This window comes from Corynebacterium epidermidicanis (assembly GCF_001021025.1).
In the GTDB taxonomy this organism is placed as follows: Bacteria; Actinomycetota; Actinomycetes; order Mycobacteriales; family Mycobacteriaceae; genus Corynebacterium; species Corynebacterium epidermidicanis.
In genome coordinates, this window is sequence record NZ_CP011541.1 from 288,093 (window position 1) to 402,209 (window position 114,117).

General features: G+C 58.0%; 115 protein-coding genes and 5 tRNA genes (2 of these 120 running past the window's edge). 84 read left to right on the forward strand and 36 right to left on the reverse strand.

Going from position 1 to position 114,117, the window contains the following annotated elements; genetic code table 11:
* Positions 1-223, reverse strand: partial view of an alpha/beta fold hydrolase gene (locus CEPID_RS12355; protein WP_052843274.1) — the start only. The gene continues 497 nt to the left of window position 1, outside the view; only the first 223 of its 720 coding nucleotides appear in the window; the start codon lies at positions 221-223; the stop codon falls past the left edge of the window.
* A 74-nt stretch (positions 224-297) separates the two neighbouring features.
* Entirely contained in the window at positions 298-807 is a 510-nt protein-coding gene (locus CEPID_RS01340) for a phage holin family protein (RefSeq protein ID WP_047239434.1), read from the reverse strand.
* A 109-nt stretch (positions 808-916) separates the two neighbouring features.
* Between CEPID_RS01340 and CEPID_RS01345 the strand changes: the two genes are divergently transcribed.
* Complete coding sequence (locus CEPID_RS01345) at positions 917-1,537, forward strand: hypothetical protein (RefSeq protein ID WP_144413409.1); 621 nt, start codon at positions 917-919, stop codon at positions 1,535-1,537.
* On the opposite strand, the gene CEPID_RS01350 is transcribed toward CEPID_RS01345, so the two are convergent.
* Positions 1,518-2,345: an HAD family hydrolase gene (locus CEPID_RS01350; protein WP_047239436.1), complete on the reverse strand. Its 828-nt coding sequence runs from the start codon at positions 2,343-2,345 to the stop codon at positions 1,518-1,520. The two genes, CEPID_RS01345 and CEPID_RS01350, sit on opposite strands and share 20 nt — an antisense overlap.
* Before the next feature lie 391 nt (positions 2,346-2,736).
* Between CEPID_RS01350 and ssd the strand changes: the two genes are divergently transcribed.
* From ssd to CEPID_RS01385, 7 genes are all read left to right on the forward strand, one after another.
* A complete protein-coding gene (gene ssd, locus CEPID_RS01355; protein ID WP_047239437.1) occupies positions 2,737-3,777 on the forward strand; it encodes a septum site-determining protein Ssd in 1,041 nt (346 codons plus the stop codon).
* Complete coding sequence (locus CEPID_RS01360) at positions 3,771-4,907, forward strand: TadA family conjugal transfer-associated ATPase (protein WP_083984481.1); 1,137 nt, start codon at positions 3,771-3,773, stop codon at positions 4,905-4,907. Before ssd ends, CEPID_RS01360 begins: the two co-directional genes overlap by 7 nt.
* Before the next feature lie 4 nt (positions 4,908-4,911).
* Positions 4,912-5,682, forward strand: a complete 771-nt coding sequence (locus CEPID_RS01365) for a type II secretion system F family protein (protein WP_158408006.1) — start codon at positions 4,912-4,914, stop codon at positions 5,680-5,682.
* 191 nt (positions 5,683-5,873) lie between these two features.
* Positions 5,874-6,239, forward strand: a complete 366-nt coding sequence (locus CEPID_RS13540) for a type II secretion system F family protein (protein WP_236684270.1) — start codon at positions 5,874-5,876, stop codon at positions 6,237-6,239.
* Positions 6,240-6,249: 10 nt separating this feature from the next.
* On the forward strand, positions 6,250-6,441 hold the full coding sequence (locus tag CEPID_RS01375) for a DUF4244 domain-containing protein (RefSeq protein WP_047239440.1): 192 nt from the start codon (positions 6,250-6,252) through the stop codon (positions 6,439-6,441).
* Positions 6,442-6,456: 15 nt separating this feature from the next.
* Entirely contained in the window at positions 6,457-6,762 is a 306-nt protein-coding gene (locus tag CEPID_RS01380; protein ID WP_047239441.1) for a hypothetical protein, read from the forward strand.
* Positions 6,759-7,085 (forward strand): Rv3654c family TadE-like protein, encoded by a 327-nt coding sequence (locus CEPID_RS01385; protein WP_047239442.1) that lies wholly within the window; start codon positions 6,759-6,761, stop codon positions 7,083-7,085. Before CEPID_RS01380 ends, CEPID_RS01385 begins: the two co-directional genes overlap by 4 nt.
* On the opposite strand, the gene CEPID_RS01390 is transcribed toward CEPID_RS01385, so the two are convergent.
* Positions 7,066-9,441, reverse strand: a complete 2,376-nt coding sequence (locus CEPID_RS01390) for a DEAD/DEAH box helicase (RefSeq protein ID WP_047239443.1) — start codon at positions 9,439-9,441, stop codon at positions 7,066-7,068. The two genes, CEPID_RS01385 and CEPID_RS01390, sit on opposite strands and share 20 nt — an antisense overlap.
* A gap of 302 nt (positions 9,442-9,743) precedes the next feature.
* Here CEPID_RS01390 and cspE point away from each other — a divergent pair, with 302 nt between their 5' ends.
* Entirely contained in the window at positions 9,744-9,947 is a 204-nt protein-coding gene (gene cspE, locus CEPID_RS01395) for a transcription antiterminator/RNA stability regulator CspE (protein ID WP_047239444.1), read from the forward strand.
* Positions 9,948-10,621: 674 nt separating this feature from the next.
* The gene (gene topA / locus CEPID_RS01400; RefSeq protein WP_047239445.1) at positions 10,622-13,582 is read left to right on the forward strand and encodes a type I DNA topoisomerase; all 2,961 of its coding nucleotides are present in this window, start codon (positions 10,622-10,624) and stop codon (positions 13,580-13,582) included.
* A gap of 86 nt (positions 13,583-13,668) precedes the next feature.
* Here topA and CEPID_RS01405 read toward each other — a convergent pair whose 3' ends face one another.
* Positions 13,669-14,577: a DUF5692 family protein gene (locus tag CEPID_RS01405; protein ID WP_047239446.1), complete on the reverse strand. Its 909-nt coding sequence runs from the start codon at positions 14,575-14,577 to the stop codon at positions 13,669-13,671.
* A gap of 71 nt (positions 14,578-14,648) precedes the next feature.
* Here CEPID_RS01405 and CEPID_RS01410 point away from each other — a divergent pair, with 71 nt between their 5' ends.
* Positions 14,649-15,107 (forward strand): TetR-like C-terminal domain-containing protein, encoded by a 459-nt coding sequence (locus tag CEPID_RS01410; protein WP_144413411.1) that lies wholly within the window; start codon positions 14,649-14,651, stop codon positions 15,105-15,107.
* On the opposite strand, the gene CEPID_RS01415 is transcribed toward CEPID_RS01410, so the two are convergent.
* Positions 15,104-16,630: an adenylate/guanylate cyclase domain-containing protein gene (locus tag CEPID_RS01415; RefSeq protein ID WP_047239447.1), complete on the reverse strand. Its 1,527-nt coding sequence runs from the start codon at positions 16,628-16,630 to the stop codon at positions 15,104-15,106. The two genes, CEPID_RS01410 and CEPID_RS01415, sit on opposite strands and share 4 nt — an antisense overlap.
* A 40-nt stretch (positions 16,631-16,670) precedes the next feature.
* On the opposite strand from CEPID_RS01415, the gene CEPID_RS01420 reads away from it, so the two are divergent.
* The 6 genes from CEPID_RS01420 (at position 16,671) to exaC (ending at position 22,569) form a co-directional block, all read left to right on the forward strand.
* The gene (locus CEPID_RS01420) at positions 16,671-17,885 is read left to right on the forward strand and encodes a DNA polymerase III subunit delta' (RefSeq protein ID WP_047239448.1); all 1,215 of its coding nucleotides are present in this window, start codon (positions 16,671-16,673) and stop codon (positions 17,883-17,885) included.
* 48 nt (positions 17,886-17,933) lie between these two features.
* Positions 17,934-18,009 (forward strand) — tRNA-Thr (locus CEPID_RS01425).
* Positions 18,010-18,690: 681 nt separating this feature from the next.
* Positions 18,691-19,683 (forward strand): IS30 family transposase, encoded by a 993-nt coding sequence (locus CEPID_RS01430; protein ID WP_169747268.1) that lies wholly within the window; start codon positions 18,691-18,693, stop codon positions 19,681-19,683.
* Between the two features lie 215 nt (positions 19,684-19,898).
* Positions 19,899-20,582 (forward strand): AzlC family ABC transporter permease, encoded by a 684-nt coding sequence (locus tag CEPID_RS01435; RefSeq protein WP_047239449.1) that lies wholly within the window; start codon positions 19,899-19,901, stop codon positions 20,580-20,582.
* On the forward strand, positions 20,575-20,895 hold the full coding sequence (locus tag CEPID_RS01440; RefSeq protein WP_047239450.1) for a branched-chain amino acid transporter permease: 321 nt from the start codon (positions 20,575-20,577) through the stop codon (positions 20,893-20,895). Before CEPID_RS01435 ends, CEPID_RS01440 begins: the two co-directional genes overlap by 8 nt.
* Positions 20,896-21,048: 153 nt before the next feature.
* On the forward strand, positions 21,049-22,569 hold the full coding sequence (exaC, locus tag CEPID_RS01445) for an acetaldehyde dehydrogenase ExaC (protein WP_047239451.1): 1,521 nt from the start codon (positions 21,049-21,051) through the stop codon (positions 22,567-22,569).
* Positions 22,570-22,648: 79 nt separating this feature from the next.
* On the opposite strand, the gene CEPID_RS01450 is transcribed toward exaC, so the two are convergent.
* Entirely contained in the window at positions 22,649-23,788 is a 1,140-nt protein-coding gene (locus CEPID_RS01450; protein WP_052843277.1) for an alpha/beta hydrolase, read from the reverse strand.
* A complete protein-coding gene (locus CEPID_RS01455; protein ID WP_047239452.1) occupies positions 23,785-24,006 on the reverse strand; it encodes a hypothetical protein in 222 nt (73 codons plus the stop codon). The genes CEPID_RS01450 and CEPID_RS01455 overlap by 4 nt, the downstream gene beginning before the upstream one ends.
* Positions 24,007-24,098: 92 nt before the next feature.
* Here CEPID_RS01455 and CEPID_RS01460 point away from each other — a divergent pair, with 92 nt between their 5' ends.
* The gene (locus tag CEPID_RS01460; protein WP_047239453.1) at positions 24,099-24,878 is read left to right on the forward strand and encodes a carbon-nitrogen hydrolase family protein; all 780 of its coding nucleotides are present in this window, start codon (positions 24,099-24,101) and stop codon (positions 24,876-24,878) included.
* A 12-nt stretch (positions 24,879-24,890) separates the two neighbouring features.
* On the opposite strand, the gene CEPID_RS01465 is transcribed toward CEPID_RS01460, so the two are convergent.
* Positions 24,891-25,955, reverse strand: a complete 1,065-nt coding sequence (locus CEPID_RS01465) for a hypothetical protein (protein ID WP_047239454.1) — start codon at positions 25,953-25,955, stop codon at positions 24,891-24,893.
* A 52-nt stretch (positions 25,956-26,007) separates the two neighbouring features.
* Between CEPID_RS01465 and CEPID_RS01470 the strand changes: the two genes are divergently transcribed.
* Positions 26,008-27,306 (forward strand): MFS transporter, encoded by a 1,299-nt coding sequence (locus CEPID_RS01470; protein ID WP_236684271.1) that lies wholly within the window; start codon positions 26,008-26,010, stop codon positions 27,304-27,306.
* 105 nt (positions 27,307-27,411) lie between these two features.
* On the opposite strand, the gene CEPID_RS01475 is transcribed toward CEPID_RS01470, so the two are convergent.
* Positions 27,412-28,482, reverse strand: coding sequence for an LLM class flavin-dependent oxidoreductase (locus CEPID_RS01475; protein ID WP_047239456.1), 1,071 nt, complete (start codon positions 28,480-28,482; stop codon positions 27,412-27,414).
* A gap of 160 nt (positions 28,483-28,642) precedes the next feature.
* Between CEPID_RS01475 and clpB the strand changes: the two genes are divergently transcribed.
* The 6 genes from clpB (at position 28,643) to CEPID_RS01505 (ending at position 35,290) form a co-directional block, all read left to right on the forward strand.
* A complete protein-coding gene (clpB, locus tag CEPID_RS01480; RefSeq protein WP_047239457.1) occupies positions 28,643-31,186 on the forward strand; it encodes an ATP-dependent chaperone ClpB in 2,544 nt (847 codons plus the stop codon).
* 120 nt (positions 31,187-31,306) lie between these two features.
* A complete protein-coding gene (locus CEPID_RS01485; protein WP_047239458.1) occupies positions 31,307-32,146 on the forward strand; it encodes a sulfurtransferase in 840 nt (279 codons plus the stop codon).
* Positions 32,147-32,156: 10 nt separating this feature from the next.
* Positions 32,157-32,957: a type III secretion system chaperone family protein gene (locus CEPID_RS01490; protein WP_052843280.1), complete on the forward strand. Its 801-nt coding sequence runs from the start codon at positions 32,157-32,159 to the stop codon at positions 32,955-32,957.
* Positions 32,958-32,975: 18 nt separating this feature from the next.
* A complete protein-coding gene (pyrE, locus tag CEPID_RS01495; protein WP_047239459.1) occupies positions 32,976-33,506 on the forward strand; it encodes an orotate phosphoribosyltransferase in 531 nt (176 codons plus the stop codon).
* Complete coding sequence (locus tag CEPID_RS01500; protein WP_407921603.1) at positions 33,496-34,149, forward strand: TrmH family RNA methyltransferase; 654 nt, start codon at positions 33,496-33,498, stop codon at positions 34,147-34,149. Before pyrE ends, CEPID_RS01500 begins: the two co-directional genes overlap by 11 nt.
* Before the next feature lie 10 nt (positions 34,150-34,159).
* Positions 34,160-35,290: a glycoside hydrolase family 76 protein gene (locus tag CEPID_RS01505; protein WP_047239460.1), complete on the forward strand. Its 1,131-nt coding sequence runs from the start codon at positions 34,160-34,162 to the stop codon at positions 35,288-35,290.
* An 81-nt stretch (positions 35,291-35,371) separates the two neighbouring features.
* Here the strand turns inward: CEPID_RS01505 and CEPID_RS01510 are convergent, their stop codons facing one another.
* Complete coding sequence (locus CEPID_RS01510; protein WP_144413413.1) at positions 35,372-36,019, reverse strand: VTT domain-containing protein; 648 nt, start codon at positions 36,017-36,019, stop codon at positions 35,372-35,374.
* Between the two features lie 89 nt (positions 36,020-36,108).
* On the opposite strand from CEPID_RS01510, the gene fbaA reads away from it, so the two are divergent.
* Together fbaA and CEPID_RS01520 are read left to right on the forward strand one after the other, a co-directional pair.
* Entirely contained in the window at positions 36,109-37,143 is a 1,035-nt protein-coding gene (fbaA, locus tag CEPID_RS01515) for a class II fructose-bisphosphate aldolase (RefSeq protein WP_047239462.1), read from the forward strand.
* A 109-nt stretch (positions 37,144-37,252) separates the two neighbouring features.
* Positions 37,253-38,041 carry a hypothetical protein gene (locus tag CEPID_RS01520; protein WP_047239463.1) on the forward strand — a complete coding sequence of 263 codons (789 nt, stop codon included), beginning with the start codon at positions 37,253-37,255 and terminating at the stop codon, positions 38,039-38,041.
* Here CEPID_RS01520 and CEPID_RS01525 read toward each other — a convergent pair.
* Positions 38,034-39,137 (reverse strand): DUF418 domain-containing protein, encoded by a 1,104-nt coding sequence (locus CEPID_RS01525; protein ID WP_047239464.1) that lies wholly within the window; start codon positions 39,135-39,137, stop codon positions 38,034-38,036. The two genes, CEPID_RS01520 and CEPID_RS01525, sit on opposite strands and share 8 nt — an antisense overlap.
* Positions 39,138-39,250: 113 nt before the next feature.
* Positions 39,251-40,024 (reverse strand): hypothetical protein, encoded by a 774-nt coding sequence (locus CEPID_RS01530; protein ID WP_047239465.1) that lies wholly within the window; start codon positions 40,022-40,024, stop codon positions 39,251-39,253.
* A gap of 126 nt (positions 40,025-40,150) precedes the next feature.
* Here CEPID_RS01530 and CEPID_RS01535 point away from each other — a divergent pair, with 126 nt between their 5' ends.
* On the forward strand, positions 40,151-41,416 hold the full coding sequence (locus CEPID_RS01535; protein ID WP_047239466.1) for a VaFE repeat-containing surface-anchored protein: 1,266 nt from the start codon (positions 40,151-40,153) through the stop codon (positions 41,414-41,416).
* 407 nt (positions 41,417-41,823) lie between these two features.
* Positions 41,824-42,957, forward strand: a complete 1,134-nt coding sequence (locus CEPID_RS01540; protein ID WP_047241261.1) for an FUSC family protein — start codon at positions 41,824-41,826, stop codon at positions 42,955-42,957.
* Here CEPID_RS01540 and CEPID_RS01545 read toward each other — a convergent pair.
* Positions 42,954-43,658: a CAP domain-containing protein gene (locus CEPID_RS01545; RefSeq protein ID WP_047239467.1), complete on the reverse strand. Its 705-nt coding sequence runs from the start codon at positions 43,656-43,658 to the stop codon at positions 42,954-42,956. The genes CEPID_RS01540 and CEPID_RS01545 overlap by 4 nt on opposite strands.
* A 220-nt stretch (positions 43,659-43,878) precedes the next feature.
* Here CEPID_RS01545 and CEPID_RS01550 point away from each other — a divergent pair, with 220 nt between their 5' ends.
* From CEPID_RS01550 to purT, 10 genes are all read left to right on the forward strand, one after another.
* On the forward strand, positions 43,879-45,168 hold the full coding sequence (locus CEPID_RS01550; RefSeq protein ID WP_047239468.1) for an adenylosuccinate synthase: 1,290 nt from the start codon (positions 43,879-43,881) through the stop codon (positions 45,166-45,168).
* Positions 45,169-45,384: 216 nt separating this feature from the next.
* Positions 45,385-45,525 carry a hypothetical protein gene (locus tag CEPID_RS13270; RefSeq protein ID WP_158408007.1) on the forward strand — a complete coding sequence of 47 codons (141 nt, stop codon included), beginning with the start codon at positions 45,385-45,387 and terminating at the stop codon, positions 45,523-45,525.
* A 188-nt stretch (positions 45,526-45,713) separates the two neighbouring features.
* The gene (locus CEPID_RS01555; protein ID WP_144413414.1) at positions 45,714-46,136 is read left to right on the forward strand and encodes a hypothetical protein; all 423 of its coding nucleotides are present in this window, start codon (positions 45,714-45,716) and stop codon (positions 46,134-46,136) included.
* A 109-nt stretch (positions 46,137-46,245) separates the two neighbouring features.
* Positions 46,246-47,010, forward strand: coding sequence for a hypothetical protein (locus CEPID_RS01560; RefSeq protein ID WP_047239470.1), 765 nt, complete (start codon positions 46,246-46,248; stop codon positions 47,008-47,010).
* A 30-nt stretch (positions 47,011-47,040) separates the two neighbouring features.
* Positions 47,041-47,949, forward strand: coding sequence for a nucleoside hydrolase (locus tag CEPID_RS01565; RefSeq protein ID WP_047239471.1), 909 nt, complete (start codon positions 47,041-47,043; stop codon positions 47,947-47,949).
* A gap of 177 nt (positions 47,950-48,126) precedes the next feature.
* Positions 48,127-48,846 carry a hypothetical protein gene (locus tag CEPID_RS01570; protein ID WP_047239472.1) on the forward strand — a complete coding sequence of 240 codons (720 nt, stop codon included), beginning with the start codon at positions 48,127-48,129 and terminating at the stop codon, positions 48,844-48,846.
* A complete protein-coding gene (locus CEPID_RS01575) occupies positions 48,843-49,463 on the forward strand; it encodes an energy-coupling factor transporter transmembrane component T family protein (protein WP_047239473.1) in 621 nt (206 codons plus the stop codon). Before CEPID_RS01570 ends, CEPID_RS01575 begins: the two co-directional genes overlap by 4 nt.
* Positions 49,454-50,491: an ATP-binding cassette domain-containing protein gene (locus tag CEPID_RS01580; protein ID WP_052843283.1), complete on the forward strand. Its 1,038-nt coding sequence runs from the start codon at positions 49,454-49,456 to the stop codon at positions 50,489-50,491. Before CEPID_RS01575 ends, CEPID_RS01580 begins: the two co-directional genes overlap by 10 nt.
* A 281-nt stretch (positions 50,492-50,772) precedes the next feature.
* Positions 50,773-51,513: a hypothetical protein gene (locus tag CEPID_RS01585; RefSeq protein WP_144413415.1), complete on the forward strand. Its 741-nt coding sequence runs from the start codon at positions 50,773-50,775 to the stop codon at positions 51,511-51,513.
* Between the two features lie 93 nt (positions 51,514-51,606).
* Positions 51,607-52,809 (forward strand): formate-dependent phosphoribosylglycinamide formyltransferase, encoded by a 1,203-nt coding sequence (gene purT, locus CEPID_RS01590; RefSeq protein WP_047239475.1) that lies wholly within the window; start codon positions 51,607-51,609, stop codon positions 52,807-52,809.
* Here the strand turns inward: purT and CEPID_RS01595 are convergent.
* The 5 genes from CEPID_RS01595 to CEPID_RS01615 form a co-directional block, all read right to left on the reverse strand.
* Positions 52,796-53,464, reverse strand: coding sequence for an anaerobic ribonucleoside-triphosphate reductase activating protein (locus CEPID_RS01595; RefSeq protein ID WP_047239476.1), 669 nt, complete (start codon positions 53,462-53,464; stop codon positions 52,796-52,798). The genes purT and CEPID_RS01595 overlap by 14 nt on opposite strands.
* Complete coding sequence (locus tag CEPID_RS01600; protein WP_047239477.1) at positions 53,439-55,205, reverse strand: ribonucleoside triphosphate reductase; 1,767 nt, start codon at positions 55,203-55,205, stop codon at positions 53,439-53,441. Before CEPID_RS01600 ends, CEPID_RS01595 begins: the two co-directional genes overlap by 26 nt.
* A gap of 120 nt (positions 55,206-55,325) precedes the next feature.
* On the reverse strand, positions 55,326-55,751 hold the full coding sequence (locus CEPID_RS01605; protein WP_047239478.1) for a GNAT family N-acetyltransferase: 426 nt from the start codon (positions 55,749-55,751) through the stop codon (positions 55,326-55,328).
* A complete protein-coding gene (locus CEPID_RS01610; RefSeq protein WP_047239479.1) occupies positions 55,751-56,221 on the reverse strand; it encodes a GNAT family N-acetyltransferase in 471 nt (156 codons plus the stop codon). Before CEPID_RS01610 ends, CEPID_RS01605 begins: the two co-directional genes overlap by 1 nt.
* A gap of 212 nt (positions 56,222-56,433) precedes the next feature.
* Positions 56,434-57,792 (reverse strand): FAD-dependent oxidoreductase, encoded by a 1,359-nt coding sequence (locus CEPID_RS01615; protein WP_047239480.1) that lies wholly within the window; start codon positions 57,790-57,792, stop codon positions 56,434-56,436.
* Positions 57,793-58,185: 393 nt separating this feature from the next.
* On the opposite strand from CEPID_RS01615, the gene pta reads away from it, so the two are divergent.
* The 3 genes from pta to rfbC all read left to right on the forward strand — a co-directional run bounded on the left by pta (position 58,186) and on the right by rfbC (position 61,472).
* Entirely contained in the window at positions 58,186-59,550 is a 1,365-nt protein-coding gene (gene pta, locus CEPID_RS01620; RefSeq protein ID WP_047239481.1) for a phosphate acetyltransferase, read from the forward strand.
* Complete coding sequence (locus tag CEPID_RS01625) at positions 59,551-60,750, forward strand: acetate kinase (RefSeq protein WP_047239482.1); 1,200 nt, start codon at positions 59,551-59,553, stop codon at positions 60,748-60,750.
* A 113-nt stretch (positions 60,751-60,863) separates the two neighbouring features.
* Positions 60,864-61,472, forward strand: coding sequence for a dTDP-4-dehydrorhamnose 3,5-epimerase (gene rfbC, locus CEPID_RS01630; RefSeq protein WP_047239483.1), 609 nt, complete (start codon positions 60,864-60,866; stop codon positions 61,470-61,472).
* 18 nt (positions 61,473-61,490) lie between these two features.
* On the opposite strand, the gene CEPID_RS01635 is transcribed toward rfbC, so the two are convergent.
* Positions 61,491-61,850, reverse strand: a complete 360-nt coding sequence (locus CEPID_RS01635) for an ArsR/SmtB family transcription factor (RefSeq protein WP_236684272.1) — start codon at positions 61,848-61,850, stop codon at positions 61,491-61,493.
* Positions 61,851-62,005: 155 nt separating this feature from the next.
* Between CEPID_RS01635 and arsB the strand changes: the two genes are divergently transcribed.
* On the forward strand, positions 62,006-62,989 hold the full coding sequence (gene arsB, locus CEPID_RS01640; RefSeq protein WP_083984329.1) for an ACR3 family arsenite efflux transporter: 984 nt from the start codon (positions 62,006-62,008) through the stop codon (positions 62,987-62,989).
* 1 nt (position 62,990) lies between these two features.
* A complete protein-coding gene (locus tag CEPID_RS01645) occupies positions 62,991-63,365 on the forward strand; it encodes an arsenate-mycothiol transferase ArsC (RefSeq protein WP_047239485.1) in 375 nt (124 codons plus the stop codon).
* On the opposite strand, the gene CEPID_RS01650 is transcribed toward CEPID_RS01645, so the two are convergent.
* Complete coding sequence (locus CEPID_RS01650; RefSeq protein ID WP_047239486.1) at positions 63,362-63,577, reverse strand: hypothetical protein; 216 nt, start codon at positions 63,575-63,577, stop codon at positions 63,362-63,364. The genes CEPID_RS01645 and CEPID_RS01650 overlap by 4 nt on opposite strands.
* A 30-nt stretch (positions 63,578-63,607) precedes the next feature.
* On the opposite strand from CEPID_RS01650, the gene CEPID_RS01655 reads away from it, so the two are divergent.
* On the forward strand, positions 63,608-63,925 hold the full coding sequence (locus CEPID_RS01655; protein ID WP_061363650.1) for a DUF4229 domain-containing protein: 318 nt from the start codon (positions 63,608-63,610) through the stop codon (positions 63,923-63,925).
* Here CEPID_RS01655 and CEPID_RS01660 read toward each other — a convergent pair.
* Positions 63,911-64,792 carry a 1,4-dihydroxy-2-naphthoate polyprenyltransferase gene (locus CEPID_RS01660; protein WP_047239487.1) on the reverse strand — a complete coding sequence of 294 codons (882 nt, stop codon included), beginning with the start codon at positions 64,790-64,792 and terminating at the stop codon, positions 63,911-63,913. The genes CEPID_RS01655 and CEPID_RS01660 overlap by 15 nt on opposite strands.
* Before the next feature lie 108 nt (positions 64,793-64,900).
* On the opposite strand from CEPID_RS01660, the gene CEPID_RS01665 reads away from it, so the two are divergent.
* Entirely contained in the window at positions 64,901-65,767 is an 867-nt protein-coding gene (locus CEPID_RS01665; protein WP_047241265.1) for a hypothetical protein, read from the forward strand.
* Here CEPID_RS01665 and menE read toward each other — a convergent pair.
* Entirely contained in the window at positions 65,764-66,888 is a 1,125-nt protein-coding gene (gene menE, locus CEPID_RS01670) for an o-succinylbenzoate--CoA ligase (RefSeq protein WP_047239488.1), read from the reverse strand. The genes CEPID_RS01665 and menE overlap by 4 nt on opposite strands.
* A gap of 291 nt (positions 66,889-67,179) precedes the next feature.
* Between menE and CEPID_RS01675 the strand changes: the two genes are divergently transcribed.
* Entirely contained in the window at positions 67,180-68,493 is a 1,314-nt protein-coding gene (locus CEPID_RS01675) for a YkvI family membrane protein (protein WP_201775206.1), read from the forward strand.
* Here the strand turns inward: CEPID_RS01675 and CEPID_RS01680 are convergent.
* Positions 68,490-69,413, reverse strand: a complete 924-nt coding sequence (locus tag CEPID_RS01680; protein ID WP_047239489.1) for a 1,4-dihydroxy-2-naphthoyl-CoA synthase — start codon at positions 69,411-69,413, stop codon at positions 68,490-68,492. The two genes, CEPID_RS01675 and CEPID_RS01680, sit on opposite strands and share 4 nt — an antisense overlap.
* 296 nt (positions 69,414-69,709) lie before the next feature.
* Here CEPID_RS01680 and CEPID_RS01685 point away from each other — a divergent pair, with 296 nt between their 5' ends.
* From CEPID_RS01685 to CEPID_RS01710, 6 genes are all read left to right on the forward strand, one after another.
* Complete coding sequence (locus CEPID_RS01685; RefSeq protein WP_047239490.1) at positions 69,710-71,962, forward strand: ATP-binding cassette domain-containing protein; 2,253 nt, start codon at positions 69,710-69,712, stop codon at positions 71,960-71,962.
* Positions 71,963-72,027: 65 nt separating this feature from the next.
* Positions 72,028-72,978 (forward strand): o-succinylbenzoate synthase, encoded by a 951-nt coding sequence (locus CEPID_RS01690; protein WP_236684309.1) that lies wholly within the window; start codon positions 72,028-72,030, stop codon positions 72,976-72,978.
* Between the two features lie 56 nt (positions 72,979-73,034).
* Positions 73,035-74,651, forward strand: coding sequence for a 2-succinyl-5-enolpyruvyl-6-hydroxy-3-cyclohexene-1-carboxylic-acid synthase (menD, locus tag CEPID_RS01695; protein ID WP_047239492.1), 1,617 nt, complete (start codon positions 73,035-73,037; stop codon positions 74,649-74,651).
* On the forward strand, positions 74,651-75,088 hold the full coding sequence (locus CEPID_RS01700; protein ID WP_236684273.1) for a DUF3592 domain-containing protein: 438 nt from the start codon (positions 74,651-74,653) through the stop codon (positions 75,086-75,088). Before menD ends, CEPID_RS01700 begins: the two co-directional genes overlap by 1 nt.
* An 83-nt stretch (positions 75,089-75,171) precedes the next feature.
* Complete coding sequence (locus CEPID_RS01705) at positions 75,172-76,383, forward strand: glycosyltransferase family 4 protein (RefSeq protein WP_047239494.1); 1,212 nt, start codon at positions 75,172-75,174, stop codon at positions 76,381-76,383.
* A gap of 75 nt (positions 76,384-76,458) precedes the next feature.
* Positions 76,459-77,103 (forward strand): demethylmenaquinone methyltransferase, encoded by a 645-nt coding sequence (locus CEPID_RS01710; protein WP_047241267.1) that lies wholly within the window; start codon positions 76,459-76,461, stop codon positions 77,101-77,103.
* A gap of 13 nt (positions 77,104-77,116) precedes the next feature.
* On the opposite strand, the gene CEPID_RS01715 is transcribed toward CEPID_RS01710, so the two are convergent.
* Positions 77,117-78,364: a geranylgeranyl reductase family protein gene (locus CEPID_RS01715; RefSeq protein WP_047239495.1), complete on the reverse strand. Its 1,248-nt coding sequence runs from the start codon at positions 78,362-78,364 to the stop codon at positions 77,117-77,119.
* A 148-nt stretch (positions 78,365-78,512) separates the two neighbouring features.
* Between CEPID_RS01715 and CEPID_RS01720 the strand changes: the two genes are divergently transcribed.
* The 16 genes from CEPID_RS01720 (at position 78,513) to CEPID_RS01795 (ending at position 95,242) form a co-directional block, all read left to right on the forward strand.
* Positions 78,513-79,556 carry a polyprenyl synthetase family protein gene (locus CEPID_RS01720; protein ID WP_047239496.1) on the forward strand — a complete coding sequence of 348 codons (1,044 nt, stop codon included), beginning with the start codon at positions 78,513-78,515 and terminating at the stop codon, positions 79,554-79,556.
* An 86-nt stretch (positions 79,557-79,642) separates the two neighbouring features.
* Positions 79,643-79,724, forward strand: a tRNA-Tyr gene (locus CEPID_RS01725).
* An 804-nt stretch (positions 79,725-80,528) separates the two neighbouring features.
* A tRNA-Thr gene (locus CEPID_RS01730) sits at positions 80,529-80,601 on the forward strand.
* Positions 80,602-80,647: 46 nt separating this feature from the next.
* A tRNA-Met gene (locus tag CEPID_RS01735) sits at positions 80,648-80,719 on the forward strand.
* A 166-nt stretch (positions 80,720-80,885) separates the two neighbouring features.
* Positions 80,886-80,958 (forward strand) — tRNA-Trp (locus tag CEPID_RS01740).
* Positions 80,959-80,994: 36 nt separating this feature from the next.
* Positions 80,995-81,324 carry a preprotein translocase subunit SecE gene (secE, locus tag CEPID_RS01745; protein WP_047239497.1) on the forward strand — a complete coding sequence of 110 codons (330 nt, stop codon included), beginning with the start codon at positions 80,995-80,997 and terminating at the stop codon, positions 81,322-81,324.
* Between the two features lie 212 nt (positions 81,325-81,536).
* Positions 81,537-82,355, forward strand: a complete 819-nt coding sequence (gene nusG, locus CEPID_RS01750; protein ID WP_047239498.1) for a transcription termination/antitermination protein NusG — start codon at positions 81,537-81,539, stop codon at positions 82,353-82,355.
* 215 nt (positions 82,356-82,570) lie between these two features.
* The gene (gene rplK / locus CEPID_RS01755) at positions 82,571-83,005 is read left to right on the forward strand and encodes a 50S ribosomal protein L11 (protein ID WP_047239499.1); all 435 of its coding nucleotides are present in this window, start codon (positions 82,571-82,573) and stop codon (positions 83,003-83,005) included.
* A gap of 97 nt (positions 83,006-83,102) precedes the next feature.
* On the forward strand, positions 83,103-83,807 hold the full coding sequence (gene rplA, locus CEPID_RS01760; RefSeq protein ID WP_047239500.1) for a 50S ribosomal protein L1: 705 nt from the start codon (positions 83,103-83,105) through the stop codon (positions 83,805-83,807).
* Positions 83,808-84,057: 250 nt separating this feature from the next.
* Positions 84,058-84,483, forward strand: coding sequence for a CD225/dispanin family protein (locus CEPID_RS13545; protein ID WP_236684274.1), 426 nt, complete (start codon positions 84,058-84,060; stop codon positions 84,481-84,483).
* A 65-nt stretch (positions 84,484-84,548) separates the two neighbouring features.
* Positions 84,549-84,893: a DUF2752 domain-containing protein gene (locus tag CEPID_RS01770; protein ID WP_236684275.1), complete on the forward strand. Its 345-nt coding sequence runs from the start codon at positions 84,549-84,551 to the stop codon at positions 84,891-84,893.
* A 309-nt stretch (positions 84,894-85,202) separates the two neighbouring features.
* Positions 85,203-85,721 (forward strand): 50S ribosomal protein L10, encoded by a 519-nt coding sequence (gene rplJ / locus CEPID_RS01775; protein ID WP_047239502.1) that lies wholly within the window; start codon positions 85,203-85,205, stop codon positions 85,719-85,721.
* A 79-nt stretch (positions 85,722-85,800) separates the two neighbouring features.
* Positions 85,801-86,187 (forward strand): 50S ribosomal protein L7/L12, encoded by a 387-nt coding sequence (gene rplL, locus CEPID_RS01780; RefSeq protein WP_047239503.1) that lies wholly within the window; start codon positions 85,801-85,803, stop codon positions 86,185-86,187.
* 229 nt (positions 86,188-86,416) lie between these two features.
* Positions 86,417-87,364 (forward strand): DUF3068 domain-containing protein, encoded by a 948-nt coding sequence (locus CEPID_RS01785; protein WP_047239504.1) that lies wholly within the window; start codon positions 86,417-86,419, stop codon positions 87,362-87,364.
* 273 nt (positions 87,365-87,637) lie between these two features.
* Complete coding sequence (gene rpoB, locus CEPID_RS01790; RefSeq protein WP_158408008.1) at positions 87,638-91,138, forward strand: DNA-directed RNA polymerase subunit beta; 3,501 nt, start codon at positions 87,638-87,640, stop codon at positions 91,136-91,138.
* Positions 91,139-91,255: 117 nt separating this feature from the next.
* Entirely contained in the window at positions 91,256-95,242 is a 3,987-nt protein-coding gene (locus CEPID_RS01795) for a DNA-directed RNA polymerase subunit beta' (protein WP_047239505.1), read from the forward strand.
* Between the two features lie 133 nt (positions 95,243-95,375).
* On the opposite strand, the gene CEPID_RS01800 is transcribed toward CEPID_RS01795, so the two are convergent.
* Positions 95,376-96,734, reverse strand: a complete 1,359-nt coding sequence (locus tag CEPID_RS01800; protein WP_456236251.1) for an IS30 family transposase — start codon at positions 96,732-96,734, stop codon at positions 95,376-95,378.
* Positions 96,735-97,249: 515 nt separating this feature from the next.
* Here CEPID_RS01800 and rpsL point away from each other — a divergent pair.
* The 4 genes from rpsL to tuf all read left to right on the forward strand — a co-directional run bounded on the left by rpsL (position 97,250) and on the right by tuf (position 102,062).
* Positions 97,250-97,618, forward strand: a complete 369-nt coding sequence (gene rpsL, locus CEPID_RS01805; RefSeq protein ID WP_047239507.1) for a 30S ribosomal protein S12 — start codon at positions 97,250-97,252, stop codon at positions 97,616-97,618.
* A gap of 4 nt (positions 97,619-97,622) precedes the next feature.
* Entirely contained in the window at positions 97,623-98,090 is a 468-nt protein-coding gene (gene rpsG, locus CEPID_RS01810) for a 30S ribosomal protein S7 (RefSeq protein ID WP_047239508.1), read from the forward strand.
* A 282-nt stretch (positions 98,091-98,372) separates the two neighbouring features.
* Positions 98,373-100,499: an elongation factor G gene (gene fusA, locus CEPID_RS01815; protein ID WP_047239509.1), complete on the forward strand. Its 2,127-nt coding sequence runs from the start codon at positions 98,373-98,375 to the stop codon at positions 100,497-100,499.
* 372 nt (positions 100,500-100,871) lie between these two features.
* Complete coding sequence (tuf, locus tag CEPID_RS01820; protein WP_047239510.1) at positions 100,872-102,062, forward strand: elongation factor Tu; 1,191 nt, start codon at positions 100,872-100,874, stop codon at positions 102,060-102,062.
* A gap of 166 nt (positions 102,063-102,228) precedes the next feature.
* On the opposite strand, the gene CEPID_RS01825 is transcribed toward tuf, so the two are convergent.
* Genes CEPID_RS01825 through CEPID_RS01845 form a run of 6 tightly spaced genes read right to left on the reverse strand, consistent with a single transcriptional unit; the run spans position 102,229 to position 104,730 of the window.
* A complete protein-coding gene (locus tag CEPID_RS01825; RefSeq protein WP_047239511.1) occupies positions 102,229-102,795 on the reverse strand; it encodes an Asp23/Gls24 family envelope stress response protein in 567 nt (188 codons plus the stop codon).
* A complete protein-coding gene (locus CEPID_RS01830; protein ID WP_047239512.1) occupies positions 102,792-103,334 on the reverse strand; it encodes a DUF6286 domain-containing protein in 543 nt (180 codons plus the stop codon). Before CEPID_RS01830 ends, CEPID_RS01825 begins: the two co-directional genes overlap by 4 nt.
* Positions 103,331-103,792, reverse strand: coding sequence for an Asp23/Gls24 family envelope stress response protein (locus CEPID_RS12780; protein WP_083984330.1), 462 nt, complete (start codon positions 103,790-103,792; stop codon positions 103,331-103,333). The genes CEPID_RS01830 and CEPID_RS12780 overlap by 4 nt, the downstream gene beginning before the upstream one ends.
* A 3-nt stretch (positions 103,793-103,795) precedes the next feature.
* Positions 103,796-103,987, reverse strand: a complete 192-nt coding sequence (locus tag CEPID_RS01835; RefSeq protein ID WP_047239513.1) for a hypothetical protein — start codon at positions 103,985-103,987, stop codon at positions 103,796-103,798.
* A gap of 14 nt (positions 103,988-104,001) precedes the next feature.
* On the reverse strand, positions 104,002-104,301 hold the full coding sequence (locus tag CEPID_RS01840) for a hypothetical protein (protein WP_047239514.1): 300 nt from the start codon (positions 104,299-104,301) through the stop codon (positions 104,002-104,004).
* 6 nt (positions 104,302-104,307) lie between these two features.
* Entirely contained in the window at positions 104,308-104,730 is a 423-nt protein-coding gene (locus tag CEPID_RS01845; RefSeq protein WP_047239515.1) for an Asp23/Gls24 family envelope stress response protein, read from the reverse strand.
* Positions 104,731-105,324: 594 nt separating this feature from the next.
* Here CEPID_RS01845 and rpsJ point away from each other — a divergent pair.
* Genes rpsJ through rpsQ form a run of 11 tightly spaced genes read left to right on the forward strand, consistent with a single transcriptional unit; the run spans position 105,325 to position 110,489 of the window.
* Positions 105,325-105,630, forward strand: a complete 306-nt coding sequence (gene rpsJ, locus CEPID_RS01850; RefSeq protein ID WP_003848085.1) for a 30S ribosomal protein S10 — start codon at positions 105,325-105,327, stop codon at positions 105,628-105,630.
* A gap of 29 nt (positions 105,631-105,659) precedes the next feature.
* Complete coding sequence (gene rplC / locus CEPID_RS01855) at positions 105,660-106,316, forward strand: 50S ribosomal protein L3 (RefSeq protein ID WP_047239516.1); 657 nt, start codon at positions 105,660-105,662, stop codon at positions 106,314-106,316.
* Positions 106,313-106,969: a 50S ribosomal protein L4 gene (gene rplD, locus CEPID_RS01860; protein WP_047239517.1), complete on the forward strand. Its 657-nt coding sequence runs from the start codon at positions 106,313-106,315 to the stop codon at positions 106,967-106,969. The genes rplC and rplD overlap by 4 nt, the downstream gene beginning before the upstream one ends.
* Positions 106,969-107,274 carry a 50S ribosomal protein L23 gene (gene rplW / locus CEPID_RS01865; protein ID WP_047239518.1) on the forward strand — a complete coding sequence of 102 codons (306 nt, stop codon included), beginning with the start codon at positions 106,969-106,971 and terminating at the stop codon, positions 107,272-107,274. Before rplD ends, rplW begins: the two co-directional genes overlap by 1 nt.
* Positions 107,275-107,303: 29 nt before the next feature.
* Positions 107,304-108,146: a 50S ribosomal protein L2 gene (gene rplB, locus CEPID_RS01870; protein WP_047239519.1), complete on the forward strand. Its 843-nt coding sequence runs from the start codon at positions 107,304-107,306 to the stop codon at positions 108,144-108,146.
* A 13-nt stretch (positions 108,147-108,159) separates the two neighbouring features.
* Entirely contained in the window at positions 108,160-108,438 is a 279-nt protein-coding gene (gene rpsS / locus CEPID_RS01875) for a 30S ribosomal protein S19 (RefSeq protein ID WP_018023292.1), read from the forward strand.
* A 3-nt stretch (positions 108,439-108,441) separates the two neighbouring features.
* A complete protein-coding gene (gene rplV, locus CEPID_RS01880) occupies positions 108,442-108,804 on the forward strand; it encodes a 50S ribosomal protein L22 (protein ID WP_047239520.1) in 363 nt (120 codons plus the stop codon).
* Complete coding sequence (rpsC, locus tag CEPID_RS01885; RefSeq protein ID WP_047239521.1) at positions 108,804-109,550, forward strand: 30S ribosomal protein S3; 747 nt, start codon at positions 108,804-108,806, stop codon at positions 109,548-109,550. Before rplV ends, rpsC begins: the two co-directional genes overlap by 1 nt.
* A 2-nt stretch (positions 109,551-109,552) precedes the next feature.
* Entirely contained in the window at positions 109,553-109,969 is a 417-nt protein-coding gene (gene rplP, locus CEPID_RS01890; protein ID WP_047239522.1) for a 50S ribosomal protein L16, read from the forward strand.
* Complete coding sequence (rpmC, locus tag CEPID_RS01895; protein ID WP_047239523.1) at positions 109,969-110,199, forward strand: 50S ribosomal protein L29; 231 nt, start codon at positions 109,969-109,971, stop codon at positions 110,197-110,199. The genes rplP and rpmC overlap by 1 nt, the downstream gene beginning before the upstream one ends.
* A 2-nt stretch (positions 110,200-110,201) precedes the next feature.
* Complete coding sequence (rpsQ, locus tag CEPID_RS01900; RefSeq protein ID WP_047239524.1) at positions 110,202-110,489, forward strand: 30S ribosomal protein S17; 288 nt, start codon at positions 110,202-110,204, stop codon at positions 110,487-110,489.
* A gap of 355 nt (positions 110,490-110,844) precedes the next feature.
* On the opposite strand, the gene CEPID_RS01905 is transcribed toward rpsQ, so the two are convergent.
* The 4 genes from CEPID_RS01905 to CEPID_RS01920 form a co-directional block, all read right to left on the reverse strand.
* A complete protein-coding gene (locus CEPID_RS01905; protein WP_047239525.1) occupies positions 110,845-111,288 on the reverse strand; it encodes an LppP/LprE family lipoprotein in 444 nt (147 codons plus the stop codon).
* Between the two features lie 119 nt (positions 111,289-111,407).
* The gene (locus tag CEPID_RS01910; RefSeq protein ID WP_236684276.1) at positions 111,408-112,100 is read right to left on the reverse strand and encodes a GntR family transcriptional regulator; all 693 of its coding nucleotides are present in this window, start codon (positions 112,098-112,100) and stop codon (positions 111,408-111,410) included.
* A 63-nt stretch (positions 112,101-112,163) separates the two neighbouring features.
* Positions 112,164-113,759 carry a GTPase family protein gene (locus CEPID_RS01915; RefSeq protein WP_047239527.1) on the reverse strand — a complete coding sequence of 532 codons (1,596 nt, stop codon included), beginning with the start codon at positions 113,757-113,759 and terminating at the stop codon, positions 112,164-112,166.
* A 5-nt stretch (positions 113,760-113,764) separates the two neighbouring features.
* Positions 113,765-114,117, reverse strand: partial view of an ABC transporter gene (locus CEPID_RS01920; protein ID WP_407921604.1) — the 3' portion only. It continues 1,333 nt past the right edge of the window; only the last 353 of its 1,686 coding nucleotides appear in the window; its start codon lies beyond the right edge, outside the window; its stop codon occupies positions 113,765-113,767.

The window sequence follows — 114,117 nt, forward strand, 5'->3', positions numbered from 1 at the left end:
AACCCCTGGCCGTAGCGGCGGCGACGTGAAAATCGGCGCTCAGTAGCGGGATGAGTCGAAGAAAGTCGAACCAACCGCCGAGGGCGTCGTGAAGCAAGAGTACGAACGGTGCGCGCGGGTTTCCGGCGGTGGCAGCGTGGAGGCGCGTGCCACGGGTGTGCACTAACTCATGCTGAAACGGGCCAGGAATGGCCAGCGCACCAGGGGAAACGGGGTGTTGCATGGGAGTTATCTTCGCGCGCGGGAAAAGTGGCGTGCTGGCTCGGAAAACGGGAGGAATTCGGCAGAGTGTGGCTGTTAGGAGTACAGGCCACGGTCCTTAGCTTCGATCTTTGCCGTGGCCTTGCCAGGGACAAGGTTCTTCATGTCCTGAACCGATTGGATCGTCTTCTTAGGTGCCTTTACCTTCTTGATCTGCTTCAAACCAACGAAAGCGAAGATGCCAGCCAAAGCGATCATGATGAGGAAGACCACGAGGAACGCTGCCCAGCGTGGCATCCAGAGGTCGGCGAACAGCTCGGCGAGGAAGAAGAAAAAGAAGAACGAGCTGTAAAGCGCTACGGTGCCTGCCACGCCGAAGAAACCGCCGCCAATTGCGCCCTTCTTTGCAGACTGGGCGATTTCCGTCTTTGCTAGCTCCACTTCGGCGCGGAAGAGGCTGGACATCTGGGCGGTTGCGTCGGAGACGAGGTCACCGATGGAGCCCTGGCCTGCTGCGCGGGTGTCCACGTCAGAAAGTGGAATAGCGTTTACCCGAGGGGCAAACGATTCGTCGCCGGCGGTGTATAGGCCTTTGCCATTGCTCACAGTGATCCTCCAAAAATCCTTTTGTTAAAAGCGTCTAGTTCATAATCGTGCCACGAAACTCCGCGTCGTGCTAATGACCGGTCTCATCGGGCTCACTAATCTAGGTGTCATGACTGAGCCGGAAATCTCACTTGCAGAGCAAACCGCACGGGCCATCGCCCAAGTCCACCGGCGTCCGGTGTCCCTGCGGAAATGGGAAGTGACCAGCGCAGAAGGGGTGCTGCGCGGGGCAAAGCTGTCGGCGCTTATCGACGCCGTCCCGGCCGAGACAGCAATCTCGGTGTACTCGCTTCTGGCACCAGACCTGGTCGAATCTTCTGCGCGGATTTTTTTGCGCAGCCCACTGCAAATCTTGGCGAAAATGGACGTACTAGCAGGTGGGGACGGTAAACCAGTCACCAACGTCTCAGCATTGCAACAATTAGCTCACATCGTGGTCCAGAGACCGGAGAACCTGGCGGGGATAGCCCATGGGGTGATCGCTCACTACGGTTGTTTTGGTTCTCGATCTGGGGTGATTGCCCGAGGGTGCGCTCGTCTAGCAGCCGTCGCAGTAGGCAATGACCCACGAGGGCTGACGGTACCTGAGGTCTATCTGCATCGACACAGTTCTGAATATGCGGCCGCCGTTGCGGGGTTCGCGAGCGACCCGAAGGATTTCTTGGACCTGCAGCTGCGCGCGTTCTTGGCAGGTGCGGCGGAAGCCGAAGCTATTGCTCGGTTGGCTTGAACCGGTAGTTCTTAAACAGCCAGAATCCTCCTGCTGCTAGTGCGGCGGCACCTGCGACAGCGCTAGCACCAATGCCCACTTCTCGGCTGGTCGGGATGTTGAAAAGTGGCTGTGGATTCTTGAATGTGGTGATTTCCCAACCGTGGATGGTGGCGTGGCGTCGCAGCGCCCGGTCGGGGTTTACCGCGACGGCATTTCCTACTTGCTCCAACATCGGGATATCGGTGGCAGAGTCCGAGTAGGCGAAACTGCGGTCTAGGTCGTAGCCGAATTCCTCGGCCAGCCTGCGGATTTCCGCGGCTTTGGCGGGGCCTTTGGCGTAGAAAAGGACCTCTCCGGTGTATACGCCGTCTTTGGTGGCAAGCTCGCTGGCAACGACGTGGTGGACGCCGAGTTCTCGGGCAATGGGGGCGACGAGCTCCGTGACAGAAGCGGAAATTATGATCACGTCGTGACCGAGGTTTTGATGGAAGCGGATGAGCTCCTGCGCTTCGGTATAAATGCTGGGGCTGATCACCGTCTTGAGTGTCTGTTCGGCGATCTCACGAACGGTGGCTACTTCCCAGCCAGTGACCATTTTGGTCAGTTGATCTCGGGTCGAGTCCATTTGCTCGTTAGTGTGCCCAGCGATCATGTAGGTGGCTTGCGCGAGGGTGAGCTGGAGGGCTGCTACCGGGGAGATGAGGCCGTTATTGATGAACTCCCGGCCCACTGCGAAGGCGGAGTTCTTTGCGACCACCGTCTTATCCAGGTCAAAAAAAGCCGCAACCTTGGGCAACTGGGGCAGTTGGGCTGGGGTTTGGTGCATGACGACGATCTTACTTTGCGCAGGAAAACCTGGCAGCGAAAAAATTTTCCGGAAAATTCGCTTTGCTGTTGCACCATGGTATAGGCGATGTATAATAAAAACTGCACGGCCCCGATATACTGTGTGGCCAGCCCCGGCACGTCCCCCCCCTGTTGCCGGGTTAAAAAATGACGACCCGCGCACCACCCCCCCCCGAGGCGCGGGTCGTCGCTTTTTATTTTGGCGCTGGTGGATTTCTACTGTCCTCGTTTGGTTGCATCTCGGTGCAACAACAGATCCCAAGTGAAGCTATCCACAGGTTTTGTGTAACCGTCAACAAAAAGCGGGGTTATCCACACGATGCCGAAAGCCCTCTTGTTCAGAACTGTCGGCATGCACGATATTTGCAGGCATGAACGCCATTCTTGTTGCCATCGCAGACCCGACTCTCCATCCCGAAGTCATGCATATTGCTGCCGCTACCGGGCACAAAATTGTCGACACCGTAGAACCCGTCGAGATTGCCCGGCTAGCGCGGTCAGCGTCGGCGGTCGTCGTCGACAAAGATGCCGCCTTAACTTTGAAAGATTTACCGCCGCGCCCGGGAATTTATTTCGTGGCAGCGGATCCGGGGCCGATCGATTGGCGATCAGCGCTACGTTGCGGAGCCGAAGATGGCTACGTTATTCCTGCGCAGTCCCCGGAACTACTGAGAGCCCTTGGCAGTAGTCAGGAGCCGGAGCCACCGGCACTTGGGCGTCGCAATTGCCTTGGCGTGATGCCAGCAGTAGGTGGCGCGGGGGCCAGTACCCTCGCTGCCGCTGTGGCGCTAGCCAGCGGCAGCGGTGTGCTAATCGACGCTGATCCGTATTCCGGGGGAGTCGATTTGCTGTTAGGTATCGAATCGGAACTCGGCGCCCGTTGGGGTGATATTAGTTTTGATTCTGGACAAGTTTCTTCGCATGACTTGCGCCAAGCCTTGCCCAAAGCTCAGCAGGTCAGCGTCTTGACATCGCACCGGGGCGCTTCCGTCGGGCCCACTTTTTCTCCTGCCGATGTTGTGCGGGCGGTGGATAGTTTACGCACGGAAGACGTCATCATTGATCTGCCGCGGTGGGGTGATCAGATGATCGAAATTGCTGCGGGGTGCGCAGCGCTCGTCGTGGTGATACCTGCGGAGATTCGAGCTTTGTCAGCTGCCGCGGATATTGCCGCCAGATCTCGACGACAGCTCTCCGCGACAGAAATGGTGGCAGTGTTGCGCCATCGGGGTTGGTGTGGGGTTGATCTAGCGGAGGCGGAACGACTGGCTGGCATGCCGATCATCGCAGAGCTGCCTCATGTCTCAACACTTTCGAAGTCCGTGGAAACCCAAGGATTGGTGAAACTGCCACGGGCGCTTAAGAAATGTGCCGAGGAAATCCTCGCTGAACGGCGGGTATGGGCATGCTGAGCCAACGAGAAATCATCGAAAGAATCCAGCAACAGCTCGCTAGCCGAACAGCGAGTGAAGTCACCCCGACATTCGTAGCTCAGCTCGTGCGTCAAGAAGCAGGCGTGATCAGCGATGAAGCGGTTTTGCAAGTGTTAAGACGCATCCGCAACGACTCTCAAGGTGTGGGCGAACTTGAGCAGATTCTGGCTGTTCCCGGTGTGACGGATGTGCTGGTCAACGGGCCAGACTCGGTCTGGTTCGATCGCGGGCAGGGAGTAGAACGAGCCCGATTGACCTTTGATAGTGAGGCCTCGGTTCGGCAGTTAGCAACTCGGCTGGCAGTGTCTTGTGGACGCCGACTGGATGATGCTCAGCCTTTCGCCGACGGCCGGTTACTTCGCGACGATGGCTCCAGTATCCGTGTGCACGCCATGCTCTCTCCTCCAGCGGAGGGCGGTACTTGCATCTCGCTGCGGGTGCTCCGGCAGGCGTCGACAAGCTTGGCTGATTTGGAGAAGCGCGCAAGTGTGCCCGCGGAGGCAGCGCAGTTGCTGCGGGCGGCGGTGCGCGATCGACAGTCTTTTCTGGTCGTGGGCGGAACGGGCTCTGGGAAAACGACGTTGCTATCCGCCCTGCTCGGGGAGGTATCGCCTGAGGAACGAATCATTTGCATTGAGGACACCGCAGAACTCAAGCCGCAGCATCCTCATGTGTTGAGTTTGGTGGCCCGGACGCACAATGTGGAAGGGGCAGGTGCTATCTCAATGGGCGATCTGCTCAAACAAGCATTGCGGATGCGTCCCGACCGGATTGTGCTGGGTGAGATCCGTGGGGCGGAAGTCGTTGATCTACTGGCCGCTCTAAACACCGGCCATGACGGTGGAGCTGGGACTATCCACGCCAATTCCATTCACGAAGTCCCCGCCCGGATGGAAGCACTCGCACGGCTGGGCGGGCTCGACCGGGATGCTTTGCACGCGCAGCTCATCGCGGCGGTGCAGCTAGTAGTGGCGATGAAGCGAACCCCGCAGGGGCGGTTTCTGGCGCATATTGGGAGGCTCGTCAACACGAGGGCGAGGGAACTGGCCATCGAGTCGATCTGGTCCCACCCTGATCCCGCGCTTTCTGCCGGAGGTCACGATGATTAGCTGCTTGCTCCTGGCGACTGCACTGCTGGTCTTGCCGACTGGACGGGCCAGCCACCGAATAGCCGGTCAAAAGAATCACCAAGTTCGGTGGAGCGTGCTCACAGTCCCCGTTGTGGTGATCGGAGCGTGGTGGGCGGGCGTTGGGCTGCTGCTAGCTGGGACCGTGGTCGCTGCGACGCTGTGGTGGACGGTACAGCGCGGACGTCGACGCCGAACAGCTACGCGCAATGCCCAAGCGACGGCAGCAGTCGTCGGTCAGCTACTCAGCGATGTCGCGGCCGGGGCGTCCATCGGCCACAGCATTCGCGGGATCAGCGCCAACCTCCCACCTGCAACGACACCGGAGATCGCCGGGGTCCTCCACACAACGGCCCGGCACACTGCGATGGGGGCCAGCGGGGCACACCTGCTCATCGACGCCCCTAGCACCTGCCCTGATCTGCGCTATCTAGGAAAGCTCTGGGCGGTGTCGGAATCGCGCGGTATCGCGTTGGGAGTGCTCCTGGAACAATGCCAACGACGTATCGATACTCGGCTGCGGCATTCCGCTAGTACTCAGGCATCCTTGCAGGGCCCGCAGGCAACAGCTGTGGTGCTTGCTCTGTTGCCGCTAGCTGGGATTGGAATGGGAGCCGCGATGGGCGCGCATCCCCTTGAATTTCTCTGCCAAACTTCGTTGGGCAATGTACTGCTCATCGGTGGGGTGAGCCTCGCCTGTGGGGGATTCGCGTGGGTACAGGTGATGACCCACCGGGCTGCGGGGCACCAATGTTGACCTTGATACTGCTAGCAATCGCTTTGTGGGTTTGGCCGACACGACGTTCAAGCCAACGAATCGTCGCCCAACCACGACCCCACGCTCGTCAGCGGGACGGCCCGACCGACGCGTTGACGATCTCTGCAGACATCGACTTGTTTGCCTCATGTGTGCGCGCCGGGCGCTCTACTGCCCAAGCAGCAGACATCGTGGCAGAACTTGCACATGGCCCGACCCGTGAGGTGTGGGGTTCGATTGCTGCCTTATTGAGAATCGGGGTGGATGCTCGCGCTGCGTGGGCGCCCGCCGAAGGCACACCTGGGATTGCGGATGTCGCCCGGATCGCGGAGGTGTCTGAGCACACCGGTGCCGCCCTGGCAAATAGTTGCCAGCGCGTAGCCGAAACCTTACGACAAGAAGCCAACGATACCGCTGTAGCAAGCGCAGAACGGACGGGTGTTCTGATCGCACTTCCGCTGTCATTGTGCTTCCTACCAGCGTTCTTCATCTTGGGGCTCGCCCCAATAGTCATCAACCTTGCCAGCACAATGCTGTACCAATCACCACAACCTTAGGAGAAAACTCATGTCTGAAAACTTTGCCCGCGTCTTGCGATCCCTGCGTGACGACGAGGGAATGAGCACGATCGAGTATGCAATGGGCTCGCTAGCAGCTGCCGCCCTGGCCGCGGTGCTATTTACCGTGGTCAATGGGGATCAAGTGGTCAATGCGATCCAAGGTATTCTCACCTCGGCGCTGGCGGATGTTCCGTCGTAGCTTCGCGAACGCCCCATGAACGACGATGAAGGATCGGTCACCATCGAGGCGGCCTTCGGGATCGCGGTGCTGGTCATGGTGGCAGCGATGATTGTTGCTGCTCTTGCGACTCTCGCCGCGCAGATCCAAGCCGTGGATACTGCTGGAGCTGCCGCACGTGCGCATGCGATAGGTGAGGGGTTTGAACCAGCGCGAGGCACCGTGTCGGTGAGTGAAAACGATGCGTGGGTCGAAGTACAAGCGAAGGTTCCTGCGCCATTGGGAACCATGGTTGCCACCGCTCGATTCCCCGCAGAAAATACGGCCGGGGCCAGCCGATGATGCGCCATTGGCTTCTCGACGACCGTGGGAATCTCACGATCGTCTCCGCTGCGATTTCGGCAGCTGTGCTGTCCATTTTCGGCATAGCTGCGTTCGCCGCGGGGATGGTGGTGGCGACGCACCGAGCTCAGGTAGCCGCAGATCTATCAGCTGTGGCAGGAGCCTGGGCCGTGTATGCGGACCAAGCCGGCTGTGAGGTCGCCCGAACTGTCGCAGGAGAGAACAAAGCAAGACAAGTTTCGTGTGTAGTAAAAGGAGGTGATGTTCACACAACGGTGGAAGTCCGCGGGCGCCACGCAACGGCTAAGGCTGGTCCGTTGTAGTGGATTTCATCATGGTATCCAGGGCGCTGAGCAGCTTTATTGCGCCCGACTTGTCGAGTGGATTATTGCCATTGCCACACTTGGGTGATTGCACACAGGAGGGGCAACCAGACTCGCACGGGCAGGAAGTGACGGCGAGGAAGGTGGCTTCAATCCATTCGGCGAAGCGATGGAATCCGTGGTCGGCGAACCCAGCCCCACCGGGGTGACCGTCGTACACAAAGACAGTGGGCAAGCCAGTGTCTGGATGCTCGGCGGTAGACACCCCACCAATGTCCCAGCGATCGCATGTCGCCAGCAACGGCAGCATGCCGATGGCGGCATGCTCGGCTGCGTGTAGTGACCCTGGGATATCACCAGCGGCGATACCCATGGCGGACAGTGCCAATGGGTCAATGGTGTAGGCCACCGCCCGGGTCGTGAGCTGCTGAGCAGGCATGTTGAGGGCAACCGAATCTAGGATCGTGCCGTCGGCAAGCTTGGCTACGTAGCCCACGACCTGCGTGGTGACCTCTACGTCAACATTGGCCACCCACAGGCCAGGACTCGGATTGATGAGTTCGCTGTCACCGGGATTGCTGATGATGCGGATGTCAGTGGTACTGCGAGCATAGGTGGAGTACTCCGGAGCTTTGGGTTCAGCGAGAGCGAGGTATTCATCGAGGTCCAAAGATTCAATGACATAAGTTTCGCCTTGGTGCACGTACACCGCGCCGGGATGGACCTGGGCTGGGGCTCGCTCGGTGTCAATGGTGCCGAGTAGACGTCCGGTGGTGGACTCGACGATCATCACTTCGTGGCCCGATCCGCCTCGCAAATTCACCTGGTCATGGGCGGTATCTGGCGTGATTGGCGCATCGGGTAGGTCGGCGGCGAACCACCCGCGAGGGCGACGTCGTAGCAGGCCTAGCGAAGTGAGTTCCTCGACAACTTGCTCGGCTCCCCACGCGGACACATCCGCTGGTGAAAGCGGCTTTTCTACAGCAGCGCAGTAGATGTGCCCGCGGAGAATGTAAGGGTTGGTGGGATCGAAAACGATTTGCTCGATGGGGCGTCGCAGGAGGGCATCTGGGTGATGAACTAGGTAAGTGTCCATGGGTTCGTCCCGTGCGACGAACACTACCAATGAGCCCTGACCGCGTCGGCCAGCGCGCCCTGCCTGCTGCCAAAAGGAGGCGACAGTTCCGGGAAAGCCGGCAGTGACCACTGCGTCCAATCCACCGACGTCAATGCCCAATTCGAGGGCGTTTGTGGTGGCGACTCCTAGGAGGGTGCCGTCGTCAAGCATGCGCTCAAGCCGGCGGCGGTCCTCGGCGAGGTAGCCTGCGCGGTAGCTCGCCACGCGACGGGAGAAGTCGGGCCGGCCGAGCAGTGCGAGTTCTTCCGCTGCACGCAGCGCGACACTTTCGGCGCCACGCCGTGACCTCACGAAAGTGAGTGTGCGAGCGCCTTCAGCGATGGCCGTAGCCATGATGCCGGCGGCTTCCGAGGTGGCGGACCTACGCACCGGGGCTCCGTTTTCGCCGGACAGTCCTTCGATGAATCCAGGTTCCCACAGCATGACGGTGCGCGCCCCGGTAGGAGCGCCGTCTTCAGTGACCTCCGCGACTTCAGACCCGATGAGGTTGCTTGCGTGCGCTCCAGGCGCAGTGGCGGTTGCGGAGGCCAAAATGAAGGTCGGATCGCTGCCATAGTGGGCGGCGAGGCGTCGTAACCTGCGGATAACGAGGGCGACGTGAGCGCCGAACATCCCTCGATAGGCATGGCATTCATCAATGATGACGAACTTCAAATGTCGAAAGAACCGACCCCACCTGGAATGATTGGCGAGCATGGACGCATGGATCATGTCCGGATTGGAGAAAATGAAGCGCGCATTGTCGCGGATCCCAGCCCGCGCCTCGGTCGGCGTGTCGCCGTCATAGGGCGCCGCGGCTATCCCGTTCAAGCTGGGGACTTGCCGAGTGAGCTCCAAAATGTTGCGGAGCTGATCCGAGCCCAGGGCCTTTGTGGGCGTGAGATAAAGAGCACAAGCCTGCGGATCAGCTGCCAACTCGGCGAGGGGCGGCAGGAGATAACCCAGCGACTTTCCCGAGCTCGTGCCCGTGGCCACCACCACATGCGTGCCCTGCCTCGCCAGCTTTGCGACGCGTTCCTGATGGACATAAAGCTGCTGCACTCCCGAATCTTGCAGGTAGGCAACCAAATCGGCGGGAACCCACGCTGGCCACGGGGCGAACTGGGCAGGGGTGGGAGCCATCGTTTCGAGATGAGTGCAGTGCGACTCGGGGTAGCGGCGCTGCAGTAGATCTGCAATCTCGGTTCCGATTGTGGGATATTGATGTTTTTCGGGCAAAAGCGTGCTTTCAAAGTGCCGTTCAGGAAAAATTTATTGTGGTGTTGACCTGCGGATAAACAAGTGTTAGGTAAAAACTTTCTATAAGAGACTATCGCTAAAGCCTTTTTCATGACACACTGGTCCTTGGTCGCAGTTTCCACGCGCAGAGTCATATGGCGCTCGCAGAGGATAGTTGTTAGATTGCGAGCGCTCGTTGCTACACACCTTCACTGGTGCGAAGTGATCGGGGGTTCACAACGGCCCGTTGTTCCTTCAACATCTTGGAACAATGTATTCGCACTGAAGAAAAAGGTTTTAACATGGCACAAGGCACCGTTAAGTGGTTCAACGCTGAAAAGGGCTTCGGCTTCATCGCTCCTGCAGATGGCTCTGCAGACGTGTTCGTTCACTACTCTGAGATCCAGGGCAACGGCTTCCGTACCCTTGAAGAGAACCAGCAGGTTGAGTTCGAGATCGGCGAAGGCGCAAAGGGCCCACAGGCTCAGAACGTCACCGCTATCTAATTTCAATAGCTAGCTTCAAGCTCCACCAAACCGGAAACGGTCGGGTGGAGCTTTTGCGTTTTTCGGGTGAACATGGTGCGCGATTGCCTTTCACATGGTTCAAAAACGCCGGCGGGTTCGAAGGCATTCAACGCGGGCTATGTAGAGAATCGTGTGTCTGGTCGGTGTGTCGCCGGCCATGCGGGTTTGCTGCACAAGTGCTATGTCGTCGCTTCGGCGTAGTCCGACTACGTAGAGCAGCGATTTTTGATGAATAAAAGCCCGCAGCGGTAGTCCGACTACTCCGAAGGGACGACATCGAGCGGTCTAAAGCTCCCTGACAACAACAAATGCTGGTTTGAGGGTCACTACGTCGCGGAATTCACGAAGCTGAGAAGTACTTTTATTCACTTAGCCCAGCTTCAAAAAGTAAGCCATTTTCGCAGCCATTTTCGCAGCCATTCAACGCGCCGACCGTGACCGCTCAACGCGCAGATTCCGAGCGCTGGGTTTGCATAAAAGTGGCACCCATTCGCGGCACTCTAATTGACGTTGCCCCTAATTAGAGGCAATGATTAGAACAAATTACGGCTCCTTTCGTAGTAGAGCCATATATAACTGTGTACGGTAGTGAAGAAATGCACGTTGCAGCCCACCAGATGTGAAGTATCAAAGGAGGGCGATGAGGAAGGATTGTGTCCGCTGTGGCAGGTACTGAGCCGGGCGTAAAGCGCCTAGTGATTGTGGAGTCGGCGACCAAGGCGAAGAAAATTCAGCCCTACTTGGGGAAGGATTACATCGTTGAAGCGTCTGTCGGCCACATTCGTGACTTGCCGCGCGGTGCCGCGGACGTGCCCGCGAAGTACAAGAAAGAGCCGTGGGCTCGCTTGGGAGTGGACACTGACAATGGTTTTTCGCCTCTTTACGTGGTCAGCGCAGACAAAAAGAAGAAGGTCGCGGATCTGAAGGCCAAGCTCAAGGACGTCGATGAGCTTCTGCTGGCAACTGACCCCGACCGCGAGGGCGAGGCAATTGCTTGGCACTTGCTGGAGGTTTTGAAGCCAAAGGTGCCGGTTAAGCGCATGGTTTTCAATGAGATCACCAAGCCAGCCATCATTGCGGCTGCGGAAAACACCCGCGATTTGGACGAAAACCTCGTCGACGCGCAGGAAACCCGCCGCATTTTGGACCGCCTCTACGGCTACGAAGTTTCGCCGGTGCTGTGGAAGAAAGTGATGCCACGGCTATCCGCGGGACGCGTTCAATCTGTCGCTACTCGCGTGATTGTGGAGCGGGAACGCGAGCGCATGGCGTTCATTTCCGCACAGTACTGGGACCTTATCGCGGAATTTAACACGGGCAAGCCGGAAACCGCGGAGAATCCCAGCCAGTTCGCTGCTCGTTTGACGGCGCTGTCCGGCAAGCGCGTCGCCCTGGGACGCGATTTCAATGACCGCGGTGAGCTCAAAGGCAAAGATGTCGTCGTCATCACGGAAAGCCAAGCTAAGGCGCTTGCCGACGCGCTGACCGGCCAACCCATGCGGGTGGCCAATGTTGAGGAGAAGCCGTACACGCGTCGGCCATACCCACCGTTCATGACGTCGACGCTGCAGCAAGAGGCGGGCCGCAAGCTGCACTTTACCTCGGAACGCACGATGCGCATCGCGCAGCGCCTGTACGAAAATGGCCACATCACCTATATGCGTACGGACTCGACCACTCTGTCGCAGGCCGGCATTAATGCCGCTCGGCAGCAGGTCAAGGAGCTGTACGGTGCACAATTTGTGGCCGCTCAGCCTCGCCAGTACACCCGCAAGGTGAAGAACTCGCAGGAAGCCCACGAGGCTATTCGGCCCGCGGGTGAAACATTCACCACCCCAGGGCAGTTGCACGGCCAACTCGACGCCGAAGAATTTAAGCTCTACGAGCTTATTTGGCAGCGCACCGTCGCTTCGCAAATGGCGGACGCGCGTGGCACGTCCATGAAGGTGACCATCGCCGGTAGTGCCGCCAGTGGCGAGGATGTCGAGTTCGCCGCCACGGGTCGTACCATCACCTTCCCGGGCTTCTTGAAGGCCTATGTGGAAACTTCCCGTCTCGAGGATGGGCGCGATGTAGCGGACAATGCCGAAAAGCGACTGCCACGGCTTACAGAGGGCGATCCATTGGGCGTCGATAAGCTGGAGGCGGAAGGTCATTCCACGAATCCTCCTGCGCGCTACACCGAGGCGAGCCTCGTGAAGAAGATGGAGGACCTGGGGATTGGGCGTCCGTCGACGTATGCGAGCATCATCAAGACGATTCAAGATCGTGGCTACGTGCTGCCACGTGGCAATGCGCTCGTGCCGAGTTGGGTGGCGTTCGCGGTGGTTGGTCTTTTGGAGCAGAATTTTTCCTCGCTCGTTGACTACGACTTTACGTCCTCGATGGAAGATGAACTCGATGACATTGCAGCCGGCAACGAGGACCGCACCGAGTGGCTCACCGGTTTCTACTTCGGCAATGCCGAGGCCTCCGAAGCTACGGCCGACTCCATCGCGCGCCTCGGCGGGTTGAAGGCCCTGGTCGGCGATAACCTAGAGCATATCGACGCCCGTGAGGTCAACTCCCTCAAGCTGTTCGAAGACTCCGAAGGGCGCCCAATTTTTGTTCGAGTCGGACGCTATGGTGCGTACCTTGAGCGAGTCGTCGGCCGCACCGCGGAAGGCGAGCCTGAGTACCAGCGTGCCAACCTGCCGGAATCCACCACTCCGGATGAGCTTTCGCTTGAGGCAGCCGAGAAGCTCTTTGCCATTCCACAAGGCGGGCGTGAGCTGGGTGTGAATCCGGCGAACGGTCGCATGATCGTGGCTAAGGATGGTCGCTTTGGCCCGTACGTCATCGAGCAGGTTCGCGATGAAGAGCGCGCCACGGTGGAGGCCGAAGCCGAAAAGATCGTGGCCGCTGAGCGCGCAGAAGAAGACGCGCAACGCAAGGCGGAAGGCAAGCGGGCCAAGAACTGGGATACCAAGACGGCCGCTGCCCAGAAGGAAAAGCGGATCAACCAGATCATCGAGGAAACTCTCAAACCTGGAACGGCTTCGCTCTTTTCGACGATGGAGCCGGCCTCGGTCACCTTGGAAGAAGCCCTGCGCTTGCTGTCCCTACCGCGGGAAGTCGGTGTCGATCCTTCGGACAACGAGGTCATTACAGCCCAAAACGGCCGGTACGGCCCGTACCTGAAGAAGGGCAACGATTCGCGGTCGCTGGCCAACGAGGAACAGATCTTCAGTATCACCCTCGACGAAGCACGCGCTATCTACGCCGAGCCGAAACGACGCGGTCGTGGCGCCACCACCGCCACCCCGCCGTTGAAGGTGCTGGGGGATAACGATGTTTCGGGCAAGCCAATGGTCATCAAGGATGGTCGATTCGGCCCATACATCACCGATGGCACCACCAATGCGTCGCTGCGCAAGGGTGATTCGCCGGAGACGATGACGGACGCTCGAGCCAACGAGCTGTTGTCTGAACGTCGCGCCAAGGAGGCCGCGAACCCGGCTCCCGCGAAGAAGGCGGGGAAGAAGGCTGCCAAGAAGACCACTAAGAAAGCCGCGAAGAAAGCGGTGAAGCAGACCACGAAGCGCGTGGTGAAGGCGGGTGCGAAGAAGCGCTAACCCGTTGAATCCTCGAAAAGCTCCCCGGGCCGGAGGTTGTTACAACTCGGCTGGGGGAGCTTTTGGTTTGGATGCGACTGCGAGGATCAGCTCATCGCTAATGGGTGCTGATCGGTGACGTTCGAAGCGGTGTGAGGGATGTTGATGTTCGCACTAAGCACCTCCTGATAGCTGCCGTGGTCGGTGTAGATTTCATCTTGAAGGGGATGGAGCTTTTGCGCACGGATCCGATGAATCTGGTAGCCAAATACGGCGATGTTTGCAGCGAGAGCGACGGCGGAGACAAGGAATAGTGCGGTTGGACTGTGGGAAGCGGAAACCGCGAACTTAGAATCGGTAACAAAGCTTGGCACTGCCATAGTGAACATCGTCCAGAAAGCCAGGGTATTAGCACGGTGCTGTAGCCAAGCACCCTTCTTGATAAAGAAGGCTGGGATTGTGCAGGAAATAAGCAGTGCAGCGCCCGCGTAGAACGAGTGGTCACCAACGCAGTTGTAGACGTAGGCGATGATCCAGAACCACAGCATGTCCGGCCAAATCATATCCTTCGACGAGTCGCGGGAAATGATTATGCCCGTCCAGCCACAAATCGTGATGAGGTTCAGCAAGCCAGCGATGCCGTTCATGTAGTTCCAGGAGCCGGAAACCATGTGAACGTCATCGACCAAACCATCAGCGTTCATGGCGCCGACTTGGAAGTCGCGGATGCAAGCTTCCAAAATGTTAAGGCCGAGGATGAAGGGTGGGAAGCACAACGCCCAACGTTTGGCTGCAAGTTTGGGGTGATAACGCAGGGCCATAAAACCAAGGCAGCCGGCCAAAGCGGAATAGACCTTCACCCAGTGAAACCAGGTGCCGGTAGAAGACCCAGGCCCAGCAGTGGTGGGCCACACGAAGATCGTGAGGATGATCGGCAGCGCGATGAAGAATGCCCAACCGGCGCCACGCCAACGTCGTACGATTTCGTTTAACCCGATGAGGGCTCCGAGGACCACAAACCAGGCAAGCTTTCTACTATCACTTCAGCGATGTCTATGACGCAGCAGCGTTGCTCTTTCAAGAAGAAGTGGCGCGTCACATTCTTTCTCATGCGCACTATGATTCCTGGGCATCTGGTTTCCAGGAGCTTTTGGAGTATATGCACCAACATCGGCCGCAGGTCCACGCGATCCTAAAGTCTTTGCGGAAGGCTGAAATGGAGCGGTTCTTCTTCCGGGCGTTGCGACAAATGATGGCGGCGATCGTGGCGGAGCTGTCGATCGGACACACCCTTGATGACGCAGATCAGAAATTCATCATTGACCACTACACCTTGGCAGTGCTAGGACACCTCTCGCACTGGATAGCAACGGGAATGAAGGACGACCCAGCGGAACTTGTACGACGGCTACAGTTTGTCATGCAGGGACATGTGCTGGAATCGATCGAACGCTATGCCATCGGTTTTGTTCAGCCAAAAGATAGCCGGTTATTAGACCCCAGCAGCTGTGCCGATCAGATTGCGGGAGACAATCAGGCGAGCTAGGACCGATCCGCCAGCGTCGGCCGGATTGGGCGGGCGAGCTGGGTCATTTCGTTACGGCCACGAAGTTCGACAGATTTCATTACCGTCCAGCGGGCTTGTTCTGCTTCGTTGGCCGCCCGCAGGGTCGCCGCGTTGGAAAGGATACGACCGGGGGTGTCTTTCGCTAGTTCGGTGAGGCGCGCTGCGGTATTAACGGCGTCGCCGATGACGGTGTATTCGAAGCGGTCGTGGCCACCGATGTGGCCGGCGACGACATGGCCGGCGGCGACACCAATGCCGCAGGCGAGTTCCAGGTCTTTCAGCTCATTGCGCAGTTCTCGGGCCGCGGTGAGGGCGTGCCCGGCGGCGTCGGAAAGCGGCAGCGGTGCCCCGAAGATGGCCAGAGCGGCATCGCCTTGGAACTTGTTGATCACGCCCTTGTTGCGGTGAACGACCTCGACGACATGCTCAAAGAACTCGTTGAGAGCTGCCACGACCTCTTCTGGCGTGTGGTTGACAGCGAAGGTGGTGGAGCCGATGACGTCGACAAATAGCACTGCTACGCTGCGATCCTCACCGCCCAGGGTAGGACGTTCCTCCAGCGCACGGCGGGCGACTTCGGTACCGACGTAACGGCCGAACAGGTCACGGACTCGCTGTCGTTCCTTTAGGCCGCGCATCATTTCATTGAATCCGGCCTGGAGCACGCCGATTTCGGAACCGTCGTAAATATCGACGGTGACGTCGGTTTCTCCGCGCCGCACGGAATTGATGGCTTCTTGAAGCTCGTGGATCGGGTCGACCACGCTCATAATGACAAGTGTTTGCGCGACGAATCCGGTCAGCAGCGAAACCGCACCCAGCGCCAAGATCGCTGGTAGGAGCTCATTGGCGTCGGCGGTGAAATAGCCCGAACGCTGCCCGATTACCAACAAACAGATGCCCAGCAGCGGGACGGCGGACGTGACCGCCCAGGTGGCGCGAAGTCGCTGGGTCACCGGGGGTTCGAGGGTGGAATCTTCGAAGCGCTGCGCTAGGGCAGCTGCCGCCACCGGGCGGACTAGTCGTTCGGCTGCGAGATAGGTCAGCAGGACCGACATCGAACCGCCGAGAATACTGACCAGGCACACCACCAAGCCAAGGCGACCGCTCACGGAGGCAGCTTGCGCCGTCGCGATAAACACACCGAAGATCCACACCACGATGCACAGCAACGACTGGTAAATCGGAATCCGCATGACCAGGTTGCGAACCATATTTGGGTCGTGCGTTTCCGGCTCATGCTGCCAGACGAGGACGGGGCGGAACAGCCAGAATGTCACTATCGAGCTCAGTACTACCGCGATAATTAGGTAGGCAATTCCGATGAGGGGAAACTTCCCAGCCGTGCCACTGAGCAGCGACTTTTCGTCCATGGGGATGAGGAAATGGAAGAACAGCATCGTCGCCACGGCGCCAAGCACATTCGACACCGCGATGACGGCAGCGTAAAGCGGCCATGAGGTCTTCATGAGCCAAATTACAATCTCCCCAAAACGCGTCATGTTAATAACTTTATCGTCCCGAGACATTAGGGTGGGGTGGGTGAGCGAAAATTCTGTGTTTGCCCGGCTGGCAGGTGGCGCTGCTCTGAGCTCCTCGCTTATCGACGCCGCCCTGGCCGCCCGCCAGATCGCCGCAGGAACCGTGCCGGATTCCTCAGCGATGACGCACGCCTGGCTGTTTACCGGTCCTCCTGGTTCCGGCCGGTCCAATACCGCTGTGGCGTTCGCTGCAGCTCTCATGTGCACGGGCGAGATCCCTGGTTGTGGCGAGTGTCCGAACTGTCGCGATGTGCTCGCGGGCAAGCACCCTGATTTGGTCCATATCGTTCCCAAAGAGCTGTCGATTTCCGTGGATCTGATGCGCGAACGGGTCGTCGCGACGTACCTCGATTTCCCTTCCATTGCTGATTGGCGAGTCATCATCATTGAGGATGCCGATCGGCTGAGCGAAGGCGCTGCTAACGCGCTGTTGAAGACAGTGGAAGAACCCTCACCACGCACTGTCATCATGCTGTGCGCGCCCTCGCTGGACCCGCATGACATTTCCGTCACCCTGCGCTCGCGTTGCCGCCACGTGTATGTGCCGACGCCTTCCATTGCGGAAACCACCCGCATCCTGCTTGCCGACGGCGGTATCTCCGAAGAAACCGCCCAATTGGCAGCAGCGGCTACCTGGGGACACATCGGCCGAGCCCGCCACTTGGCGCTTTCAGAAGAAGCGCAATCCCGACGCGCACAGGTGCTGCACCTAGCGGAGTTGGTTTACCACCGGGAGGCAGCCTTCCAAGAAGTCGGATCGCTGGTCACACGGGTGGAAAAAGAGACCCTTGCCGAGCTTGCCCCACTCGAAGATGAAGAAGTGGAAAAGGTTCGTAATTCTTTTGGGGCTGGTGTCAGGGGCAAAGGCACCGCGAAGATGACCAAGGGGATGGAATCCGAGCTCAAAGAACTGGAATCTAAGCACAAGAAGCGGCGAACGCGCTCGCAGCGCGACGCTTTCGACCTCGCCCTGGTAGACCTCGCTGGATTGTACCGGGATGCGCTTTTGCTTAACGCAGGTGCTGATACCTCTCTCACGCACCCGGATTTCTCGGGACTCGCTCGTGATTTAGCGGATCGAAACTCCGCTGCAGCGCTTACTTCCTGCCTCGACGCCATCATGCAGTGTCGGCAATCCTTGGGCTACAACGTGCGTCCTGTGGTGGCGTTATCTGGGTTGGTTGGTCGCCTGCGCAAGGCCTGTCGAGTATCCTGACCAGCGATTTTATTCCTATCGCGTGCGTGTTGTAGAATAACTACTCGTGCCGCCTTAGCTCAGTCGGTAGAGCATTTCACTCGTAATGAAAAGGTCGCGAGTTCGATTCTCGCAGGCGGCTCCAAATCCCCAAGGTCATCCTTGGGGATTTTTGGTTTATGGGTTGTTGGCGGATTCTAGTGGTCGTGGAAACACCTGATTGTTGTGAGGTGTTTTCATGGGGTCGGTATGGGATCCTGATCCGGTTGTTGTTGACAGGTTTTCCAGCTTGGTACGAGCTGGTAGCTCGGTTCGCGCGGCAGCGCGTAGTACTGGGTTGCCTGATAGCGTGGCGTATGCGTTGGCGCACCGGTTGGCGCTACCTGTTCGTTCACGGGTTACTACGTCGTCTAAACAATACGAGCAGATTGCTTCGTTGTGGCTTCGAGGCTGGGCGCCGATGGATATAGTCCGTCACTGCCAGCTGGGCAGCTCGGTTGTCTACCGAGTGGGCATCGATCTGGGGTTATGGACGCGTAATCCTCATGGGCGGCGTGCTGCGGCAACCTCGCGCCGGTGTGCTTATTTGCAGCTTCGAATTGGTGCGTTAGGGCGAAAAGATGCCGCTGATGCGTGTGGAATTCATCTACGTGATGCGCGTGATATCGACAAAGGCGTCATCAAGGTGGGGCGGCAGCGTGTAGCGTTCATCCCGGATGGGCCGGATGCGGCCTTGTATAACAGGCTTATGCAGTTGCTTGACTATGTTGACGGCCGGCAGTCGTTGCCGATTGCTATCGTCCCCCAATCGCGTATTGATCAGCGGATTTCACCGCGTTATCTCTGTATTGAAGAACGTGAGCTTATTTTCGACTTGCATCGGCAAGGCTTCGGTGTGCGTGCCATCGCCCGGCGGTTAGGGCGCGCACCGTCAACGATCAGCAAAGAGCTACGCCGTAACCAGGATGATTTCGGCCTGTATTTACCCACCCATGCACAGCGCACATCAACGCTTCGCAGATTCCGGCCGAAAAAACGCAAGATCGACCTCGTCCCAGGTTTATGGGAGACCATCTTTGCCATGCTGCGTGACAAGCTCTCTCCGGAACAGATCGCAGGGAGGTTGCGCAAAGACTATCCAGACGATGACACTATGCACGTGTGTGCTGAAACTATCTACCAAGCATTGTTCTTCCAGGCTAAAGGCGAGTTAAAGAAAGAAATCGCAGCATGCCTGCGACAAGGGCGCACAGTGCGTAAACCTCGCGGGCAGCGTATCCCTCGGCGGCGATTTGTTGACCCTATGGTCATGATTTCCGATCGGCCAGCCGACGTAGAAGATCGAGCTGTCCCAGGGCATTGGGAAGGTGACCTCATCTTAGGTAAAGGAAACACATCAGCTATCGGCACCCTCGTGGAAAGATCCACCAGGTATGTCATGCTATTGCACCTACCCGATGGACATGACGCCGTAGCAGTAAGAAACGCACTGGTTACAGCGATCAATGGGCTACCTGAGCATCTCAAAGGCTCGTTAACCTGGGATCAAGGAAGTGAAATGGCAGGACATAAATCGTTTACCATCGCCACAGATTGCCCAGTGTATTTCTGTGACCCAGCCTCACCCTGGCAACGCGGCAGCAACGAAAACACCAACGGGCTCCTACGCCAGTACTTCCCTAAAGGCACAGACTTAAGCGTCCACACCGCCGAAGACCTGGAATTCGTTGCCATGCAGCTCAACAGACGACCACGAAAAACACTCAACTTCGATACCCCCGCAGAACGCATGGCACAATTGCTAGACAAAGAAACCTAGACCGTGTTTCCACGACCACTAGAATCCGCCGTTTTTCGCCCCAGTCGCCCTGGCGACGCTGCAGCTCCCAGGCACCCTAGCCGCTGCCTGGCTCAAACTTGACCACACCGTATGTCCGAAAATCCGTGCCCCGAGTGCGCTATGGTGTGGTGAAGTTTCAGGGCGCTCGCAAGTAAACCGGGGCGCGGACCGCTCGTGCCATAAGATGTCTGTTCATGGAGTCGTCGACAAGCCCGCTTGCTAGGGCAACTAAGCGCGCAGGCGTGGTGTGGGTCGGGGTTTTCGTGCTGGGTATTGGCCTGGGCGTTATGGTGCCCACCCAGGGTTTTCCCTGGTGGCTGGCCCCGATTATTTCCATGGTGATTTTTGCGGGCTCGAGTGAGTTTATGCTGCTTGGGCTGCTGGTGGCGTCAGCTTCCTTAGGGACGATCGCCCTGACCACATTCCTCATCAATTTTCGTCATCTTTTCTACGGCCTGACTTATCCGCTGGAGAAGTTTCGCCACCCCGGCACAAAGCTCTACATCATCTACGCGATGATCGACGAGGCGTTCGCGCTGGTCTCGACCACTCCGCCGGAGGAGCGGGAACCGCGGGAGATGTTTTGGATCCACCTGGGGATGCATATCGCGTGGGTGGCAGGGTCGGTGACCGGGGCGGTCGCCGGCGCGAATTTGCTGGCCGGGGTGCAGGGCCTCGATTTTGTACTAGTTGCGTTGTTTGTGGTGCTTGCTATTGATTCCTGGCGCATGTGTCGTGACGCCATGACCGTAGGGCTCGCCGTCGCTGCCGGACTCATTGGCTTATCGACGGGCCATGGCAACATGATGCTCGTCGGTATGAGTCTATTGTTGGTTGCTTTGGTAATCCGGCACAGGATGGAGGCTCGTCATGGCTAATTCAGCTTATGTTTTTGCGGCGATTGGCCTGGCCGGCTTGGTAACGTTCCTGCTGCGTCTGGCCCCTTTTGTGATTAAGCAACGGCTGTACGGCTCGGCATTCATGGAGGATCTGGGCCGTTGGATGCCGCTTGGCGGGATGGTGATCTTGGCGATGTATGTCACCACCGGGGTGGACTGGAAGAATGCGCATGACGCGCGGGCTTATGGGGCGGGGCTCACGGTGACCGTTGTTCTGCACCTGTGGCGGAAGAATATGATCCTGTCGATCGTGGCGGGGACCGCGGTGTGTGCGATTCTCGCGAGTTGGTGAGCGCCGACCAAGGTTGGCAAAATTTGCGGAAATGTGCCAGCCTGCGAAGTTAATCACCGTTAACTGTAAACTTTGCAAATGTGATTGCAGACACAAAATCGCCCCGCTAGGCTGCTGATAACTCGTAAGAAATTCAGCAAAGGAGCATCCACAATGACGGTTTATGCAAATCCTGGCACCGAAGGCGCCATCGTCGAATTTAAGAAGCGCTACGAAAACTTCATCGACGGCAAGTGGGTCCCGCCAGTAAACGGCAAGTACATGGAAAACCTCAGCCCAGTTAACGGCGAAGTCTTCACCGAGGTGCCACGCTCGGATGCAGCTGACATCGATAAGGCGCTGGACGCTGCGCACGCGGCAAAGGCGAAGTGGGGCAAGTCCAGCCCGACCAAGCGCGCCCGCATCCTGAATGCCATCGCGGACCGGATTGAGGAAAACCTCGAGAAACTCGCCGTTGCGGAAACCTGGGATAACGGTAAGGCTGTCCGCGAGACCCTTGCTGCAGACGTGCCCCTTGCGGCTGATCACTTCCGCTACTTCGCATCAGTCGTGCGCACCGACGAGGGCAGCATTTCGCCTATCGACGACAACACCGTCGCTTACCACTTTCAGGAGCCAATCGGCGTTGTGGGGCAGATTATTCCGTGGAACTTCCCGCTGCTCATGGCGGCCTGGAAGATCGCTCCGGCGCTGGCAGCGGGCAACTGCATCGTCTTGAAGCCGGCGGAGCAGACCCCTGCTTCGATCCTGGTGCTGCTCGAGCTGATCGAAGACTTGATTCCAGCGGGCGTCCTCAATGTTGTCAATGGCCTGGGTGCAGAAGCTGGTGCCGCTTTGACCGCAAGCCCGCGCATCAACAAGATCGCCTTCACCGGGTCTACCGAAGTCGGCAAGATTATTCACTCCGCGGTGTCTGACAAGATCATCCCGGTCACGCTCGAGCTCGGTGGCAAGTCGCCATCCATCTTCTTCCCAGACATCCTGGATGCGGACGACGACTTCCTCGACAAGTGCGTGGAAGGCCTGGCGATGTTCGCGCTCAATCAAGGCGAAGTGTGCACCTGCCCATCCCGTGCTCTCATTCACGAAGACATTGCCGACGAATTGCTCAAGCGTGCCGTGAAGAAGGTCGAATCGCTCAAGATCGGCAACCCGCTGGACACGGACGTACAGATGGGGGCACAGGCCTCGCAGGAGCAGCTCGACAAGATCAAGGGCTACCTCGAGCACGGCCCTGCCGAAGGAGCCGAGACCCTCACCGGTGGTTCCGTGAACACCATTGAGGGCCTTGAGGGCGGCTACTATGTCCAGCCGACGATTTTCAAGGGCAACAACGACATGAAGTGCTTCCGGGAGGAAATCTTCGGTCCAGTCCTGGCAGTGACCACCTTCAAGACGTTCGAGGAAGCCATCGAGATCGCTAACGACACCATCTACGGCCTCGGCGCCGGCGTGTGGAGCCGCAACGGCAACACCGCCTACCGCGCAGGACGCGCGATCGAAGCAGGTCGCGTCTGGGTGAACAACTACCACTCCTACCCAGCACACGCTGCCTTCGGTGGCTACAAGCAGTCTGGCATCGGCCGCGAGAACCACAAGATGATGCTTGCGCACTACCAGCAGACCAAGTGCATGCTCGTCTCCTACGATGAGAAGCCAACCGGCCTGTTCTAGACCCAAGCTCTCGCAGATCATGGTGCCGGCCAGCGCAGACGCGCTGACCGGCATTTCTGCGTTTTAGCACGACAATTCACTAGGAGCTACCCTGCCGGGCCCGAGCCAGCTGGCCGAGGTTTTCATAAAACTCAGGCGAATCCAGATAACTACTGTGCCCGCCTACGGCAGGCCAGACTTGAGCGCCAAACCCGTCACTTGCCGGATCAGGACCATGGACTCCACCCAATGCTCCGACCGTGAGCCCGATAGGGTCATGCGGAGAGGTGGTACTCACCACCCGTGGATGATCTGTCCGGAGATCCAATTCGCTCGAATGCGAAACCCCAACTCCCGGGCTACCAGCGAAAACGACCGCGTCCGCAACGAGACCTGACTTAGCGGCCAATCCGGTGACCAGCGAACCATAGGAATGGCCAAGCACAATGAGTTCCGGCTCGTTTCCCTTCCGAGCCGCCCGGTTCGCTAGTGCCGCCTGAAACGCCGCCAGCCGCTGTGCTCCCAGTTGTGCGGGCGCCTTGGACAGCGCTGCCGGAACTGAGGAAGGCGCTGGGTAATCGATCCACAGGACAGCTGCACCGGTGGCAGCTGCGGCGCGCCGGGCTCGCGCGGCATAGGTATCCCAACTGTCCGGGTCAGCCGAGCCCACCCCGGGAACAATGGTGGCTACTGCGGGAGCTGTTTCGATGTCGCCAAAAGCTAGTACGATGCCGTCCCGGGTCGGTAAAAGTGTGGCGTCGGGGAAGCGCTCGTCGAGAAGCGATGTAGCTGCCAGTTCTGCATGAATTTCAGCAAGCGGGGTCAGTGGAAAGTCTTCCAGCCCGTGTCCCTCGGCCACAGATAGACCACACAGCGCCCGGATTTCCTGGGCGCAAGCAGCATCGAGGTCCGCGCTGAACTGTTCCAACTCGAGGAAGAGCTTCCCCAGGAGCGATGAGTCTTGGGTGGCTTCGTCAAGACGACGCACAAGCCGGTCGAGGTCGGATTCAACGTACGCCATCGTGTGACCCGTGCGGTCCAACACAGATGCGACAGCGCGCATATGCACGACAACCTGCGTCTGTTCCCGCCTAAGCTGCGCTTCTCGACGTCGCGCTGCGTCGATTGCGTCACCGGAGTTCGCACCAAAGTCGGTTGAATGCAACACGTCCTGGTGCTGGGTCGCGGTCTGATTGAGGATGCGGGCGGCGTCGAAAAGCTCGGCGGAGCGTAGCTTCATTGCAGTCGCCCGAAGATGGATGCGTCGAGGTGGCGTGCGAATCTGATGAATTCGGCAAGTTCGTCGAAGAGGGTGCGGCGTTGGTGGTTGAAAGTGTCAGTGTTGTAGCGCCATAGAGAGCTTGCTTCGGCGAGCGCCTGCGAGGTGTGGGATGCGCTGAGTGTAGGGAATGTGTAATCAAGTGGTGTGGGGTGGGCTGGGGCAGAGGTAAGTTTCATGGCTCACATAGTGGTCGGCGTGGACTTGGCGAGCAACTAGCTCGATCGGGAAAGTGTGGATAAGTGGTAGTTATCCACATAAAGTGGGGCGCATGAAGATCGCACTCGTGCAAATGTTGTCCCAAGCGGATAAGTTGGAAAACTTGGCTGCGGTGGAAAAATGGACTCTCCAAGCAGCGGAACTAGGCGCTGAGCTGATTGTTTTCCCTGAAGCGACCATGAAGGCATTCCAATCCGGTCGTCTGGACACGGTGGCTGAGCCAATAGATGGACCATGGGCGAACAAAGTGCGGGAGCTCGCGCAGGAGCTGGGCGTGACCATCGTGGTGGGAATGTTTTGCCCGGCTGACCAGCGAGGCGACAAAAATCGCGTGACGAACACGCTGCTCGTGACCGGCGGCGCCGATGCCAAATACGACAAAATCCACACCTACGACGCGTTCGGCTACCGGGAGTCGGACACCGTTCGCGCTGGTGACGAGATCGTGGTGTTCCAACTTGATGGCCGAACCATTGGCGTTGCCACTTGCTATGACATCCGCTTCCCCGAACAGTTCAAGGAGCTAGCCCGACGCGGCGCAGAACTCATCGTAGTGCCCGCGAGCTGGGCGGATGGAGCGGACAAACTGCGTCAATGGCGTTTGCTCACCAATGCGCGCGGTTTAGATTCCACCTCTTTCATTGCGGCGGTCGGGCAGGCTCGCCCGCCAGCTTCCGAAGGCGGACCTACCGGAATCGGACACTCCGCGCTGATCTCGCCCACGGGTGAGCGGTTGGTCGAGGCCGGTTACGACGAAGAATTGTTGGTCGTCGATATTGACTTCGATCAGGTTGCTGAGGCCCGACGCGCGCTTCCGGTGATAGAGGGCTAGCTACCAGCCACACTAGAACTGGATATTTTCCTCTGGTGTGCCTGCGGCGATGAGGGCTGCCACCGTGTTAGGCACCATATCACCCGGGCCAGCGACGAGCACTTCTCGATCTGCCCATGCGCCCCATTTGGTCACGGCTTCCGCGATCGAGGACACTTCTTGCAGGTGGAGGCCACGCGGGGCTTGCGAATGTTCGCTGGCGCGCACCCACCAGGGATCGGATTCGAGGCCGGTGACTGGCGTGACGTTGAGCCATGGGGAGATCGCGGCGAGCTCCCATAGCCCACGCAGATCATAGAGCTCGCCTGGGAATTCCGCGCCGAAGAACAGATGCACGCGGGGTGGCTCGGGCCGCGTCATCATGTCCAAAATCAAGGCGCGCATAGGGGCGAGCCCGGTTGCGTGAGCAATCATCAGGACGTCGTTATGCCCGCTGACGTGCAGATTTCCGTGCGGAACGCCCAGGGTCCAGATGTCTCCTGGACGAGCCATGCTGAGGCTGTGGACGATCTCGTCATCGTCGAAAAGATGGAACTCAAGCATCCCGCCCGAACTCGGCATCGCAGGATAAAGATTGCGCCAATAGCCCTGCGTGAGCTCACACGATACCGCCATGAACTGGCCCGCGTGATAGACGATGTCCTGCTCCGACATCAGTCGCACCACCGTGATTCGGCGCGAACGGCGCAATACTTCCACGACTTGTGCAGTAGCTGGGGCACCTTCGACGACGAAGTGCCGGGCGATTTCCTGAAGCTTCAGGTCAGCCTGCCGGACTTCCTCATAAGGGAGATCCGCGCAGTAGCGATGAATCTGCCGATGCAGGATCGCGAAGAAATCAGCGACTACCTCCTGGCCCGGGCTGACCTTGATGTGATCCCGGGCTAGCGTCCGGATGAGTTCCGGATCTGTCGGGTTTTCCAGCAAATAAGTGAGGGCGAAGACAAGTTCGGTATGCGCATGGTCTTCGTTGGCGGCGAATTTTAGACGCATGTGGGGGTGCTGGGAGAAGAAGTCGCGCAGGACGTCGCGTCGAAAAGCTGGGCTTTTTGCGCGGAGCGTCGCTACGACTGACATGAGAAGTCACCCTTTCTGGGACCAAAGTGTTTGGGCACCCTATGCTTTACTCATGCTAACCCGAAATCAGCGGCTTGATGAGCTGCCCGTCACGAAGAAACACGCAAAAATCTTGGGTGCCTCTGGAATCGGCTGGGCCCTGGACGCCATGGATGTGGGGTTGATTTCCTTCATCATGGCCGCTTTGGCGACCCAATGGGGCCTGACTAAAACCGAAACCTCCTGGTTGGGCTCAGTGGGCTTCGTCGGCATGGCGGTCGGCGCCTCCCTGGGCGGCCTGCTAGCGGACAAAATCGGGCGCAGGCAGGTCTTTGCCGCCACGCTGCTGATTTACGGCATCGCGACGGGTGCATCTGCCCTCGCCGGATCCCTAGCAGTGCTGATGATCTTGCGTTTCTTCGTCGGCCTAGGTCTCGGCGCGGAGCTTCCGGTCGCCTCCACCTTGATTTCGGAGTTCTCGCCGCGTTCGGTGCGTGGCCGAATGGTCGTCATCCTTGAGGCTTTCTGGGCCGTGGGGTGGATTCTGGCTGCACTGATCGGCACTTTTATTGTCGCTGGCTCCCACAACGGGTGGCGTTGGGCGTTGGCGCTCGGCTGCGTTCCTGCCCTTTATGCGCTGGTCGTGCGTATGTCGGTGCCTGAGTCGGTGCGCTTTTTGGAATCCAAGGGCCGACATGACGCGGCCGAAAAGATCGTCAATGATTTCGAATCCTCACCGATGCTCTTTGATACCCGGTCACGCCCAGTTCCCCGGCCTGGGGTCGAAGCCGACTCGATCTGGGCCCCTACCGTCCGCCGGCGGACCGCTGCTCTGTGGGCAATCTGGTTCTTCGTGAATTTCTCCTACTACGGAGCCTTCATCTGGATCCCATCTTTGCTGGCAGCCCAGGGCTTTTCGCTGGTGCGCTCGTTTACGTTCACGCTGATCATCACGTTGGCGCAGCTTCCCGGCTACGCCGCCGCAGCCTACCTCATCGAACGTTGGGGACGTCGCGCCACCCTCGCATCCTTCCTGATCGGCTCAGCAATTTCTGCCGGCCTCTACGGCTTATCGACGGCCGAATGGCAAATCATCGCCGCCGGCTGCTTACTTTCCTTCTTCAACCTAGGCGCCTGGGGTGCCTTATACGCGATCGGCCCAGAGCTCTTCCCCACGAATATCCGAGGTCAGGGCACCGGATCTGCGGCCGGGTTCGGACGCATCGCGTCGATCATCGCGCCCCTCATCGTTCCGCCCGTGCTAGCATTCGCGGGAACTACGGGACTTTTTGCGATCTTCGCCACGGCATTCGGATGCGCTGCCATCGCAGCTTTTACCCTGCCGGAGCTCAAGGCGGAGGCGCTGAGCTAGCCGTTGTTTGGGTGCTAGATGGGTGCGCCGAATGCCTTCGAGGTTGCTCAGTTTCGCGGGCGGCTTCAAAGGCAATCGGCGGCCGATTGCGGAAGGAAGTCCCGGCTAATCGATTGGGTAGCCGGTGACAGGCCCTTCGGTGTTTGGTTGCCAACCGAGCGCTGGTGCGACATGCGTTGCGAAGTTTTCCAGGATGCGAGCGTTGATGTCTACGCCCATCCCGGTCGGCAGGGTGAGCAGTAAGGTGTCAGCCGCGGCGATTGCTGGGTCGGCTTTGAGCTGCTCGATGAGTTGGTCGGGCTCGGCGGCGTAGCTGCGCCCGAAGGTGGAGGCACCTACTCCCGGGAGGTGTCCCACCTGGTCAGAGCTACCGCTTTCCAAGCCAAAAAGCTCGTGGTCTTGGGCGCTGACCAGCGGGAAGATGGATCTGGAGATGGAGACACGTGGTGTCCAACCGTGTCCGGCTGCTTTCCAGGCTGCGCGGTAGCGTGCGATTTGTTCGGCTTGGATTTCGCCGAGACTTGGCCCGTCCACTTCGGAGACAAGCGTTGAGGACATCAGGTTGACTCCGTCGCGGGCGGTCTGCTCGGCACTGCTGTGCGTGCCAGAGCCCCAGTAAATGCGTTCGCGCAGGCCAGGGGAGTGTGGGAAGATTGGGAGGGGAGTCCCCGGCTGGAACATATTGGGATATTGCTTGCCGAGTGGGGCTGCTTTGGCGAAAGCGGAGCCGTCGATGGCGTCGAGAAATAGCTCCCACTTTGTGCGGGCAAGATCTGAGCCATCTTCGCGTTCTGCCTGGTAACCGAACGCTTCCCATCCTTTGTCGGCTGCTTCGGGGGCGCCGCGGGAGAGTCCGAGTGCGATGCGTCCCTGAGCTATCTGGTCGAGGGCCGCGACTTCTTCAGCGAGGTAGAGCGGGTTTTCGTAGCGCATGTCTATCACGCCGGTTCCCACCTCAATGCGCTTGGTACTGCCGGCCACTGCACCGAGCAAGGGCATGGGCGCAGATGCCTGGGGTACGAAGTGATGCACTCGGAAAGAGGCGGTATTGACGCCGATTTCGTCGGCGGCTTGTGCGAGTTCGATGTGGATCCGGGCCATTTCGGTGGCGTCGGGGCCAGGTTGGGCAGGGGAAAGTGAGTAGTGGCCGAAGCTGAGGAAACCAAATGCCTTCATGAGGCCATCCTACACCCGCATGGTTGACACATCAACAACTAAACTTGAGTACGGTGATATCAAGTAGTGGTGTGTGATAAATCACAGCGCAAATTGCAGTTGAGTGGAACAGACTCAACCTTTTGCTCGTTGAGCTAGATAGAAAGAGAGGACACACCGCATGAATTCATTTAACCCAACCACTAAAACCCAGGAGGCGCTGCAGGGTGCCCTGCAGAACGCGTCCAAGAACGGCAACCCGGACATTCGTCCAGCCCACCTACTTATCGCGATTCTCGAACAAGCCGATGGCATTGCCGCTCCCGTATTGCAGGCCACGGGAGCGGATCCTCGCGTCATCATTGGGGAAGCCGCTGCGATTGTGGCCAAGTACCCGTCGGCAAGCGGGGCAAATATGGCCAACCCACAGTTCAACCGCGATGCCCTCAACGCGCTCACCGCAGCTCAGGAATTAGCTGGCGAGCTTGGCGACGAGTTCGTCTCCACCGAAGTCTTGCTGGCCGCCATCGCGCGAGGCGAAGACGACGCCGCCAAGCTGCTGCATGCACGCGGGGCGACTTATGACACGATCAAGGCGGCATTTCAGTCGGTGCGCGGGTCGCAGAAGGTGACATCCCAAGACCCAGAGGGGCAGTTCCAAGCGCTGGAGAAGTACTCGACGGATCTGACCAAGCTCGCTCGAGAGGGCAAGATTGATCCAGTTATCGGACGTGATGAGGAGATTCGACGCGTCATTCAAGTGCTGAGCCGACGCACGAAGAATAACCCGGTGCTCATTGGTGAGCCAGGTGTCGGTAAGACCGCGATCGTGGAAGGACTAGCTCGACGCATCGTTGCCGGTGACGTGCCCGAATCGCTGCAGGGTAAGACTCTGATTAGCCTTGACCTCGGTTCGATGGTCGCCGGTGCCAAGTACCGTGGCGAGTTTGAAGAGCGCCTGAAGGCGGTTCTCGATGAAATCAAGGCGGCTGAAGGGCAGGTCATCACCTTTATCGACGAGCTGCACACCATCGTTGGTGCTGGCGCGAGCGGTGAATCCGCCATGGATGCCGGCAACATGATCAAGCCGCTGCTGGCACGAGGTGAGCTGCGCCTTGTCGGTGCCACCACGCTGGAGGAATACCGCAAGTACATCGAAAAGGATGCTGCCCTGGAGCGACGCTTCCAGCAGGTTTATGTCGGCGAGCCTTCAGTAGAAGACGCGATCGGCATTCTCCGTGGACTCAAGGAACGCTACGAGGTACACCACGGCGTACGGATCCAGGACTCGGCTCTGGTGGCTGCGGCCACGCTGTCCGATCGCTACATCACCTCGCGCTTCCTGCCCGACAAAGCTATTGACCTCGTTGACGAAGCCGCATCCCGGCTGCGCATGGAAATCGACTCCTCACCACAGGAAATCGACGCACTCGAGCGCGTTGTTCGTCGCCTCGAAGTCGAAGAAATGGCGCTGGAGAAAGAATCCGATGCCGCATCGAAGATGCGACTGGACAAGCTGCGCCAGGAGCTCGCCGATGAAAAGGAACGTCTTGGCGAACTCAAGGCGCGTTGGCAGAACGAAAAGGGATCCATCGACCGCGTGCGCACCGCCAAGGAGGAGCTGGAGCGCCTCCGTGGTGAATCCGAGCGCGCGGAACGCGACGGCGATCTCGGCCGCGTAGCGGAGCTGCGCTACGGCCGAATCCCAGAGCTCGAGAAGGAAGTGGCGGAAGCCGAATCGAAGGTCGAAACCTCGATGGTCACGGAGGAGGTCACCCCGGACACTATCGCGGATGTGGTTTCGGCGTGGACTGGAATTCCTGCCGGAAAGATGATGCAAGGCGAAACCGAGAAGCTGCTCAACATGGAAGCTGAGCTGGGCAAACGCGTGGTCGGCCAAAAGGAAGCCGTGGTTGCTGTTTCCGACGCCGTTCGACGCGCCCGCGCTGGTGTTGCCGATCCGAACCGACCCACCGGCTCCTTCCTCTTCCTTGGCCCAACAGGCGTCGGTAAGACGGAGCTAGCCAAGGCGCTGGCCGAGTTCCTGTTCGACGACGAACGCGCCATGGTCCGCATCGACATGTCCGAGTACGGCGAGAAGCACTCCGTGGCCCGACTCGTCGGTGCCCCTCCGGGATACGTCGGCTACGACCAGGGAGGACAGCTCACTGAGGCCGTGCGCCGCAGGCCGTACACCGTCGTGCTTTTCGACGAAGTGGAAAAAGCACACCCGGATGTCTTCGACGTCCTGCTGCAGGTTCTCGATGAAGGTCGCCTGACCGACGGACAGGGCCGGACCGTGGACTTCCGCAACACGATCCTGATCCTCACCTCGAACCTCGGGGCAGGTGGCACCCGCGAGCAGATGATGAATGCGGTGAAGGCCTCCTTCAAACCGGAATTCGTCAACCGCCTCGACGATGTCGTGATCTTTGACGCCCTGTCCGAGGAACAGCTGACCTCGATCGTGGACATCCAGGTCGCACAGCTGGCTGCGCGCTTGGCTGCCCGTCGTCTGACCCTCCGGGTGTCTGATTCGGCTCGGCTCTGGCTGGGGGAGCGTGGCTATGATCCTGCTTACGGTGCCCGTCCGCTACGCCGGCTGATTCAGCAGGCCATCGGCGATCAGCTAGCGAAGAAGCTGCTGGCTGGCTCAATTGTCGACGGTGATACTGTGCACGTCGATGTGGCAGATGGTGGGGAGACCCTCGACTTGTCGTCGTAAAGCGACAAGCATGTGCCCAGGCAACTCCACTTGCCTGGGCATTTCTCCTATCCAGGGTGAGGCGGAATTAATTCCCGGCCAGCCCGGCGATGCGCGCGCGGGGCACATAGACTGGCAGGCATGGGCATCACTATTACTCCTCGGGAATTACTCGACCGCGTCCGTACCTCGAAGAAAACCACGATCATCAACTCCGTTTGGGAACCCGGCGAAGGCGCAAGTTACCTGCGCTTCCGCGATGGGCATATCCCTGATTCCATGTTCTGTGACGCAGCTGCTGCGTTGGCGGGCGTGCCTTCATCACAACAGGGCCGCAACCCGTTACCGGATCATGAGCAAGTTGCCCGCCTCTTCCGGACCGTTGGCATGAATGTCGACTCCCAGGTGGTTGTCTACGACAACGATAAAGGCCTGATGGCAGCTCGCGCGTGGTGGATCCTCACCTGGGCTGGTGTCCCGAATGTGCGCATCCTTGACGGTGGGCTTCAGGCCTGGCAGCGTGAAGGGCTCCCAATCGTTGGTGGACCAGGAAACCTGTCGACTGCCGCAAACATGAACCCCCAGCTGGGACAATTGCCGACCGCAACGATCGAAGAGGTCAAAGCTCACGTCGACAATGGCGGAGTGCTGGTTGACTGCCGTGAACACAATCGCTTCGCTGGTAGGAAAGAAGCCCTCGACCTCAAAGCAGGACACATCCCGGGCGCGATCAACTTGCCGAGCCTGGATTTATTCGACGAGAACTACCAATTCCGCAGCCGGGACGAGATCCGGGAGATGTTTGCGCAGCACAACATCACCAGCGGTGAGAGCGTTATTGTCTATTCCGGTTCGGGCCTGCACTCCGCGCAGATGATCGCCGCCATGCACCATGCTGGGTTGGAAGGCGCAGCTCTGTTTGTTGGTGGTTGGTCGCTCTGGGCGGCGGATCGCTCAAATCCCGTGATGCGCGTCGACTAAGATCTAGCGTGTGATCGATCCACTGTGGCTTTTCCTAGCAGCCGTCGTGCTGCTAGTTTGTGCTGCCGTTTTGTGGTGGGCGGAAAAACCAGCTGTCCCTACTGGGGTTTTCCTTAAGTCCAGTGACGATCTCACCGACGAGTGGGTACGTGGGGCCGCCGCGGGAATGGCGCCGAAAGACGTGCGGAAAGCAATTATCGACGACCGCGAGTTTTACCTCGCCAACGTTGGAAACACTCCTGTGCTTGCGGTCCGGAAGGCCACCCAATCCGATGTTGTCCTGGATTTTCGGACCTTTGAGTCTGAGACTGATTTGTTGCCAGTTCAGCATGTTGCAGGTTTCGAGTTGTATTCCAATGACCCGGACGTCGCTAAGCGTGCGCTCGATGACCGGATGGAGATTGCTCTACAAGCACTCGACGTGGATGCCGTGTGGGCGGAATCAGAGTGGGTTCTGGCCCAATTTAAGGACAAAGACCCCGCAGAAATAACCGCAGCGTTAGGGCTTTTCGCCGACGCTGCAGCTGTGCTGCCACCACGTTCGCCGAAGCCACTCGTGCAGCTCGACCCCACGCGCCCCATGGTGGCGCCGCGAGAAACCGCCGTCGTGGAGCCGGAAGACCCCGCCAAACTGGTGCTACTGGAGCCGGTGCGTAAGCCGAAGCGATCTGTTCCTACCGCGCTAGGTGTGGTTGAGCCTCGGCCGGTTGGCGTTGATGATATCGACGCCATTGCAGAAGGCCCGGCGCAGCTGCCAGAAAGCGATGGTACGAGGATCATTAGGCCAGATGATCGACCAACCATTTTTTAACTTTAAGGAGAAATTGACATGGATAAGAAACGGCAGTTAGCGGAGCTTGTCAAGGAACTTGCCGTGGTGCACGGGAAGGTGACGTTGTCTTCTGGTAAAGAAGCTGATTATTACGTCGACCTGCGTCGAGCAACGCTGCACGCCCAGGCCAGTCGGCTGATTGGCGAATTGTTGCGCGAGCTCACGGCGGATTGGGACTACGCTGCGGTCGGTGGACTGACCTTGGGTGCGGACCCAGTGGCCACCGCAATCATGCATGCCGAAGGTCGGGAAATCCACGCCTTCGTGGTGCGTAAAGAAACCAAGAAGCACGGCATGCAACGCCGGATCGAGGGCTTTGATGTTGCTGGCCAGAACGTGTTGGTGGTGGAAGACACCACGACTACCGGCAATTCTCCGCTGACTGCAGTCAAGGCGCTGCGCGAAGCCGGAGCGAATGTAGTCGGTGTGGCCACCGTGGTTGATCGCAATACGGGCGCTGACGAGGTTATTGCTGCGGAAGGGCTGGAGTATCGCTCGTTGTTGGGGCTGGCTGACCTTGGACTCTGAGGTTCACAAAGGCCCCACCGAATGGTTTGAATCGCGGGTTGGTGTCGGGCCGTGGGAAGGTCCGTGGCCAAGCGATGCGCATTTCGATCCGGAGCTGCTGGAGCAGGGCGATAAGCGCAATGTGGTTGATGCCTATCGCTACTGGACTCGGGATGCGATCGTCGCGGACATCGACAAAAGGCGCCATAGCCTGCATATCGCGATCGAAAACTTTGAACACGACGCCAACATCGGCACCGTCGTGCGGACAGCCAATGCTTTCGCGGTCAACACCGTGCATATCGTGGGCAAGAAGCGGTGGAATCGCCGGGGAGCGATGGTCACTGACCGGTATCAACACCTGATGCACCATGACACCGTCGATGAACTCATCGGTTGGGCGCGTGAGCAGGGGCTGACGATCGTCGCGATCGACAACACCCCAGGCTCGGTGCCGTTGGAAACCGCGGACCTGCCGGTCAATTGCCTGTTGTTGTTCGGGCAAGAGGGTCCGGGTGTGACTCAGGCTGCGCGGGATGGCGCGCTCATGACGTGTTCGATCGCCCAATTCGGTTCTACCCGGTCAATTAATGCTGGTGTGGCGGCAGGCATAGCGATGCATGCCTGGATCCGCCAGCATGCTGACCTCAGTCAAGCTTGGTAGGTTCTTAAGAGTGCAAGAGATTTGGTCTCATCGGGCGGATTTAGCGGAATCCGCCATTTCGGAACGCCATGCGCGTCGTGTGTGGGGGATCCCCCGAACCAACTTGGCCGTGGTGAGTTGGCCTTCTTCCACTCGCGATGAGCTGTTCTTTCATTGGCATTATTGGTGGCAGGCGCATTATCTCGACTGCCAGATCGATGCCCTGAACCGACGGTCCACCAAGTTGCGGAAGAAGCGGATCGCGGACACGCTCCGTGGGATCCGCGTGCGCAATATCAACCCGTGGACAGTGAATCGCTATTACGACGACAAGAGCTGGCTGGCCCTTGCCGTGGGGCGGTTCACGAAGGCGTCGAAAAGCAAAGGCCTGCGGGCACTGGAGCGCAACATTGAGCAGGGCATTGATTCCCTCACCGGCGTGTTGCCGTGGCGCATCCACGAGACGTTTTACAACGTACCCACGAACGGCCCCGCAGCCATCATGATGGCCCGCACGGGCAGGGTTGAGCAGGCACAAACTCTCACCGACTGGATGTTTGACCACCTCCTCGACGACAACGGCCTACTCATGGACGGCATGCGTATGCGCATGCACGGGCCCGAGCTGGTCCGCGACATTCACCCTTATTGCCAGGGGGTTGCCCTCGGTGCCTGCCTCGAAATCGCGGAGCGCACCCTCCCTGAAGAAGTAGGACACCGCAATGTCACCCGCGCTCGGGAGCTTATCGACGCCATCTCCCACCACCTCGCCACGCCAACCGGAGTGCTTAACTCGAATACCGGCGGGGGAGACGGTGGCCTCTTCAAGGGGATTCTGGCTCGATACCTCGCTGATGTGGCCGAACGCTTGCCTGGCGATTCTTCTGAGTCAAAGCAAGCGCGCCGGACCGCTGCTCGATTGGTGTTGCGTTCTGCGCAGTCGGTATGGAATAACCGGTTGGAAGTCGATGGCCTGCCGGTGTTCGGGGCGGATTGGACCGCCGAAGCGCAACTGCCGAAGAATTCCGGGTCCCGAAGCTCGGCGTTGAAGGGCACGGTGCTGGGCTCGACTATTGCCGAGCGCGACCTCTCGGTGCAGCTTTCCGGCTGGATGCTGCTCGAAGCAGCTGCTCGTGTGGCAAAAGCTGGTTTTGACTCTTAACGCTGGCCGAGGGGCTGGGCGCGGGATCTTCAAACGCGAGTGGGGTGCCGGTTAGAACCGACACCCCACTAGTTTGTTTAACTAGGCGTTCTTGCGCTGCTGCAATTTGGCCTTAATCGCACCAAAGATTCCGGGGAGGATTGACACGAACACAATGAGCAGGAAGATTGGCTCAATGTTCTTCTGCACGAACTCGTACTTGCCAAGCCAAGCGCCGAGTAGTGTCACACCGCCGCCCCAGAGCACACCACCGATGATGTTATAGGTGATGAATACGCGGTAGCGCATGCCTGCCATCCCGGCGACGAGTGGGGCATAGGTGCGCACGATGGGCACGAAACGGCAGAGGATGATGGTGGCTGGCCCCCACTTTTCAAAGAAGTCGTGGGATTTCTGCAGGTACTCTTGCTTGAAAATTCGACCGTCGGGGCGGTCGTTGAGTGCGTCGCCGAATTTGTGGCCAATGAAATAGCCCACTTGGTCGCCGAGAACCGCAGCGATGGGGGTGAGGATGAGCAGCAGCCACAAAGGTGCGAAGGGATCGGGCTGTTGGCTGAGCATGCCGGAGGTGAATAGCAGAGAATCACCAGGCAGCAGTGGGAAAAGCAGTCCGGATTCGATAAAAACGATGAGGAGCAAGGCTCCCAAGATGAAGTTACCGAACGGGCCGGAGCCACTGAGAAGGTAGAGCGGATCCATCCACTGGGGGCCAAGAGCAAGAGTGGTCATTTTTCGTATTGTATATGCTCGGCAAACTTTTTCAGATGCAGGCATAATTGAGGGCAGGTAATTTTCTCAATCCTGTCTGGAGGACACTTATGCCTATTGCAACTCCTGAGGTCTACAACGAAATGCTGGATCGCGCTAAGAAGGGTGGCTACGCCTACCCTGCGATCAACTGCACCTCTTCCGAAACGATTAACGCGGCTCTGAAGGGTTTCGCTGAGGCTGAGTCTGACGGCATCATTCAGTTTTCTACCGGCGGTGCGGAATTCGGTTCCGGTCTTGCGGTAAAGAACAAGGTGGCAGGTGCTGTTGCCCTGGCAGCTTTCGCACACGAGGCAGCCAAGCACTATGGCATCAACGTTGCACTACACACTGACCACTGCCAGAAGGAAGTTCTCGACGAGTACGTTCGCCCACTCATGGCTATCTCCCAGAAGCGTGTTGACCGCGGCGAGCTGCCACTGTTCCAGTCCCACATGTGGGATGGCTCTGCCGTTCCAATCGACGAGAACCTGACGATCGCTCAGGAGCTGCTGGCCAAGGCGAAGGCCGCTCACATCATCCTGGAGGTTGAGATCGGCGTCGTTGGTGGCGAGGAAGACGGCGTCGAGGCTAAGGCCGGCGCCAACCTATACACCACGGCTGAAGACTTTGAAAAGACCATCGACGCAATCGGCACCGGTGAGCACGGCCGCTACCTGCTGGCGGCCACCTTCGGCAATGTCCACGGCGTGTACAAGCCAGGCAACGTGAAGCTTCGCCCAGAGGTACTTCTTGAGGGCCAGCAGGTTGCCCGTAAGAAGCTGGGGCTTGGCGACGACGCCCTCCCATTCGACTTCGTCTTCCACGGCGGCTCCGGCTCCGAGAAGGAAAAGATCGAGGAAGCCCTCCGCTACGGCGTTATCAAGATGAACGTTGATACCGACACGCAGTACGCATTCACTCGCCCAGTCGCAGCGCACATGTTCTCCAACTACGACGGTGTCCTGAAGATCGACGGAGAAGTTGGCAACAAGAAGGCCTACGACCCACGCTCCTACCTGAAGAAGGCCGAACAGTCCATGTCCGAGCGCGTCATTGAGGCTTGCCAGGACCTGCACTCGGTAGGGACTTCGGTTTCGAAGTAGCACGCAACAACTTCGAGAGTGTTCTCAAGAGCCTCTCGGAAACAGAAAGCACCTAAGGTTTATCCCCCTTAGGTGCTTTCTGTTATTGTTCGCAATGTAACCATCCGCCATGAAGGTTGAACAATTGACGGGAATTCGGAAAATGGACCAATACCCACGGTGGCTCCCGTTTGCTATGGTCGCTATTTTCGCCGTCAACTGGGCTTACCTTGTTGCAACTCGCCCGCCATGGGACGGGAACAGCTATCTGCCCGGCATATTGCAGCCAATCCAGGTGATCATCCTGATGCTGATCGCCGCAATGTCTGCACGCCTTGTGCTGCTCTCAGGAACCAAGAATTCTCTCGCCCTCATCGGACTAGGAGTGGTTCTTGACCTGGTCATCGGCGGAACATTGCTGCAATTGGAAGTGCCACTTTATCTAGACACAATCGGCTCTGTCCTTGTCGCCGTAATTTTAGGACCTTCTGCAGGCGGATTAACCGCCACGATATCGCAGGGCATCCTCTCGATCATGTATCCGCCAGCCACCATCTTTTACATGATTAATGTAGTTGTTGGGTGGGCAGCCGGACTATTCGCGAAAATGGGTGGGTTCACCACAGCCTTCTCGGTTGGGCTAAGTGGTCTAGTCACGGGCGTGTTAGCCGGAATGAGCGCGGCGCCCCTCATGGCATTAGGGCTGGGCGATGCCCCCATTGTGAACCAAACCAATCCCGAAGAGTTGCTCATGAAGTTCTATGGGATATTCTTCGGTGCACTTACAAGCCCCGGTGCCATCAGCGATGTTTTGGACAAAATTTTGGTATTTGGGGTCGTTTCATTGATTGCACGATGGATAGCTCAGAGATTCCACATCCACAAACCCGTCTTTGAATACCGCTCCCAGATCAGCTAGAAATTGATCGATCTATTTCCGGTGGCAGGATGTCTGGCGGATCTTGTATGAACATCCTGCTCAAGCGCAACATGGCATATTCGACAGGCCCGGTTCGGAAGATGCGAACCCACACTGGGCTGACAACGAGGAAGAACAGACATTCAATGGAGGTCAATACGGGGTGATTGGACAAAGCGGGCCTGGCGCTACCATCCGTTCTCTCAAGCGACATCGTGTTGAGGTCGGTCAACATCAGCGAAGCTACGCAAATATGAATCGTATATACGGTTGCCCCAGACACTCCTATGGCGACGATTGGCTGCAAAACTTTGCGGAGAATTTTAGACCTCCACAGCAAAAAGCTTCCCGTGACGAAATACAAGCCCATGGCGGTGTTACCCAACGTGTTGAGCAAGGCTCCGGTGTTGGGTGCGGGGGAAAGAAATCGAAGCAAGGGCGAAGGCAAGGTGTTCGCGCTGGTGTAAGCGAACAATGTTGACCACACGATAGTTAGCAGCCCGGCCATCGCGCTCGCCACGCCGACCATGAATAGCACCGGGAAGAGGCGGGGGCTTCGGAAACAGAGTCGCTCAGTGACAACGCCAGCGATGGCGTAGGCAAGAAATGCAAAGAATGGATATTCGCCACCAATCGGTGGATTGAATCGGACAAAAGTACAGGCCAGTGCGGATACAAGCGTGGCACCGATGTACAGCCAAACGAGGTTTGAGGTGGTTGCAGTGATTAGGTACGGTAAAAATAAAAACACCGCAGAGGTAACAAGCAGTACCGGCACGAATGATGCTTGAATGCTTTGTAAAGCGAGCGCGACAATCGCAATTAAGCCACCGTATACCAAGATCATGGCGCGAGCTGATTTGGTATGCATCTCGTCCCCGTCGAGGTAGGGGCGCACAAGGTGCATGATCAAGAAGCCGACTGCGAATACGGCAACTGCCGCCGGGCCGTCCGCGATCAACGCGCTGAAAAATCTTTGCGTCGGGGACTGTGACGGTGCCGGGTAAAGATCTGCCCAAAAGAGACAGAGGATTGCAAAACCAAGCGCAAAGAATACGGGAAGGTATTCTCGGTTGCCTTCTGATTGTGTGCGCATGGACCGATCTTCGTAATACGTAGTAGTAGAAAACCTAAGTCTAAGCTAGCACCTCGCATTGCGCTAGATTTTTAATCACATAAATTCTTATGAATTTTCTACGGTGAAAACGTCTACTTCCCAGGCCGTACCACCTGCAAATCCCGCAGGTGCCTATAAAAAGTTGCCTTATCGACGGCCCGTTTCCGGCTCACCCCATCAACTTCAATTCTTAACTGAATTCCGCCGACCTGCAGTGCCCTGCCGACCCGCAGTGATTCCTGAACAGTTCGAGTGCGAAACAGCTTTTTTTCAATACGCACCGCGGCAAGACCCGGAGCGTTAGTGGTGGGAATGAGCTGTGCTCCTACCGCCTGACCAGGGGAAAACAGGGTGGCGTCGTCGACAATAGCTTCGCCTGTTATTGGCCCGCCCTCCCATGCGGTGATGGCTGCGCTCCCAGCGACGGCGATTCCAGCGTCGTCGCGAATGAGCGGAACGGGGTGAACTGCCCCTTCGAAAGCTTCGGAGAGCGTGCCGTCGAGTTGCCAATTCTGTGCTGCAACCGAGTCGCCGTTTGGGCAGAAGGCGATTTCGATCCAGAGGGCGTCGATACGCATGAGCCTGGTGAGTACTGCCGAGAGGGCGGCGTCAGTGCCGAAGACGACGACACGAACGGGTTCAGAGGGGTGCTGCGGAGCCCGCTCGGGAGCACCTTGGGGCTTGACGTCGGGCTGGCGTTGGATTTCGTCGAGGGACGGTGTGGGGTCGTTTGGCAGAAATTGCTTGGCGACGTCGTCAAGAAACTTCAGTTCCCGCTGGCTAGGCACCTCAGGGAGTTCATGAGACTCGGCCGGGTAGGGGAGTGGAGCGGGGGCGACGCCGCAAAAAAGTGCCAAAAACTGCATATCGATAACTTACCTGGTTCGTGGGAGAGCTTCGAACCCGTAACAAGATTTCGAGATTTTCTGGCGGTTCAACGATATGTGCTTGAAAATTTTTAAAAGTTTCTAATCTTTTAGGCGGTTGGTTGGGTGTTTTGGCGGACCACGTCTGCTACGCCGACCACCACGCCGTCGACAAGCATCCCGGTTGTTCCTGGAGTACCAGGTGAACCGACTATCGGCACCACGGCAACCGACAAGGCGGATGGGGATCACGAAGTGGCAATGGGCGGCTCGACTGCGGTTGACCGAGTTGACTACCAGGGTCTTGAGGCTGGCAAGTGGTACACCGTCACTGGTGAATTGATGGACAAGGCGACGGGTGCTCCGACTGGGATCAAGGCTTGGAAGACTTTCCAGGCAACGTCTGCAAACGGCCATGTCGACGTAGAGTTTGAGGTCCCTGCAAGTTTCGGTGGCAAGTCTCTGGTTGCCTTCGAGAAGCTGTTTGAAGCTCAGCTCGATGTTGCCGGCCAGCCAGTCAAAGGCGACAACGGCAAGAACGAAGGTGACTCCACCGATGCTTCGCCTGTAACCCCTGGTAAAGAGCCGATCACTAAGCACGAAGACATCAACGACGAGAACCAGACAGTTCATGTTGTTGGCGTGATCCGTACGACGGCCGTCGACAAGCCAGTCATCGACGCGGTCACCGGCGAAGCAGTAACTGCTGTAACCCGCTTCACGCCAACTGAAGCTAACGGCCGCACGACCATCGAGTTCAAGGTGAACAAAGAAACCGCGCAGGCCCACAAGGGGCACGAGCTGGTCGTCTTTGAAGAGGTCTCCCAAGAAATCAAGCCAGGCGAAGAAAAGACCTTCCCGGGCCGCGAAATCAAGGAGATCGTCGACCACAACGGCAACACCGTGACGGTTGTAGTTGTTGGCACTCACGAAGACGTCAACGACCAAGCCCAAACCGTTGGCGTGGGCAACCCGAACGACTTCCCTTGGCTGGCACTGGTGTCACTGCTGCCGATCATCGGTGGCGGAATCGTTGGATCCTCTGAACTGGGATCTTCGAATGGTTCACCTGCTGGTTCTTCGAATGGTTCCGTAACGCCAGGCAATGCTCCTCGTCAAGACGAAGTGCGCGGAATTGCAAAACCTGCCCCCGCGCGGGGTGGCGCGCAGGGTGGCGCGCAGGGTGGCGCGCAGGGCCCCGCTAAGCAAGACAAGGTGCTTGGAATCTCAAAGGCGCCGAACATGGGCAGCAAGCTCGCAAATACTGGAGCTTCCGTCATCGGCATTACGATCCTCGCAGGCCTGATCCTCCTCCTCGGATTCGTCCTCGTCCGTCGTCGAAAAGGAGAGAACAAGTCAACACAGGCTGTACCTGTTAGAAGCCGCCACTAGCAAACTGACCAAAGTTTGCCGGTGGCGGTTTTTCGTCTGTCCCATTTCACAGTCCTGCTTCTCGACGCCATGTAGATCCCTAATCCGCCTTGCATGTAACAGGTCTAAAGCGTTCACTCATTCGGCTGCACAGGTGCTACCGCGTCCCCTCGGCGTAGTCAGACTACCGCAAGGGCTGCTTTTGACCCGGTTTTTAACCTCTCGGCGTAGTCCGACTACGCCGAGGGGACGCGCTAGCGGTATTGAAGCAAAACTTGAAGCCTAGCCCTGGGAGCAACGTCCCACTTGAGGTTGTGCACCACGCCACCCGCGCTCGCGCACTCGCCACCCGCACCACAGTTGGTTGTGCCAGCCAACTACACTAAGAAACCGTGCCCCGTACCAAACGCACTATCTCTGCTCTTACGATCGGTCGCGTCCGCGCTGGCTGGCTGCGACTGCGAAGCAACTGGTTTTACATCATGCAGCTAGGTATCGCTGCTGGAGCTTCGTATTACATCGGCCGGCACCTCATTGGCCACGAACAGCCCTTTTTCGCGCCGATGGCTACGGTGATCGTGCTGTCGGCAGCGGGTGGCGGGCGTATCCGTAGAGCGTTTGAGCTTGGCTTTGGTGTCAGCTTGGGTGTCGGCCTGGGCGACTTGCTGATTAACTACGTCGGTCCGGGAACGTGGCAAATTGCGGTCGGCGTGGTGATATCTGTCGCGCTGGCAATGTTCCTCGATAAGGGCGTACTAGCTGCCAATCAGGCGGCATTTTCCGCAGTTCTTATTGCCACGATCCTCCCACCCGGCTCCTCCGGCGGCACCGAGCGCATGGTCGACGCCTTCCTGGGGGCTGGGGTGGGTATCGCCGTCATGGCCTTGTTCCCGCAGTCTCCGCTGCGCAACGGTCGGAGGGAGATCGCGCGAATTCTGGGCATTACCTCTCGGGTGTTGGACGACGTAGCTGAGTCGCTTGAATCTCATGACACCAAGATGCTGAAAGCTGCGTTGAATCAGGCCCGCGGCTCCCAAGGTCACATCAACAACATGATTGCGACCGCCAAAGAGGGCGAGGAAGTGGTGTTGACATCGCCGCTGATGTGGCGTCAGCGCAGAGAACTTGGATCGATCATGCGCGTGCTAAACCCCGTCGATAATGCAATGCGCTCTACGCGCGTGCTGGCTCGACGGGCAGTCATCCTAACGGAAGACAACGATGTCGTCTCGGCGGCGCAGATTGAGCTCATTTACGAGCTGGCATCGGTGGCGGGTGATCTGTCGGAGGTTGTCTACAACAGCAGGGACTTTTCCTTCGCACCGGAACTTCCCGAGATTGTTCGTCGCTTGCGGGTACTCGGGGCGAAAGCGGGCATGGAGGTTGCGGAAGGTGGGGTGCTTTCCGCGACGATGATTTTGGGACAAACACGCTCCCTCATCGTCGACTTGCTGCAGGTCTGTGGGCTTTCGGAGGACTCCGCGTTGGCCACGTTGGTACCAACCTCGCAGACCCCGGCGGTGCCACCTGAGGTAGTCGACCCTGACGACTACGCCGACTAGCGCGTAGCCACGAAATCCGGGGTCCCGCGGTAGACCACCATCCAGTCGCCGTCGGCCAAGCGAGCTACGCCGATGCCGTAGTCATACAGGTTCTCGCGGAGGAGTTCTTCGCGATGCGGCGCGGAACCCAGCCACATAGCGACGACCTCCCGTGGGGTCGCCCCAGGCCCCAGCAACTCAACCGTTTTTCCGAAATTAGGATCGTGAGACTGCGTGCCCGTCGACGCCAAGTAGTTTGCCCACTTTTGAGCGCTAGCCTCGTGTGTCAGATTGCGGGTGGGGTAGGAACCATCGGCATCAAGCCCGTGAGCTCGGCGGGTCGCTTGGATTTCCTGGTACATGGCTGCCCGGAAACCTTCCTGAGTAGTGATGTCTCCGGCAGCGGGGAATTCTGCTCCAGCAGCTACGGGCACCTTCTCGCTAGGAGAGTCAGGTGCGGCTGGCGTAGCCGGGGTTGTTCCTCCAGCAGCTAAGATTCCTGCCAGGCCACCGGTCACCACGGCAGCCACGCCCAGCATGGACGCCAGCTGCTGTAGGTCCCGAACATCAGGAGCCCGCATCGCGCCCCAGGCAGGTGAAGCAACCGCAGGGTCCGAAGACCCGGCCGCTTGCTCCGCGCCTGCGACCGGAACGCCACCGATCCCCACAGAGACACTGAGCAACGTGGCTACGACGAGAGTGCGAGGGGAAGACAGGCGCATAGGGATCCTTAGAAAATTGGCTACGTTTTACGAAAGCTATGTGTGAAGCATAGAACACATTCGGCGTTCGTCCATCTGGAATGGTCGGGGAATAGGGCGTCGAGAAGCGGGAATGTGCACAAAATTACTCGTAGGCAATGGTTGGGCATGTAGAATTAAGCAACGTCTCATGCGCCCCGGGAACGCGGGCGCTCCTTTATGGAAATGGAAGTGACGTGAAATGGCTGCGATCGTAATTGTCGGCGCCCAGTGGGGCGATGAAGGCAAAGGTAAAGCCACAGATATTCTTGGCGGTTTGGTCGATTATGTGGTCAAGCCCAACGGTGGCAACAACGCAGGTCACACCGTTGTTGTCGGTGGGGAAAAGTACGAGCTGAAGTTGCTGCCCGCTGGTGTGCTGTCGGAAAACGCGACTCCGGTACTGGGCAATGGCGTGGTTATCAACCTTGAGGCGCTGTTCGAGGAAATGGACGGCCTGATCGCTCGGGGCTGTGACGCTTCCCGCTTGCGTATCTCCGCAAATGCGCACGTCGTTGCGCCATACCACCAGATCCTTGACCGTGTTCAGGAGCGTTTCCTGGGCAAGCGTGCCATCGGCACGACCGGCCGTGGCATCGGCCCTACCTATGCGGATAAAGTCGCGCGCGTCGGCATCCGCGTTCAGGACATCTTCGACGAGTCCATCTTGCGCCAGAAAATCGAGTCCGCGCTGGATGTCAAGAACCAAATGCTGGTCAAGATGTATAACCGCAAGGCTATTGTTGCCGACGAAATCGTCCAGTACTTCCTGAGCTACCAGGAGCGCCTGCGCCCGATGATGATCGAGGCGGAACTCGAGCTCAACCAAGCGCTCGATGCCGGCAAGCATGTGCTGATGGAGGGCGGCCAGGCCACCATGCTCGACGTCGACCACGGCACCTATCCATTCGTCACCTCGTCCAACCCCACCGCCGGCGGAGCCTGCGTTGGTTCAGGCATCGGTCCGACCCGGATCACCCACTCGCTGGGAATCATCAAGGCCTACACCACCCGTGTTGGCGCCGGTCCATTCCCTACGGAGCTGTTCGATAAGTGGGGCGAATACCTGCAGACCACCGGTGGGGAAGTAGGCGTCAATACCGGCCGGAAGCGCCGTTGCGGCTGGTACGACTCCGTTGTTGCCCGCTACGCCTCGCGCGTGAACGGGTTTACCGACATCTTCCTGACCAAACTGGATGTCCTCACCGGCATCGGCGAAATCCCGATCTGCGTCGCCTACGATGTCGACGGCAAGCGTTTCGACGAAATGCCGATGACCCAATCGGACTTCCACCACGCCACCCCAATCTACGAAACGATGCCAGCCTGGGACGAAGACATCACCGGCTGCACCACCTTCGAGGAATTGCCACAAAAGGCACAGGATTACGTGCTGCGGTTGGAAGAGCTTTCCGGAGCGCGGATTTCCTACATCGGCGTTGGTCCTGGCCGTGATCAAACCATCATCCGCCACGACATCATGGCTTCCTAAAGCACACAGGACCAAGAACTATTTGCGCGTTCTATCGGTCCATCTCCGTGCGTGAGGTGCTCCGATTGGGCCTCGCTGAGGGGCCCAATCGGTAGACATTATGGGAATTGTGTGAGTAAACTGGTGACTTTCTTGGCGAGTTTATGCAGTTTGGTGCATTTTCTACTGAAAATACAAGCGATTTCCCACCCCTCGCCGGTTTAGAATTTGATAAACATGGGTCAGCGCGTCCCCAATATCGTCGCTGGTCTCCTCATGCTCTTCGCTTGGTGCTATGTGGTCATCGTGCGCCCGCAAGTTGACTGGCTCAGCTATCCGATGCAGCGACCGCAAATACTGCTCTTGGCAACCTCATAGCTCGCATTGTTAGCCCTCGTTTGGGGTAACCGTGCGATATTTCGCGGGCGACATCTCGTCTTATTCGTGCTGCTCGCGGTTTTCGACGTCGCACTTGGCCATATTCTCTTGGAAACTCACATCTACCGCTCTACCTAGACTGCGTTGGAACGATCACCATCGCGTTGATTTACAGTGCTGAGATGGGGATGGCTGCATCGCTCGCCACCTCTTTGATTTGGGAAATCTGGGCACCCACCTGCTTGGTATTCGCTCCACTCGGCGTGATGATTGGCTGGGCAGCGGGACGTTTTCGGCAGCTCGGTGGTATGGGAAACTTGGTTACGAATATTGTCACTGGTTTCGTGGCGGGTATTGTCGTCGCAATGGTGGCAGCCCCACTGAATCTCCAGGTGTTCGGCGGGATTCTGGAAGAGGGTCAAAACTCAACGGCTGCAATCTTCAACGAGCTGAAGTACTGCTTGCTGGGTGTATTTGGCGGCGGTTTGTCGGTGTCCGATCCACTCGACAAGGCAGTGAGCTTTGGGCTGGCTTATCTCCTGGCGACGAAAATATTGCGGTCAAAGATCTTGCGGCGAGACCAACTTACTCTGGACGGACTAGCTCATTAAGGATTCCAGCTATTCGTGGTCGAATGTGCGTGGCCAATGGTAATCTCGTTAATGGGTAAACGTTTGGTAGCTGTTGAAGAGAAGGCGAAGTTAGGGGAGCGACTTAGCAATGAGTTTCCCCCGACACCTCCTCACTGGCTTGGCCGTCATCCTGTTGATTCTGCAGTGGTCAATACCAGTGGCGATGCCCATATCACCCTGGTTGATGGATTTCATGGGGCGAGACATTAATTGGTTTGTTGTAGTTACATTGGTGGTGGCTACGCTTTTGCTTCTCCTCGTGTTTTCTCGGCAAATTGATAGGCGACTGTGGCTGTTAGTTATCGCCGGGGTGGCCGCCGACCATATCCTTGGGGAAATCAATGCCCGTTTGAATCTGCCACTGTACCTCGACACCATCGGGTCAGTGTGCGTCGGGATGCTGCTGGGTCCGCTAGCTGGCGCGTCAACTGCGGCATTGTCGACTTGTATGTGGGTGTTAATAGCCCCAGTCTCGGTTCCCTTTGCAACGGTCAATATCGTCGCAGGATGGTTAGCCGGAGTCTTTAGGCAATTGGACGGTTTTGGTAACAGACTGACCGTGACAGTCAGCGGGTTGATCGCCGGCATTGCCTGCAGCATTGGAGCGGCGCCTTTGACCTACTCCTTGCGCAATAGCTCGGTGGCACGCTTCAACTTTGATATTTATTCGCCTTTAAGCGCAGTAGACACCTATTTCGCCAGCTCCTTAGGTTTCCGCGAGATCATTTCGGATCCTGTGGACATAACAGTGGTGTTCCTCGTCACGTTTATGATTTCGCCCTGGTTATACCGCACTTTCAAAGTCGAACCACCGTATCCGGAACTCATTGAGGCAGCTAAGCCCCGGCCTTAGCACATGTCTCGGTGCTAGCATTGACGAGTTATGGTACGGATTCTTCTGGATTGCGATACCGGCATTGATGACGCCCTTGCGTTGATGTATCTGGCCGGATTGCATCGCCTAGGTGAAATCGAATTGGTTGGAGTGACCACCACTGCTGGAAATACTTCCGCGACCCAGGCGGCCATCAACTCCCACTTCGTGCTCGCGGCATGCGGGGTAACAGTGCCGGTGGCAGTTGGAGAGAATATGCCAATGATGCTGGACCTAGTTACCACGCCTGAAACCCATGGAATCTATGGATTGGGATATCTGATACCTGAGCCCTGCGACGTTGATTTTCACTGGATGCGGTTGTGGGAAGAGGACGTCGACAAGCTCATTGTCACAGGTCCGGCCACAAATGCCGCTGCCTGGGGCAGGATCAATGCGGATGTCACGCTCATGGGCGGGGCATACAACTATCCGGGTAACACTACACCCACCGCGGAATGGAACAGCTGGGTCGATCCCCACGCGGCGAAAAGCTTCTTTCAGTTCAACTCCGCAACCGTGTGCTCGCTGGGGGTCACAGAACGATTCACCTTGGACCCTGGCTCGCTTGCTGAGGTGATCTCCGCTCTTGGGCCAGCGCCGATAGCTACGTTTTTGCCCGAAATGCTGCGGTTTTATTTCGAGTTTCACCAAGCGCACGGCGAGGGTTATCTGGCCCAGATTCATGACCTCATCACGTGCATGGTTGCACTTGGAAAAGTTCCGGTGATTACCAGGCCCGCAACGATTGATGTGGAAGCCAGCACCGGCTGGCTGCGCGGAACGACTGTTGCAGACCTCAAGAATCACTGGCATCGACCACCGAATGCTCAGCTCGTTACCGATGTAGATATCCCAGCCGCGCACCGGGAACTCCTTCGTGTCTGCGAACTGTTTGGCGCCACCTTCCGGTATTAGTTTTGCAATTCAGCAACGCGGACTAGTACGAGCGTGCGACCTGGAAGTGAGTTTGTTTCGCCCGGTCACACTGTTTTATACTCAGTGCGACTTAAAAGTAAGCGCACTATTGCGTTTTACATTTTCTTCCCCGAGGTGACATAGGGGCAGCTATCAAACTTATTCAAGGGGAGAAGTATGTCACCGGTCTTTTCGAAGGCGTTGACAATCGTTGGAGCAGTTGTCATCGCCGCGACGTGGATTTATCTCGTTTTGGTTCGCCCAACAGATTGGGAAAATGTTGGAGCCTCGAGTCCAGCGTTGTTGACATTGATCGGATACCTCGGCGGGACGGCATTGCTACTCGCCGGAATTTTCCCAACACTCTCTGCCCGTGTACTCACATTAATCCCGGTTGCATTGGTGCTGAATATGGTCATTGGCCAGGTGGTAGGTAGCTTCGCGATCCCGCTGTATCTGGATTCCATCGGCACGGTATTGGTTGCGGTCCTGGCCGGGCCTGCGGCTGGGGCTGCGACAGGTGCCTTGAGTTCGGTCGTGTGGGGGTTGCTAAATCCCGCAGCGTTGCCGTTCGCTGCGGTCAGTGCCACAGTGGGCTTTTTGGCTGGGGTGGTAAAGCAACGAGGTGGATTCCGTAACATCGTGTGGGTGGTGTTGTGGGGTGCCCTTGTCGGGCTCGTGTGCGGTGCGTTGGCGGCTCCGGTGGCAGCGTTTGTGTACGGTGGCACGGCGGGAGTGGGTACTGGCGCTGTGGTCGCCTTATTCCGAGAAATGGGCAATTCTTTGTTAGCTTCGGTGACGATGCAGGCGTTCACCTCGGACCCGCTGGATAAGGCCGCAGTTTTTGCCTTTGTTTTCCTGCTGGTCAAGGCGTTGCCCAAGCGTGTCACTCAATGAATCCATTGACGGTGCTCGCCGTATGTGCGAGCACATGGATCGTGGTGCTGGGAGTAAATTCCCCCTGGGTCTCCGCATCGGTGGTTGTCGGTGCGTGGTTGATGGCCCGCTCTCCACGCGTCCTGGCAGCGACGCTCGCGCTTAGCCTCCCGGTATGCGCATCTTTGCTGCTTGTGCATGGTTTGTTCGGATTCTGGGGCACCGCGGTGGTCTTGGGCTTACGGTCTGCAGCTTTGATCGCTTCGCTGCTGGCAGGGTTCGCTTGCTTCTCGACGTCCGACTTGGCCAAAGCTATCCAAGGAGCGCGACTTTCCCCCAAATTTGCTTACGTGTGTGGCACCGCGTTGCAGACCTTGCCACAAGGGCGTCGATATGCGGAAACCTACCTTGAGCAGTATCGGCATCTCGGACTCAAAGGGCGAATCAAGTATGTGGCATTCCCGCTGGTCACACGCATGCTCGTGCAAGGGGCTGACCGGTCAATGGCCGCTCAAACCCACGGAATTGAGTTGCCAGGCAGACGCACGGTGCTCCGTCCGGTTGCGGTTTCAAGGTGGGATTATCTTATCGGTGCAGGATCACTCCTGGTGGCTTTCGGGTTGTGTATATGGGCTTAACGCAGGTCATTGGCTATTCGGGCGCCGGGCTTAGCGCCGCTGCTCGAGGTATCCCGGACGCCGTTTACGTTTCGGCTACCCCGCTGCACCACGTCACTTATCTGCGGGCGACCGTCATTGAGGAACTGGCCTTCGGGCTTGAGCAACGCGGGGTGGACCGAGCTGAGATGCAGAGTAGGTGTGAATCGGCCGCTGCAGCCCTGGATATTAGCAACTTGTTGGAACGGGATCCCACCAGGCTGTCTGGAGGGCAAACTCGACGGATGGTGATCGCAGCTGCGCTCGCATTACAGCCGCAGCGACTGGTGTTGGATGATCCATTCTTTGGCTTGGACAAGCATGCCACCGCCGAGCTGAGCCGTGTGTTGCGCAGTCTGCAGGAGACAATGGAAATTTGGGTGTTTTCCCATCTCCCAGCGTTTGCGGAATTCCCAGTGGAGGTGATAGGGGACGACCCCCGGGGTTTTCAACCGCCACGCTGGGTCACACCGCAGCGTCGGCAAGGCACAGCTTTCCAGGCTGCAGTAACGGCCTTCCGAGGGGTTCCAGGCAGTTGGTGGCGCAAAGAACGTGTGGACTTCAAAGTCGGCCCTGTGGAGATCTCGGTACCGAATCAAGGGATTGTCTGGTTGTGCGGACCCAACGGGGCAGGCAAGTCGACGCTGCTTCACGAGCTGGCCAAGCAGCCTGCCTGTGGCCTCCTCACTCAAGATCCTTACGACCAGCTACTGTTCAGCACCGCCCGTGCGATGGCTTCCGACGCTCCGGATCAACACCCTTATGACTTATCTGCTCGGAACTTGCGTTTGACGCAGCTGCGAATGATTTGTGGTCTCGGCCGTCCCATCGTGCTTCTCGACGAGCCAGAGGTCGGCTTAGATGGTCCAGGCCGGGTAGAAGCCATCGAACTCATTGCCCGGCACTGCGAGACGCCAGGGAATGGGGTGGTATTGGTTACACATGACGAGGATTTTGCCGCGCAACTAGCGTTAGCGTGTGGTCCGATGGTTACTCGCTTGCTCGACTAGCGCAGGAGGTTCAAGCGAAAAATCCCCGCCATTTGGATTATATTCAAGGTGAAAACGAGGAATTGGTATCTTTGGCAACCTATAGGGTGGGAAAATTAATTCCTTGTGTATAGAATTCCCAGGGAGATGTTAGATGGATAGCATTTGCCTTGATATTTGCCAGTAAGATAAGCTTTTTAAGTATTGGTTAAGTATCAGATTGGGTAAATTTTAGGATTGAGTACGGGGTTGTGAATAAGCTCATGGTGGAGCCTCAACGGACCACCCACAAGGAGAACTCCTTGACTGCAATGAGGTGGGTACACAACAGTGCCTCAATGCTCGCTTTTGTCGCACTCTTTTTCACCTGGGCATACCTCACTGCTACCGCAAGCCCCGTCTGGCAATCTGTTTTCGGCACCCGCGAATCCCGGGTCACATTCCTACTTGCCAGCTTTTCAATCGTGGTTTTCGCCTTAAGCACTGCCGTTCGGGAAGGTGTCCGCGGAATCGGATTCATGCTGGTAGGCATAGGACTGAACTTTCTTGGAATCCTCGTCGCTTCACTTACAGATGTGCCGTTGTACTTAGATGCTGTGGGTACCGTAATAATCGCAAATATCTTCGGCGCTCGCGCCGGGGCTGCCACCGGCATGATTTCCCTACTGATCTGGAGTTTCATCGAGCCAACGAATTTGCCCTTCGTTGTATTGGCGGGAATCATTGGTCTGCTAGCGGGCGTGCTCGCGCAGCTGGGGGCATTTGGCAATGTAGTCGTGGCGACACTCTACGGGGCAGTGGTGGGGCTCATGTCGGGCGTCTTGTCCGCCCCGCTGATGATCATCTCCTACCTAGATGCGCCTAAACAAGGAATCTTCTCTTTCTACGCTGAAATGCTCATGGCTGATGGGTCCATTCCCAATGCCTTGCTGATGAAGGCGATCTACGTTGATACGCTGGACAAGATCATCGTATTTGTCTTGGCCTATGTCAGCTTGAATGTCCTGCGACCATACTTATTAAAGAAACCGCAGCTTTGGTAGTTGCCACTGTGGAGCTGTTGGCCTGGGGTTGGTCCCCACCCGTGTCCATGCGGAGATTTAGCCAACTGGCAGGCGGGGCAATAGTCTAAACATATGTTTACACCTACTCACCTTGGCACGCCCCTGACTGATACCGCCATCCGCGTCCTACTGCTCGGCTCGGGTGAGCTGGGCAAAGAAGTGACGATTGGTTTCCAACGGCTCGGGGTGGAAGTCCACGCTGCGGATCGCTACGAAAACGCGCCAGCTCACCAAGTGGCCCACCGCTCGTACGTGTTGGACATGACTGACGCGGCAGCCGTCCATCAGCTGGTAGCGCAGGTCAAACCTCATTTCGTGGTTCCGGAGATCGAGGCACTGGCCACCGACGCGCTCGCTGACATCGAGGCATCTGGCGAGATTACGGTCATTCCTACCGCCCGCGCTACCCAGTTGACGATGAATCGAGAGGGAATTCGTCGCCTCGCCGCCGAAGAACTCGGGCTACCCGCCTCAAACTATGAGTTTGCTTCCACGGAAGCTGAGTTTGCGGAAAAAGTAGCGCGGATTGGATTTCCTTGTGTGGTGAAACCCGTCATGAGTTCTTCCGGAAAAGGCCAGTCCGTGGTGCGATCTCCGGCGGATATCAGTGCAGCTTGGCAGTATGCCATGTCGGGTGGGCGGGTTTCTAGCGGCCGGGTCATCATCGAATCATTTGTCGAGTTTGACTATGAAATAACTTTGTTGACTGTGCGTTCCATCGACCCGGCGACAGGCAAAGACGCCACTTGGTTCTGCGAACCCATCGGGCACCGCCAGGTGGATGGCGACTATGTCGAATCTTGGCAGCCAATGGCAATGACTGCTGCTGCGTTAGAAAACGCGCGTTCGGTAGCAGCCCGCATCACTGGGGCTTTGGGTGGCCGTGGTGTGTTTGGCGTTGAGCTCTTTATCGCAGGCGACGACGTCTACTTCTCCGAAGTCTCTCCGCGCCCGCACGATACTGGCCTGGTGACCCTGGCTTCCCAGCGGTTCTCGGAATTTGAGCTGCATGCCCGTGCCGTCCTTGGCCTCCCGATCGACACCACCTTGGTCTCCCCGGGGGCCTCCGCCGTGATTTATGGGGCGTCTTCCGGCCCGGTCCGTTACGCGGGCGTCTCGCAAGCGCTCGCTATTCCAGAAGCTGACATCCGCCTCTTTGGCAAGCCCACCGCCGGCGCTAAACGACGCATGGGCGTTGCCGTGGCGACGGCAGAAACCACCGAAGAAGCTCGTTCCCGGGCAACGCAGGCAGCCGCTGCTATCACTGTGGAGTAGCCCCAAGATACCGACCAGCGGAATCCACATTCCGGGCTTGTTGCACCACGAGCTCTGCCCCAAAAGCAGCCACCTTGGCGGTCAAGAGGTCCACTTGTTCTGCCACTTCGGAACGTGGCCACACGGTGGTGCGTACTTGGGTGTCGACACCAGCGTCGGAAAGCAAGCGCAGGCAGTCCCATGGACCCCTAGCGGCGCGCGGTGCGCACCCCGTGATCGCCTGCATGGTCTCGGGGAGCCCTTTGATGTCCAGCCCAACCCAGTCGGGCGCAGAGTCCGGGGAGTTCAGCAGGGCCGCTAATCGGTTGGGCGCGTACCCAGAGGTGTGCAGGCCGACGGGGAAACCGATTCGATGAATCTCGGCGATCGCGGCACCGAGCGCAGCGTGCATGAGCGGTTCGCCACCGGAGATCACCGCGCCGTCGAGGAGCCCGTGTCTTTGGGCGAGCAGGTTGGTGAGCTCAGTGAATGCGACGGTGCCCGGGCAAGTCTCCTGCAAGCTCGGGTTATGGCAATAGCAACAGGCCAACGGACAGCCTTGGGTAAATGCCGTCGCGACGAGCTTTCCAGGCCAATCCGTCGGGGAGAACGCAATGATGCCAGCGAGTGGGAGTTGCTGCGCAGTGGTGTTACACCTGGAAGTAGGTGCGTTCATGAAACTCACCCTTCTTGCCGATGTTGAAGCTCTCCACTGGACGGAAGTAACCCATCACCCTGGTCCACATCTCTGTGTGAGCGCCACACTGCGGGCAAACGGGAACCTCGCCCCGCAGGTAGCCGTGGTTTTCGCAAATCGAGTATGTCGGGGTGACGGTGATGTACGGCAGCCGGAAGTGCGTGAGCGCCCGTCGTACGAGGCTCGCCGCTTCCACTCCGGTACCAGCCGCTGAGCCGAGGTAGAGATGCAGCACCGTGCCTCCGGTGTATTGCGACTGCAGGTCCTCCTGCATCGCCAAAGCGAGGAATGGATCTGGGGTGTGCGCCACTGGCAGCTGGGTGGAATTGGTGTAATAGGGCTGCTCGGCGGAGCCTGCCTGGATAATGCCGGGGAATTGCTGTCGATCTAGCTTCGCAAACCGGTAAGTTGTGCCCTCAGCAGGTGTTGCTTCCAGATTGAACAAGTGACCGGTCGTCTCCTGCGCATCGACCAGCAGCTCATTGATGTAGGCGAGCAAGCGCATCGCGAGGCCGTGGCCAAATGGCGAGGTAATGTCACAGGCATCCGAGGTGAAGTTACGCACCATCTCATTGACCCCGTTGACCCCGATGGTGGAAAAGTGATTATCGAGCGTGCCCAACCACCGCTGCGTGTACGGGTACAACCCGCGATCCAGCAGCTGCGCCACCGTGCGTCGCCTGCGCTCAAGCGTATCGACGCCCAATGCCACCAACCGTTTCACCTCGGCAAACAGCTCCGATTCTTCCTGGTACTTCTTGCCCAAACGGGCGCAGTTGAGCGTGACCACCCCAATCGAACCTGTTTGTTCTGCCGAGCCGAATAGGCCATTGCCACGCTTCAACAGCTCCCGAAGATCCAGCTGGAGTCGGCAACACATCGAGCGGATCATGCCGGGATCAAGATCGGAATTAATGAAGTTCTGGAAATAGGGCAGGCCATAGCGGGCAGTCATGTCGAACAGTGCCCGCGCGTTGTCCGAATCCCAATCGAAGTCCCGGGTGATGTTGTAGGTAGGGATGGGGAAGGTAAAGGGGCGGCCATCGGCGTCGCCGGCCGCGAGGACGTCGATAAGCGCGCGGTTGATAAGGGCCATTTCCTGCTCGAGGTCACCGTAGGTGAAGTCGAGGGGTTCTCCGCCGATGAAGGGGTGGTCTTGGGCGATGTCTGTGGGGCAGGTCCAGTCGAGGGTGATGTTTGTGAATGGAGTTTGCGTCCCCCAGCGGCTCGGTACGTTGAGGTTGAAGATGAACTCTTGTACTTGTTGATAGACCTGGTCGTAAGTGAGGCGGTCGAGCCGGACGAAGGGGGCTAGGTAGGTGTCGAATGATGAAAAGGCTTGCGCGCCAGCCCACTCATTCTGCAGGGTGCCGAGGAAATTGACCATTTGGCCCAGTGCGCTGGAAAGGTGACGCGGTGGGTTGGATGAGATTGTGCCACGCACCCCGCCGAAACCTTGTTCCAGAAGCTGCCGCAACGACCATCCGGCGCAGTAGCCTCCCAGCATGTCTAGGTCGTGAATGTGGAGGTCGCCACTACGGTGTGCGGCCGCAGCTTCGGGGCTAAAAACATTATCTAGCCAGTAGTTCGCGGTGATTTTCCCATTGGCGTTGAGCATCAGCCCGCCGAGGGAGTAGTCCTGGTTGGCGTTGGCGTTGACGCGCCAGTCGCTGCGGTCGAGGTATTCATTGACGGTGGAGGTGGGGTTGATCAGAGTCATAGTTTCTGACCATAAGCGCTAAATTACAAAATTGTAAGCCACCGCGGTGTGAGAATTCCGGCACAAGATATGGGAACTAATCGGCCAGAATTTGCGACATCTTGTGTTTTCCGAGGTTGTCTAGCCCCGTCGCATGGGCAGGTGAGGGATCCCGTCCCAGTCGAACTCTGGCCCGCAAACCTCGAAACCAAACTGTTCGTACCATTGCCTTAGCGGGGATTGTGCCGTCAGCTCCACCGGCCCGCTCGTGCGGGATAAGGCGTACTCGAAAAGTTTGGCCGCCATGCCTGTGCCTCGCCATGCAGGGGCGACGCACACACGACCTATATGCCACTCCATTTCGGACGGGTAGACCCGCGCCACCCCAATGAGCGTGCCGTCCTCGGCCCGCATCCGAATGTGCACTGTGTCTTTCGCCGCGTCGATGTCGTCAATCTCCGCATAGGCGCATTGTTGTTCGACAACGAAAATGTCCGTGCGGAGCTTGAAGAGTTCGTGGGCTTCGCTTCCGGATAGTTCGGAGAGCGACGTGGCGGACAGGTACATTAGTGGATCTTCTTCATCGGAGTGAGAGTGATGTCTGCGAAAGGGTAAGGTTCGGCGATAGTGCGGAAGCCGAACTTTTCATACCAACCAACAAGTGGGGTGCGGGCATCGAGCACCAGGCTCTTATCCGGGAAAGTCTGGTCCGCAAACTCGATAGTGCGGCGCATAAGTTCTTTGGCAAGCCCAGTCCCACGCTCAGATTCAGCCACACAGACGCGGCCTAAGCGCATGACGTGTTCATCGTTATCGATGATGTCCTCGTAAATCCTGATATTGCCCACCAGCTGTTTGTGTTCCTCGTCGGTCCAGGCAAGCATGTGATAGGTGGTAGGTAGGATGTCGGTGTCGTCAACCTCCTGGTAGGCAGTGTTTTGTTCATTGACGAACACGCTGACGCGTAGTTTGTACACCTCGTGCACTTCGGTTGGGGTGAGATCCGTCAACTGTTGAACAGCGAAGTAGTAGCTCATAGCCCACGAGTGTAAAAGGGAACTGGGCAGGACGCAGGACGATGTTTGTTTTCCCGGCCCAGCTGGCTGAGGGATTGCCCGAATGTTGCCCAGTAGATCGGGCCCGGGGGTAGTTTCGCGGTCTCCCTGTTTCATGCAGTAGGCGATGGATGGGGTGGAGTTCGGGGCACGTTCTCAGCTAAGGAGCGCGCCCTGCTTGCCGACGGGCGTCGCTAAGCTTGGTGCTTGGCGTGCTCCACCATTTCATCCCATTCCACGATCTTCTTGCGTTCGCGGCCCTCGGCCTCGCCGAGGGCCTTCTCGGCGGCATCGAGCTGGTACCAACCATCCCAGGTGGTGTAGGCAATTTCGCGCTCTTTGAGAAGTTCGATGATTGCCTCGGGCGATGGCGAAGAAGGCTGTTCCAAGCGTCCGGCTTCGAAGTCTGCCAGCAGCATATCTGTGGTTTCCTTCGCGTCAGACTTGGTGTTGCCGATCAACCCCACCGGACCACGCTTGATCCAACCAGTGGCATAGAGCCCTGGCACGATCTCCCCCGACTCATCAATGACGTGGCCACCGTCGTTGCGGATGACGGCGCGGGCGTCGTCGAATGGCACATCTGGCATGGCATCCGAGCGGTAGCCGACGGCGCGGTAGACCGATTGCACTGGCCATTCCGTGAATTTCCCAGTGCCGGTGACCCCGCCGTTGCCGTCAAGTTGCATGCGTTCGGTTTTGATGGCGCGGACTTTGCCGTCTTCGCCCAGGATTTCCACTGGGGATTCGAAGAAGTGGATGTAGAGCTTGTGTGGTGCGCCCTTTGGCTCGCGCATAGCGTAGCCTTCCAAGGTCTGGCAGACGAGGTCCACTGACTTGGAGTCGCGTCGTGCCTGCTCGGAGGCCGCATCGTAGTCGATGTCTTCCGGGTCGACGATAACTTCGATGGTTGGGGAGTGGTCCAATTCCTTCAGTTCGAGTGGGGTGAACTTGGCTTGCGCGGGGCCACGACGGCCAAAGACGTGCACCTCGGAGGCGGCATTCTTGCCCAGCCCAGAAAATACGTTGTCCGGAATCTCGGTGACGTGAAGCTCGTCGGCGGTCTTAGCCAGGATGCGAGCCACATCCAGCCCAACGTTGCCTACGCCAATGACGGCGACAGACTCCGCGCTGAGGTCCCAATCGCGCTGGAAATCCGGGTTGCCGTCGTAAAAGCCGACGAATTCGGCGGCACCGTGCGATCCCTTGAGCTCAATGCCGGGGATGCTGAGGTCGCGGTCGGCGGTAGCGCCGGTGGAGAAGATGATCGCATCGTAGAATTCCCGCAGCTCATCGACCTTGATGTCTTTGCCGATTTCGATGTTTCCCAGCAAGCGGAGGTTGTCCGAATCGAGCACGCGGTGCAGCGAGTTAACAATGCCCTTGATGCGTGGGTGGTCAGGTGCCACGCCGTAGCGGATGAGGCCGAACGGCGCCGGCATGCGTTCGAAAAGGTCGATTTCGACGTCCTTGCCGGATTTCATCAAAATATCAGAGGCATAAATGCCGGCTGGACCTGCACCTACGACAGCAACGCGCATTGGACGAGACATACGAGGAAAACTTCCTTAAAGTTATTCGATGGGGTATCAAGGCATTAGTGGTTTCTAGTCTAGTTGAGTTGAAAAATTACAAAGTTTTGGGTTGTAACTTAGCTGGTGAGAGCGAGTGGGTGACCGAATGTGGGTGCGCAGCTCCTTGCTCCGATAGGCAATGTTAAGAATTTTTCCTCACTTTGACGTGATAATTCGCACACTGAGAACGAGAAGTGCGACGTAGCTGCATTGAGCCGTTCTTATAAGATGTTTCGGGCATGCAAAGTTGCGGGTCAACTAGCTAAACTTCGAGATGAATCACACTCAACGTTCTGATGTGTGCTTGGACTCACTAACCGCTGTCCATGTGTTCCCACATTTTGTTGGAACCGTGCAGAAAGGGACTTAACCATGACTAACGAAACCAAGTCAGTCCTCCTCACCACCGTCGGCCGTACTCTCGACGGCTTCGACGCTGATGCCTTTGCCGCCCAGCACGGCCTGAAGGTGGCTCCATTGACGAAGGATCGTCCGGACCTCGCTGAAATCTTGGCAGCGCAACCGCTTGCCGACGGCCCGAAGCTGCTCATCGGGACCGGATCCATCGATTTCGACGCCAAGGCAGCCGCTGCTTTGGGTGTAGGCCTGCTGCTCTTGCACGAGGCGAACGCCACGCACGTTGATCTTTCCGTGGCTCACGCCGAGGAACTGGGTGCCCAGGTTTTGGCTACCTTCCACGCTGGCGAAGAAGTATCAGACGAGGTTTTCCAGACCGAAGTAGAAGTGGTTATGTGTGCGGAAGTTTTCCAGAACTGGCTGTTGGAAAGCGCCAAGAAGGCAAACGCCCACATCGTTTTGCCAGAGGGTGAAGATGATCGCATCCTTCAGGCTGCTCACTACCTTCTCGCTGACGACACCGTCCGCCTCACGATCCTTGGCGAACCAACCGCCATCAATAAGCGTGCCCAAGAACTGGGGCTTGACCTGTCAAAGGCCACCATCGTTGACCATCTCACCGATCCGCGCGCCGAGGAGTTCGCCGCGGACTTCGCCGAGCTGCGCAAGAAGAAGGGCGTCACCCTCGAAGAAGCTCAGGAGACGATGAAAGACATCTCCTACTACGCCACCATGATGATTCATAAGGGCCTTGCCGACGGCATGGTTTCCGGCGCAGCTCACACCACGGCGCACACCATCAAGCCTTCTTTCCAGATCATCAAGACGGTCCCGGGAGCATCCGTGGTGTCTTCTATCTTCCTGATGGTGATGCGTGGCCGACTATGGGCCTTCGGCGACTGTGCCGTGAATCCGAACCCGACCGCAGACCAGCTGGGCGAAATCGCTGTTGTTTCCGCAAAGACCGCTGCGCAGTTCGGCATCGATCCGCGCGTAGCAATGCTTTCTTACTCCACCGGCACCTCCGGTTCTGGCCCAGACGTGGATCGGTGCGCGGCGGCCGTCGCTAAGGCTCGCGAGCTGGACCCAGAGCTCAAGGTGGACGGTCCGCTGCAGTTCGACGCTTCTGTGGACATGGGCGTGGCTGCGAAGAAGATGCCAGGTTCCGAGGTTGCTGGTCAAGCAAATGTCTTCATCTTCCCCGACCTTGAGGCGGGCAATATTGGATACAAGACCGCACAGCGCACCGGCCACGCGTTGGCTGTTGGCCCGATCTTGCAGGGCCTGAACAAGCCGGTCAACGACCTTTCTCGGGGTGCTACGGTGTCGGACATCATCAACACCGTTGCTATTACGGCAATTCAGGCAGGAACGAAGTAAATGGCACTGGCACTTGTCCTTAATTCCGGGTCTTCCTCGCTGAAATTCCAGCTCATCGACCCATCGGCTGACGCTACGCAGCCACCTTTGGCTTCCGGTCTAGTGGAGCAGATCGGTGAACCATCCGGCGCCGTCACCTTGAAAACTGGCGGAGAAAAGTACACGGTCTCCGCGCCGATCCCAGATCACGCTGTGGGCCTTTCCATGGTGTTTGACCTGATGACAGAGCATGGGATCGGGCCTTCGCAGGTAGAAATCACTGCTGTGGGGCACCGTGTAGTCCACGGTGGTCTGTTGTTCTCGCAGCCCGTCGTGATTACCGATGAAATCTTGAACATGGTGCGCGATCTCATTCCGTTGGCGCCATTGCACAACCCGGCCAACATCGTCGGCATTGAGGGCGCGATGGAAATCCTGCCGGACGTCCCACACGTTGCCGTTTTCGATACCGGGTTCTTCCATTCCTTGCCGCCAGCAGCAGCGCTGTACGCCATCAACGCTGAAGTTGCTGCTGCGCATGGCGTGCGACGCTACGGATTCCATGGCACCAGCCACGAGTACGTTTCGCAACAGGTTCCAGCGCTGATCGGCCGCGATCCGGAACACACCCGTCAGATTGTCTGCCACCTGGGCAATGGCGCGTCGATCTCCGCAGTGCACAATGGCAAGGCGATCGATACTTCCATGGGTATGACCCCGCTCGCGGGCATCGTCATGGGCACCCGCTCCGGCGATATTGATCCCGGCATCGTTTTCCACCTACACCGTTCCGCCGGAATGTCGATCGATGAGATTGACACCCTGCTCAACAAAAAGTCGGGTGTGAAGGGTATTTCCGGAGTTAATGACTTCCGCGAATTGCGCGCGATGATCGAGCAGGACAATCAAGATGCTTGGTTGGCTTACAACATCTACATCCACAACCTGCGCAAATACATCGGGTCGTACATGATCGCGCTGGGTCGTGTCGACGCGATCACTTTCACCGCAGGCGTCGGTGAAAACGATGTCGATGTGCGTGCCTCGGCGCTGCAGGACCTGGAAGTTTTCGGCATCGAGATCGACCCGGAACGCAACGCGCTGCCTAATACTGGGCCGCGCATCATCTCGACAGACTCCTCTAAGGTCAAGGTGCTGGTCGTGCCTACCAACGAGGAGCTAGCTATCGCGCGCTACGCCGTGCAACTCGCAGGAGAGTAGTCCGAAGAACGAGAACCAGTACTAAGTCGAGCACCCCGGTGGTGTGCTCGACTTCTTGTTTGGGGCACAAGTAGGTCGGGCGCGGTCCAAAGATGGACGTTAGACTAGCTGACATGTGGCGCGAAGTTTTTGGTGGAGTGTGGCTTTCCGAACCCCTGGTGCATCCCGACAGCCGGGGCACTTTCCATGAGTGGTTCAAAGCCAGCGAGTTTGAGGAAGCGACGGGCTTTCCTTTTGACCTGCAGCAGGCGAACATCTCGACGTCGAAAAGCGGGGTGCTGCGCGGTCTGCACTTTGCCGATGTGCCTCCAGGCCAAGCGAAATTTGTCAGCTGCGTGCAGGGGCGCGTGCTGGACGTGGTGGTTGATGTTCGCGCGGGCTCGCCTACCTTCAAGCGTTGGCAATCTTTTGAGTTGAGCGCGGATAATCGTCATAGCGTGTACGTGCCCATTGGCTTTGCGCACGGCTTTGTGGCACTGGAGGATTCCACCGTCGCTTACCTCACCACTTCAGAGTATGACCCGAGTGGCGAGCATGAAATCGATCCATTCGATCCGGAATTGGGAATTGAATGGCCCGAAATGGATTATGTTCTGTCAGTTAAGGACAAAGTCGCTCCGAAGCTCGCGGAGGTTGAGCTGCCACACATTGATGACTGCACAGCCTACGAAACGATGCTTCGCGACGGCTGGGTGATCGCCAATCAAGAAGTCGGCGAATAGTCCTGACGTGGACTGTGATTAGGCCGCGTCCAGGGCGATCGGTTGGTAGACGCTATCCACCAGATTCTTAACGATCTGGAAGAGCTCGATGTTGATCGTGTAGTGGGCCCACTTGCCCTGCTGTACCCGCTCGACGAGTCCGACGGCGGTGAGCTTCTTCATGTGATGTGTAATGGTGGGTGCGGAGACCCCCATTGCCTCGGCGAGGTCGCAGCCACACACGTTCTCACAACCCCGCTCGGCTACGAGAAAGAGCAGCCGGAGGCGGGTGGAGTCGGCAACCGATTTCAGAAGTTCGACGACCTTGGTGGCGTCAGCTGGCAGCATGACTGCGGGGCAGCAAGCGTCGGCATCTTCAATCGGCAGGTTGAATGTCATGCAATCAATATAACTACCGCGCCGGGAAATTAAAATAACGTTCACCATCGTTCAGTTAGTCATCGGTCTAATCGTGTAGTAGATTTGGTGCGGTGAAACTTAATAAATCGCTCAGCCTGCTAGATCGTTACTTGGCCGTCTGGATACTGCTCGCCATGATGGCCGGTATCCTGCTAGGACGAGCAGTCCCTAACCTGAATAAAATTCTCTCAGCTGTTCAGGTAAGTAATGTGTCATTGCCCATTTTTATCGGCCTTCTCGTCATGATGTACCCCGTGCTAGCCAAGGTCCGCTACGACGAAACCCGAGCCATCGCTGGCAACAAGAAACTTCTTGCGCTGTCCCTGGTGCTCAACTGGGTGGTGGGGCCGGCGCTCATGTTCGCGCTCGCCTGGCTGTGCGTGCCGGACCTTCCCGAATTGCGCACCGGACTGATCATCGTTGGCCTTGCACGCTGCATCGCGATGGTATTGATTTGGAACGACCTAGCCTGCGGAGACAGCGAACTCGCTGCGGTCTTGGTGGCCCTCAACTCTATTTTCCAGGTCCTTGCTTTCGGCGCACTCGGCTGGCTGTACCTGGAGGCGCTTCCCCAGTGGCTCGGGCTTGGCGACGGCGTCAGCGTGCACTTCGAAACGACAGAAATTGTCAAGAGTGTCCTGATCTTCCTGGGTATCCCCCTGGTTGCCGGCGCAGTGACGCGCATCTTTGGTGAGCGAGCCAAAGGGCGAACCTGGTACGAAGAAACCTTCCTGCCGCGGATTTCCCCGCTCGCGCTCGCAGGACTGTTGTTTACGATCGTGTTCTTGTTTGCCCTACAGGGCGATGAAATCACCCGCAACCCCTGGTCAGTGGTGCGCCTCGCCGTGCCCCTATTGGCCTATTTCGTGGTGATGTTCTTCTTCTCCCTCTGGGCCGCGAAACAAGCCGGTTTGCCATATGAGGATTCTGCCACGGTGGCATTCACCGCCGCCGGAAACAACTTTGAGCTGGCCATCGCGGTAAGCATTGCGACTTTCGGGGTGACCTCCGGGCAAGCCCTTGCTGGCGTGATCGGGCCGCTCATCGAGGTTCCCATCCTGCTTGGGCTGGTCTACGTAGCGTTGTACTTGAAGAAGACGTGGTTTAAGGAGATTTAGGATGATCGTCTACGTATGTGTATCAAATGCCGGGAAGTCACAGATGGCAGAAGCGTTACATCGCTTGCACAGTGACATCCCAGCGTATTCGTGTGGCGTGAAGCCGAAGGGTTCGGTAAACGCGGAAAGCGCACGGGCCGTCGAAAAGCTGGGCGCCACCATGGGCACGGTGTCGAAGGGACTGCAAGACGTCCCCATCCGCGAAGCGCAACGCGTGATCGTGTTGGGGCCAGATGCACAACTGCCTGCGGATATCACCTATGAGCGTTGGCTGACCGACGAGCCTTCCTTGCGGGGGATCGAAGGGGAAGAGCGGATGGATTTGATTGCGGCAGACATCGATGCGCGGGTGCGGGCGCTGCTTGCAGAACTCTAGTCTTCTTCCCGCTTCTTGCGTTCTTCCTCTGCGCGACGCTTCTTAAACTGTTCCTTTTCTAGTTGCCAGAGGAATTCTTCGTCGTCGTCTGGCCCCTTGATAGCGCGAGGCTGTTGCGGGCGGGGCGCGCCACCGAGAGATTGTGGGGCGAAAGCCTTCCAGAGCAGCACCACCGCCACGATGACGAGCAATAGTAGGAGCAGGCGACCCATTACAACCTCCAGTTGATAGTGTCTACAGTCGTGAACGAAAAAACGAATCCAGAGCCGACGCTTGATACCAGCCTGCGCAATCGGGCGTGGCGGGACATCGCGCTGTACGGCCTAGCCCGCATTCTACTGTTCGCAGTGCTCACCGTGGTCATTGCGTGGCTGGCCTATCTGATTGGTGCGCCTGTTCCTTTGCTCATTTCCGCAATGCTGGCGCTCTTCGTCGCTTTCCCATTGTCGATGTTCATGTTCAAAGGTTTGCGTATTCGTGTCAACGCCGAGCTCGCGGAATGGGATGCCCAGCGCAAAGCGCACAAAGAATGGGTGCGGAGCGAACTAGCCGAACGCTAGGGCCACTGCCGTCACTACGGCCCACACCAACATGGCCCGGCCCGTGTTACCCAGCACTGGGATCAGGGCTTTGCCCTGCGCCTGGCTCACCACCGGGCGCGCAGCTTTGACTAAAAGCGGGGCTGCAATCAGGGCAGCTAACGCCCACCACGTATAGATGGCCAGCGCTACGCTGAGCACTAGTGGCAACGATGCCAGTACGACCCAGAGGCGACGGGTGTTGGTGTCGCCAAGCCGGACCGCCAACGTAATCTTTCCGGCTTCTTTGTCGGTAGGAATGTCTCGCAGGTTATTAACCAGGTTGACAGCCGAAGACATGGAACCAATGGCTACCGCGCAAGCGAGGCCAGCCCACGTCACGCGACCAGCTTGGGTGAATTGCGTGCCTAAGACCGCTACCAAGCCGAAGAACACGAACACAGCGACCTCACCAAGCCCCCGGTAGCCATATGGGTTCTTGCCGCCGGTGTAAAACCAGGCGGCCAAGATGCAGGCGGCGCCGACGAGGATGAGCCACCAGGCGCTCAATAGCGATAGCACGATGCCCGCCACCCCGGCCACCCCGAAAGCGAGGAAGGCAGCCTGTTTAACCTTGTGTGGTTCGGTTAGACGCGCTCCGGTCAATCGGACCGGTCCGGTGCGATCTTCATCGGTGCCTCTGATGCCATCGGAATAGTCGTTGGCATAGTTCACCCCGACGATCAACGCCCACGAGACGATCAGAGCAAGTGCTGACCGGCCGGGGGAGAAGGCGTCGATAAGCGCGGCCGCACCGGAGCCTGCTACGACGGGCGCGAAGGCGTTAGCCCAGGTGTGGGGGCGAGCAGCTTGGAACCAATCCTGTGGGGTGGCGGTGCGTGTAGACATGTCATCTATTGTGCCCCCTGGCTGCCCGCCGGGCTCGATTGGGGGCAAGGTAGTAAGGTAGGGACAAATTTTGTTTCTGTTCGGAAAGGTAGCGGCCAAGTAACGATGATGTGGATCGGATATACCCTCGGGCAGATCGCCAGCTTCTTCCTTACTTGTTTCCGCATCATCCCGCTCTACGTGGGCAACCGCATCAAACATACCCGGATCCCGAGCAGCGGCCCTGTTGTCATCTCGCTTACCTCACACGGTAAGCGGTTGGAAAAGGTGTACTTGACCTTGGAATCTATCGCCCGGGGCTATATGAAAGCACCGATCGTGCTGTGGCTCGACGAAGAAGATTTTCACTCAGAGTACCCAGAGACACTCCAGCGCCTCATCAAGCGCGGGCTGCAGGTGCGCTGCTCAGATGGGCACTATGGCCCGCACACCAAGTACTGGGGGCAGTTCCGCGAAGTTGTCGGCACGGATACCCGCGTAGTAACCATCGATGACGACATGATCTACCCAGAATGGTTCCTGCAAAACTTGCTGTTCATCGGCGATCTCCGCAGCGATGTCATCCACGCCTACCGTGCCCACCGCATCGAGCTTCGCGACGGCCGAATGATGCCCTACGCAAAATGGAGCGCCGCCAATACCTGCGATGCTTCCTTCCTCCACTTCGCCACCGGGGTGTCTGGGGTCATGTACCCGCCGGCTTTCATCTCCTATGTGGTCGAACAAGGCGACGTGTTTCAGCAGCTCACCCCACGTGCGGACGATGTTTGGCTGCATGCCTGCGCGCTGCGTTCCGGCCACCCCATCCGCCAGGTCTATGCACAGCCGCGCCACTTCGCCGTCATCCCGACAACTCAGATCGGCGCCCTGGTAGTAGGAAACACGCTCATGGGTGGAAACGACGAACAGATCCGCAAGGTCTACCACCCCGAGGACCTGGAAAAACTCGTTGAGGCTTCCCGGCAGGAAGACTAACCAAAGAGGTTGGCCACTTTCCGACGATCCACCTTCCCCGGACCGATGAGTGGCAAAGCCTCCACCTGCTTAATTTCGCGGGGCAGTTGCCAGCGCTGCAGGTCGTCCAGGCCAGAAATTACTTCGCCGGGGGAGACTGCCCCCGAATAAGCGGCCACGATCTTTTGCCCCAACCTGGGATCCGGGACACCGAGGACGCAGACCTCCCGCACGCCACGCACCGCCAACATGGCGTTTTCTACCACTTCAGGCTGAATTTTCAGGCCTCCGGTGATGATCACATTGTCCAGGCGTCCCGACACCACCAACGTGCCGTCCACCACGGTTCCTAGATCCGAGGTGGCGAACCAGCCGGGCGTGGCGAACGCGGGGGAGTCTGGCACGTTGCGGTAGCCGTGGGCCACCATCGGGCCCCCCAGATGGATACGCCCCGAGCTGTCGGTACGGACCTGCGCCCCCGGTATTGGCTTCCCGTTGTAGACACAACCTCCGGAGGTCTCTGATGAGCCATAAGTTGTAACCACATTGATGTCCAATTCGCGAGCGGCGCGCAGCGTGTCGGGTCCCACCGCCGCGCCGCCGACCAAGATGGCATCAAAAAGCCGGAGTGCTTCGATGCCTTCTAGGGTGTCCATGGCTTTGACCAGCTGGTTAGGTACGAGAGAGGTGTAGACGCGGTCGTCGGTGGCTTTGAGCTCCCGGGCCGCTTGCGCGAAGGCGCTGATGTGGAAGCCGGTGCGCAGGTCCAGGCACAGTGGCTCGACGCCAGCGATCAAGCTGCGGATGAGCACCTGGATCCCGGCGATGTGGTGGCCGGGCAAGGCGAGCAACCACTGACCTGCCCCACCTAAGAACTTGTGCGTGGCATCCGCGCTGCTAACGAGGTTAGCGGGGGAGAGCATCGCCCCCTTGGGCTCGCCAGTGGAGCCCGAGGTGGCCATGACCAGGGCGGTGTTTTCGATGTGTTCGCCGGCCCGTTGGCTGGCACGCAGGACGCGCGCCCGCGCATGATCCGTGGAGGGCAAGGGTAATAATGCGCACTCGCCACTAATGGCGCGTTCGAGATCGTCCAGGATTAAAGCCGGGTTTTCGGCAGGCACGACGAGTGGCTGAAGGTTCATGTCTAGTGATTTTAGGGGCTTGGGAGCGTATCAAAACGGTAACTCTTTCTTAAATAGCGAGTGTGCGCTGGTCAGTAAGTGAAAACCATGCCTGGGCGCGCAGGGTGTAGCGGAGCAAAACCCCAGCATCGAGACCTTTTTGAGACCTTTGCCTGCGTGACCACAGGGTTTAGTCCGTCCTAGAGTAGAACGCACTGTGATGGCTGCCATGGGGTAGCCGGTGATGGCTGTCGTGGGACAGCCACAGATGAGAAGAGGATCGTCGTGATTAAGCGGGCAATAGGCATCGCTATGGCGTTTGTAGGCGTTGTCGTTGGTGCAGGATTCGCATCCGGGCAGGAAGCGATTCAGTTTTTCGTGGCCTTCGGCCCATGGGGGATAGTCGGAGCAGTCATCTCCAGTGTGTTGATTTCCATCACGGGCATGATCGTCCTGCGCTTCGGGTCCTACTGGATGGCCCAGGAACACACCGCCGTGCTCAACGAGGTAGCGGGTCGGCCGATCGCCCTGCTTCTCGACGTCGGGGTGATGATCACGCTGTTTTCTGTCGGCTTCGTGATGTTTGCCGGGGCGGGCGCGAACCTGCAGCAGCAATTCGGTCTGCCGTTGTGGGTCGGCTCGGCAATCATGATCGTGCTGACCATGGCCACCGGTTTCCTGGACATTGACAAAGTCTCCACGGTTATCGGCGCCTGCACCCCGTTCATCATTATGTTCATTGTTCTGGCCACGGTGTACGCCATCACCCAGGCCCCCAGCGACCTTTCAACACTTGATGCCGCTACCGCGCAGGTCCAAACCGGGCTCCCGAACTGGTGGGTGTCTTGCCTGAACTACGTGGGCTTCAACCTGATCGTGGGTGCATCTATGGCAATCGTGATCGGCGGCGTGCAGACCGATACCCGCGCAGCCGGCTGGGGCGGATTCCTAGGTGGCTTGATCTTTAGCGCGCTGGTGTTGTGCCTGGTGGTGAGCCTCTGGCTGACGCTGCCAATCGTCGGCCAAGAAAGCATGCCGACGCTCGCACTGGTCAACCACATCCATCCATGGTTGGGCATAGCGATGGCAATCGTCATCTACGCCATGATCTACAACACCGCGATCGGCATGTTCTACTCGATGTCGCGCCGGGCCACCGCCAGCCGACCTCACCTTTTCCGACGTGTCTACCTCGGATTTTGCGTGATTGGGATCGTGCTGTCCACCGTCGGATTCAAGAGCCTGGTTTCGTTTTTGTATCCCATCTTGGGCTACGTCGGTCTAGTGCTCATCGCGGTGCTGTTCCTCGCGTATCTCCGCCACCGTCGGCAGATCGACGCAGAGATCAAGCGACGCGAGACGATTCGTGCACTCCTGATCCGCAAGCTCGACCCGCGGAAGATGTTCACCCGAAAGCACGCTTCTGCCCTGCAGAAGGCGGTGGAAGAATCGCCCGCGGAGTCGGAGATCTTGCAGGAAAACCTGACGGGCGAAGTCGTCGACGAACTTGTTGCCGATGAAACGGTCGATTTCACCGCGGCCGATGCCGCCCGGGTCGAAGCCGAAGGGCTTGGTGATTCCCCCAGCAAAGCTGCCTCCGACTTAGCAAAACACCCCGCCTCCTAGTAGTAATACGGGAACTCGGACCAGTCCGGGTCGCGCTTTTCCAGGAAGCTGTTCTTTCCTTCCACGGCCTCATCGGTCATGTAGGCCAAGCGGGTGGCCTCACCTGCGAAGACTTGCTGGCCCATGAGGCCGTCGTCAGTCAGGTTGAAGGCGAACTTAAGCATGCGCTGCGCAGTTGGGGACTTTCCGTTGATCTCGCGGGCGACTTGGATCGCTTCGTCTTCCACGTCCGCATGGTCGGCAACGATGTTGACCGCGCCCATGCGCTGCATTGTCTCCGCATCGTAGGTGCGTCCGAGGAAGAAGATCTCTCGGGCAAATTTCTGGCCCACCATCTTTGCCAAGTAAGCGGAGCCGTAGCCGGCATCGAAGGATCCGACATCTGCATCTGTTTGCTTGAACTTGGCGTACTCGCGTGAGGCGATCGTGAGGTCGCACACCACATGCAGCGAGTGCCCACCACCCGCGGCCCAGCCGTTGACCACCGCGATCACGACCTTCGGCATGGTGCGGATTAGGCGCTGCACCTCCAAAATGTGCAGACGCCCACCCTCGGCCTTTTCGCGAGCCTTATCGACGGTCTCTGCCGTCTCTCCTTCCGCATATCGATACCCCGAACGGCCACGAATGCGCTGGTCACCGCCAGAACAGAACGCCCAGCCACCGTCCTTTTCGCTCGGGCCGTTGCCGGTCAGCAACACGGTGCCGACATCAGGTGAGCGACGCGCATGATCGAGTGCCCGGTAAAGCTCATCGACGGTGTGTGGTCGGAAAGCATTGCGCACCTCGGGGCGGTCGAATGCGATGCGCACGATGCCGTCGGCACGGCTGGTGCCGACATGCCGGTGATAAGTGATGTCCGTCAGGTCTTCGAAACCCTCGACGGTCTGCCATTGCGTGGGGTCAAATGGGTTAGTCATGGGTACCAGCTTAGTTTTATGGGGACGGTCGGCTGGCGTGATGGCACCGGGTAGGGCTGGCTTGGGTCGGCAGCGCCTCGATTTGTGCTGCACAGCTGCTACCGCGTCACTTCGGTGTAGTCGGACTACCCAGCGGTGCTGGAAAACGGCCGAAAATGCCCCTAGAGCGTAGTCGGACTACCACGAGGGGACGCGGTAGCGGGTTTGCAGCCGTTTGTAAGGGAAGCAAAGCATTCCCCGCCACTGCCAGGGCGGAGCCAGCGGGAGGGCGTCGATAAGCGTGCGATAATGGTGATATGACCTTAAACCCAGCCGATGCTCACGACACTATCCGGGTGCGTGGCGCCCGCGTAAACAACTTGAAGAATGTGGACGTTGATGTCCCGAAGCGTCGCCTCAACGTGTTCACCGGAGTGTCCGGCTCGGGTAAATCGAGTCTGGTGTTCGGCACCATCGCCGCCGAGTCGCGCCGACTCATCGATGAGACGTACTCGACCTTCATCCAGGGCTTCATGCCGTCGTTGCCACGCCCTGAAGTCGATGTGTTGGAAAACCTGAGCCCAGCAATCATTATCGATCAGGAGCGGATGGGGGCGAATTCCCGCTCAACGGTCGGCACCGCGACTGACGCGCACGCGATCCTGCGACTGTTGTTTTCGCGCCTAAGCGAGCCACATGTCGGCACCTCCAGCGCGTTTTCCTTCAACCTTCCCGACGGCTGGTGCCCCACCTGCGAAGGCTCCGGCCAGGCCGCGACCCTCGACGAGAGCAAAATTATCGACGAATCGAAGTCTCTTAATGCAGGAGCAATCACCGCGCCGGGCCATAACGTGGGGGAGTGGTATTGGAAGACCTATGGCGAAACGGGGCTGTTTGACCTGGATAAGCCGATCAACAAGTTCAGCAAGCAGGATCGCGACATGTTGATGTACGCCGAGCCACAAAAGATCAAGGTTAACGGCAAAAACACCAGCTACGAGGGGTTGATCACCCGTGTGCGTCGGTTGTGGATTGATCGCGCGGAACCACCGAAGGCGAAACAGATCGTCAACTTTGTGGCAGATATCGCCACCACGAGCACCTGCCCAGACTGCCAGGGCTCTCGGCTGAAGGAAGCGGCTCGGATCGCCACGGTCAACGGCAAGACCATCGGCGAGCTGGCCACCTGGCAGGTCGACGAGCTGCTGACTTTCGTCCAAGGCCTCGATCCAAAGGTCGGCCCAGCCCGCGACAATCTTCTCGGCATCCTCCAATCCATGGTGGACATCGGCCTCGGCTACCTCTCTCTCGACCGCGCGGCCGGCACCTTGTCTGGTGGCGAAGCCCAGCGAGTGAAAATGATCCGCCACCTGGGCTCACCGCTCTCCGACGTCACGTACGTTTTCGACGAGCCGACGACGGGACTGCACCCGCACGACATTCAGCGGATGGTCACCCTACTGCAAAATATTCGCGACAAGGGCAACACGGTGCTGGTCGTGGAGCACAAGCCGGAGGTCATCAAGGCTGCGGATAATATCATCGACATCGGCCCGGGATCGGGCAAGGACGGCGGCGAGCTGGTGTACTCGGGCCCGCTTGAAGGGCTCGCCGAGACGGATTCGATCACTGCGAAGTACCTGAATACGAAGCTCACACTGCGGGAAGCCCGCACGCCCCCCGGCGTGCTCAAGGTCGAACATGTCAACCGCAATAACGTGCGTGACGTGACCGTTGAATTCCCACTCGGGGTACTTACCGCAGTTACTGGAGTGGCGGGATCGGGCAAGTCCTCGCTGGTCAGCGCAGCCCTTTCCGAGAGGGATGATGTTCTGGTTGTTGACCAATCTGCAATTCGTGGCTCAAGGCGTTCCAACCCAGCGACCTACACCGGCATCCTCGACAAGATTCGCGCAAAGTTTGCCAAGGACAATGGGGTCAAGTCAGCACTGTTTTCCAGCAACTCGGAGGGCGCGTGCGAGACCTGTAAGGGGCTCGGCGTGGTGTACGTGGACCTGAGCTTCACCTCCGGTGTCTCCACGACCTGCGAAGAATGCCAGGGTAAGCGCTTTAAAGAAGATGTGCTGCAGTACAAGGTAAACGGCTTGGATATCTCGGAAGTCCTTGACTTGTCCGTCCGCCAAGCCTTGGAGGTGTTCAAGACCGGCGAAATAGCTAAGGTGCTGAAGCGACTCGTATCGGTCGGTCTACCGTACCTGAAGCTGGGGCAGCCACTGTCTACATTGTCCGGTGGTGAACGCCAGCGGCTTAAGCTCGCAGCTCAGATGACGGAAAACGCGCCGATTATCGTGCTTGATGAGCCAACCTCGGGCCTGCACCTCGCCGACACAAAGACCCTCATCGAGATGATGCACTCGCTTGTTGACCAGGGCCGCACGGTGATTGCCATCGAGCACAACGTGGCTGTCATGGCTGCCGCGGACCACATCATCGACGTCGGCCCGGAAGCCGGCCACGGTGGCGGGCAGATCGTTTTCGCTGGTACACCTGAGGATATGACCAAGGCACAAACGACCACCGCCGAATACTTGCGGAAGGCGCTCGCTTGAATTTCAACATTCACGACATTGACCTAGACGAATTGATCGACCGCTCCTACGTCGTCAGCTTGCCCATGCGGGTCTCGTTCCGGGGCATCACCACCAGGGAAGCCCTGCTCATCGACGGCCCTGCCGGCTGGGGAGAGTTCAGCCCGTTTCGCGAGTACGCACCTCAGGAGGCGAAACATTGGCTGGCCTGTGGTCTGGAGATGGCTTTCCAGGGGCCTCCGCCGGCGCTACGCGATCGAGTGGAAGTCAATGCCACCATCCCGGCGGTTGCGCCGGAAGAAGTCGCTGAGCTGTTAGAACGCTCTCCGGGCTGCATGACCGTCAAGGTTAAGGTCGCTGAAAAGGGTCACACGTTAGCCCAGGATCGGGCGCGGGTCGAGGCGGTTCGGTCAGCGCGACCGGGAGCCAAGATTCGGATTGACGCCAACATGGGCTACACGCTTGACCAAGCCGAGGAAGCCGCCATGACTTTTGGCCCCCTCGACTACTTGGAACAGCCGTGCGCAACCCTCGACGAACTCGCTGAACTGCGTCGTCGGCTGCAACGCAAGGGCATCTTCCAGCGGGTAGCGGCGGATGAGTCGATCCGAAAGGCCGACGATCCGTTCCTCGTGCTTGAAAAGAAGGCCGCCGACGTGGGCGTCGTTAAGGCTCCGCCCTTGGGTGGCCCCCGCCGCTTGCTGCAGATTGCGGAGCACTTGGCGGAGCATGGGTTGGCCCTGACGGTGTCGGGCGCGCTGGACACGGCAGTCGGTATGTATGCCGGGATTGCAGCGGTGGCCGCGCTGCCGGACCACGATGACGACGATTTCATCCACGTCCCGCCCGCCCCCGCAGGCCTGGGCACGTCCTCGCTGTTCGTGCATGATGTGGCCGAAAGCCGCCCGCTTATCGACGGTCATCTCGCCGTAGCGCCAGTCGTACCAGAGAAAGCCCGATTGGCTGAACTGGCCGCGTCGGCAGACGTGCGGGATTGGTGGATAGCTCGGCTGCGGGAATGCTATCGGGCGTTGTAACCCGCGCATCAGCCGAGGGAACTTCCCCCGCCCTAGACGCAGTAGACTTAAAACCCATGACCGCTGTGGACGTTGCTAACCGAATTGTCGCTGAACTCATCGCTTCGGGAATGACGGATGTTGTTGCCTGCCCAGGCTCGCGCAACGCACCGTTGTTGTTGGCGCTCGCGAAGTCCCCGCTCAAGCTGCATATGCGTATCGACGAACGCTCGGCCGCATTCCTCGCGCTCGGACTTGGCCGAGTCCAGAAGCGGCCGGTGGCGGTGGTGATGACTTCCGGGACGGCTGTCGCCAATACCTTGCCAGCTGTGATCGAAGCACAGCTTTCGGGCACTCCATTGCTGATTCTTTCTGCGGACCGTCCGGGCTACTTCGTGGGTACCGGCGCCTCCCAAACCATCCAGCAAAACGGGCTTTTTGAGCCCTATGCCGAGACGTTCAACATCGAGGTAGACACTCGTCCGGATACGGCGGCCGCCACCCTCCGGCGTGCGTTAGCCCGCCCGGTGAGCCACGTGAATGTTGGTTTCCGAAACCCCTTGGTGGGGCAGTCTGAGCTGATCGAGGCCAGTAAACACAGCATTAAGCTGGGGGAACGTGACTGGGGTACTAAAGATCTGGACCTGACCAAGAACACGTTGGTCGTCGCTGGCGACGGTAGTTGGGCGGTCGAAGGTCTCGAGGACGTACCGACCATCGCCGAGCCAACCGCCCCGGCGCCCTATCACGCAGTTCACCCGCTAGCTGCCGGGGTCTTCGCACAGGAGCAGGTCTCCAGCGAGGGGTATGTGGTGCACACGAAGCCCGAACAGATCGTGGTCGTTGGCCATCCGACGCTGCATCGTGGGGTCTTGAAACTACTACAGGATCCAGGCATTGAGTTAACGGTGCTGACCAAGAACGACCAGTTCACCGACCCGACCGGCAACGCGAAACACGTGGCCAGCCGAGTGCGGGTAAGTGGAGAGCCGTCCCAGCGGTGGCTTCAGATTTGTGATGCGGCGAGCCGACTGGCAGCCGAGACGGTGCGAGAACAGTTGGAGAAGTCTGAGGATTTCACGGGCCTGCATGTCGCGGCAGCCATCGCGGATACCCTGGGTGTTGGTGATACGCTCGTGGTCGGTGCCTCCAACCCGATTCGCGATGTTGCCTTCGTGGGTCTGCCGTTTGATGGCGTGAGCACCTATTCACCGCGCGGAGCTGCAGGAATCGACGGTACTGTGGCACAGGCCGTGGGCGTCGCCCTGGCTACTCAGGCGATGCACCCGGAGGAGATTCGCGCGCCTCGCACTGTCGCGTTGCTCGGCGACGTGACTTTCCTACACGACGTTGGCGGCTTACTGATCGGCCCCGACGAGCCACGCCCAGAAAACCTGACCATCGTTGTTGCCAACGACAACGGTTGTGGCATTTTCGAAACCTTGGAGCAAGGCGCGGAAGAATATCGCGACCGCTTCGAGCGCGTATTCGGCACCCCGCACGATGCCCAGATCTCAGACATCTGCGCAGGATACGGGGTAGAACACCAAGAGGTTACTTCGTTGCCAGAGCTTATCGATGCCCTCATGGACAGCATCGAGGAACCCCCAGCATTCCGCGTGATTGAGGCGCGTACCACGCGCGCTTCCCGCCGCGATTTGCATGCAAACATCACGAAGGCTGTGAAATTTTAGTGCAGGTCCGTCGGCGTCTTACCCAGCTGGTTATCGCGTTGTATGCCTGTGCGATCCTTGGCTGCGTGGCGATGGTCGCAGGCCCATTTCTCAACGACCGTGAAATCAACGCGAGCCATGGACGGGCGCTGGCCCGAGTAACCTCGGTATCCAGCATCCGGACCACGGTGGATTATCAAGACGAAGCAGGTATTTTCCACTCACCGCGCGCGGGTGTGTTGTACCCGAGCGGGCTAGGTGAGGGGCAGCGAGTCTGGGTTGAGTACGCTAAAGGCAATCCGGAGTTGGTCAAAGTTGAAGGTAGGACGTGGACGCTTTCGCTGCTGCCGGCCGGGTCAACTGCCGCGGTAGCTACGGTGGTTTTCATAGCCTTGCTCGTCGCTTTGCGTCGAGGTGGGCGTCGAAAAGCGCAACCGGCGATAGGTGGAATGAATTAGTTCGCAATCTTTTTGCCGTAATGTTGCTTCTAGGTAACCTGGTGACAAGCTTTACGTGACTTTGAAGGGAGACAATCGTCCGCATGCGAGTAGCGATTGTGGCGGAATCTTTCCTACCAAACGTCAATGGCGTAACGAACTCGGTGCTCCGAGTGCTGGAACACCTCCATGCCAATGGGCATGAGGCAATGGTTGTTGCTCCTGGGGCGCGGGATTTCGAGGAAGAAATCGCAGATTACCTGGGTTTCCCGATCTTCCGGGTGCCCACCATCATGGTTCCGCTGATCAATTCGCTGCCGGTGGGCGTGCCGATTCCAGCTGTCACCCACGCGTTGCGAAACTTCAACCCCGACATCATCCACTTGGCCTCGCCGTTCGTGTTGGGTGGCGCGGGAGCTTTCGCTGCACGTCAGCTGCGTGTTCCGGCGATCGCGATCTACCAAACGGACGTCGCGGGTTTTGCCACCAAATACAAGTTGACGCCACTCGCTGCCGCGAGCTGGGAGTGGACCCGAACTCTGCACAACATGTGTCAGCGCACGCTCGCGCCGTCTTCGGTGACCATCGCGGAACTGGAATCCCATGGCATCAACGAGATTTACCACTGGGGTCGCGGCGTGGATACGGTCCGCTTCCATCCAGCCAAGCGTTCAGAAGAGCTGCGCAAAGAATGGGACCCAACGCGTTCTAAGCGCATTGTGGGCTTCGTTGGACGGCTGGCTGCGGAGAAGGGTGTCGACCGCCTGAAGTCCCTTGCACACCGCAATGACCTGCAACTAGTTATCGTCGGCGACGGTCCCGAGCGTGCCTCGCTCGAAGCTGCCATGCCCAACGCAGTGTTTATGGGTGCGCTTGGCGGCGAGGAGCTGGCTGTGGCCTATGCCTCCCTCGATTTGTTCGTGCACACGGGCGAATTTGAGACCTTCTGCCAGGCCATTCAGGAAGCGCAAGCCTCCGGCGTTCCGACCATTGGCCCTCGTGCCGGTGGCCCGATCGACCTCATTACGCCGGGAGTCAATGGTGAGCTCCTCAACGTAGACACCTTCTCCGCTGAACTTCCGGACGCGGTCGACTCTATCCTGCATCCGGTACGCTACGACCGCATGCGCGCAGCCGCCCGTGATTCTGTGCGCACCAAAACATGGGAAAGCCTGTGTGCCCAGCTGATGAAGCATTACGACGCTGTCATCGAACAATCCCGACGCGTCCCACTCACCTTCTTCGGGCCCATCCCGGAGCTGCCATTGTGGGCAGCGAAGGCGCTAGGTGCCCGCATCGACGCCAACCACCAGTAGGTCGACTACGCTGGACGCGTGGCTAAAAAGGGAATCAAGGCGAATCTGGACAAGCAGCCTATCGACGTCGCTCGGATGTTTGACCAGGTCGGTAAGAACTACGACATCACCAACACGGTGCTCACCATGGGGATTGATGCTCACTGGCGGCGTCGAACCCGGCAGCGCCTCGCGCTGAAGCCAGGTGAACTGGTCCTTGATCTAGCTGCGGGCACTGCAGTTTCGACAGTTGAGCTGACAAAATCCGGTGCGGATGTGATCGCGTGCGATTTCTCCCGTGGCATGCTCGCAGCCGGTGCGCACCGCAACGTACCCAAGGTGGCTGGCGATGGCATGCAGCTGCCGTTCCCGGACAATACATTCGACGCCGTCACCATTTCCTACGGGCTGCGCAACATCCACGACCACGAGGCTGCAATTCGGGAAATGGCTCGAGTAACCAAACCCGGCGGACGACTGACGATCGCGGAGTTCTCCACCCCGATTCTTCCTGGATTTGCTCAGGCGTATGCGCTGGTTTTGCGGGTGCTCCCTGGCATTGCGCGGGCTGTGAGCTCCAATCCGACTGCATATGAATATTTGGCGGATTCTATCCGGGCATGGCCGGACCAGGAGGAATTGGCGCGTCGCATTAATCGCAATGGCTGGGTGGATGCGGGTTGGCAGAACCTGACGTTCGGCATCGTGGCGTTGCATTCGGCTAGGAAGCCATTGGCCTAGCTGCTGGGGCTACCTAGCTCCACAGCGGTGCGTCGCCACGTCGGCCCGCGACGGCGCGTCCGGCAGTGCGCCATAACCGCGCGACGATGTCGTTGTCTTCCTCGGTGACTAGGTTTCCCATCAGCCGGGCAGCGGACCTCATCAAAAGTGGGGTATTCAGGCCCAGGGGGCCGGTCATCGGTAGGAATTGCGGGTAGGTGAGCGCGCGGGCTAGGGTTCGCGCTAGCTGGAAGGTGTCGCCATACTGCGTGCGGAGGACATGCGGCCACAGCAACGAGAAGTCTTTCGAGGTAGCAGCGAGCTCAACGGCAAGTTCCGCGGTCTCCATGCCATAGTCGATCCCTTCGCCGTTGAGTGGATTGACGCAGGCAGCAGCGTCGCCGATGAGCATCCAGTTAGGGCCAGCGACCCCGGACACAGCGCCACCCATCGGCAGCAGTGCAGAAGCAACTTCAGTTGGCTCGCCGAGTTTCCATTCGTCCCGCATAGAATCGGCATAGGTGCGCAGCAGCTTCTTCGTGTTGATCCGCGCGGGCCGCTCATCTGTTGACAACGCTCCGCAACCTAAATTGACCCTGCCGTTTGCGAGCGGGAAAATCCAGCCGTATCCCGGCTGGATCGCGCCGGAGGAATCGCGGAGTTCCAGGTGGGAATGGATCCAGGGCTCGTCGTGCAGCGGGGTAGGGCAGTAGGAGCGCGCGGCGATGCCGTACACCTCTCCACGGTGCCACTCGCGTCCGAGGCGCTTGCCGAAGGTCGAGCGCACGCCGTCGGCAACGATAACCACGCGGGGCTTAACGACGCGCTCCTGCTCACCTACGCGAACGTGGACCTGCTCGATCTGCCCGTTCGCGAACTGGATCTCTCCTGCTTCGGCACCCTGCCACAGTGTGACCTCAGGTTGGCTAGCTGCGTGTTGGACGAGGTAGTTGTCTAACTCGGTACGCGGCATGGCGGAACCTTCGGGGCCGAAAGCAGAGTCTGCCCAAGGGGCGGTAACCGATCCGCCGAAACCGTGCAGTTTCAAACCGTGTGAGGTGTAGTTGCGCAGGATGTCGTCGGCTAGGCCGAGTTTGCGTAGTTGGTGGATGGCGCGAGGGGTGAGGCCGTCACCGCAGGTTTTGTCGCGGGGAAACTCGGCGGCGTCGATAAGCAGGGTGCTAAGGCCCTGGCGTGCTGCGTAGATGGCGGCGGTACTGCCGCCCGGGCCGGCGCCTACGATGAGTAGATCGGTCGAAACTATGTCGGTCACGTCTACCATTGTGGCAAGTTACTGCAAGCGACACCCACCCCGGGGTGTGTATCGCATAAATCTTTGGACTACGGTAAATACCTAGCTAGTTTTATTTTCGGGACTCATGGGGCCACCATGGGTCAACACGTGACTTTTAGATCGAGGGCATCGAGGAATGAGCAATGGCAACGGCACCTCGCCAATCACCCAGGTGACTGCAGCGGACGGCACTGTTCCCCATATTGAACTTGGCGATGCCCAATTAACCAGCGCCGTCAATTCTGGATTGCAAAAAGTCGAAAACCTCTTGCGCAGTGAACTCCAGCAAGGTGAAGACTTCGTCACCGAAAAGGTGCTGCACCTGGCGAAGGCGGGCGGGAAACGATTCCGCCCCATGTTCGCGCTGATCGCGTCTCAATACGGCAGCGAGCCAGGTTCAGACAATGTTGTCCGCGCAGCCACGATCGTGGAGATGACCCACCTGGCAACCCTCTACCACGACGACGTGATGGACGAAGCGGACATGCGACGCGGGGTAGACTCCGCCAACGCCCGCTGGGACAACTCCATCGCCATTCTTGCCGGCGACATTTTGCTGGCAAATGTTTCCCGCATTATGGCCCAGCTTGGTACGGATACTGTTCTGCATTTCGCCGAGACCTTCCATGATCTGGTTACCGGCCAAATGCGCGAGACCATCGGCGCTCGAGATGGCGATAAGGTCGAACACTACATGGCAGTGATCAAGGAAAAGACCGGGGTGCTTATCGCTTCCGCAGGCTACCTAGGTGCCCTTCACGCGGGCGCGCCCAAGCCGGTGTGTGAGGCTCTCCACGCTTTCGGCTACGACATTGGCATGGTCTTCCAGATTGTCGACGACATCATCGACATCTTCTCGGACCCCAAACAGTCCGGGAAGAACCCCGGCACCGATCTGCGCGAAGGTGTATTCACCCTCCCCGTCCTCTACGCATTGGCTGATACGTCCGCCGCCGGGGCCGAGCTGCGCGAAAAGCTTACCGGCCCTATCGGGGACAACGACGAGTTGCTCGTCGAGGTACTTGGTTTGATTGAAAAAACTGACGGGCGTGAACGCGCGCTTGCCGACGTCAACCGCCTCCTTGAGCACGCCAACGCCCAACTCGATTCCCTGCCTGAAGGACCACACACTGATGCGCTGCGTACCCTAGCTGCCATGACAGTTGCCCGCGTCGGATAAAACTACTTTTAGCTGCATCTACCTGCCGATTTGCTCTCTAGTAGGTGCCTCGTAGTAGAGTATGTAACGCACTTGAAAAAGAGCACGCCAGATTGCCCGAGCGGCCAAAGGGAGCGGATTGTAAATCCGTCGGCATTGCCTACGTTGGTTCGAATCCATCATCTGGCACACGAACAGCACCCCACACTCTGAGATGAGCGTGGGGTGCTCTTTCGTGTGTCTGCTTGTGGGGTTGGGCTGTCAGGCCGGGGATGAGCTTTTTTGGGGTTAGGTAACGAAAAGTGTGTCCGGTCGGTGTGTCGTCGGCCGTGCGGGTTTGCTGCACAAGTGCTATGTCGTCGCTTCGGCGTAGTCAGACTACGTAGAACAGCGTTTTTTAATGAATAAAATCCCACAGCGGTAGTCCGCCTACACCGAAGGGACGACATCGAGCGAGCTACGGCTGCCAGACAACAGTAAATACTGGCTTCAGGCCCATAACGTTGCGGGAAACATGCATCAGATACACACTTTTCTTTACTTAACACCCGGGGTGAGCTTTGTTTTTTTGAGTGTTGTTGGGGCTGCACACTTGCTAGGTCGTACTTCCGAAGCTCTCCTGTTCGGGTAGCTGGGGAGCAGGCTTTACCAGTGGCCGAGCTTCACAATGTGCTGGAAGTTTCGGAAAGCTGGATTGTTTGTGGCGACTAGTTCAGTGTTTGCTCAGTGTGCTACTCAAGCTCGGATTGTCTTTCAGATGGCTCAGCTTTTGCGATTTTGAGCAAGCTCTAAGGCGCTCGGCGCTCGCGCTCGCCGAAGCGCACCGCGACTCGCCGAAGCGCACCGCGACTCGCCGGTCGTTAAAGTGTGAAAAGAGTTAATCAAAAACTAGCTTTGACCAGTCGATTTGTGTTGATAAACAAAATGCGGTTATTCTACTCAAGGCTTCAAGGAAAGCGGGCAGTGAAAAGCTGTCAGATTTTCAGAGGCTGTGCCCCCTTAGCTCAGTCGGCAGAGCGTTTCCATGGTAAGGAAAAGGTCGACAGTTCGATTCTGTCAGGGGGCTCTGTTCTTTTCTCTGGTAAGTTTGCCGGAGGGAAGACCCAACCCATGGCGGTGTAGCTCAGTGGTAGAGCAAACGACTCATAATCGTTGTGTCGCGAGTTCAATTCTCGCCATCGCTACTGAGATTTCATTTACAAGTTCTGCACCGGGATCCAATTTGGTTGTCGGTGCTTTCGGGTAAAAGGATCTCAACTCGAGAAGTCACCGAGGTATCGCTGGCAAGAGATTTGAATTCTGTCCAGTTTCCGCTAAAGTGGTTCCGTACTGCCAAACATGGTGGTGCTTAGGGGCGTAGCTCAATTGGCAGAGCAACGGTCTCCAAAACCGTAGGTTGCAGGTTCAATTCCTGTCGCCCCTGCAAGGTAACCCTAACTGTGTGACTCAAGGAGCTCGTGTGTCTGAAGATCGTCAACCAGCAAATGAGGCAGGTGCAGCCCGCCCTACTGGTAAGCGTCAGCTCACTGGAGCGTCAACCACTTCCACTGCACAGATGGAAGCTAAGAAAGCTACTCGTGTGTCGGATGATTCTGAGAAGGTTGGCGGTGGTGTAGCTTCCTTCCTTCCTGAAGTCGGTTCGGAACTAAAAAAGGTTATCTGGCCTACCGCGAAGCAGATGGTGGTCTACACCACGATCGTGTTCGTGTTTCTGATCATCATGACTGCTCTGGTGTCTGGCGTCGATTGGCTGGCCGGACTCGGAGTTGAGAAAGTTCTTGGCGCTTAGCTAGAATCAAAGTACTGTTTATCCCGCCGAAAGCCCGCAAGGGTCGGCGGGATAATTTATTGCCTGATCATGAGAAGCAGCCCCACGAGTATGATGGGGGCCAATCGTGGTCGCCCCGGGGCGAAGTCGATGAGGCTCGCCCTAACGCAGGCCCTGCGCTGCAAAACACGACCCGAGTTAACCCAACGTAAAGCGAGAGTAGAAGATCAACCATGAGTGACGAACTGGCTACGGAAAACGGCCACATCGACGAATTCGCTGCTGCTGAAGACCAAGCGAAGCAAGCGGCAGCTGAGGCTCCTGGCAGCGAAGAAGTCGCCCGCGCAGCCGAGGCTCTCGGGGACACAGAAGCTGCCGAGGTGGCCGACGCGGAGGATGCGGCGCTCGCCGAATACAAGGCCCGTTTGCGTGCCTACATTCGTGAGCTCAAGAAGCTGCCGGGTCAGTGGTATATCATTCAGTGCTACTCGGGTTACGAGAACAAGGTGAAGACCAACCTTGACATGCGCGCCCAGACTCTCGAGGTTGAGGACTCCATCTACGATGTTGTCGTGCCGATCGAAGAGGTCACTGAAATTCGCGACGGCAAGCGCAAGCTGGTCAAGCGTAAGCTCCTCCCGGGCTACGTCCTGGTCCGCATGGATGTCAACGACCGGTCCTGGTCTGTGGTGCGCGACACCCCGGGTGTGACCTCCTTCGTGGGCAATGAAGGTAACGCCACCCCGGTCAGGCACCGCGACGTCGCTAAGTTCTTGATGCCGCAGACCGCACCTGCGGAAGGCGAAGCAGACGCAACCAACGCAGAAGGGGAGAAGGTCATTGCTCAGCCGATGACTGAAGCTTCGAAGAAGCCTCAGGTTGATTTCCAAGTTGGCGAAGCTGTCACCATCCTCACGGGTGCGCTGGCATCTGTTTCCGCAACCATCTCGGAGATCGATGTTGAGACCGGCAAGCTCCAGGCTTTGGTGTCCATCTTCGGCCGTGAAACTCCGGTCGAGCTCACCTTCGATCAGGTAGAAAAGATCTCCTAGTTTTCGCACAACAGCCCGCCCTGCACCAGGACGTCGACAAGCACGATCGGCGATTTGGATCGGGGCGGGCTGTGGCGTACAGTTAGCAACCGCGTGTTTTCTGCACGCCTTGAATCATTCATCCCCGGTGGCTCATAGAAATAAGGGCATCCGGACGTCGCGCTTGCAGGCATCGATGGCAAGTGCAGGCGGTAACAAGGAAAGTAGGTAGTTCGATGGCTCCTAAGAAGAAGGTCGCTGGCCTCATCAAACTGCAGATCCAGGCTGGTCAGGCAAACCCTGCACCTCCAGTTGGCCCAGCGCTTGGTGCGCACGGCGTCAACATCATGGAATTCTGCAAGGCTTACAATGCTGCAACGGAAAACCAGCGCGGCAATGTGGTCCCTGTTGAGATCACCGTCTACGAAGACCGTTCCTTTACCTTCAAGCTGAAGACCCCTCCAGCAGCCAAGCTGCTGCTGAAGGCTGCTGGCTTGCAGAAGGGTTCCGGCGTTCCGCACACCCAAAAGGTTGGTAAGGTCACTATGGATCAGTGCCGCGAGATCGCTACCACCAAGAAGGAAGACCTCAACGCTAACGACGTTGAAGCCGGCGCAAAGATCATCGCTGGTACCGCCCGCTCCATGGGCATCACCGTCGAAGGCGAGTAATTCCCCTGGGTTGTCGACACCCGTCGGCAGCCCGACTTACATCGTGGCAGGGCCCGCTCCGGCCCGCTAAAACCACAATTTTCGCAAAGGAAAACAAATGAGCAAGAAGTCTAAGGCTTACCGCGCCGCCGCCGAGCTTATCGACGCCGGTCGCATCTACTCTCCAATTGAAGCTGCAAAGCTCATCAAGGAGACATCTTCCAAGAACTACGACGCTACCGTTGACGTTGCTATGCGTCTGGGGGTCGACCCACGTAAGGCTGACCAGCTGGTTCGTGGCACCGTCTCCTTGCCACACGGCACCGGTAAGACTGTTCGCGTTGCTGTCTTCGCTGAAGGCGAAAAGGCCACCGAGGCTGAGGCTGCAGGCGCAGACATCGTTGGTACCTCCGAGCTGATCGAGCAGATCACCGCTGGCACCATCGAGTTCGACGTTGCTATCGCAACCCCAGACCAGATGGCCAAGGTTGGTCGCGTAGCTCGCGTCCTGGGCCCACGTGGTCTCATGCCTAACCCTAAGACTGGCACTGTCACCACCGACGTTGCTAAGGCAATCGCTGACGTCAAGGGCGGCAAGATCTCCTTCCGCGTCGACAAGGCTGCAAACCTACACGCTGCAATCGGCAAGGCTTCCTTCGACGCTGAGAAACTGGCCGAGAACTACGGCGCACTTCTCGACGAAGTTATGCGCTTGAAGCCATCCTCTGCAAAGGGTATCTACCTGAAGAAGATCACCCTGTCTTCTACCACCGGCCCTGGCGTCCCAGTTGACCCATCCGTACAGAAGAACTACGCAGGCTAATCCCTAGCTGCACCTTAGCCGGGCTCGTCCACTTATCGACGGGCCCGGCTTTGCTATTCAGGTATTTCAGATTTTTATGGCAGGTGTTGTGAAATCGTTATCATTCCGCCCGCTAATAAAAGTAATGGTCAACGCGCGATGGTGGGTTTAGTGTTCTCCTCCCTGTAAAATTTGCCCTGCGAAACTAGAAGTTACTTGCTAAAGTCGCATAGTCACTGTTCACTGTTTGTTTAGAGCTTAAGGAAAGCAAATGACTACCCCGCAGAACCCATTTGACCCAACCGGTGCTAACAACGACCCAGCGCGTGACAACGCAAACCCTTATGGATCTACTGAGGGGCAGTCGAACCCTTACGACAACGCCTATTCTTCCGCAGGCAGCTTCCCAACCGGGGCGGACGCTGGTTACCAGGAAATGGGTGCCAAGCCGAACAACTACCTGGTATGGGCAATCCTCTCCACGATCTTCTGTTGTTTGCCAGCCGGTATTGTGTCTATCGTATTTGCGTCGCAAGTGAATGGTCGCTGGGATGCGGGTAATTACGAAGGCGCTCGCGATGCTGCGAAGAAGGCCAAGACCTGGGCGATTATTTCTGCAGTCGTCGGTATCATTTTCTCCGTCATTTACGGAATTATGGTTGCGATGGGCGTTGGCATGGATGCCACCAACGCCTAATGTCGAGCCTGCACGATTCCCCACTAGCTCCCATCGCTATTGGAACCGGGGCAATCTGCAGTTGCATGGCAATAGCTGCTGCTGACCCCACCACGCCCGGTGGGGTCATTCCTGTTTGTCCAACCAAGGCTCTACTAGGGATTAACTGTCCCGGATGTGGCGCGATGCGAATGATTCAATGCTTAACTCAGTTTCGTTTCGCTGATGCCGTGCGCTACAACGCACTCGCCGTCCTATTTACAGTGCTGTTGTTATGGGCATGGTTGGCTTGGCTGCTGAAGACTTTGGGGAAAACAATGCCTAACTGGACTGGTTGGAAATGGTCGCCACATGTAGTTGGTGTTTTGACTGCAGTCTGGTTTGTGGTGCGTCTCCTGCCATTCGAGCCCTTCGCCCAGTTGCGGGTGTAGTGCCAGTCTGGCGTCGATAAGCGCTCATGTAGTGGCGATTTGGTGATTGTCCTCGAGAGCTATAAAGTAAGCAGTCGAAGTTTGAAGCGTCGCTAGTCGACGCAGCTCAAGTTTCACCGAAGACCGTCGGTCATCCCTAATGGGATCGAAGGTGCTTCCCGAATGGGAGCCGGCCCACGCAGGAGTTACGAGAGTCCATCCTCATTGTCATGATGTAGGTTGTGCCCTGTGCTCTTGCACGGGGCTTTTTGCATTGTGTAAAAGGTCCCGGCGGACAACGTAATCACACATGAGGAAGGAGGCGAAGTAATGGCAAACGCAAAGAACACCGCTGCACTGGCAGAGTTGAAGGAAAAGTTCGCGGCAGCTAACTCGATCGTATTGACCGAGTACCGCGGTCTCTCCGTCGCTCAGACCACCGAGCTGCGTCGTGCACTGGGCGCTGACGTTCAGTACTCCGTCGCCAAGAACACCATGATCAAGCTGGCTGCTCAAGAAGCTGGCATTGAAGGTCTTGATGATCTCCTTACCGGCCCTACCGCAGTCGCCTTCATCCAGGGCGAAGCTGTAGACGCTGCTAAGGCGCTGAAGAAATTCGGCACCGACAACAAGGCATTCGTGGTCAAGGGTGGCTACATGGACGGCAACGCACTGAGCGCAGCTCAGGTCGACGCCATCGCCGAGCTGGACAACCGCGAGACCACTCTCGCAAAGCTGGCTGGCGCCATGAAGGGCAACTTGGCAAAGGCTGCAGGCCTGTTCAACGCTCCTGCTTCCCAGGTCGCACGCCTCGGCGCTGCACTGCAGGAAAAGAAGCAGGGCGAATAATCTGCCGACCGGCAGATTCGCTACACCAAAAACTTCACCTTGACTCACACGAGTCAAACAAACGAAAGGACTTGCCATCATGGCTAAGCTCACCAAGGACGAGCTCATCGAAGCTTTCAAGGAAATGACCCTCATCGAGCTCTCTGAGTTCGTTAAGGAATTCGAAGAGGTCTTCGAAGTTACCGCTGCTGCTCCAGTTGCAGTTGCTGCTGCTGGCGCTGCTGCTCCAGGCGCTGCTGCTGAAGAAGAGAAGGACGAGTTCGACGTCGTTCTCGAAGACGCAGGCGCAAAGAAGATCGGCGTTATTAAGGCTGTTCGCGAGATCGTTTCCGGTCTCGGCCTGAAGGAAGCTAAGGAGCTCGTTGAGGGCGCACCTAAGGCTATCCTCGAAGGTGCTAACAAGGACGACGCTGAGGCTGCAAAGGCTAAGCTCGAAGAGGCTGGCGCAAAGGTTACCCTCAAGTAATCTTGGCTTTCATAGCTTGAATTCCCCGTTCACTGGTTTTCTGGTGGGCGGGGTTTTTCTTTGACCAATTCCAGCAACTGCGCGTTGAATGCGACTGCAACTTTGCGCATTTTGAAAGGCAATCGGCGCCTCGGTTCGACGTCGTGGCCGGGAAACAGCCTCGACGCTAGTGCTGCTAATTAGGGTGCTGTCACTGAGCGCATAAACGCCAATAGGTAACATAGCCAGCATGCTCCCAAAGTCCCGAATTCTTTCTGCGCTGCTTCTCGGCCTTGGTGCGATGCTGCTTGCGTGGGGTCTCCTCGCGCCGCATTTCCTGCATTTTGATGGCCGCATGCCGTTGGATTTGGAACATACTACATACTCGCTGCGTGATGAGAAGGCGAAGACTCGTCTGAACCAGGACCCTGATGGGCGAGTCCTGGATGCTCCCGTTACTCGACAGCTTCATGCTGAGTTCAAAGATCCAGTGGATGTTAATTCGGTGACTGTGCGCATGGGGGTAACGACGATGCGGGAGAGCCGGCAAGCGGATCTTGACCGCTTAATTACAGCGTCAGTCTGGTCTTATCGCTTGGACCGGTTTACTGGCCTGCCACTCACCCCGGCTACGGTGGCGGACCAACCCGCGAGCCCCACTCGCTCAGTTCCCGTGGACGCCTTGTGGGTAAAATTCCCGGCGAACGCAGAGCAGATCACTTATCAAGTGTTCGATGACACCCTGCGAAAGCCCGTTCCAGCCAATTTTGCTGAAGAACTATCGATTGACGGCCGGACGGTGTACCGCTACCACCAAGACATTGAACCGACGAATGTCGCGCTAGGTTATGCCGGCCCATTCAACACCACCACTTTTAAAGATGGCGAAAAGGGCTTCTTGTTCCATTCCGGGACCCGCGATATTTTCGTTGACCAGCACACCGGCATGGTGGTAGACATCCACGAGAAGTTCGACGATTTCTACGGCACAGCAAAAGGGGAGAAGAAGGAGCAGGTCTTGCTTTTCGACGCCCAGCTCAGCGACACTGATCGCGCAGCTCTAGTGCAACAAGCTGCGAGTATCAACGATGGATCGACTATAGCGCTGCTCAATAAGGTCGCGGTTGGGGTGGGGCTCGTCGTGAGTATTGTTGCGTTGCTCGGCGTGTTCGGCGTGGGGCGTCGAAAAGCGTCCTAGTTTGTGTGTTAGAGTGCACCCAGTTTGACTAACTCATAACGCTTTACTTTTGGCGGAGAATTGTATAGGCTGTTTCGTTGCACTGGAATCTTTTGACCAGTTTTTTTGAAAGACCTTGGCAAGCGGAGTTAAAAAACCGATTTGACAAGGTCATTCCGTGCTATCTGGACGTGTTCCGGGTGGTGCGCTGGTTGAAAGTCCCAAAGCAGACCGAATGCTCAAATAATAGCGGTCGGTGGCCTCCACCCACATTAGGGGCTACTACCGCGTGAGGTGCTGGAAGGACGCATCTTGGCAGTCTCCCGCCAGACCAAGTCTATGGCCGAAATCCCTGGAGCTCCGAAGCGATACTCGTTCGCTAAGGTAACGGAGCCAATCGAGGTCCCTGGTCTTTTGGACCTTCAACTCGATTCGTTTGCATGGTTGATCGGCACGCCTGAGTGGCGTGAACGCATGCAAGCTGAAGTCGGTGAAGGCCAACGAGTGACCAGTGGTCTTGAAGATATTCTGGAAGAATTGTCCCCGATTCAGGACTACTCCGGAAACATGTCCCTATCCCTGTCCGAGCCTCGCTTCGAAGAGGTTAAGCACTCCATCGACGAGTCCAAGGACAAGGACATCAACTACTCTGCGCCGCTGTATGTCACCGCAGAATTCGTCAATAATGAAACCGGCGAAATCAAGTCGCAGACGGTCTTCATTGGCGACTTCCCAATGATGACAGACAAGGGCACCTTCATCGTCAACGGCACCGAGCGTGTTGTTGTTTCTCAGTTGGTGCGTTCGCCAGGTGTCTACTTCGATGAATCCATCGATAAGTCCACCGAACGTCCACTGCACTCAGTGAAGGTCATTCCTTCTCGTGGCGCATGGTTGGAGTTTGACGTCGATAAGCGCGACACCGTTGGTGTGCGTATCGACCGCAAGCGTCGCCAGCCGGTTACTGTCCTGCTGAAGGCATTCGGCTGGACCACCGAGCAGATCAAGGAACGCTTCGGCTTCTCCGAGTTGATGATGTCCACCCTGGAAAACGACGGTGTTGCAAACACCGACGAAGCACTGCTTGAGATTTACCGCAAGCAGCGCCCAGGCGAGCAGCCGACCCGCGACCTCGCACAGTCGCTGCTGGATAACTCATTCTTCCGTGCGAAGCGCTACGACCTCGCCAAGGTGGGCCGATACAAGGTCAACCGCAAGCTCGGCCTCGGTGGCGACCACGAGGGTCTGATGACCCTGACCGAAGAAGACATCGCAACCACGATCGAATACCTCGTGCGTCTGCACGCGGGTGAGACCACGATGACCTCGCCGAACGGCGTTGTTATCCCGGTTGAGACCGACGACATCGACCACTTCGGTAACCGTCGTCTGCGCACCGTTGGCGAACTCATTCAGAACCAGGTTCGTGTTGGCCTGTCCCGCATGGAGCGTGTCGTTCGTGAGCGCATGACCACGCAGGACGCCGAGTCCATCACTCCTACGTCGCTGATCAACGTTCGTCCGGTCTCCGCGGCTATTCGTGAATTCTTCGGTACCTCCCAGCTGTCTCAGTTCATGGACCAGAACAACTCCCTGTCGGGCTTGACGCACAAGCGTCGTCTGTCCGCTCTGGGCCCAGGTGGTCTGTCCCGTGAGCGCGCCGGCATCGAGGTCCGCGACGTTCACCCATCTCACTACGGCCGCATGTGCCCAATTGAGACTCCGGAAGGCCCGAACATTGGTCTGATTGGTTCGCTGTCCTCCTACGCGAAGGTGAACCCATTTGGCTTCATTGAGACGCCATACCGCAAGGTAGAAAACGGCGTGCTCACCGACCAGATCGATTACCTGACCGCCGATGAGGAAGACCGCTACGTGGTGGCCCAGGCCTCCACCGAGCATGACGCCAACGGCAAGATCACCGAAGACCGCGTCGCAGTCCGTCTGAAGAACGGCGACATTGAGATTGTTGGTGCCGAAGACATCGACTACATGGATGTCTCCCCACGCCAGATGGTCTCCGTGGCAACTGCTATGATTCCATTCCTCGAGCACGACGATGCTAACCGTGCCCTCATGGGTGCGAACATGCAGCGTCAGGCGGTGCCATTGGTTCGCTCCGAAGCTCCATTCGTGGGAACCGGCATGGAAAAGCGCGCCGCCTACGACGCCGGTGACTTGATCATCTCGAAGAAGGCCGGCATCGTCGAAAACGTGGCAGCTGACTTCATCACCATCATGGGTGATGACGGCATCCGCGATACCTACATGCTGCGCAAGTTCCAGCGCACCAACCAGGGCACTTCCTACAACCAGAAGCCACTCGTTGACATGGGTCAGCGTGTAGAAGCTGGTCAGGTCCTAGCTGACGGTCCTGGTACTGCCAACGGTGAAATGGCACTTGGCCGTAACCTGCTCGTGGCATTCATGCCATGGGAAGGCCACAACTACGAGGACGCCATCATTCTCAACCAGCGCCTGGTGGAAGAGGACATCCTGACCTCTATCCACATCGAGGAGCACGAGATCGATGCTCGCGACACCAAGCTTGGTGCCGAAGAGATCACCCGGGAAATCCCGAACGTTTCCGAAGATGTCCTGAAGGACCTCGACGAGCGCGGTATCGTCCGCATCGGTGCTGACGTCCGCGACGGCGACATCCTGGTCGGCAAGGTCACGCCTAAGGGCGAAACCGAGCTCACCCCAGAAGAGCGCCTGCTGCGCGCCATCTTCGGCGAGAAGGCTCGCGAAGTCCGCGACACCTCCATGAAGGTGCCACACGGTGAAACCGGTAAGGTCATCGGCGTTCGTCGCTTCTCCCGTGAAGACGACGACGACCTCGCTCCAGGCGTCAACGAGATGATTCGCGTCTACGTGGCTCAGAAGCGCAAGATCCAGGACGGCGACAAGCTCGCTGGCCGCCACGGCAACAAGGGTGTTGTGGGCAAGATCCTGCCTCAGGAAGACATGCCATTCATGCCAGACGGCACCCCAGTGGACATCATCCTGAACACCCACGGTGTGCCACGCCGTATGAACATCGGCCAGGTGCTCGAAGTTCACCTCGGTTGGCTCGCTGCTGCAGGTTGGAAGATCGACCCAGAAGATCCAAAGAATGCAGAGCTGCTGCAGACCCTGCCTGAGGAGCTCTACGACGTGCCGGCTGGATCGCTCACCGCAACCCCGGTATTCGACGGTGCCTCCAACCAGGAGCTTGCTGGTCTGCTCGCCAACTCGCTGCCTAACCGTGACGGCGACGTCATGGTGGACGAAAACGGCAAGGCCCAGCTTTTCGACGGCCGCTCCGGCGAACCATTCCCATACCCAGTTTCGGTCGGCTACATGTACATCCTGAAGCTGCACCACCTGGTTGATGAGAAGATTCACGCTCGTTCCACGGGCCCTTACTCCATGATTACCCAGCAGCCACTCGGTGGTAAGGCCCAGTTCGGTGGCCAGCGCTTCGGTGAAATGGAAGTGTGGGCAATGCAGGCCTACGGCGCTGCCTACACCCTGCAGGAACTGTTGACCATCAAGTCTGACGACGTGGTCGGTCGCGTGAAGGTCTACGAAGCCATCGTGAAGGGCGAAAACATCCCTGATCCTGGCATTCCAGAGTCCTTCAAGGTCTTGCTGAAGGAGCTGCAGTCCCTGTGCTTGAACGTGGAAGTTCTTTCCGCAGACGGCACCCCAATGGAACTGGGCACTTCCGACGACGACGAGTTTGACCAGGCCGGTGCCTCTCTCGGCATCAACCTGTCTCGCGACGAGCGTTCCGACGCCGACATCGCGTAACTCACGGTCCGCGACGCTTATCGACACCAAGATGGCCGTCGATAAGCGCAGCGGGCAAAAGAAACCGAAAACTTGTAAGAACCCACAACAAAACCCCTCGGGGTGAAAGGGAGTTACGTGCTCGACGTCAACTTCTTCGACGAGCTCCGCATTGGCCTCGCCACTGCGGACGACATCCGTCGCTGGTCAAAGGGCGAGGTTAAGAAGCCTGAGACCATCAACTACCGTACTTTGAAGCCTGAGAAGGACGGCCTGTTCTGCGAACGCATCTTCGGTCCAACGCGTGACTGGGAATGTGCCTGTGGCAAGTACAAGCGCGTCCGTTACAAGGGCATCATCTGTGAACGCTGTGGCGTTGAAGTCACCAAGTCCAAGGTTCGTCGTGAGCGCATGGGCCACATTGAGCTCGCCGCCCCGGTAACCCACATCTGGTACTTCAAGGGTGTTCCTTCCCGCCTGGGCTACCTGCTAGACCTGGCACCAAAGGACCTGGAACGCATCATTTACTTCGCTGCCAACATCATCACCAGCGTTGATGACGAGGCACGCCACAACGACCTGACCACTCTGGAAGCAGAAATGCTCCTGGAGAAGAAGGACGTTGAGGCGGACATGGAGTCCGAGATCGCTGAGCGCGCGCAGAAGCTGGAAGAGGACCTCGCTGAGCTCGAAGCAGCAGGTGCGAAGGCTGATGCTCGTCGCAAGGTACAAAATGCCGCTGACAAGGAAATGCAGCACATCCGCGAGCGCGCTGAGCGCGAAATCGATCGCCTGGATGAAATCTGGAACACCTTCGTCAAGCTTGCACCAAAGCAGATGATCATCGACGAGAACATCTACACCGAGCTCGTCGACCGCTACGAGGACTACTTCACGGGCGGCATGGGTGCTGAAGCTATTCAGAACCTTATCCGTGGCTTTGACCTCGACGCTGAAGCTGAAGAGCTTCGCGAGATCATCAACAACGGCAAGGGCCAAAAGAAGATGCGTGCGCTCAAGCGCCTGAAGGTCGTAGCGGCCTTCCAGCGTTCCGGCAACGACCCTGCCGGCATGGTTCTCGACTGCATCCCAGTGATCCCACCTGAGCTTCGCCCAATGGTGCAGCTCGACGGTGGCCGCTTTGCGACGTCCGACCTGAACGACCTCTACCGTCGTGTAATTAACCGCAACAACCGCTTGAAGCGCATGATCGAGCTGGGTGCCCCAGAGATCATCGTGAACAACGAAAAGCGCATGCTGCAGGAGTCGGTGGACGCGCTCTTCGACAATGGTCGTCGCGGCCGCCCGGTCACCGGACCAGGCAACCGTCCACTGAAGTCCCTGTCTGACCTGCTCAAGGGTAAGCAAGGCCGCTTCCGTCAGAACTTGCTCGGTAAGCGCGTTGACTACTCTGGTCGTTCCGTAATTATCGTCGGCCCTCAGCTGCGCCTGCACGAATGTGGCTTGCCAAAGCTGATGGCTCTCGAACTGTTCAAGCCTTTCGTGATGAAGCGTCTGGTCGAAAACGACTACGCGCAAAACATTAAGTCCGCGAAGCGCATGGTGGAACGCCAGCGTCCAGAGGTGTGGGACGTCCTCGAAGAGGCGATTTCCGAGCACCCAGTGATGCTGAACCGTGCGCCAACGCTGCACCGCCTCGGTATTCAGGCCTTCGAGCCTGTTCTCGTTGAAGGTAAGGCAATCCAGCTGCACCCGCTGGCTTGTGAAGCCTTCAACGCCGACTTCGACGGTGACCAGATGGCAGTTCACTTGCCACTGTCCGCAGAAGCCCAGGCGGAAGCTCGTGTGCTGATGCTGGCTTCCAACAACATTCTGTCCCCAGCATCCGGTAAGCCACTGGCTATGCCACGTCTGGATATGGTGACCGGCCTGTACTTCCTGACCCTCGATAAGAAGGAAGACGAATTCGGCGGCCAGGGCGCGTACCGCCCAGCCGACGAAAACGGTCCGGCACAGGGTGTGTACTCCTCCATGGCGGAAGCCATCATGGCGTACGACCGTGGGGTGCTCGGCCTGCAGGCAAAGATCAAGGTGCGCATCAGCCACCTGCGTCCGCCTGCAGATATCGAGGCAGAGCAGTTCCCAGACGGCTGGAACAAGGGCGACACCTGGATGGCTGACACCACCCTAGGCCGCATCATGTTCAACGAGCTCCTGCCATGGAACTACCCATACCTCGAAGGTGTGATGGTTCGTAAGGGCGGCGGCTCCGACAAGATCATGCTCGGCGACGTCATCACCGACCTGTCCGCGCGTTACCCAATGATCACGGTCGCACAGACCATGGACAAGATGAAGGACGCTGGTTTCTACTGGGCAACCCGTTCCGGCGTGACCATTACCATGTCTGACGTTCTGGTCTTGCCAAACAAGGACGAAATGCTGGATCGCTACGAAGCAGAAGCTCGTACGATCGAGACGAAGTTCCAGTTCGGTAAACTCACGACCCGCGAGCGTTACGACCGCCTGGTTGAGCTGTGGAAGGATGCCACCGACGAAGTTGGTAAGGCTGTCGAGGATCTGTACCCGGACGACAACCCGATTCCAATGATCGTGAAGTCTGGTGCTGCAGGTAACATGCGTCAGATCTGGACCCTGGCCGGTATGAAGGGCATGGTTGTGAACTCGAAGGGTGACTACATCACCCGTCCGATCAAGACCTCCTTCCGTGAAGGCCTGACCGTTCTCGAGTACTTCAACAACTCCCACGGTTCCCGTAAGGGCCTGGCCGACACCGCACTGCGTACCGCAGACTCCGGCTACCTCACCCGTCGTCTCGTGGACGTCGCCCAGGACGTTATCGTTCGCGAAGAAGACTGTGGCACCCGTCAGGGCGTCCGCGTTCCAGTCGCGGAGAAGTCCGGCGACAAGTTCGTCCGCCATTCTCTGGTAGAGACCTCGGTTTCCGGTCGCGTTCTGGCTGCTGATGCAACGAACGCTGCCGGCGACGTGGTGCTCGCTGCTGGCACCGACCTCGGCGAACTGCAGATCGACGCGCTGGTTGACGCCGGTGTAGAGATTGTCAAGGTTCGCTCCGTGCTGACCTGCCAGACTGCCACCGGCGTGTGTGCAAAGTGCTACGGCAAGTCCATGGCTTCCGGCCATCAGGTGGACATCGGCGAAGCAGTCGGCATCGTCGCTGCTCAGTCGATTGGTGAGCCTGGTACCCAGCTGACAATGCGTACCTTCCACCAGGGTGGTGTCGGTGGCGACATTACCGGTGGTCTGCCACGTGTTCAGGAGCTGTTCGAAGCCCGTGTTCCAAAGAACCGTGCTCCGATCGCTTCTGTCGCAGGTAAGGTCCACCTGGAGGACGAGGGCAACTTCTACACCCTGACCATCGAGCCAGAAGATGGCTCGGACAACGTGGTCTACGAGAAGCTGTCCAAGCGTCAGGGCTTGGCAATGGTGAAGGTTCCAATGGAATCCAACCCAGACGCCATGATCGAGCGCACCCTGCGCGAAGGAGACCGCGTCAACGTAGGCGACCGCCTGCTGCGTGGTCCAGCTGACCCGCACGACGTGCTCGAGGTTCTCGGCCGACGTGGTGTGGAGCAGCACCTTATCGACGAAGTGCAGGCCGTGTACCGCGCCCAGGGCGTGGCCATCCACGACAAGCACATCGAAATCATCATCCGCCAGATGCTGCGCCGTGGTACCGTCATCGAATCCGGTTCCACCGAATTCCTGCCGGGTACCCTGGTTGATCTGTCCGAAGCAAAGCGAGCTAACGCCCAGGCAATTGCCGACGGCGGTCAGCCTGCGGAGCTTCGCTCCGAGATCATGGGTATTACCAAAGCCTCGCTCGCGACCGAGTCCTGGCTGTCCGCGGCCTCCTTCCAGGAGACCACCCGCGTGCTTACTGACGCCGCTATCAACAAGCGTTCGGACAAGCTGATCGGCCTTAAGGAGAACGTGATCATCGGTAAGCTGATCCCAGCTGGTACCGGTATCTCGCGCTACCGCAACATCTCGGTCAAGCCGACCGAAGCTGCGCGTAACTCGGCTCCGTACTCGATCTCCAACTTCGGTGATTCGATCTACGGTGATGACGGATACGGTGAATTCACCGGCGCATCCGTTCCGCTAGACGAGAGCTTCTAGGCCCCTCGGTCTGCTTTAGATAGAGAAAACCCCGCTTCGCGTAAACAACCTCCCAGTGGGTGGGAGGGATGCGAAGCGGGGTTTTCGTCCCTTTACATAGACTGGCGGATTCTAGTGGTCGTGGAAACACGGTCTAGGTTTCTTTGTCTAGCAATTGTGCCATGCGTTCTGCGGGGGTATCGAAGTTGAGTGTTTTTCGTGGTCGTCTGTTGAGCTGCATGGCAACGAATTCCAGGTCTTCGGCGGTGTGGACGCTTAAGTCTGTGCCTTTAGGGAAGTACTGGCGTAGGAGCCCGTTGGTGTTTTCGTTGCTGCCGCGTTGCCAGGGTGAGGCTGGGTCACAGAAATACACCGGGCAATCTGTGGCGATGGTAAACGATTTATGTCCTGCCATTTCACTTCCTTGATCCCAGGTTAACGAGCCTTTGAGATGCTCAGGTAGCCCATTGATCGCTGCAACCAGTGCGTTTCTTACTGCTACGGCGTCATGTCCATCGGGTAGGTGCAATAGCATGACATACCTGGTGGATCTTTCCACGAGGGTGCCGATAGCTGATGTGTTTCCTTTACCTAAGATGAGGTCACCTTCCCAATGCCCTGGGACAGCTCGATCTTCTACGTCGGCTGGCCGATCGGAAATCATGACCATAGGGTCAACAAATCGCCGCCGAGGGATACGCTGCCCGCGAGGTTTACGCACTGTGCGCCCTTGTCGCAGGCATGCTGCGATTTCTTTCTTTAACTCGCCTTTAGCCTGGAAGAACAATGCTTGGTAGATAGTTTCAGCACACACGTGCATAGTGTCATCGTCTGGATAGTCTTTGCGCAACCTCCCTGCGATCTGTTCCGGAGAGAGCTTGTCACGCAGCATGGCAAAGATGGTCTCCCATAAACCTGGGACGAGGTCGATCTTGCGTTTTTTCGGCCGGAATCTGCGAAGCGTTGATGTGCGCTGTGCATGGGTGGGTAAATACAGGCCGAAATCATCCTGGTTACGGCGTAGCTCTTTGCTGATCGTTGACGGTGCGCGCCCTAACCGCCGGGCGATGGCACGCACACCGAAGCCTTGCCGATGCAAGTCGAAAATAAGCTCACGTTCTTCAATACAGAGATAACGCGGTGAAATCCGCTGATCAATACGCGATTGGGGGACGATAGCAATCGGCAACGACTGCCGGCCGTCAACATAGTCAAGCAACTGCATAAGCCTGTTATACAAGGCCGCATCCGGCCCATCCGGGATGAACGCTACACGCTGCCGCCCCACCTTGATGACGCCTTTGTCGATATCACGCGCATCACGTAGATGAATTCCACACGCATCAGCGGCATCTTTTCGCCCTAACGCACCAATTCGAAGCTGCAAATAAGCACACCGGCGCGAGGTTGCCGCAGCACGCCGCCCATGAGGATTACGCGTCCATAACCCCAGATCGATGCCCACTCGGTAGACAACCGAGCTGCCCAGCTGGCAGTGACGGACTATATCCATCGGCGCCCAGCCTCGAAGCCACAACGAAGCAATCTGCTCGTATTGTTTAGACGACGTAGTAACCCGTGAACGAACAGGTAGCGCCAACCGGTGCGCCAACGCATACGCCACGCTATCAGGCAACCCAGTACTACGCGCTGCCGCGCGAACCGAGCTACCAGCTCGTACCAAGCTGGAAAACCTGTCAACAACAACCGGATCAGGATCCCATACCGACCCCATGAAAACACCTCACAACAATCAGGTGTTTCCACGACCACTAGAATCCGCCACTCTTCTACAAAAGGTTTTAGGAAGATGACGAGATTTGGAGTATTGGCTCCCTATGCGGTAGTGTACTGACTAGTCCCACATGCATATGTTGGGAGCCTTGCATTTGCTCCGCTCACAAGGTGCGAAGCGCTAAGTGCAATGGAAGAACCACGGTAGCGGCCCCGGAAAGAGCCCCTTTTTTCGTTTGTCTACCGACTTTTCCAAGGCTACAGCTAAAGCTCATCACAATAGAAAGAACTTCTATGCCTACTATTCAGCAGCTGGTCCGCAAGGGCCGCCATGATAAGAGCACGAAGGTCGCTACCGCTGCACTGAAGGGTTCCCCTCAGCGCCGTGGCGTGTGCACCCGTGTTTACACCACTACTCCTAAGAAGCCTAACTCCGCTCTGCGTAAGGTTGCCCGTGTGCGCCTGACCTCCGGCATCGAGGTTTCCGCTTACATCCCAGGCGAAGGCCACAACCTCCAGGAGCACTCCATGGTGCTCGTTCGTGGTGGTCGTGTGAAGGACCTCCCAGGTGTTCGCTACAAGATCGTGCGTGGCGCACTTGACACCCAGGGTGTTAAGGACCGCAAGCAGGCACGTTCCCGCTACGGTGCAAAGAAGGGATAAGTAAATGCGTAAGGGAAAGGCGCCAGTACGCCCGGTCGTCAAAGACCCGGTATACGGCTCTGAAACTGTCACCCAGCTCGTAAACAAGGTTCTGCTGGACGGTAAGAAGTCCACTGCAGAGCGCATCGTTTACAGCGCACTCGAGGCTTGCCGCGAGAAGACCGGCACCGATCCAGTGCTGACCCTCGAAAAGGCTCTGGGCAACATCAAGCCAGACCTTGAGGTTCGCTCCCGTCGTGTTGGTGGCGCAACCTATCAGGTTCCTGTTGAGGTTCGTCCGAACCGTGCCAACACCTTGGCTTTGCGTTGGCTCGTGACCTTCACCCGTCAGCGTCGCGAGAACACCATGGTCGAGCGTCTCGCTAACGAGATCCTCGATGCAGCAAACGGCCTCGGCGCTTCCGTGAAGCGTCGCGAAGACACGCACAAGATGGCAGAAGCCAACCGTGCGTTTGCTCACTACCGCTGGTAATTGTGCAGCGTAGCAATGGCCCTGTCGCCGTACCTCGACGAAGCTAGCATCCCTGATTACCAGGCGTGCTAGTCCCGGCGACAATCGGCGGCGGGGCCATTGCGCACCCAAGCCATTAGTCAAAAGCAGGTTTCTTGCCCCTTTAGGGCTGTGAAAACCGTCAACTAATGGCACAATTGAACGAGTACTATATTCATCGGCGGTTTTCGCCTGCTGCTTTGCCTCAAAGACGCGGTAAACCCAGGTAAAGAATCGCCACGATAGACGAGTTGGGGAACCACTGTGGCACAAGAAGTGCTTAAGGACCTGAATAAGGTTCGCAACATCGGCATCATGGCCCACATCGATGCTGGTAAGACGACAACCACCGAGCGTATTCTGTTTTACACCGGTATCAACCGCAAGGTCGGCGAAACCCACGACGGTGGCGCTACCACCGACTGGATGGAGCAGGAAAAAGAACGCGGCATTACCATTACCTCCGCTGCTGTGACCTGTTTCTGGAACGAAAACCAGATCAACATCATTGACACCCCAGGCCACGTTGACTTCACCGTTGAGGTTGAGCGTTCCCTGCGTGTCCTTGACGGCGCTGTTGCTGTGTTCGACGGCAAGGAAGGCGTTGAGCCGCAGTCCGAGCAGGTGTGGCGTCAGGCTGCGAAGTACGACGTTCCACGTATCTGCTTCGTGAACAAGATGGACAAGATGGGTGCGGATTTCTACTTCACCGTACAGACCATCATCGACCGACTCGGAGCAAAGCCATTGGTTCTCCAACTGCCAATCGGTGCTGAAGATGACTTTGACGGCGTTGTCGACCTCGTCAACATGCAGGCTCTGACCTGGCGCGGCAAGGTTGAGGTTGGTGCTCCTGCCACCATCGAAGAGATCCCAGCAGATCTCGTCGACAAGGCCAACGAGTGGCGCGAGAAGCTCCTTGAGACCGTCGCTGAGTCCGATGAAGAGCTCATGGAGAAGTACTTCGGTGGAGAAGAGCTCACCGTTGAGGAAATCAAGGCTGCTATCCGTAAGATGACGGTTGCTTCCGAAGTTTACCCAGTTCTTTGTGGTACCGCATACCGCAACAAGGGCGTTCAGCCCCTGCTCGACGCAGTTATTGACTACCTGCCAACCCCACTGGACATCGGTGAAGTTCACGGCCACAAGGTGGGCGACGAAGCTGTTGATCTCATCCGTAAGCCTTCTGTTGATGAACCGTTCTCTGCTCTTGCCTTCAAGATCGCTGCTCACCCATTCTTTGGTAAGCTGACCTTTGTTCGCGTTTACTCCGGTATCGTTGAGCCTGGCGCCCAGGTTGCTAACTCCACCAAGGGCAAGAAGGAGCGCATCGGTAAGCTGTTCCAGATGCACGCCAACAAGGAAAATCCTGTCGACGAAGCACGGGCTGGTAACATCTACGCGTTTATCGGTCTGAAGGACACCACCACCGGTGACACCCTCTGTGACATCAACGACCAAATCATCCTGGAGTCGATGGACTTCCCGGATCCGGTTATTGAGGTTGCTATTGAGCCTAAGACCAAGGCTGACCAGGAAAAGCTGGGTACCGCCATCCAGAAGCTCGCTGAAGAGGACCCAACCTTCACCGTTAAGCTCGATGAAGAGACCGGCCAGACCGTCATCGGCGGAATGGGCGAGCTTCACCTCGACGTCCTCGTTGACCGCATGAAGCGCGAATACAAGGTCGAAGCTAATGTTGGTGCTCCACAGGTCGCATACCGCGAGACCATTCGCAAGACCGTGGAAAACCTCGACTACACCCACAAGAAGCAGACTGGTGGTTCCGGTCAGTTCGCAAAGGTTATCGTTACCATCGAGCCTTACGCGCCAGAACCAGAGGAACTGGCAGAGGGCGAGTCCGCAATCTACAAGTTCGAGAACGCCGTCACCGGTGGCCGTGTTCCTAAGGAATACATTCCATCTGTCGACGCTGGTATTCAGGACGCAATGCAGTACGGCTTCCTCGCAGGCTTCCCACTCGTGAACATCAAGGCCACCCTGGTCGACGGTGCATACCACGACGTGGACTCCTCCGAAATGGCCTTCAAGATTGCAGGCGCTCAGGCCCTCAAGGCCGCTGTCGAAAAGGCAAAGCCAGTTCTGCTCGAGCCAATGATGGCCGTTGAGGTCACCACCCCTGAGGAGTACATGGGCGACGTCATTGGCGACCTGAACTCCCGTCGTGGCCAGGTCAATGCAATGGAAGACCGCTCAGGTGCCAAGGTTGTCAAGGCTAAGGTTCCACTTTCCCAGATGTTCGGCTACATCGGCGACCTGCGTTCCCGCACCGCCGGCCGTGCAAACTTCACCATGATCTTTGACTCCTACGCTGAGGTTCCTACCAACGTAGCTGCTGAGATCATCGCTGAGCGCAACGGAAACGCCTAGTTTCTAGGCAAAAGGTCGGCGCGCACCTCTCCTCGGGAAAACTGGGGGAGTGAGCGTCGGCCGCACCAAAAAGCAGGCTGATTTTTGCCAGGCGACAGCAAGCTTTTATAATTCGGTGCGAGCCTAAAGTAGTGGCTTGTTGAACCTCGCCGCGACCGATGTCGTGCGAGGCTGAACTGGCCATTACTTTAGGAAAAGCTGGGTAAGCGTGAGGGTTTGAAAAACAACCCAATGCACCCTAGTATCATGTAACTGGCAGAAATAACCATCCGAGTCTCGGGTCTTTCCACTCATGGAAGATTTACGGGAGGAGGAAACCACCAAATGTGGCTGCGAGAGTCGTAGCCACCATGAAGTCCAGGAGGACATACAGTGGCAAAGGCGAAGTTCGAGCGCACGAAACCGCACGTAAACATCGGCACCATCGGTCACGTTGACCACGGTAAGACCACCACCACCGCGGCTATCACCAAGGTTCTGGCTGACGCTTACCCAGATCTCAACCAGGCTTTCGCTTTCGACGCCATCGACAAGGCACCGGAAGAGAAGGAACGTGGCATTACGATTAACATTTCCCACGTTGAGTACCAGACCGAGAAGCGCCACTACGCACACGTTGACGCTCCAGGCCACGCCGACTACATCAAGAACATGATCACCGGCGCAGCTCAGATGGACGGCGCAATCCTCGTTGTTGCAGCTACCGACGGCCCAATGCCTCAGACCCGCGAGCACGTTCTGCTCGCTCGCCAGGTTGGCGTTCCTTACATCCTCGTTGCTCTGAACAAGTGCGACATGGTTGACGATGAGGAAATCATCGAGCTCGTTGAGATGGAAGTTCGTGAACTTCTCGGTGAGCAGGAGTTCGACGAAGAAGCTCCTATCATCCACATCTCCGCTCTGAAGGCTCTCGAAGGCGACGAGAAGTGGACCCAGTCCATCCTCGATCTGATGCAGGCTTGTGACGACAACATCCCAGACCCAGTTCGCGAGACCGACAAGCCATTCCTCATGCCTATCGAGGACATCTTCACCATCACCGGCCGTGGCACCGTTGTTACCGGTCGTGTTGAGCGCGGCTCCCTGAAGGTCAACGAGGAAGTTGAAATCCTCGGCATCAAGGAAAAGTCTCAGACCACCACCGTTACCGGTATCGAAATGTTCCGCAAGCTCCTCGACTACACCGAGGCTGGCGACAACTGTGGTCTGCTGCTCCGCGGCACCAAGCGCGAAGACGTCGAGCGTGGCCAGATCGTGGCTAAGCCAGGCGCTTACACCCCTCACACCGAGTTCGAGGGCTCCGTCTACATCCTGTCCAAGGATGAGGGTGGCCGCCACACCCCATTCTTCGACAACTACCGCCCACAGTTCTACTTCCGCACCACCGACGTTACCGGTGTTGTGAAGCTCCCTGAGGGCACCGAGATGGTCATGCCTGGCGACAACGTCGACATGTCCGTCACCCTGATCCAGCCTGTCGCTATGGACGAAGGCCTCCGCTTCGCTATCCGCGAAGGCGGCCGTACCGTTGGTGCAGGTCGCGTTACCAAGATCACCAAGTAATTCTTGATCTGCTAACGCAAACTTCAGCCCGCTGCCGAAAGGTAGCGGGCTTTAGTCATTTTAGGGTGTCTTTTCTAAAGCACTACCGTCGTTTGCCCGTGAGCTGGTACAGACTTCGTAATGCTGAGCAATCTCTAAGGCATTCAGCGACCGCGCCTACAGCAAACTAGCTCGTGCTCCGATCAACTGGTGCTGCATGCAGTTTGAACAAGATTTGGATGTCCAATTTACCGATGGCCGTCCGAACGTCCTGTTCTGCTTGTTCCGCATGCTCAATCAACTGTGACAACGAAGTTCCCGGTTCAGATGTAACGGTAACCTGCATTATTCGCCGACCTCGATCCGTGTGTACGAGCGATGAAGCTCGAATAACCCGGGGTAGTTCCTCGAAAGAGTCCGCTACTGCGCCGGCCAAAGCCCAGAGATCGATATCCACTGCGCCAGCGTTTGAAGTGGCTGACGTTGAGATGCGGTGAATATGGTGCCGCCTCAGGTTCAAAACGATAATTCCCACGCACAAGGCAAGAGCACATAGCCCGATCCCTACGACTGCGGATAAGTACCAACGCTGATTAGGGACATCGAGCCATTCCGGTAGCCTGGCCAGGTCGGCCAGGTGTTGCGCAAGGGGATAGTCGTAAAACAGGCCGACTGCAAGCAATCCGATCGATACCAGGAGTAGACCGGCGACACAGACAAAGAACCGATCGACGATGGATGTCAGCTTTGTCATCGAGCCTCCTCGTTTCGGGAGTGGACGCGAATGTTGATCTTCGGGTCGTCGATAAGCTGCTGCAGGATGGGGTAAACGGATTCTTCGACGCGCCCCGGGAGGTTGGGATCGTTGGGGTCTCCGGTCACGGAGATGTTGATGGCGCGGGGAGTCGCGAAAGTGGAGGCCCGAAGGACGCCCGGCACCCGTTGCGCATGCGCTGTGCACAGGCGAGCGATGTCAACGGGTCGCACCCAAATCCGTGCTGAGGAGCGCAGTTGGCGATGTGTGGCGCGACGTGGCAGAAAAGCAACCACAATCAAGCACAGTCCGAGTGCAATCGCGAACAAACCTGCTGGAAACATCCATGGCTGGTAGCGGGCGGTCCCGATGGTCTCAAAGATGGGTTCGAGCCAGGATTGCAGTTGGGAGCCGGTGCGCATCGTCCATAGTTCACGACCCACAACAACGACTACTCCCAAAAGAGCTACCGCCAACAGCAGTGCCACCGCGCGGGCAGCCGGCTGGGCTTTGGGTTGTTTCAACTTCTGCGAGGTCATCGTGGGGCCCTCCAAATAACGATTGGCCGCAGTGGCCTAGGCGCTACTGGCATCGAAACCGAGGTCACTGGGGTGCTGCGCACGCGTATCGATGCTGTTGGCGGCGGACTTAACGCCAGTTGATCAGCGGTGACGCGAAGCCCAGTGTGGACCACAGGACCGACCACTACATTTACTTGGCTCACGGTCAATCCCGTGAAGGTCTCAACATGCATCCGAACAGCATCCCGTACCGCTTCAGCTACCTTCACCACGGGGCTTGGCCACGTCACAGCGATAAACGTCTCGATCGACACCGTCCCCTGGAGCTCGTCCAATTGCACGTCGTAACGAGGGAATTTCCGGCCGGTTAAGCGGTCAATGCCCGCGGAGTGGCTGATCGTGCCGGGAACGCTGGCGACGGCCGCGGCCACAATCCTGGTGATCGCCCGTTCTGAAATCCGTACCGTTAACGCCATTGATTAACCTCGGCCGCCGAACCTCAGCGCGTCCAACATTCGACGCACATCAACCCGGCCATCAAACTGAGCGCCCGCCAGACCGCCCAGCGCACCGAATAGCACTGCAAGTAGCAAGCCCGAAAAGCCACCAAGAATGGTGGCAAAAGCCAGCACAAACCCCACACAGGTGCCGATAACGATAGCTTTAGACATTCTCTACTCCCAGCTCATTCGATGATGTCACTAACCACGACCCGAACATCCAGCCCCGAAACTTCCGTCGCAGCTATGGCTGCTGCCTCGGCCAGTGTCTCCAGCGCGGGCTTATCGACGTCCGTGTCCCGACAAGCCCGGAGGGACGCCACAATGTGGATGTTCAGGGTGCCGTCGATAAGCTTGAGGCCGTACACGCGTGTGCCGGGGTAAAGCAGTGCCAGCTCGCCGTAGGCCCCTCGATACATGGCGGCGACGCCGGGAACTCGAGTGACGGCGTCGGCGATGCGGTTGGCGGTGGCTGCGTCAATCATTTTGGATTAGTGGACCCGCGTTGACGCTGGCTCGAGTTCAGATTCTTCGGGAAGGTCAAGATGGACATCGTGGACCATGACGTTGACCTCGGAGACTGTCAGGCCAGTCATGCGCTCGATCGCGGTAATGATGTTGAGGCGGATGGCGTCTGCAAGTTCGTGGATGGCTACGCCGTACTCGGCGACGATGACGACATCAACAGCCGCTTCCTTTTCGCCAACCTCGACACTGACGCCTTGCTGCATATTTACACGGGATCCCGGAATCGAATCTCGCAGGGCGCCGACCATACGCGTGCCACCAGCGCCGAGAGCATAAACCCCACTAACTTCACGCGTGGCCATACCGGCAATTTTGGCCACCACCGCGTCTTCGATATGAGTTTTGCCCAGGTTGCGATGATCTGAGTTCGCGGTCATTTCGTTCATTCTGGCTCCTCGAGACGATGCGGAGTGCGGTAGGCATTCCTCCTCAATCGTAGGCCAGAAACCACTGTGATGAAGGTGACCTCGACGGAAAAGAATTTAGGGGTTGTGTTTTGAGTGGATACATGGTTAACTATCCAGGTTGCGTTAACAACTGGTGAATCAACCATGCCCTCAAGCGTGGAGAATGCACAAGATGGTAATGCAAACATGATCTTCCTTCCCCTTCGTAAGAAGAGAAGGTTGTTCCAGCGCAAGCTGGGAGACCGAGGCAGGTAAGGCATGGCAAATAAACAGCGGCAGTCGGCAAGGATAAGCGCTTATCGCGAGGTAAGTTCCCTTCCCACTTGATTGTGGCCCGAAGAACATGGCGTGATAAGTCACGGTGTTTGATAAAGCCCCTGATCAAGACCGGCACTACAACAATGGCGTTCGTTTGTGAACCAAGGTCTTAATGTGTGCATCGGTCAATCTGATTGGCAAGTCAAGGTAACTGGCGTTGAATGCCAAGCCATACAGGCTCGGACAACGTTATAGAGACATAAACGTTTCCCACCGCTCAGTAACTGATGTGGGACATCGAGGAAGAGGATAAGCGTGGCGGGACAAAAGATCCGCATTAGGCTCAAGGCCTACGACCACGAGGCAATCGACGCATCCGCGAAGAAGATTGTCGAGACGGTCACCCGTACCGGTGCCCGCGTTGTCGGCCCTGTGCCACTGCCAACCGAAAAGAACGTATACGCAGTTATTCGTTCTCCACACAAGTACAAGGACTCGCGTGAGCATTTCGAGATGCGCACGCACAAGCGCCTGATCGACATCCTCGACCCGACGCCGAAGACTGTTGATGCGCTCATGCGTATCGACCTTCCGGCCAGCGTCGATGTGAATATTCAGTGATCGACGGACTACTTGGCGGAGAATAAATAATGAGTGAAAACGTAGTGAAGGGCATTCTGGGCACCAAGCTCGGCATGACCCAGATCTTCGACGAGGACAACCGCGTAATTCCGGTAACCGTCGTCGAAGCTGGTCCATGTGTCGTAACCCAGATTCGCACCGAAGAAACCGATGGCTACAACGCCATCCAAATCGCTTTTGGCGAAATCGACCCACGCAAGGCCAACAAGCCTGCAGCTGGCCACTTCAACAAGGCTGGTGTTACCCCCCGCCGTCACGTAACCGAAATCCGTATGGATGATGTTTCCGGTTACGAGCTCGGTCAGGACGTCACCGTAGACATCTTCGAAGGCGTTACCTTCGTCGACGTTACCGGTACTTCCAAGGGTAAGGGCTACGCCGGTGGCATGAAGCGCCACGGCTTCGCAGGTCAGGGCGCTGCTCACGGTAACCAGGCCGCACACCGTCGTGTTGGTGGCATTGGTGCTTGTGCAACCCCAGGCCGTGTCTTCAAGGGCACCCGCATGGCTGGTCGCATGGGTAATGATCGCGTCACCACCCAGAACCTCAAGGTTCAAAAGATTGACGCCGAGGCAAACCTGCTGATCATCAAGGGTGCTATCCCTGGTGTTCGCGGCGGCCTCGTAACCGTTAAGACCGCAGTGAAGGGCGGTGCACACGCATGACCAATCTAAAGTTGGACGTCCACACCGCTGACGGAAAGACCTCCGGCACCGTTGAGTTGCCAGCGGAGATCTTCGACCGCGAAGCATCTATTGCTTTGATGCACCAGGTCGTCAACGCTCAGCTCGCAGCTGCTCGCCAGGGCACCCATGCCACGAAGACTCGTGCCATGGTTTCTGGTGGCGGCAAGAAGCCATTCCGCCAGAAGGGAACCGGTCGCGCTCGTCAGGGCTCGATCCGTGCTCCTCACTTCACCGGTGGTGGCATCGCACACGGCCCGCAGCCTCGTAACTACGAGCAGCGCACCCCTAAGAAGATGATCAAGGCTGCCCTCTACGGTGCGCTTTCTGATCGCGCTCGCAATGAGCGTATTCACGTGGTGACTGAACTCGTTGCTGGCCAGACCCCATCCACGAAGTCTGCACGCGCATTCATCGAGCGACTCACGACCCGCAAGAGCGTGCTCGTAGTCCTCGGCCGTGAAGATATCACCGCATGGAAGAGTGTTAACAACCTCCCAGGCGTACACACCCTGGCAGCTGACCAGCTGAACACCTACGACGTCCTCAAGGCTGATGACGTTGTGTTCTCTGTTGAGGCTCTGAACACCTTCATCGACCGCGCTACTGCTGCGGCCAAGGAGGAGGCTAAGTAATGGCTACCATCGCAGATCCACGCGACATCATCATCGCACCGGTCGTTTCTGAAAAGTCTTACGGCCTGATGGAGCAGGGACAGTACACGTTCTTCGTTGCTCCTTCCTCTAACAAGACAGAGATCAAGATTGCTATCGAGCAGATCTTTGGCGTCAAGGTTGCTTCCGTAAACACCATCAACCGCGAGGGCAAGCGTAAGCGCACCCGTTCCGGTTACGGTGTTCGTAAGGCCACCAAGCGCGCCATCGTTACCCTGCGCGAGGGCAGCGATCCAATCGACATCTTCGGCGGTTCCGCCTCCTAAGCGGCGGAAAGTTAAGGACCAGAAAAACTATGGCTATTCGTAAGTACAAGCCGACAACCCCGGGTCGCCGCCAGAGCTCCGTTTCGATGTTCGAGGAGATCACTCGCTCGACTCCGGAGAAGTCTCTGCTGCGCCCACTGTCCAAGTCGGGCGGCCGTAACGTACACGGCCACATCACCACTCGTCACAAGGGTGGCGGACACAAGCGTCAGTACCGTGTCATCGACTTCCGTCGTGCAGACAAAGACGGTATCACCGCAAAGGTCGCTCACATTGAGTACGACCCGAACCGTACCGCTAACATTGCTCTCCTTCACTTCCGTGATGGCGAGAAGCGCTACATCATTGCTCCTAAGGGCCTGCAACAGGGCGCTATCCTCGAGTCCGGCGCAAACGCCGACATCAAGGTTGGCAACAACCTGCCACTGCGCAACATCCCTGCTGGTGCAACCATCCACTGCGTAGAGCTCAAGCCAGGCGGCGGTGCCAAGATGGCACGTTCCGCTGGTACCTCTATCCAGCTGCTGGGTAAGGAAGGCAAGTACGCAATCCTGCGTATGCCATCTTCCGAAATCCGTCGCGTGGACATCCGCTGCCGCGCTACCGTCGGTGAGGTCGGCAATGCTGACCAGATCAACATCCGTTGGGGTAAGGCCGGCCGTATGCGCTGGAAGGGCGTTCGCCCAACCGTCCGTGGTGTTGTTATGAACCCGGTTGACCACCCACACGGTGGTGGTGAAGGTAAGACCTCCGGTGGTCGTCACCCAGTTTCTCCTTGGGGTCAGCCAGAGGGTCGTACCCGCAAGCCAAACCGTCCGTCCGATCGTCTGATCGTTCGTCGCCGCCGCACCAACAAGAACAAGAAGCGCTAAGAGGAGGTAGAAAATGCCACGCAGCCTTAAGAAGGGCCCGTTTGTCGATGAGCACCTCCTCAACAAGGTCGACGCTCAGAACGAAAAGGGCACCAAGCAGGTCATCAAGACCTGGTCTCGCCGCTCCACCATTCTCCCTGATTTCATCGGTCACACCTTCGCCGTCCACGACGGTCGCAAGCATGTGCCAGTTTTCATTGACGATTCTATGGTGGGCCACAAGCTCGGCGAATTCGCACCAACGAAGACCTTTAAGGGTCACGTCAAGGAAGACAAGAAGGGACGTCGATAAGCGATGAGTGACCAAATCACCACCGCCCGCGCGACTGCGCGCTTCGTCCGGGTTAGCCCGATGAAGGCACGCCGTGTCGTCGATCTCGTTCGCGGCAAGTCCGTGGCCGAGGCTATGGCTATCCTGAAGTACGCCCCACAGGCTGCTTCTGAGCCAGTTGCAAAGGTTGTTGCTTCTGCAGCAGCTAACGCTGAGAACAACTTCGGCCTGGATCCACGCACCCTGGTCATCTCCGAGGCTTACGCTGACGAGGGACCAACCATGCGTCGTTTCCAGCCACGTGCTCAGGGTCGTGCATTCATCATCCGTAAGCGCACCAGCCACATCACCGTGGTTGTTGAAAGCCAGAAGGAAGGGGCCAAGTAGTGGGCCAGAAAATCCATCCACACGGCCTACGCTTGGGCATCACTTCCGATTGGAAGTCCCACTGGTACGCCGACAAGTCTTACTCTGACTACATCGCTGAGGACATCAAGATCCGCGAGTTCCTCGCAAAGGGTCTAGACCGCGCCGGCGTTGCCGACGTTGTCATTGAGCGCACCCGCGACCGCGTTCGCGTCGACATTCACACCGCCCGTCCAGGCATCGTGATCGGTCGTCGTGGCTCCGAAGCTGACCGCATCCGTGGCCAGCTGGAGAAGCTGACCGGCAAGCAGGTTGCACTGAACATCCTCGAAGTTAAGAACATCGACGCTAACGCTCAGCTGGTGGCTCAGTCCATCGCCGAGCAGCTCGTTAACCGTGTCGCATTCCGTCGTGCAATGCGCAAGGCAATCCAAGGCGCTATGCGTCAGCCACAGGTTAAGGGCATCAAGGTTGTATGTTCCGGTCGTCTCGGCGGCGCCGAGATGTCTCGCACCGAGCGCTACCACGAGGGTCGCGTTCCACTGCACACCCTTCGCGCCGAGATCGACTACGGCACCTTCGAAGCTCACACCACCTTCGGCCGCATCGGCGTCAAGGTGTGGATCTACAAGGGTGACGTCGTTGGTGGCCGTCGCGAGTCCGAACTCAACGCTCCAGCAGAGCGTCGCGGTCGCGGCGATCGTCGTGAGCGCCCACGTCGTGGCGGCCAGCGTCGCCAGCGTGCTGAGCAGAAGCAGGAGGGCTAAGAATGCTTATCCCTAAGCGCGTCAAGTACCGCCGTCAGCACCGTCCACACCGTACCGGTGTATCCAAGGGCGGCAACCGCGTTACTTTCGGTGACTACGGCATCCAGGCTCTCGAGCCCGCCTACATCACCAACCGTCAGATCGAGTCCGCTCGTATCGCCATCAACCGCCACGTCAAGCGTGGTGGCAAGGTTTGGATCAACATCTTCCCAGACCGTCCGTTGACCCAGAAGGCACTCGGTGTACGTATGGGTTCCGGTAAGGGCGGCGTTGAGAAGTGGGTCGCCAACGTAAAGCCTGGCCGTATCCTCTTCGAGATGAGCTACCCGAACGAAGAGATCGCTTTGGAAGCTCTTCGTCGTGCTGGCCAGAAGCTGCCTTGCAAGGTCCGCATCGTTAAGAAGGAGGACCAGTTCTAATGGCATCTGGTATCCCAGCACACGAGCTCCGCGAGCTCAACAAGGAAGAATTGACCACCCGTCTGAAGGAAGCCAAGGAAGAGCTGTTCAACCTGCGCTTCCAGATGGCTACCGGTCAGCTGACCAACAACCGCCGTCTGCGCGTGGTCAAGCAGGACATCGCCCGCATCTACACGGTTATCCGTGAGCGCGAGCTGGGCCTGTCCGTTGTCCCGGGAGCTGAGGCTTAATCATGAGTGAGGCAAACGTGAACAACACCCCAAAGAAGGCAAAGGGCGCCCAGAAGGTGCGCACCGGCTACGTTGTTTCCGACAAGATGACCAAGACCATCGTCGTCGAGTTGGAAGACCGTAAGCAGCACGCCAAGTACGGCAAGACCATCCGTACCAACTCCAAGGTTAAGGTCCACGACGAAAACGAGATCGCCGGCATCGGCGACCTCGTCAAGATCGAGGAGACCCGACCACTGTCTAAGGACAAGCACTTCCGTCTCGTCGAGATCGTCGAGAAGGCTAAGTAGTCTTTAGCAGCTTCAAGGCCCGTCCACCGCATGAGGTGGGCGGGCCTTTTGCATGCAGCCTATCGACGCCCCAATGAGCGGCTTAAGTGGCGAGAGCTGTGGCTGGTTGGCCGAGTGTGGGTTGTGGCTTGGAAATTGGAGTCCCAACTAGCACTCGCGAAGCCCTCGTGCCCTGACGCTCCCGCACGATAGGGTCTGTTATTCGTCAGGGTCGGGGTAAGAGTAAAGCTGCAGTGACCTATCGTGAGCTCAGCGCAACAGGAATGAAGCTTTCGCTAACCACCTTGGAGCCGTCCCAACTGTAGGTGACGGGGAAGGCGAAAACCGAAGCGGTGCCTGGGCCTTTCCAATGGAATTAGTCGATGGTCACGCGGTCGTCGGTAGCCCCGCGTACTTCCTGGAAACGAGACTTCAGGGCAGTGGTGGTGCCCACAAATTCCCCGGGGTGAAGCAGCAGGTACTGCTTCGGCGCGTTGGGGTCCTTTGTTAATTCGCGGAGCTCTGCATAGCTCAGTTCGCGGCAGGGGTTGAAGTTAGTCGTGCCGGTAAACTCCCAACGAGTGAAGTCTAATGGAGGTGGAATTTGGGAGCTCTGGTGGGAAAGTCCATCTTCATACCCCACCTGGCAATTCGGATCATGGTCAACTGGCGAAGGAGCCTGACCAGGCGCAACTGGTAGGAAACCGAAGGCGGGCAGGTTAGAGGACATAGGTATTTGAGCAGTTGGTGGTGCAACTAAAGCACCAAGGGCAACCAGCGCAGCGGCGCTAATGGAAAGTAAGCGTTGTGCGAATTTCACGATATGGCTTCTAAGAAGGGCAAGCAGTGGTCCGATTTCAAAGACACCAAAGGTGGCGCACAGCACAGCCTAACGAGGATTGCCGAGTTCTGCCCGTTGAGTGGCGAATTCTCGCTACACTAGTGCGCTCCAAATTTGAAGGCGCCGTTGTTGTCTAGCGACCCACTGAGGGCACCGGTGCGTATAGCGCTTAAGCTGTTGCGGATGTGCTCGCGTGATAGCTCAGCGGCTGCAGGTCCGTCGCCTTCTTCGATGAGCTTTGCTAGCCGATGATGCTGGGCGAAGTCTACGGCTCGGGCACCGTCGTCAGCCGGGTAGTTTGTTGACAGCCGACGGTATCTATCCGACTTGTCCCATACGTCTTCCAAGGAGCCCAGCAGTACGGTGTTGTGGGCTGCTTTGAAAATCGAGGTATGAAAAGCGCGGTGGGCATGGAATGCCTCTTCGCTGGTATCCAGTGTGACGGGCAAAAGCGCTTTTGCCGTGCTACGAATTTCGATGAGATCAGCGTCGGTGCGTCGCATGGCGGCAAGTTCGGCGGCGAGCGGTTCTAGGGCATATCGCACCTCGAGGAGCTCACGGGCTTCGTCGTCAGAGGTTTCTGCAACGCGGGCGTCGCGATGAGTTTCCATGTGGATCCAGCCTTCGGAGGCCAGCTGGCGGATCGCTTCGCGCAGGGGAGTGATGCTCATTTCGAGTTCGTCGGCAAGATCGTATTGTTGGAGCCGGGACCCAGGTGGAAGGACACCAGAGACGATCCGTTTGCGGAGCTCACGGTAAGCGACCACGCCCTTGCTTGGCTGCTTCGCCACGTCCACATACCTCCATCGACATCAACTGTGATTCTCCGTTCGAGACTACCCGACCGGAAATGCTTAGCCCCGTGCTAACGAGATCTTGGCGAGGAAATCCGCATAGTCGTCCCGGATATCCAGCAGCGGGTCTTCTACCACCGTCCCGGATACCTCCGACACTTCGTCGCGAAGCGCTGCCCGCGTACGTGACCTGATGACGGCACTGATAGCGAACCCGAATGCTGCCGTAAATAGACCGAGCACAATTCCCAGCAGCAAACCCGCCATGATGAGCAGGGTAGGCACAGGCCAGCCTTCTACTTCTGGGATCGTCTCGCCCAGCAGCGGGGTAATGATCCCAGGTAGGAACGCGATCGCCAGATACCAACCTACTCCTACCAGGGCAGCCAACAACGCAAGCCATTGCAGGAGTGTGAAGATGTTCCACACGCCCGAAGGCTGCGCTGGCAACTTGGTGCGGGTGGCCACGCGGTCCAGCTCTTCGGGCAGCTTCTCGACGACCTGTTCCGTGCAATCGCCAACCGCATGCTGCCATTGCTCCGGCAAACCCTCGGCGACACGAGCGGCGTACTCCCGCACACCACGATTGGCTACCGCCTTGCTGGCCGCGTCGAGTGTCGGCATGGAAGAACGGTGGACATCGGAAGTATCCGCTTCTTCTCGAAGTCCTAGGCGGCGTAATGGATCCGGACGCAAACGCAGCATCCATGCGGTGAGAACCCAGCCGGTCTTCTGCCCAAGCCGTTTGCGGTAGGCAGCCGCAGTGACGTCGGCTAATGCATCAGCACCAGCGGCGGTGGTTAGCGCCTCATCGAGGGCTCGTTTCGCACTGTTGGGAACCGACTTAGGTGGCTTGGCGCCGGCCCAGGTAGCGGTTGCCGCATCGATATCAGCCTCGATGCGTCGCTGTTGGGCAGTGTGTTCCGCGGATACCTGGGCGATCGCGGTGCGGAGCTCGTCGATACCGTACCCAGTAGTTGCCGAGGTGGAGATGACGGTGACATTGCGCAGGCCGTCGTCGCTGAGCAATTGGGCATAAGAACGGGACACGGTCTGCCGGTCCGTCTCACTGAGCCGGTCAGATTTGTTTAAGACCGCGAGGGTGATGTCGCTGTGCAGTGCGTGGGGGCGGATGAAGTCGTCGTGGATGATGGCATCTGCGTACTTTTCTGGATCCGTGACCCACACCAAGACGTCTACCTGCCCAGCTAATCGGGTTGCAATCTCGCGGTGGACCGGCTCGACGGAATCGAAATCAGGAAGATCCAGCAAGATCAGGGGTCCCGCCTTCTTAGTGAAATCGCCAGGACGGGTGCGACGATCTTCTACCTCAAGCCAATCAAGTAGCTCTTCGGAGCCTTCCGGGTGCCAAATTGCAGCCAGCGGGGAAGATGTGGTGGGACGGCGGGCAGCTGCCTGGCCCAGGTTCTCTCCAACCACCGCATTGAACAGGGAGGTCTTGCCGGAGCCTGTGGCACCGAAGAAGCCCACTACTGTGTGGTCACCGGACAGTGCGCGTCGTTCTTGGGCGGCGGTAGCAACGCGGGTTAGCGCAGCGTGTTCGGCGGGGGTGAGTCGGCTACCGCCTATTTCGGCGGCCTCGCCAAGCGCTTGCAAACGGTCGTTTAGGGACGCCGCAGACCGAAAAATTCCCATGTGGATTAGCCCTTCGTTTGGTTAGCGACGTCTGTGACAGCCGAGGTTGCGCGTGCGCGGAGCTCTTGGGCGTCCGTGCCTGACGTAAATTGCTGTGTCACCTGATCAAAGCGGGCACGTTCCGCAGCGAAGAGGACGCTAATGCGCTCGTCTAGGTCTCGGCGGGCACGGGTGGCCATGCGGCGAACGGCGTCCTCGCCGAAGATTGTTTCCAGCATTTTTTGGCCAACTACTGCGGAGCCACCAGCAATGGCAACCTCTCCGCCTGTTAGCCCCGCGGTGGACGCAAAAACCACCAGCATCAAGGCCACGGTCACCACGTTGAACCCCAAAGACATCAGTCTGGCCTGTTTACGCT

Coding starts and splice junctions, on each gene's coding strand:
- CEPID_RS01345 (WP_144413409.1), top strand. CDS start 917: ATGACTGAGCCGGAAATCTCACTTGCAGAGCAAACCGCACGGGCCATC.
- CEPID_RS01350 (WP_047239436.1), bottom strand. CDS start 2,345: ATGCACCAAACCCCAGCCCAACTGCCCCAGTTGCCCAAGGTTGCGGCT.
- ssd (WP_047239437.1), top strand. CDS start 2,737: ATGAACGCCATTCTTGTTGCCATCGCAGACCCGACTCTCCATCCCGAA.
- CEPID_RS01360 (WP_083984481.1), top strand. CDS start 3,771: ATGCTGAGCCAACGAGAAATCATCGAAAGAATCCAGCAACAGCTCGCT.
- CEPID_RS01375 (WP_047239440.1), top strand. CDS start 6,250: ATGTCTGAAAACTTTGCCCGCGTCTTGCGATCCCTGCGTGACGACGAG.
- CEPID_RS01380 (WP_047239441.1), top strand. CDS start 6,457: ATGAACGACGATGAAGGATCGGTCACCATCGAGGCGGCCTTCGGGATC.
- CEPID_RS01385 (WP_047239442.1), top strand. CDS start 6,759: ATGATGCGCCATTGGCTTCTCGACGACCGTGGGAATCTCACGATCGTC.
- cspE (WP_047239444.1), top strand. CDS start 9,744: ATGGCACAAGGCACCGTTAAGTGGTTCAACGCTGAAAAGGGCTTCGGC.
- CEPID_RS01415 (WP_047239447.1), bottom strand. CDS start 16,630: ATGACGCGTTTTGGGGAGATTGTAATTTGGCTCATGAAGACCTCATGG.
- CEPID_RS01435 (WP_047239449.1), top strand. CDS start 19,899: ATGGAGTCGTCGACAAGCCCGCTTGCTAGGGCAACTAAGCGCGCAGGC.
- CEPID_RS01440 (WP_047239450.1), top strand. CDS start 20,575: ATGGCTAATTCAGCTTATGTTTTTGCGGCGATTGGCCTGGCCGGCTTG.
- exaC (WP_047239451.1), top strand. CDS start 21,049: ATGACGGTTTATGCAAATCCTGGCACCGAAGGCGCCATCGTCGAATTT.
- CEPID_RS01450 (WP_052843277.1), bottom strand. CDS start 23,788: ATGAAGCTACGCTCCGCCGAGCTTTTCGACGCCGCCCGCATCCTCAAT.
- CEPID_RS01455 (WP_047239452.1), bottom strand. CDS start 24,006: ATGAAACTTACCTCTGCCCCAGCCCACCCCACACCACTTGATTACACA.
- CEPID_RS01460 (WP_047239453.1), top strand. CDS start 24,099: ATGAAGATCGCACTCGTGCAAATGTTGTCCCAAGCGGATAAGTTGGAA.
- CEPID_RS01465 (WP_047239454.1), bottom strand. CDS start 25,955: ATGTCAGTCGTAGCGACGCTCCGCGCAAAAAGCCCAGCTTTTCGACGC.
- CEPID_RS01470 (WP_236684271.1), top strand. CDS start 26,008: ATGCTAACCCGAAATCAGCGGCTTGATGAGCTGCCCGTCACGAAGAAA.
- CEPID_RS01475 (WP_047239456.1), bottom strand. CDS start 28,482: ATGAAGGCATTTGGTTTCCTCAGCTTCGGCCACTACTCACTTTCCCCT.
- clpB (WP_047239457.1), top strand. CDS start 28,643: ATGAATTCATTTAACCCAACCACTAAAACCCAGGAGGCGCTGCAGGGT.
- CEPID_RS01485 (WP_047239458.1), top strand. CDS start 31,307: ATGGGCATCACTATTACTCCTCGGGAATTACTCGACCGCGTCCGTACC.
- pyrE (WP_047239459.1), top strand. CDS start 32,976: ATGGATAAGAAACGGCAGTTAGCGGAGCTTGTCAAGGAACTTGCCGTG.
- CEPID_RS01510 (WP_144413413.1), bottom strand. CDS start 36,019: ATGACCACTCTTGCTCTTGGCCCCCAGTGGATGGATCCGCTCTACCTT.
- fbaA (WP_047239462.1), top strand. CDS start 36,109: ATGCCTATTGCAACTCCTGAGGTCTACAACGAAATGCTGGATCGCGCT.
- CEPID_RS01520 (WP_047239463.1), top strand. CDS start 37,253: ATGAAGGTTGAACAATTGACGGGAATTCGGAAAATGGACCAATACCCA.
- CEPID_RS01525 (WP_047239464.1), bottom strand. CDS start 39,137: ATGCGCACACAATCAGAAGGCAACCGAGAATACCTTCCCGTATTCTTT.
- CEPID_RS01530 (WP_047239465.1), bottom strand. CDS start 40,024: ATGCAGTTTTTGGCACTTTTTTGCGGCGTCGCCCCCGCTCCACTCCCC.
- CEPID_RS01545 (WP_047239467.1), bottom strand. CDS start 43,658: ATGCGCCTGTCTTCCCCTCGCACTCTCGTCGTAGCCACGTTGCTCAGT.
- CEPID_RS01550 (WP_047239468.1), top strand. CDS start 43,879: ATGGCTGCGATCGTAATTGTCGGCGCCCAGTGGGGCGATGAAGGCAAA.
- CEPID_RS13270 (WP_158408007.1), top strand. CDS start 45,385: ATGGGTCAGCGCGTCCCCAATATCGTCGCTGGTCTCCTCATGCTCTTC.
- CEPID_RS01555 (WP_144413414.1), top strand. CDS start 45,714: ATGGCTGCATCGCTCGCCACCTCTTTGATTTGGGAAATCTGGGCACCC.
- CEPID_RS01560 (WP_047239470.1), top strand. CDS start 46,246: ATGAGTTTCCCCCGACACCTCCTCACTGGCTTGGCCGTCATCCTGTTG.
- CEPID_RS01565 (WP_047239471.1), top strand. CDS start 47,041: ATGGTACGGATTCTTCTGGATTGCGATACCGGCATTGATGACGCCCTT.
- CEPID_RS01570 (WP_047239472.1), top strand. CDS start 48,127: ATGTCACCGGTCTTTTCGAAGGCGTTGACAATCGTTGGAGCAGTTGTC.
- CEPID_RS01575 (WP_047239473.1), top strand. CDS start 48,843: ATGAATCCATTGACGGTGCTCGCCGTATGTGCGAGCACATGGATCGTG.
- CEPID_RS01580 (WP_052843283.1), top strand. CDS start 49,454: ATGGGCTTAACGCAGGTCATTGGCTATTCGGGCGCCGGGCTTAGCGCC.
- purT (WP_047239475.1), top strand. CDS start 51,607: ATGTTTACACCTACTCACCTTGGCACGCCCCTGACTGATACCGCCATC.
- CEPID_RS01595 (WP_047239476.1), bottom strand. CDS start 53,464: ATGAACGCACCTACTTCCAGGTGTAACACCACTGCGCAGCAACTCCCA.
- CEPID_RS01600 (WP_047239477.1), bottom strand. CDS start 55,205: ATGACTCTGATCAACCCCACCTCCACCGTCAATGAATACCTCGACCGC.
- CEPID_RS01605 (WP_047239478.1), bottom strand. CDS start 55,751: ATGTACCTGTCCGCCACGTCGCTCTCCGAACTATCCGGAAGCGAAGCC.
- CEPID_RS01610 (WP_047239479.1), bottom strand. CDS start 56,221: ATGAGCTACTACTTCGCTGTTCAACAGTTGACGGATCTCACCCCAACC.
- CEPID_RS01615 (WP_047239480.1), bottom strand. CDS start 57,792: ATGTCTCGTCCAATGCGCGTTGCTGTCGTAGGTGCAGGTCCAGCCGGC.
- pta (WP_047239481.1), top strand. CDS start 58,186: ATGACTAACGAAACCAAGTCAGTCCTCCTCACCACCGTCGGCCGTACT.
- CEPID_RS01625 (WP_047239482.1), top strand. CDS start 59,551: ATGGCACTGGCACTTGTCCTTAATTCCGGGTCTTCCTCGCTGAAATTC.
- rfbC (WP_047239483.1), top strand. CDS start 60,864: ATGTGGCGCGAAGTTTTTGGTGGAGTGTGGCTTTCCGAACCCCTGGTG.
- CEPID_RS01635 (WP_236684272.1), bottom strand. CDS start 61,850: ATGACATTCAACCTGCCGATTGAAGATGCCGACGCTTGCTGCCCCGCA.
- arsB (WP_083984329.1), top strand. CDS start 62,006: ATGATGGCCGGTATCCTGCTAGGACGAGCAGTCCCTAACCTGAATAAA.
- CEPID_RS01645 (WP_047239485.1), top strand. CDS start 62,991: ATGATCGTCTACGTATGTGTATCAAATGCCGGGAAGTCACAGATGGCA.
- CEPID_RS01650 (WP_047239486.1), bottom strand. CDS start 63,577: ATGGGTCGCCTGCTCCTACTATTGCTCGTCATCGTGGCGGTGGTGCTG.
- CEPID_RS01660 (WP_047239487.1), bottom strand. CDS start 64,792: ATGTCTACACGCACCGCCACCCCACAGGATTGGTTCCAAGCTGCTCGC.
- CEPID_RS01665 (WP_047241265.1), top strand. CDS start 64,901: ATGTGGATCGGATATACCCTCGGGCAGATCGCCAGCTTCTTCCTTACT.
- menE (WP_047239488.1), bottom strand. CDS start 66,888: ATGAACCTTCAGCCACTCGTCGTGCCTGCCGAAAACCCGGCTTTAATC.
- CEPID_RS01675 (WP_201775206.1), top strand. CDS start 67,180: ATGGCGTTTGTAGGCGTTGTCGTTGGTGCAGGATTCGCATCCGGGCAG.
- CEPID_RS01680 (WP_047239489.1), bottom strand. CDS start 69,413: ATGACTAACCCATTTGACCCCACGCAATGGCAGACCGTCGAGGGTTTC.
- CEPID_RS01685 (WP_047239490.1), top strand. CDS start 69,710: ATGACCTTAAACCCAGCCGATGCTCACGACACTATCCGGGTGCGTGGC.
- CEPID_RS01690 (WP_236684309.1), top strand. CDS start 72,028: ATGCGGGTCTCGTTCCGGGGCATCACCACCAGGGAAGCCCTGCTCATC.
- menD (WP_047239492.1), top strand. CDS start 73,035: ATGACCGCTGTGGACGTTGCTAACCGAATTGTCGCTGAACTCATCGCT.
- CEPID_RS01705 (WP_047239494.1), top strand. CDS start 75,172: ATGCGAGTAGCGATTGTGGCGGAATCTTTCCTACCAAACGTCAATGGC.
- CEPID_RS01710 (WP_047241267.1), top strand. CDS start 76,459: ATGTTTGACCAGGTCGGTAAGAACTACGACATCACCAACACGGTGCTC.
- CEPID_RS01715 (WP_047239495.1), bottom strand. CDS start 78,364: ATGGTAGACGTGACCGACATAGTTTCGACCGATCTACTCATCGTAGGC.
- CEPID_RS01720 (WP_047239496.1), top strand. CDS start 78,513: ATGAGCAATGGCAACGGCACCTCGCCAATCACCCAGGTGACTGCAGCG.
- nusG (WP_047239498.1), top strand. CDS start 81,537: ATGAGTGACGAACTGGCTACGGAAAACGGCCACATCGACGAATTCGCT.
- rplK (WP_047239499.1), top strand. CDS start 82,571: ATGGCTCCTAAGAAGAAGGTCGCTGGCCTCATCAAACTGCAGATCCAG.
- rplA (WP_047239500.1), top strand. CDS start 83,103: ATGAGCAAGAAGTCTAAGGCTTACCGCGCCGCCGCCGAGCTTATCGAC.
- CEPID_RS13545 (WP_236684274.1), top strand. CDS start 84,058: ATGACTACCCCGCAGAACCCATTTGACCCAACCGGTGCTAACAACGAC.
- CEPID_RS01770 (WP_236684275.1), top strand. CDS start 84,549: ATGGCAATAGCTGCTGCTGACCCCACCACGCCCGGTGGGGTCATTCCT.
- rplJ (WP_047239502.1), top strand. CDS start 85,203: ATGGCAAACGCAAAGAACACCGCTGCACTGGCAGAGTTGAAGGAAAAG.
- rplL (WP_047239503.1), top strand. CDS start 85,801: ATGGCTAAGCTCACCAAGGACGAGCTCATCGAAGCTTTCAAGGAAATG.
- CEPID_RS01785 (WP_047239504.1), top strand. CDS start 86,417: ATGCTCCCAAAGTCCCGAATTCTTTCTGCGCTGCTTCTCGGCCTTGGT.
- CEPID_RS01800 (WP_456236251.1), bottom strand. CDS start 96,734: ATGGATATAGTCCGTCACTGCCAGCTGGGCAGCTCGGTTGTCTACCGA.
- rpsL (WP_047239507.1), top strand. CDS start 97,250: ATGCCTACTATTCAGCAGCTGGTCCGCAAGGGCCGCCATGATAAGAGC.
- rpsG (WP_047239508.1), top strand. CDS start 97,623: ATGCGTAAGGGAAAGGCGCCAGTACGCCCGGTCGTCAAAGACCCGGTA.
- CEPID_RS01825 (WP_047239511.1), bottom strand. CDS start 102,795: ATGACAAAGCTGACATCCATCGTCGATCGGTTCTTTGTCTGTGTCGCC.
- CEPID_RS01830 (WP_047239512.1), bottom strand. CDS start 103,334: ATGACCTCGCAGAAGTTGAAACAACCCAAAGCCCAGCCGGCTGCCCGC.
- CEPID_RS12780 (WP_083984330.1), bottom strand. CDS start 103,792: ATGGCGTTAACGGTACGGATTTCAGAACGGGCGATCACCAGGATTGTG.
- CEPID_RS01835 (WP_047239513.1), bottom strand. CDS start 103,987: ATGTCTAAAGCTATCGTTATCGGCACCTGTGTGGGGTTTGTGCTGGCT.
- CEPID_RS01840 (WP_047239514.1), bottom strand. CDS start 104,301: ATGATTGACGCAGCCACCGCCAACCGCATCGCCGACGCCGTCACTCGA.
- CEPID_RS01845 (WP_047239515.1), bottom strand. CDS start 104,730: ATGAACGAAATGACCGCGAACTCAGATCATCGCAACCTGGGCAAAACT.
- rplC (WP_047239516.1), top strand. CDS start 105,660: ATGAGTGAAAACGTAGTGAAGGGCATTCTGGGCACCAAGCTCGGCATG.
- rplD (WP_047239517.1), top strand. CDS start 106,313: ATGACCAATCTAAAGTTGGACGTCCACACCGCTGACGGAAAGACCTCC.
- rplW (WP_047239518.1), top strand. CDS start 106,969: ATGGCTACCATCGCAGATCCACGCGACATCATCATCGCACCGGTCGTT.
- rplB (WP_047239519.1), top strand. CDS start 107,304: ATGGCTATTCGTAAGTACAAGCCGACAACCCCGGGTCGCCGCCAGAGC.
- rpsS (WP_018023292.1), top strand. CDS start 108,160: ATGCCACGCAGCCTTAAGAAGGGCCCGTTTGTCGATGAGCACCTCCTC.
- rplV (WP_047239520.1), top strand. CDS start 108,442: ATGAGTGACCAAATCACCACCGCCCGCGCGACTGCGCGCTTCGTCCGG.
- rplP (WP_047239522.1), top strand. CDS start 109,553: ATGCTTATCCCTAAGCGCGTCAAGTACCGCCGTCAGCACCGTCCACAC.
- rpmC (WP_047239523.1), top strand. CDS start 109,969: ATGGCATCTGGTATCCCAGCACACGAGCTCCGCGAGCTCAACAAGGAA.
- rpsQ (WP_047239524.1), top strand. CDS start 110,202: ATGAGTGAGGCAAACGTGAACAACACCCCAAAGAAGGCAAAGGGCGCC.
- CEPID_RS01915 (WP_047239527.1), bottom strand. CDS start 113,759: ATGGGAATTTTTCGGTCTGCGGCGTCCCTAAACGACCGTTTGCAAGCG.